Consider the following 115,343-nt stretch of genomic DNA (forward strand, 5'->3'; position numbering starts at 1 on the left):
TTGATGACGATGACCGCGCGGCCGGCCGTGGGGGACGGGGTCGTCGGGGGAGCTGTGGCCGGGCCGGTGGCGGGCGTCGTGGGGGACTTCGCGGTGGGCGTCGCCGGGGAGGACGGGCCGCCGCCGTTCGAGCAGCCCGTCAGGGCCAGCAGGCACAGGGCCCCGGCGATCGCGGAGAGGCGCATCAGTAGCCGCCCGGTGGGCTGGTCGTCGCGCCCGGGCCGGGAGTCGTACCCGGGCTGGTCCGGCCGCCCGGGCTCTCGCCCGCGCCGCCCTCGATCCTGTTGCCGTCCGGACCGACGATGTACCACGCGGCGCCGAAGGCCCGGGAGCCCTCGCCCTTTGTGTCGCCGGGCTTCTCGTCGTCCGCGTAGTAGTAGAGGGGGTGGCCGTTGTACGTGACCTGCCGGGTACCGTCGGCGCGGTCGGTGGTGCCCAGCAGGCTGTTCGTCACCCCGGCGCCGGGGCTCGGGGACGCGTCGGCGGCGGTCATGGGCGGCCACTGCTTGGCGCAGTCGCCCGTGCATGTCGACCGGGTGGAGGTGTCGGCCTCGAAGAGATAGAGGGTGCGTCCGTTCCCGTCGACGAGATACCGCCCGAGCGGGCCGGAACGGGTGGTCACCTCCGAGCGGCCTCTGACGGCACCGGGCGCCGAGGAGGTGGGGGAGGCCCGGGGAGACGTGGGGCTCTCACCCGGCGACTTGGTGGCGGACGAACCCCCGCCGAAGTCGGAACAGCCGCCCACCAGTAAGGCCACCAGCGTGGCCCCGGCGACGGCGGCGTGCGTGTTCCTCCCCCGTCGTCTGCTGATCACGCTGATCGGGCGGATCGGGCTGATCATGTCGGAACTCCTGGGCAGGTACGGCATCCGGTATCCGGCCTCCGGCATCGAGCCGCCGGGTCGTACTGCGCACCACTGCCTCCGGGTGCACTGCGCACCACTACACGGCAGCCCCGGCCCCCGGGCCACCGGACGGGCCCGTCCGGCCTACGGCACGAAAGGCGCTGGAGTGACCAGAGTGATCGGAGTGACCTGCGTATGGCGGGCCCCGGCCGCCGTGCACGTCGGTGGGGTGGCTTGGTGCGCCTGGGTCTGCGTCTGTGCCCGGGGTGACCTCCTTGGGGTGGTGCCTGTGCCTGTGCCCGCGCCCCAGGCAACGTCGCCCTGGGACGGAGCCCGCACCCGTACCCGAGCCCCGGGGTGCCGGCACCGTGGGCAGCGCCCGCACCTGTGCCTGCGTCTGTGCCCCGGGTGACCTCCTCCTTGGGGTGGCGCCTGCATCCGTACCCGCGCCGGGGCGACGTGGTCCCTGGGATGGTGGTCGCGCCTGTGCCCGCGCCCCGGGCGACCTCCTTGGGGTGGTGCTTGCGTCCGTGCCCGCGCCTGGGGCGACGTGGTCCCTGGGATGTGCCTGCGCCCGTACCCGCGCCGGGCGACGTGGTCCCTGGGGTGGAGCCCGCACCCGTACCCGAGCCCGGGGTGCCGGCACTATGGGCAGCGCCCGCACCAGGGGCTGTGCCCGCGCCCCGGGCAACGTCGCCCTGGGGTGGCGCTTGCGCCCGTACCGGGTCCGGGGAAACCTGGCCCCTGGATGGTGTCGGCACCCGTACCCGCATTCGGGCAGCCTCGTGCGCTGATGGGACTTGCGCCCGCGCCTGCACCCCGGGTGACCTCCTTCCCGGATGGTGCTCGCCCCGTACCCGCACCGGAGGCAACGTCGTCTCCGGGACGGAGCCCGCGCCCGTACCTGCACCCGGGCAACCTCCCGCCTGGGACAGAGCACGTGCCTGTACCCGCGCCGGGGGTGACCTCCCGCCCGGGATGGCGCCTGCACCTGTACCCGCGCCCGGGGCGGCCTCCCGCCCGGGACGGAGCCCGCACCCGCCCCCGCGGCAACGGCATCCGCAGCAACGCGACCCTTGTCTGATGAAGTGTCAGGTATCACGATGGGCTCGATCGGTACATGACGCTTCGTCAGATCAAACGAGGAGGCCCGTACGGTGCACGCGCAGGTACTGCCCGAAGGGCGGCTGTCGTACGGAATGCAGCTCCCCGTCCAGTCCCAGAGCGCCCTCTACGCCGAACCCTGGGAGGCACGCGCCGGCGCCGAGGACCTCGCCGAGGTCGCGCGGGCCGCCGACCGGGGCGGGTTCGCCTATGTCGCCGTGTGCGACCACATCGCCATACCCCGGCGGCTCGCGGACGCCATGTCCACCGTCTGGTACGACCCCGTCGCCACCCTCGCCTATCTCGCGGCCGTCACCCGGCGCGTACGGCTCCTCAGCCATGTCGCCGTCGTCGGGCTGCGGCATCCGCTCGTGAGCGCCAAGCAGTACGCCACGCTGGACCATCTCTCCGGCGGGCGGCTGATCCTCGGGGTGGGGGCGGGACACGTCCGCGAGGAGTTCGAGGCGGTCGGAGCGGACTTCGAGGGGCGCGGCCGGGTGCTCGACGAGACCGTCGACGCGCTCAGGGCGGCGCTGGGGCCGGAGGAGTTCCCGGAGTTCCACGGGGAACGGTTCTCGTTCGGCGGGCTCGGCCAGCGGCCCCGGCCCGCCCAGCCGCGGATCCCCGTCTGGGTCGGCGGATCGTCACCCGCCGCCGTGCGCAGGGCGGCGCTGCGCGGGGACGGCTGGCTGCCCCAGGGCGATCCCCGCGGCGAACTCCCCGGACAGATCGCCCGGTTGACGGCCCTGCGGGAGGAGGCCGGGATCGAGGAGCCCATCGAGATCGGGGCGATCGCCGAGCCGCTGTATGTGGGGGAGCCCGGCTGGGAGGTCGGACGGCGCACCCTGACAGGCAAGCCCGAAGCCATCGCGGAGTCGCTGCGCGCGTACGCCGCCATGGGGGTACACCAGATCCAGGTGAGGTTCCGCAGCCGCAGCCGGGGCGAGCTGACCGATCAGATGGCCGCCTTCGCCGCCGGTGTCGCTCCGCATCTCGACAGCTGAAGGGAGCCGTTCCATGGGGAGGACGGGAAAGCTCGACGGACGGGTCGTACTGATCACCGGAGCCGCGCGGGGGCAGGGCGAGCAGGAGGCCCGCCTCTTCGCGTCCGAGGGCGCACGGGTGGTGCTCGCCGACGTCCTGGACGACCAGGGGGAGGCCGTCGCCGGGGAACTCGGCGGGGACTCGGCGCTGTACGTCCGGCTGGACGTGTCGAAGGAGGACGACTGGAGGGCCGCCGTTGCCACGGCGAAGGACCGGTTCGGACGGATCGACGGGCTGGTGAACAACGCGGGCATCCTCCGCTTCAACGAACTGGTCGCGACCCCGCTGGAGGAGTTCCAGCTGATCACCCAGGTCAACCAGGTGGGCGCGTTTCTCGGCATCCGTACCGTCGCGCCCGAGATCGAGGCGGCCGGCGGCGGCACGATCGTCAACACGTCCTCGTACACCGGGCTGACCGGCATGGGGTACGTGGGGGCGTACGCCGCCTCCAAGCACGCCGTGGTGGGGCTGACCCGGGTCGCGGCCCTGGAGCTGGCGGGCAGAGGGATACGGGTCAACGCGGTCTGCCCGGGCGCGGTGGACACCCCGATGACCGACCCCGCCGCGCTCGACCCGGACGCCGACCGGGAGGCGTCGAAGGAGGCGGTGGCGGAGCTGTACCGCAAACTCGTACCGCTCGGGAGGGTGGGACGGGCCGAGGAGGTCGCGAAGCTCGCGCTCTTCCTGAGCTGCGAGGACTCCTCGTACATCACGGGTCAGCCGTTCGTCGTGGACGGGGGGTGGCTGGCGGGGGTGAGCCTCTTCTGACGCCGGGACCGGCCCCTCCGGCACCATGGGCGCCCGCGGACACGGCTGCGATCGGCCTCGGCGGGAACGGGCCCAGCGGGAACGGGCCCAGCAGGAACACCGCCGGGTGGAACACAAGCCCAGCGGGAACAGAGCCGGCAGGAACACAGAGCCGGCAGGAACACAGACCCGGCAGGAACACAGACCCAGCGAGAACGGATCGGCCCCAACGGGAGCAACGTATCTGACTACGCGTCAGCTATTGACGCTCCCGGCGCACGGTGGAACAGTCGACCACATCGAGATCTGACGGTGCGTCAGAAACTTGAGAGACTCTAGGACGGTGAACCCCCTTGGAATTCGGGCTCTTTGTACAGGGATACGTCGGCAAGAGGGCCGAGACCGACCCCCTCGCCGAGCACAAGGTGCTCATGGAGGAGACCGAGTACGTCATCCAGGCGGACAAGTCCGGGTTCAAGTACGCCTGGGCCTCCGAGCACCACTTCCTGGAGGAGTACTCCCACATCTCCGCGAACGACGTCTTCCTCGGCTATCTCGCGCACGCCACCGACCGCATCCACCTGGGCTCGGGCATCTTCAACCCGCTGGCCCCCGTGAACCACCCGGTGAAGGTCGCCGAGAAGGTCGCCATGCTCGACCATCTCTCCGGGGGGCGCTTCGAGTTCGGGTCCGGCCGGGGCGCGGGCAGCCACGAGATCCTGGGGTTCATGCCGGGCATCACCGATATGAACCACACCAAGGAGATCTGGGAGGAGACCATCGCGGAGTTCCCCAAGATGTGGCTCCAGGACGAGTACGCCGGCTTCCAGGGCAAGCACTGGTCCCTGCCGCCGCGCAAGGTCCTCCCCAAGCCGTACGGGAAGGCCCACCCGGCGATGTGGTACGCGGCCGGCTCACCGTCCTCGTACGCCATGGCGGGCCGCAAAGGGCTCGGCGTACTGGGCTTCAGCGTCCAGAAGGTCTCCGACATGGAGTGGGTCGTCGACTCGTACAAGACGGCGGTCAAGGAGGCCAAGGCGGTCGGGGCGTTCGTCAACGACAACGTCATGGTGACCTCCACCGCGATCTGCGCGGAGACCCATGACAAGGCCGTCGAGATCGCGGTCGGCGGCGGGCTCAACTACCTTCAGTCGCTGCTCTTCCGCTACCACGACACCTTCCCGCGGCCCGAGGGCATTCCCGAGTGGCCCGAGCTGCTGCCCGAGTACAGCGCGGAGATCATCGAGCTGCTGATCGCGGAGGAGCTGATGATCTGCGGCGATCCCGGCGAGGTGCTCCAGCAGTGCAAGCGGTGGGAGCAGGCGGGGGCGGACCAGCTGTCGTTCGGGCTGCCCATCGGGATCTCGTACGAGGACACGATGAACACGATCAAGCTGATCGGTGAGCATGTGATTCCGCAGATCGACACGGACCCGGTGCACCGGACGACACGGTTCCGTGAGGCGAGTGCCTGAGCCCACCCCGGCTCAGGGGCGGGGTGGCTTCCCGGTCCACCCCCGCCGTCGGGCGGGCCCGGCCGACAGGAGCGTACGCCTGCCGGCCGGGCCAGGTCCGCAGCACCGTGAACGGCCACGTCCGCGCCACGGTGAACGGCAGGTCCGAACCGCCATGGACGGCCACGTCCGCGCCACCGCGAGCGGCCAGGTCCGCAGCAACGCGAACGGCCGGATCCGAACCACCGTGAACGGCCCCCGGGCGTCGCCATCACACCCCACCCGCCCCACCCACCCCAGGACGTACGGAAGGTAGAACCATGCTCGACCACCTCATTCGCTCCGCGACCGTCGTGGACGGGACGGGGGCGGACGCCTATGCCGCCGACGTCGGGATCCGGGACGGGAGGATCGCCGTCATCGCCGAGCCCGGCACGGTCACCGAGGACGCGAGGAGCAGTGAGGACGCCACCGGGCTGATCCTCGCGCCCGGATTCGTCGATCCGCACACCCACTACGACGCCCAGCTGTTCTGGGACCCCTACGCCACGCCCTCCATGAACCACGGCGTGACCACGGTGGCGGGCGGCAACTGCGGCTTCACCCTCGCGCCGCTGAACCCCGGCCGGCCCGAGGACGCCGACTACACCCGCCGGATGATGTCGAAGGTCGAGGGCATGTCCCTGGTCGCGCTCGAAGAGGGCGCCCCCTGGAACTGGCACAGCTTCGGGGAGTATCTGGACGCCCTGGAGGGGCGGATCGCGGTCAACGCCGGGTTCATGGTGGGGCACTGCGCCCTGCGCCGGCATGTGATGGGCGCGGACGCGGTCGGCGGGCAGCCCACCCCCGCCCAGCTGCGGGAGATGCTCGATCTGCTGCACGACGCGATGAGCGCGGGCGCCTGGGGTCTGTCCACCACCCAGTCGTCCACACACTCCGACGGCGACGGCGAGCCCGTCGCGTCCCGGCACGCGAAGCCCGAGGAACTGCTCGCCCTCTCCCGGGCCGTCGGGGAGCACGAGGGGACGCAGCTGGAGGCGATCGTCGCCGGGTGTCTGGATCAATTCAGCGACGAGGAGATCGATCTCTTCGTGGAGATGACCGCCGCCGCCGGGCGTCCGCTCAACTGGAACGTCCTCACCATCGACGCGTCCGTGCCCGAACGGGTACCGCGCCAGCTGGTGCCGAGCGAGCGGGCCCGGCAGGCCGGCGGCCGGATCGTCGCGCTGACGATGCCGATCCTCACCCCCATGAACATGTCGCTGGGTACGTTCTGCGCGCTGAACCTCATCCCCGGCTGGGGCGAGATCCTCGGGCTGCCCGTGCCCGAGCGGATCGGGAAGCTGCGCGATGCGGAGGTACGGGCAGAGATGCTGCGCCGCGCGGACTCCAAGGAGGCGGGCGTCTTCCGGCGGCTCGCGAACTTCGGCCGCTATGTCATCGGCGACACCTACTCACCGGAGAACGAGGGGCTCAGCGGCCGGGTCGTCAAGGACATCGCCGCCGAACGCGGCCAGGACGCCTTCCACTGCCTGGTGGAGATCTGCGCCAACGACGAGCTGCGTACGGTGCTGTGGCCCATGCCCACCGACAACGACCCCGACTCCTGGGAGCTGCGGCGGGCGACCTGGCGGCACGAGGACGTCATGCTCGGCGGCTCCGACGCGGGGGCGCATCTGGACCGGATGTGCGGGGCGCCGTACACGACCCGGTTCCTCGGGGACTGTCTGCGGGGGCGGAAGCTGGTCTCCGTGGAGGCCGCGGTGAAGATGCTCACCGACGATCCGGCGCGGTTGTTCGGGCTGCGCGAGCGCGGGCGCGTCCAGGAGGGCTGGCACGCGGACCTGGTGCTCTTCGACCCGCAACGCATCGAGGCCGGGCCCGCCACCCTCGTCCACGATCTGCCCGGTGAGAGCCCGCGGCTGGACGCCAGGGCGATCGGGGTCGTGTCGGTACGGGTCAACGGTGTGGAGACGATCCGGGACGACGAGGTCACGGGCGCGGTCCCGGGCACGGTCCTGCGGTCCGGGCGCGACACCAGGACGGTGTCCACCAGGTGACCGGCCGGGTGACCGGCCGGGTGACCGGTCCGGCGAGGGGCTCGGTGCGGCGCCGGCGCCGGCAGAGCGTCCGGCCGGCCGGTCCCGTGAGCGGCCCGCGGCACGGGCGACGGAACGAGCGAAGGAGCGGGCGTATGACGGCCGGGAGAACGGGCGGGGGAGCGGACCGGTGAGCACGCGGCGGAGCGGAGGTGGCACCCGGGGCGGCGGGCCGGAGCGTCAGCGGCTGTTCATCGGCGGCGAGTGGGTCGAACCCGACGGCGGGCACTACGAGATCGTCAACCCCGCGAACGAGACCGTCGTCGGCCTCGCGCCGGAGGCGAGCCGCGAGCAGGTGTACGCGGCGGCCGGGGCCGCCCGTGAGGCGTTCGGCGCCTGGTCGCGTACGGCACCGGTCGAGCGGGCCCGGATCCTCGACGCGGCCGCCGACATCATCGGGCGCGACGCGGCCGCGTACGCCGAACTGGCCCGGGAGGAGAGCGGTGCCACGGCCGCGACCGCCCGCGGTATGCAGGTCGCGGTGGGCGCCGCCCGCTTCCGGCGCTACGCGCGGGGCGCGCTGGAGCCCGTGGAGCAGCCGCTGCCCCCGCAGATCAATCCCGCGGGGCCCATGGGGAAGGCGGGTGTCTTCGGCGCGGTCGCGGTACGGCGGCCGGTCGGGGTGGTCACCTGCGTCACCTCGTACAACAACCCGTGGGCCAATCCGGCGGGCAAGGTCGCGCCCGCGCTGGCGATGGGCAACACGGTCGTCGTGAAGCCCGCGCCCCAGGACCCGCTGTCCGTCTTCCGGATGGCGGAGGCGCTCCAGGAGGCGGGGGTGCCGCCGGGGGTCGTCAATGTGGTGACCGGGTCCTCGTCCGGGGTGGGGGAGGCGGCCGTCGACTCCCCGGACGTCGACATGGTCAGTTTCACCGGTTCCACCGAGGTCGGACAGCGGATCGCCGAGGTCTGCGGGCGCGGGATGAAGCGCCAGCTGATGGAGCTGGGCGGCAAGGGCGCGGCGCTCGTCCTCGACGACGCGGATCTGGACGCGGCCGTCATGGGGATCGGGACGACGTTCTCCTTCTACAGCGGTCAGATCTGTACGGCTCCGACACGGGTGATCGCCCAGCGCGGGATCTACGACCGGCTGGTCGGGCGGCTGGCCGCGTATCTGGGCCGGCTGACGGTCGGCGATCCGGCCGAGCCGGGCACGGTCGTGGGACCGGTGATCTCGGCGGCCCATCGCGACCGGGTGGAGTCCTACATCGAGCTGGGCCGCGAGGAGGGCGCGCGGCTGGTCGCCGGTGGTGAGCGGCCCCCGTTCGACAAGGGCTTCTATGTCGCTCCCACCCTCTTCGCGGACTGCGCGAGCGGGATGCGGGTGGTGCGGGAGGAGATCTTCGGGCCGGTCGTCGTGGTGGTGCCCTTCGATACGGAGGAGGAGGGCATCGCGCTCGCCAACGACAGCGACTACGGCCTCATCGACTATGTGTGGTCGGGCGATGTGGCCCGCGCCTTCCGGATCGCGGGCGAGCTGCGCGCGGGCGGGGTGGGGCTGAACACCGTCGGCCGGAACATGGAGGCGCCGTTCGGGGGCTTCAAGAAGAGCGGGGTGGGGCGGGACGTGGGTTCGTACGCGCTCCACGCCTACAGCGAGACACAGGCACTGGTCTGGCCCGGCTGAACCCAGGCGCCCGGCCGGTCCGGCCGAACCTCGCCCGGGCCCAGCTGAGCCCCGGCCCGGTCCGGCTGAACCCCACCCCGGCGGAAGCGCCTGGCCCGGCCCGGCCGAACCCGGCGCCCGGCTCCGGCCGAACCCCGCGCAACCGGGCCGTATGTGGTGTCCGGGCCGCCCCCGGGGCGGTCGAGTTGCCAGAGTCACAGGGTCCGGACGGGAAAATTTGAAAACGGGCAAATCGGTCACTATTGCGGTTATCGCACCAGCGGGAATCATGATCCGCCTTGCGAAGTGCGCGTCCGACTTATCATTACGCTTTCATGCGTAGGCAATCTTGCGTACTTGCCAGCGAAGTGAAGGTTCGATATCCGGACGTTACTGATCCGTATATGGAAACCGTACCGGTTAACGTCCTGTTCATGACTGAGCTGGACGCGCGGCCCCAGGCCGGAGACACGGTAAGGGGCCCCGCCGGGGGCAGGCGCGGGGGCGTACGCACCAAAGGGCTCGGCGGTAACTCCGTCGGGCTCACCGGAAGCGCCGTCATCGGCATCTCCACCGTCGCCCCCGTCTACTGTCTGACCTCCACCCTCGGCTCCACCGCCGGCGAGGTCGGCCTCCAGATGCCCGCGATCTTCCTCGCGGGCTTCCTGCCGATGCTGCTGGTGGCCTTCGCCTACCGCGAGCTGAACCGGGTGATGCCCGACTGCGGCACCTCCTTCACCTGGACCGTGAAGGCGTTCGGCCCGCGTCTGGGCTGGATGTGCGGCTGGGGCCTGGTGATCGCCACGATCATCGTGCTGTCCAATCTCGCGGGCGTCGCCACCTCCTTCTTCTGGCTGCTCGCGGGCGAGATCACCGGCAGCGAGTCCATCGCCGCGCTGGACGACAACAAGGCCGTCCACATCGTCACGGTCCTCGTTCTGATCGCGGTCGCCACGGCGATCAGCTACCGGGGCATGACGGCCACGAAGGGCGTCCAGTACACCCTCGTCGGCCTCCAGCTCCTCGTCCTCGGCCTCTTCGTCGCGATGGCGATCGGCAAGGCGGGCTCCTTCGACACCTCGCTCTCGTTCTCCTTCGAGTGGATGAACCCGTTCGCCGTCCAGTCGTTCGCCGCGTTCACCGCGGGCCTGTCACTGTCGATCTTCATGTACTGGGGCTGGGACGCCTGCCTCGCCGCCAACGAGGAGACCACGGCCAGCGACAAGACCCCCGGCCGTGCCGCCCTGATCGCGATGGTCGTCCTCGTCGCCTCCTACCTCGCCACCGGCATCGCCGCGCAGATGGCGGTCGGCTCCGGCGACACGGGCCTCGGCCTCGCCAATCCGGAGACCTCCGACAACGTCTTCGCCGTCCTCGCGGGACCGGTCATGGGCCCCGGCCTCGGCATCCTGCTCTTCGTCGCGGTCCTGGCGTCCGCGACGGCCAGCCTCCAGACGACGTTCATCCCGGTCGCCCGCACGGTCCTCGCGATGTCGACGTACGAGGCGCTGCCGCCCTCGTACGCGCGGGTGAACAAGCGCTTCAAGACCCCCGGCAAGGCGACCGTCGTCGCGGGCATCGCCACCGGCGTCTTCTACACGGTCATGACCCTGGTCAGCGAGCACGTCCTGATCGACACGATCTACGCCCTCGGCCTCATGATCTGCTTCTACTACTCCCTGACCGCCTTCGCCTGCGCGTGGTACTTCCGCCACGAGCTGCTGCGCACCTCCCGTGACTTCGTCTTCAAGGGCCTCTGCCCGGTGCTCGGCGGGGTGCTGCTGGCGGCCGTTTTCGGGAAGACCCTCTACGACATGTGGGACCCGGCGTACGGCAGCGGCTCGGCGGTCTTCGGCGTCGGCTCGGTCTTCGTGATCGGCGTGGGGCTGCTCGTCCTGGGGCTGGTCATCATGCTGGTGATGCAGCGCAGGAGCCCGGCGTTCTTCCGGGGCGAGGTCCTGAAGCGGGGCACTCCGTCCCTGATCATCGCGGACTGACGGCATCGTCGTGGGCTGACGGCGCAAGCCGAGCGATCACGGATAAGGCCGGTCCGGCCGGGGAAACCCCGGCCGGACCGGCCTTATCCGTACCGCTACCGCTACCGCGTTTCGTCGTGTCAGTGGAAGACGGGCGCGGGAACCTCGGCCCGGCCGGTGTCCTCTGAGTTCTCTGCGTTCTTGGCGTCCTTGCCGCCGGTGGTGTTCCGCCCCCGGAGCAGCACCAGGGCGGCGGCGAACGCGGCGACCAGGATGCCGGTCCCGACGGTGAAGGCGAGCTGGTATCCGCTGGTCAGCGCCTCGGCGGTGGAGTCGCCCCGCTCCAGGCCGGACTCGGTGCGGGAGGCCGCCAGGGTGGTGAGGACCGCGACGCCGATTGCGCCGCCGAGCTGCTGGGTGGTGTTGAAGAGCCCGGACGCCAGGCCCGCGTCCTCGCCGGCGACCCCGCTCATCCCCAGGGACGTCAGCGCCGGGAGCGCCAGACCGAAACCGGCCGCGAGGATCATCACCGGCAGCAGGTCCGTCACATAGTTCGCGCCGGTCGCGGGGAGCCGGGTCAGCAGACCGAGGACCCCGACCAGGAGGGCCAGGCCCGTCAGCAGGACCGCGCGCTCCCCGAAGCGGCCGATCAGCCGGGCGGAGACACCGAGCGCGGTGACCCCGATGATCACGGCGGCGGGAAGCATCGCGAGACCGGTCTCCAGCGCGCCGTAGCCGAGGACCTTCTGGAGGTAGAGGGCGACCAGGATCTGGAAGGCAAAGAGGGCGGCGACCATCAGCATCTGGACCAGGTTGGCGCCGACCAGGCTGCGGGAACGGAGCAGCCGCGGGGTGATCAGCGGGGTGCGGGCCTTGGCCTGGCGGACGGCGAACGCGGCGAGCAGGGCGGCGGCGACGGCGCCGAGACCGAGGGTGTGGGCGTTGACCCAGCCGTAGTGCTCCGCCTTGACGATCGTGTAGATGCCGAGCGTCAGACCCACGGTGACCAGGGACGCTCCGATGATGTCGGCACCGGCCCGCAGACCCAGACCGCGGTCCTTGGGCAGCAGCGGCAGCGCGAAGGCGAGGACGGCGATACCGATCGGCAGGTTGATGGTGAAGATCCAGCGCCAGTCGAGGGCGTCGGTGAGCACTCCGCCGAGGACCTGACCGATGGAGGCGCCCGCGGCGCCGGTGAAGGCGAAGACGGCGATCGCCTTGGCGCGTTCGCGCGGCTCGGTGAAGAGCGTGATCAGAATGCCCAGGCCGACGGCGGAGGCCATGGCGCTGCCGACGCCCTGGAGGAAGCGGGAGGCGATCAGGACGGCCGGGGAGGTGGCGACCCCGGCGAGCAGCGAGGCCGCCGTGAACACTCCGATGCCGGACAGGAACATCTTCTTGCGGCCGATGAGGTCGCCGAGCCGTCCGGCGAGGAGGAGCAGCGCGCCGAAGGGGATCAGATAGGCGTTGACCACCCAGCTGAGCCCGGCCGGGGTGAAGCCGAGGTCGCTCTGCATGGCGGGCATGGCGACGGTGACGATGCTGCCGTCGAGGATCAGCATCAGGGTGCCGACGGCGACGACCGCGAGGGCTGCCCAGCGGGACCGGGCCGGGGGTACGGGAGAGGGCACCGGGGCCCCGGGGGGTGCGGCGGTCTCGGGCCGCCGTTCGGGGTTCTTCCGGGTCTTCGCGCCGTCGCGGGCGGCGGCCCGGCCGACTCCCCTGCCGCCTCCGTTTCGCCCTCCGTTTCCGGCGGTTCCTGCGTTTCCTGCGATTCCTGCGATTCCGGCGGTGGCTCCGGCGGCCTTCGCGGCGGCCCTGGTGGTGACCTTCGCCGTGGCCTTGGAGGCGGCCCCGGTGGCTGCGTTCGTGGCCGCGTTCGTGGAGGCCCCGGCCGCCGTGGCGGCGGCCTTCGCGGTGGACTTCCCGGTGTCGGTGGTGCCGGTAGCGGTACTGCCGTCGGGCTTGGGTGCCGGTGTGGGCTCGGCCGAGATCAGCGACATGGACTCTCTCCCGTTCATCGGTGGCGACGAGAAAGACCGTAGCAGATAGTTCCGTTGCAGACTATCTATCTCGGTTGTTTTTTCTGTTGTGAGCCCGGCCGTGACGGAGGGGGGCCGGGGTCAGCGCTGTCGCGGCCGACGTGTGGGAGCGCTCTCGTCGGGGGTCGACAAAGGGCCCGCGACCAGCTGATTCAGTACGCTCACCAGGGCTGTGCCCTCCGCCTCCGAGAGGGTCCCCAGCACCCGTCGGTGCACCTCGTCGACGATTTTTTCGCTGCGCTTCAGCATCTCCTCGCCCTTCTCGGTGACCGCGATGATCCGCGCCCGGCGGTCCGTGGTGGACTGCCGCCGCTCCGCGAGTCCCGCCTTCTCCAGGGCGTCGACGGTGACCACCATCGTGGTCTTGTCGATGTCCCCGATCTCGGCGAGCTGCGCCTGGGTGCGCTCCTCGTCCACCGCGTGCACCAGAACGCAGTGCATCCGCGCCGTCAGCCCGAGCTCCGCGAGCGCGGTGGCCATCTGGGTGCGCAGAACATGACTGCTGTGGTCGAGGAGATAGGTGATGTCCGGCTGCTTCCGCTTCTGCTTCGTCATGGAGGTCATGCGTCCAGGCTAGCCAATCCCGGTCGGTTGCGGATTATCCGCAATCGGACTGTTTCCCCCCAGGCAGGGCGCCCGCCGGACTCCTCCTCCGGGCCTCCCGGCCCGGCGCCGCGCCGCGGTCCCCCGGGGGTGCTCCGGGGAGCCTCGGGCGTCCCACCCGTCCCGGCGGGAACGCCCGGCCCGGCGGGGCCGTTGTGTGAGTGCGCGGAGGAGTGCGGTCCACCGCCCGGCCGTCCCGCTGCCGTATGTCGTCGACCCCCGACCCACCGAGGAGCAGGGATGCGCATCGCGGTGACCATCACCCTGACCGACGAGACGATCACACCGGTGAGACTGGCCCGGGAGCTGGAGGGCCGCGGATTCGCGGGCCTCTGTCTGCCCGAGCACACCCATATCCCCGTCGAACGCACCACCCCCTTCCCCGGAGGCGGTGAACTCGGCCGTGAGTACGGCCGGCTGATCGACCCTCTGGTGGGACTTGCGCAGGCCGCGGCGGTCACCTCCACGCTCGCCCTCGGCACCGGCGTCCTCCTCGTCGCCCAGCACGACCCGATCGTCCTCGCCAAGCAGATCGCCACCCTCGACCACCTCTCCGGTGGCCGTCTCACCCTCGGCATCGGCTACGGATGGAACCGCGAGGAGCTCGCCGACCACGGGATCGAGTGGTCCGCCCGGCGCGCCGTGGTCCATGACCGGCTGGCGCTGATGCGCGCGCTGTGGGCGCCCGAGCCGACCGCCCACAAGGGTGAACACGGTTCCGTACGGGCGTCCCTGGCCCACCCCAAGCCGTTCTCCGGTACGGCGCCGGGCATCCTGATCGGCGGGGCCGCCGGGCCCCGGCTGTTCGCCCGTATCGCCGAGTCCGCCGACGGCTGGATCCCGGTCGGCGGCGGCGGACTGCCCGAGTCGCTGCCGCTGCTGCGCACGGCCTGGGAGGCGGCGGGCCGCGACCCCGGCACCCTGCGCGTGGTCCCGTTCGCCGTCGTGCCGACGCCGGAGAAGCTCGCGTACTACGGGGAACTGGGCCTGAACGAGGTCGTCCTCCGAGCCCCGGCCGGCGACGAGACGGAGGTCCTGCGGACGCTGGACACCTACGCCCGGTATCTGTGAGCACCGCGCGACGGAATGATCTCCGAGGCGGCCGGGTCACCCGGGGCCGACGATCCAGGGATACGGGACCCGGTGAGGTGCTTGCCGTCCCTGCTGTCCTTGTGGCGACCGACCCGGGTGCCCCGTCCTCCCGGGGACCGTGCGGGTGGCGCCTCGCGCGGAGAGCCGCCACCCGCCCTCGATCACGCCCCGCCCCACGCTCCGCTGCTGACGACTCCTCGTGAGAGCAGAGCGATGTCCGGACCGAAGGCGACGGCGAGGCGGCCGCCGGGGGTCAGGGCGACGGCGCCGATCTCCTCGGGGACGGTGAGGGTGGAGCCCACCTGCCGGCACGTCATGGCGTCCCACAGCCGGACGGTTCGTCCGGAGCTTCCGGTGGCCACCAAGGGCCGTCCGTCGATCTCGGCGGCGGACATCGCGCATACGGTGACGCCGGTGTCGACGGACCCCATGTGCTCCCCGGTCGCAGGATCCCAGACGTGGAGCGTGTCGTGGAGTGAGGTGAGCACGAGCGGTCGCACGGGCGAGGCGATGACGGCCATGTGCTGAACCCCGGACTCGTGCCGGAGGGCACGCGTCGTCCCGCCGGACTCCAGATCCCAGATCCGCACGGTGTCGCCGTCGTCGACCGCCACCACGCGTCGGCCGCCGACCGTCACGGGCAGGACCGCCCCGATGTAATCGGCGTGTCCGGTCAGCGGGGGCAGCCCGGCCGGGGCGCCGTCGTCCAGGTCCCATCCGAGCACGCGGCCGTCGTATCCGGCGGTGAGCCCCACCGCGCGGCCCCCGTGTTCGGTGGCGGACATGCGCAGCACCTCGTGGCCGTACTCACTTTCCCCCACGCTCACCGTGCGCATGAGTTCGCCGGTGAACGGGTCCCAGACTTGTAGCTTCTCGTCGTCGGCGGTCACGGCTGCCGCCCGGTCGCCGACACGTGCCGCGGCGACCCCCTCGACGCGGCCCGAGTGGCCGGTGAGCGGAGCGCACAGCTCGGTGCCGTCGACGGGGTCCCACACACGGGCGGATCCGTCGTCGCCGCCGGTGACCAGGTACGCCCCCGAATCCGTCTCGCCCGACGCGACGTCGAGTATCTGATCGGTGTGCCCCCGCCGAGGCCCCTGGCCCCGAGTCCCCCGGACGGTGTCGGGAGCGGCGTTCAGGTCCACGACGAACGTGTGCTTGTACGTGCCGACCAGCGCGACCAGGCGTCCGGACACGACGGCCGTGGTCAGGCTGTCGACGAGGCCCCCCGAGTCCGCGAAGACCGGGACGGGCCCGCGGACGACCCGCCGGTCACGCGGGTCCCAGGCACTGATGACGCCCCGGTAGGACGCGGTCACGATGACGCCCCGGCCGTCGATCTCGGCGACCGCGGATGTGACGCAGCCGTCGCCGATGGCGTCCCCGATTTGCTTCCCGGTCAGCGGGTCCCACAGACGTACCTCGTCGTCGCCGCTGGTCACCACGGTCGGCCGGCCGTCGAGGCGGCTGATGGCGGCGCTGGAGATCCAGGCGTCCACACGGTCGGGATCGTCGGTGGTGAGGGCCGGTCCGGGGGTTCCGCCGCTTTCGAGGTCCCACACCAGGCCGGTGCCGCCGCTGGTTCCGGTGATCGCGATGGGCCGCCCGCCCGCCTCGCCGACGGCGATCGCGGCGATGGCTCCGGGCTCGTCGATGTCCGGCGGTTCCGCGGCCGGGGTGCCGAGCGGGGCACCCGTTCGCAGGTCCCACATGCGCAGCGTGCGGTCGCCGCCGCCGCTGACGATGACCTGCTCACCGGCCACTACGGCCACCGCGACCGCCTGCACGCTTCCCAGGTGCCCGGTGAGCGGCTCGCCGATCGGGGTGCCGTCGGCCAGGTTCCAGCGCTGGACGAGCCCACCGCAGTCCCCGCCGCATCCGTCGTCGTCGCACCAGCCGGTGCACTCGGCGCCGGTGACGGCGATCCAGCGGCCGTCCGACTCGGTGACGGCGAGGGCCTTGAACCCCTGCTTCGACTTCAGGCGGGCCTCGACGACGACGGCGCCCGTGGCCAGGTCGTGGACGTGCAGCGTCGACCCGTCCAGGGTGACCAGGACCGGTCGCCCCTGGACCACGGCGGTCACCTGGCTGCCGCCGACGTCGAACCGTGCGCGCACGCGCACGTCCAGCCGGGCACCGGTGGCCCAGTCGACGGTCCAGGTGTCCGCGGGCGCGTCCGTGACCGGGACGGCCGCGATGGCACGGGCCAGGTCACTCGCGCCCCAGCGCGCGGCGTCCATGGTCAGGAGCTGGCGGCGGGTCGCGAGGTTGCTGCCTCGGTGACGGTCGGCGGACGTGCGGTAGACGCCGGCGGCCAGCCGTCCCCCGGCCGAGGTGACATCGTCCAGGAGCGGCAGCAACTCGTCCGGATCGGCGTGGACGAGTGTGTGGGCGTCGATGCCCGTCTCGTCCCCCGAGGGCCGTGGACCGGCACGGGGGAAGTCGAAGTGATCGGTCACCACCCGCAGTTCCGCGAGCACGGTGGAGAGTCGGCGGCCCCCCGCTCCGACCCGGTCGCCACCCTCGTGGTCCACCCAGTGGACGTGGAAGTCGTCGTCCGCCTCGGCGAGATCGACGAGGAGATACCACTGCCCTTCGTGGTGGCCGATCGCGTACCAGGCCCGGGGAGTCTCCTCCTCCACCAATCCGGCTTCGACTTCGCCGTGCGCCGGCAGGTGGACCTCCCATCCGTACTCGTCGTCGGTGGCGAGGCGTTGCCACGGCGGCCAGACCAGCGCGAGGAACGTCTGCACCGGGGGCGGCACCGGGTGCTCGCCCGCGGGCGTGCGCACCACCCATTCACGTGGCCGGAACCCCTCGGGTATCCGGCCCTTCAGCCGGGCGATCAGGGAGAGGACATCCGGGCTCAGGACATCGGAGGGCACGCAACGCAGGATCGACAAGGCAACCGGCCTTCCACGAAGGGGATCAGGAGGGCAGCCAGGATGTCAGGCGCCGGGGCCTGATCCCCGCTCTTGCGATCGATCCGGCGACGTACGGAGGGCGCGAGGACGACGCACGGGTGGCCTCCGCGGTCGTCAACACCACTCGGCCCGCCGCACCAGCCCGGCTCGGGCCCGTGTTGTCCATGTCACGTCCTCCTCATGAATCCGGCCCGGATCCGTGTTCCCCGCACTCGTATGCTCGATCCATGACAGCTCACCGGCTCGGCCACCAGCCCGGTTCCCTCCCCGGCCCCCCTGGCGGGCGGCCCACCGAGAACGCCATGCGCCGTGCCCTCAAACGAGCCAGGGACGGAGTCGCCCTCGATGTCGCCGAGGCCGCCGTGCTCCTCCAGGCTCGTGGTGACGATCTGGACGATCTGTGCGCGTCGGCCGCGCGGGTGCGGGACGCCGGGCTGGAGGCCGCCGGACGGGCAGGTGTGATCACGTACTCCAAGAGCGTGTTCATCCCGCTGACCCGGCTGTGCCGGGACAAGTGCCACTACTGCACCTTCGCGACCGTGCCCGGCAAGCTCCGCCGTGCGGGGCACGGGATGTACATGTCCCCGGACGAGGTGCTGGACATCGCCCGCCGCGGGGCACAACTGGGCTGCAAGGAAGCCCTCATCACCCTCGGCGACAAGCCCGAGGACCGCTGGCCCGAGGCCCGTGAGTGGCTGGAGGCCGAGGGGTACGACGACACCATCGCGTATGTACGGGCCATCTCGATCCGGATCCTGGAGGAGACCGGGCTGCTGCCCCATCTCAACCCCGGCGTCCTGAGCTGGACCGACTTCCAGCGGCTCAAGCCCGTCGCGCCCTCCATGGGCATGATGCTGGAGACCACCGCGACCCGGCTGTGGAGCGAGCCCGGCGGTCCCCACTACGGCTCGCCCGACAAGGAACCCGCCGTGCGGCTGCGGGTGCTGGAGGACGCGGGCCGCAGCTCCGTACCGTTCACCAGCGGACTGCTCATCGGCATCGGCGAGACGTACGAGGAGCGGGCGGACTCCCTGTTCGCACTGCGCCGCGTCTCCCGCGCCTACCACGGCATCCAGGAGCTGATCCTCCAGAACTTCCGCGCCAAGCCCGACACCGCCATGCGCGGTATGCCGGACGCCGAACTGGACGAACTGGTCGCCGCCGTCGCCGTCGCCCGCCACATCATGGGCCCCTCCGCCTGCCTCCAGGCCCCGCCCAACCTGGTGGACGCCGAGTACGCGCGTCTCATCGGCGCCGGTATCGACGACTGGGGCGGTGTCTCCCCGCTCACCCCCGACCATGTCAACCCCGAGCGGCCCTGGCCCCAGATCGACAGCCTCGCCGAGCACTCCGCCGCCGCCGGCTTCCGCCTGGAGGAACGGCTCTGCGTCTACCCGGAGTTCGTCACCCGGGGCGAGCCCTGGATGGACCCGAGGCTGCTGCCCCATGTGCGCGCGCTCGCCGACCCCGCCACCGGGCTCGCCAGGCCGGACGCCCTGCCCGTCGGCCTGCCCTGGCAGGAGCCCGATGAGGGGTTCACCTCCACCGGCCGTACCGATCTGCACCGCACCATCGACACCGAGGGCCGTACCGGCGACCGCCGCGACGACTTCGACGAAGTGTACGGGGACTGGGACGAACTGCGGGAGGCGGCCAAGCCGGGTATGGCGGCCCAGCGGATCGACACCGACGTACGCCAGGCGCTGAGGCACGCCGCCGACGACCCGACCCGGCTCACCGACGACGAGGCCCTCGCCCTGCTGCACGCCGACGGGCCCGCCCTCGACGCGCTCACCCGGATCGCCGACGAACTGCGCCGGTCCGTCGTCGGCGACGACGTCACCTACATCGTCACCCGCAACATCAACTTCACCAACGTCTGCTACACCGGCTGCCGTTTCTGCGCCTTCGCCCAGCGGCGTACGGACGCCGACGCCTACACCCTCTCCCTCGACCAGGTCGCCGACCGGGCCGCGCAGGCGTGGGACGTCGGCGCGGTCGAGGTGTGCATGCAGGGCGGTATCCACCCGGACCTGCCCGGCACGGCCTATTTCGACATCGCACGCGCCGTCAAGGAACGCGTCCCGGGTATGCACGTGCACGCCTTCTCCCCGATGGAGGTCGTCAACGGCGCCTCCCGGACCGGGATGTCGATCCGTGAGTGGCTGACGGCCGCGAAGGAGGCCGGACTCGACTCCATCCCGGGCACCGCCGCCGAGATCCTCGACGACGAGGTCCGCTGGATCCTCACCAAGGGCAAACTGCCCGCCGCCACCTGGATCGAGGTCGTCACCACCGCGCACGAACTGGGCATCCGCTCCTCCTCGACGATGATGTACGGCCATGTCGACCAGCCCCGCCACTGGCTCGGCCATCTCCGTACGCTGGCGCGCATCCAGCAGGAGACCGGCGGCTTCACCGAGTTCGTCACCCTGCCGTTCATCCACACCAACGCGCCCGTCTATCTCGCGGGGATCGCCCGGCCCGGCCCGACGGACCGCGACAACCGCGCGGTCACCGCGATGGCCCGGCTCCTCCTCCACCCCCACATCACCAATATCCAGACCAGTTGGGTCAAACTGGGCACGGAGGGTGCGGCGGAGATGCTGCGCTCGGGGGCCAATGACCTCGGCGGGACCCTGATGGAGGAGACCATTTCCCGGATGGCGGGCTCGCGTTACGGCTCGTACCGCTCCATCAAGGATCTCGTGTCCATCGCCGACCTGGCGGGCCGCCCCTCGAAGGCGCGTACGACGCTGTACGGCGAGGTCCCGGAGGAGCGGCTGAGGACGGCCGAGGAGTCGGACGGGCAACTGCCGGAACTGCTGCCGCTGGTGACGGACTGACCCGCTGTGCGATTCCCGCCCCGACCCGCCCTATCCCAGGGGCGGGCGTCGGCGTGAGTGCCTGAATCGCGCGCAGGGAGCCGCGGATAACGGGGCGTACTCTTGTGCGGTTATCTTTATGGTGCTACGGAAAACTCATTGTCCCCGAATCTGTTCGCCCTTCTGTTCCCCATCGCTCGAAAGCGCTGCGTTAGCCTCTCGATGCGTCATCAAGGGGAAGGCGCGTACAGGTACGGGGAAGTGGGAAAAGGTGTCTGATTTCGACTCGGCGCGCTGGCAGGAAATGTTCGGCCTGACGCAGGCCCCTATTCCGGCGACGGCGGCCACGGGTGATACCGGTTTGGCGCTCGCCTCGACGGCATCCCCCGGCGAGGGCGGGGCAGGCGGCGCGGGCGGGGCTGGCAGGCTGAAGCACACCCGCGGACCGTGGGCGAGCGCCTCGAACACCGCCGGGGAGTTACGCACGAACACCGAGAAGAGCCGACGTGTACTCCGCCCCGCCCACCAGGGCATCGCGCGGGGGGCGGCGGGACTGACCTCCGTGGCCGCGCTCATGGCCGTGCTGACGTCCTGGGAAGACCGCCTCATGGCCGTGCGCGACGAGTGCGCCTATCTGGACGGCGCCTCGCTGAGGGTTGCCCGGGAGCTGGGGCGGACCGACACGGGCGTGGGCGACTCCATTCCGTCCGCCCGGAAGGCGGGCGAGGCAGGATGACCACCGGCACACTGACCTGGCAACAGCTCAGGGATCTGAAGGCGTCCGAGTTCGAGGACGCCGGGGACGCGTGGAACGAGGTCTCCGCCCGGTCGGGCTCCGACCGCGAACGCGTCAACCGGGCGATGTCGGCGAAACTCCGCTCCACCCAGGAGAGCCGGTCCGCGGATGCGGCACTCGAACGGCTGCGGCGCCTGAGCCGTAACTACCAGTACCTCCAGACCGAGTGCGGCCTCGTCCGTACGGCGCTCAACGGCCTCGCGTCCGATCTCGACGAGCCCCAGCGCCGGTTACGGCTGGCCCTGGAGGAGGCGGCCGCGCTGAAGTTCACCGTCCAGCCCGACGGCTCGGTGTCCTATCCGCCCGCCACCCACTGCGCACCGGGCGGTGAGAAGCAGTCCCCCGGGGGCACGGCGCGGAGCAGTGCGCGCCTGCCGCTGGAGCCTCCGGGCTTCGGGGAGCGGGGCACGGACGGCCCCCCGGTACCTCCGGGAGCCGGTGCCGTCAGGGTGCCCAACCCCGGCGCCGCGCGGGCGCAGGACATCGCGGACCGCATCGCCCATGCCGTACGGTCCGCCACCGAGATCGACGCCCGGTACACACGGACGCTGAACCGGCTCAGGGCCGCCAAGGGCCTCGATGTCACCGAGGCGACCTTGAAGGACGTCCGCCAGGACGCGGTGGACGTCCGCAGCGCCGCCTACCGGTACCTCGCCGCCGGTGTTCCCGAGAACCCGTCACCCGCCGCGCGCAAGGAATGGTGGGACGGCCTCGGCGATGAGCAGCGTCAGGAGTATCTGAAGATCGCCCCCGATCTGATCGGCTCCCTCGACGGCATCCCGGCGCTCGCCCGTGACGAGGCCAACCGGAATCTGCTGCCGGTCCTCATCGCCGAACTGTCCGCCCCGGGAGCCGGCGAAGCCGACCGGGCCAAGCTGGAGGGGCTGCGCGCGATCGAGGAGAGGCTGCACCAGCCCAGCCATCCGCCGATGTACCTCCTCGGAATCGGGACCCAGGGCAACGGCCGGGCCATCATCGCCTACGGCAATCCGGACACGTCCCGGAATGTGTCGGCGTACGTTCCGGGGCTGGGCACGAAACTTGACGGAGAGTTCGCCGAGGGCACCGTGAATCGTGCAATGGACACGGCTCTTGGCGCGCAAGGGTACGACAGTTCCAGCGCGTCGATCGTCTGGCTCGGCTATGACGCCCCGCAGAGCGTGGACGTCATGAGCACCGGTGACGCGGGCAGGGGAGCGCCCGCCTACAACAGCTTCATGGCGGGGCTGGAGGCCACGAATGAGAACCGGGACCCCCACCTGACGGCCATCGGGCACTCCTACGGCTCACTCACGGTCGGAACGGCGGCCAGGCAGGCGGGTGGGATTCCGGGAGTCGACGACATCATTCTGGTCGGGAGCCCGGGGGTCGGCGTCGACAGAGCGGAGGATCTCGGTGTCGGCAAGGAGCATGTCTTCGTGGGTTCCGCCGACAACGATCTCGTCACCAAGCTGCCGACGAAGGTCGAGGGTGCTTACGCACTGCCTCTGAGCGTTACGGGAGCGCTCGTCAACAGTGGTGTCGTCAATCTGAGCGGTGACGACAACTACTTCGGCAAGGACCCGGCCAGTGAGGCTTTCGGCGCACACCGCTTCAAGGTCGACGACGGACCGAACCCCGTAATCGATGGCAAGCCCATCGCTGCCCACTCCCAGTACTTCACGCCCACGAAGGACGAACAATCCGCCGACAGTATCGCCCGGGTTGTCTCGGGGGAGTACGGCGTCAAGCGCGAGGAGTATCGGTGAAGCGGGTCCGTACGGCAGTGGGAACGGCTCTCCTTGTGACGCTGACGGGGGTCATTGCCATTGGATGCGGGGTTCTGAAAGGTGAGAACGAGCCGAGGGGGCGGGTCATGAACATCGATATGCAGCAAGCAGCCGAGAAGGCGGATGCGATGCTGGACGCCACGATGGGCGCGGTTGTGCCCGAGATCCAGTGGACACATCGCGCCACCACGACGGGGACCTGTGATGTGTCCAGGTACCGGGCGGTGATGACGGTCATCTCCGAGGAGCGACGCGGGAGTTTCCTCGGTGTGACCGAGCGGTTCTGGAAAGAGAGCGGCTACAAAATCACCGGCAGGAACGAGGATCGGGAGCACCCAGCGATCTTCGCCGTCTCGCGCGAAGGATTCACCATCAACCTGGTGATCGGTGACAAGGGGCAGGCGTTCTTCCATGCCTCCACCCCATGCGCGCGGAAGTCCGAGGTCGCGGAGCCGGTCGTCAGGTCGAACGGCGGTCCCGACTACTCGGGGGGGCCGATTCCCTATCCCAACGTGCGGTCCGACTTCTGGTCGGCGGCGAGTCCGGCGCCGCCGGCTCCGCCGCGCTGACCGTGGTGGCCGGGCCACCGTTGCCCCACCGGGGCTCCGCCCCGGACCCCGCGCCTCAATCGCCGGCGGGGCTGCTTGTGTTCGGGTTGCCCCGCCGGGTCGGGGTGGGTGCGCCTCAATCGCCGGCGGGGCTGCTTGTGTTCGGGTTGCCCCGCCCGGTCGGGGTGGGTGCGCCTCAATCGCCGGCGGGGCTGAGTTTGCCCGGGTTGCTCCGCTGAGGCCGTGAGGCTGGATCAGGCGAGGGCTCCCTGATCAACGTGGAGCCGGGTGCGCCCGTGGAGGGGCGGGGAGGTAAAACCAGCCCCTCCGGCGTTTGAGGAGCGGGGTCCGGGGCAGAGCCCCGCAGGGTGCCGGGTCGGACAGGGGCCGTACACCGGGCCCGGTGGGGGAGACGGGCACAGCACGTCCGGGGCGGGGTCCGGGGCAGAGCCCCGCGGGGTGCCGGGCTGGACAGGGGCCGTACACCGGGCCCGGTGGGGGAGACGAGTACAACACGTCCGGGGCAGGCCCCGCACCGGGCGCGGGCGGGGGACCCGGCGCGGGTGGTGCGGCCCGCCCGGGGTGAACCTCGTTCGATTACAGTGCTTCGCCGGGCACACATTCGCACAGGAACCACGTCCAGGGAGGGACGCGCGGTGAGCGCAGCAGCCACAGGCGTCTGGGGACGTGCCGAACAGCAGGACTTCAGGGCCAGGGTCCGCGGCGCCCTCCTCGGTGCCGCGATCGGGGACGCCCTCGGCGCGGGCGTCTCGGGGGCCTCCTTGGAGGAGATCCGGGCCGCCCACGGGACCGAGGGGGTCGCCGACCTCGTACCCGCCCACGGCCGCCGGGGCGCAATCACCGCCGCGACCCAGCTCACCCTGTTCACCGTGGACGGCCTCATCCGCGCCCAGGTCCGCCGGGACACCGGCGCCTGGCATCCGCCCACGGACGTGCACCGCGCGTATCTGCGGTGGGCCGCCACCCAGCGCGACTGGGGTCCCGACGAGCGCCGCAAGGACAACGGCTGGCTCGCCCGTGAGGAGTGGCTGTACACCCGCCGGGACGCCCCGAAGGCGAGCCTCTTCGGTCTCGCCGACGAGAACATGGGCACGGTGGAGGTGCCCAAGAACCCCACCGCCCGTGATCCCGGCGCGCTGGCGCGGTCGACGCCGTTCGGGCTGCTCGTCGGCTGGGAGCCGCAACTCGTGTGCCAGCTGGCCGTGGAGTGCGCGGCGCAGACGCACGGCCACCCCACCGCGTATCTGTCGGCGGGCGCGTTCGCGGTGATCGTGCACGGGCTGGCCCGGGGGGAGCCCCTGGACGCCGCCGTACAGCGGGCCCTCGCCCTGGTGTCGGCCCGACCGGGCCACCAGCCGGTGACGGACGGGCTCAAGCACGCCCTCGGCGCCGTACGCGAGGGTATGCCGGGCCCCGCCCGGGTCGGTTCGCTCGGCGAGGGCCACCACGCCGAGGGCGCGCTCGCGATCGCCGTGTACTGCGCGCTCGTCGCCGAGGACATCCGGCACGGACTGCGGCTGTCGGTGAACCACGACGGCCCGTCGGCGACCACCGGCATCCTGACCGGCGCGCTGCTCGGGGCGCTCCACGGGGAGACCGCGCTGCCTCCCGCGTGGCTGTCGGAGCTGGAGGGCCGGCCGACGATTCTGGAACTGGCGGACGACTTCGCGATGGAGATGACCCAGGGCCCGGCGCTGCACGGCCCCACGGCGGCGTCCCCGGGCTGGCTCACCCGCTACCCCCGCAGCTGACGCCGGGGAGGCGGACCTCCACGCGCCCTGTTCCCGCCCTGTCCGCAGCCGCATCGCACACGGTGACCACCGCCCGGCTCCCCGCCCTGCCACCGCTCGGCCCGGCTCATCGCCCCGCCCGCAGCCGTCACCACCTGTCTCACCGCCCCGCCACCCCAGTGCCACTCCCGCCCGCCGCACCGTCTCCGACCACCCGGCCGCCGACCCCAACACCCCGCCCCACCAGCACCGTTGGACTACGATCGCGCCCATGGATGCCTCGACCGTCGCCGTACGCCTCGCGTCCAGCGCCCTCGTACCCCTGGTGCGCAAGCTGTTCGTCCGGCCCGCGCCCGGTGCGGGCCTCGTGGAGGAGCCCGTGCGGATCGCGGGACTGGTGTCGTTCAGGGGCGAGAAGCGCACGCTGGGCGAGGCGGAGCTGCGCACGCTCGCCGGGGAGCTGGTGGCGCGGGCCGCGCGGGCGTACGGGCCGCACGAGGGCCCCGGTGACGCCGTACGCCGGGAGGTCACCGACGCGCTCACCACCGCCCTCCACAGCCTGGGCGACCTCGACATGGACGACGTCCAGGCCGTACGTCTCGGCGCCGACGGGCTGGCCGCCCGTCTCGCGCGCCCGGCGGGCCTGTCGGCGGAGGCGGCCGCGTATGCCGAGCCCCTGCTGAACGCGGCCTGCCTGCACATCCTCAACTTCTTCACCCAGCGCTCCACTTTTGTCGCCCGGACCCTCGTCGACCAGGCACGCGCGATCGACCGGCTGATCGCGACGACCGATCTGCTGCTGGAGCGGGTCCCGTCGAGGCGTGCCGACGACGCCCGTTTCGAGGCGCGGTACGCGGAGCACATCGCGCGGAAGCACAGCGAGCTGACGATCTACGGCCTGGATCTCAACCACGCCCGGGAGTGGCGGCTCGACGCCGCGTATGTGTCGCTGGAGGCGGTCTGCGACACCGCCGTACCCGTGCCCGCCGAGAGCGCCTTCTCCGCCCGGGACAGGGTGCTGCTGCGCGGGAGCGCGGGTTCGGGCAAGACGACGCTGGTGCAGTGGCTGGCGGTGACGGCCGCGCGCCAGGACTACACGGAACTGGGCGGCGATCTGTCGCCCCTGGTGGGCCGGGTGCCGTTCGTCCTGCCGCTGCGCCGGGTCATGAGGGACGGGGCCCCGCCGACGCCCGACGCCTTTCTGCACGCGGTCCGCAGCGCCGTCGCGGGCGCGCAGCCCTACGGCTGGGCGGACCGGGTGCTGACGGCGGGGCGCGCCCTGCTGCTGGTCGACGGCATCGACGAGATCCCGCCGGCCGAGCGCGAAGAGGTCCGCCGCTGGCTGCGGGAGCTGATGGGCGACTTCCCGGGCAATCTGTGGCTGGTGACCGCCCGTCCGTCCGCCGTCGGTGAGGACTGGCTCACGGACGAGGGCTTCAGCGAACTGTCGTTGTCCGTCATGTCCCGGGACCATGTGACCCGTTTCGTCCGCCGCTGGCACGAGGCCGCCCACACCGGGCCCGAGCCGGGGCAGGCCCTGCTGGAGGCCATCCGCACCAACGCCGACCTGGGGATGCTCGCGGTCAACCCGCTGATGTGCGGCCTGCTGTGCGCCCTCCACCGCGAACGCCGGGGCTTTCTGCCGCACGGCCGCAAGGACCTCTACGACGCCGCGCTGCGGATGCTGCTGGAGCGCCGGGACGTGGAGCGCGGGGTGGCCGCCGGGGACGGGCTGCGGCTGTCGTCGGAGACCCAGATCCTGCTGCTCCAGAAGCTGGCCCACTGGATGATCCGCAACGACCGCCCGGAGATGGACCGCGCGGACGCTCTCACCCAGCTCGGCCGGGCGCTGGAGTACATGGCCCATGTCCCCGCCCCGCCCGAGGAGGTCCTCGGCCATCTCCTCGTACGCTCCGGACTGCTGCGCGAACCGGCGGCCGGGCGCGTCGACTTCGTCCACCGGACTTTTCAGGACTATCTGGGCGCCAAGGCGGTGGTGGAGGAGGGCGACTTCCCGCTGCTGCTGGACAACGCCCACAAGGACCAGTGGGAGGACGTCGTACGGATGGCGGTCGCGCTGGGCCGCCCGGCCGAACGGGAACGGATCCTGCGCGGTCTCATCGGCACCCACGCGAGCGAGAGAGAGGCACGGGCGCGGGCGGAGCTGCTCGACGACTGGGACCAGGTCCGCCCGCTGCGGCGCGTGCTGCTGGCCGCGAGCTGTCTGGAGCACGCCACCGAGGTCGGGCCCGGGGTCCGGCGGCAGGTCGTCTCCATGGCGGAGCGCATCGTCCGCCCGGGCAGCAAGCGCCAGGCCCGTCTGCTCGCCGAACTCGCCGGCCCCAAGGTGCTGGGGCTGCTGCCCCGCCCCGACGGCCTCACCGACGAGGAGGCCGTCCGCGTCCTCGTCACGGCCACGCGCGTCGGCACACAGACGGCCCTTCCCGTGCTGGCCCGCTTCCGGGACCACCCCTCGCTGCTGGTCCGCCGCCAGCTCGCCTGGTCCTGGTACAAGTTCGACACCCGGGAGTACGCCGAGGAGATCGTCGCCCGGCTCGATGAGACGGACCTCTACTTCACGGCCCACGACAACGGACATCTGCGTGCGCTGCGGGAGATGGGCGGCCGGGAACGCGTCCAGGTCGTCGGTATGTACCGGCCCGCCGATCTGGTGGAGTTCCTGGACGCGGACCGGCTCACCCATCTCTGGCTCCGCGACGGCTACTTCACCGTGGGCGGTGAGGAGTGGCTGCACCGCTTTCCCCGGCTGCACACGCTCGTGGTGCCCGAGCGCGCCCGCGGCACCCGTCAGGGCATCCCCGGCCGCATCACCGTCGTCCCGGTCCCGGCCAGGGCCGTGATCTGATGGCGTCCGGGCCGGCGGGGTCCGTCTCCGGAGAGGGTGTTGTCGATTGGAGTGAGCGTTCCATTCATTCGAATACAACCTTCCTCCGGCGCTATCTCATCAGCTCGCCCGCGTTCACCAGCAGCGACTGACCCGTGATCGACCGGGCCCGGTCGGAGGCGAGGAAGGCCGCCGCGTCGGCGACGTCCCCGTCCGTGGCCAGTTCGGGCAGGGCCATCCGCTCGGTGAGCCGGCCCAGCACCTCCGGCTCCGGTACGCCCTCGGTGTGCGCGGTGAACTGTACGTACGCCTGGACCGGCGGCCCCCACATCCACCCCGGCAGCACGGTGTTCACCCGGATCCGGTCCGGGCCCAGCTCCCGTGCCAGCGAGTACATCGCCGAGGTGAGGGCGCCCTTGGACGCCGCGTACGCCGCCTGCCACACCTGCGAGGGCGCGGCCACCGACGACTGGGTGCCGATGATGACGACCGAGCCGCCGCGTTCCCTGAGGGCGGGCAGACAGGCCCGTGTCATCCGCAGGGTGCCCAGCAGATTCACATCGATGACCTGCTGCCAGGTGGCGAAGTCGGCGTCGGCGAGCCCGCCGAAGTAGCTGTCCCAGGCGGCCACATGGACGACCGCGTCGATCCGCCCGAACCGCTCCACGGCGAGCGCCGCCAGCGCCTCGCACTGGCTCTCGTCGGTGATGTCCGCCGTACGGTGGGCGGTCCGGGTGCCTCCGGGGTCGATCTCGCCGGCCGACTTCGCGAGATTGGCCTCCGTACGCGCCCCGAGGACCGCGTTGCCCCCGTCCCGTACGACGGTCTCGGCCACCCGGTGGCCCAGCCCGGCGCCGACCCCGGACACGATGACGGTCTTCCCCTGCAACAGCATCTGGGTGCCTCCCGGCTCTGGCGCATCATCTGACGGCCCGTCAGAGTAGGTGCGTTCGCAGGAGAGGGGAAGGGAGCCGGTCCCATGAACGACGACAACAGCGACGGCAGGCAGGACAGCAGGAACGACGCCAGGGGCGACGACGGGAACGACAGCGGGGGCGACGCCGGGAGCGATGGCAAGCGCGACGACACCCGCAGTGAGCTGTACGCGGAACTGGCCGCGCTCGGCCCCTACGGCGTCCGCCCGGGGCACGCCCTGATCACCATGGTCGAACCGCATCCCGGCCATGAGTACGCGTACAACCGCTGGTACGAGGACGACCACTACTACGCGGGTGCGATGGCGATGCCCTGGATGTACGCGGGCCGGCGCTGGGTCGCCACCCGGGAACTCCAGCGGCTGCGCTACCCGGAGAAGTCGGCGGTGGCCCAGCCGGTCTCGGCGGGCTGCTATCTCTCCACATACTGGATCACCGACGGCCGTTACGCCGACCATATGAAGTGGACCGTCGGCATCAACAAGCGCCTCAACCGCGACAGCCGTGTCTACCACGACCGTACACATGTGTTCACGGCCTTCCAGGACCATGTGGCGACCGTGTACCGCGACGGCGCCGCCGGTCCGCGCGACTACCACGCGCTGGACCACCCGTACGCCGGGCTGGTCCTGGAGGTCGTCGACGCGGACGGCCCCGGGCAGCGCGCGGAACTGCTGGAGTGGCTGCGGACACGGCATCTGCCCGAGCGGCTCCCGGGAGCGGGCGCGGCGATGGTGACCGTCTTCCGGCCCACCCCGCTGCCGGGCGACCGGATGACCTATGTGAAGCAGGTGGAGGGTGTCGACACCCGGCTGACACTGCTCTGGTTCCTGGAGGAGGAGCCGGGGGAGCGCTGGGAGGCACGGTTCGCCGGGCTCGACGAGGAGGTCGCGGAATCGGGTCTCGGGCGGGTGGAACTGGTGGCGCCGTTCATCCCCACGGTCCCGGGCACGGACCGCTATGTGGATCGGCTGCGCTGAGGAAAGGGCCGAGCCCCCTCGGCCGGGACGGCGGACCAGTCGAGAGGGCTCTGTCAGGTGGTGCACACGCGGCGGACGCGTGCGCGGTGCGAGTACCGCACATCTCGCTCGGCGCGGTGCTCAGTCGACGTCGAACGCGCCCTGGCCGACCTCGTTCACGAACGCGTTCCACGAGCCGGGGACAAAGGAGATCGAAGGGCCCGCGGGGACCTTCGAGTCACGTACGGAAACAGCCTCCATGACCGGGGACTTCACCTCGACGCAAGCACCGTTTCCCCCGGAGTACGAGGACTTCGTCCAGGTCTCCGTGGCTCCCTGAATGATTGCCATGTTCGCTCCGCTTCGGCAGTGGTGTGATGGTGCGCCAACCAACTGTTGGCGCGTTCGACGCTACTCGCCGGAGCCGGGGGGCGGGGCAGGCATTCACCCGGTCGGATGGCATATTCCACCGGACTCTTCCACGGAGCGGGGCGGGGGTGTACCTTACGTCCCCCTCGCCGCCACTAACCCGCAATGAGCCCTTCGGAACGTTCTGGGCGCCCGACGCCTCGGACGCCTCCGGGCTCGGACACCCGGACCCTTCAGGCCCTCGGGCCCTTCACCTCAGGCCCCTTCAGGCCCCTTCAGGCCGTTTGACCTCGGGCCTCAGTGCAGCTTCGCGTACTCCTTGGCGATGTTCTCGATGAAGACCTTCGTCTGGTCCACATTCAGCGCCTGGGCCCGCAGATGTTCGTACATGACCGTGTACTTGTGGACGTCGTTCGCCTTCTCCAGATAGAGATCGCTGGTGACGCCCTCGATGTAGACGACGCTCGAATCCGAGGTGTCGGGGAACTCCAGGATCGCGTACTGGCCGTTGATTCCGGGGTGCGCGCCCATGTCGAACGGCAGCACCTGCACGGTGACATGCGGCAGCTGCGCGATCTCCACCAGGTATTCCAGCTGCTCCCGCATGAGATTCGTACCGCCGATGACCCGGCGCAGCGCGGCTTCGTCGATCACGGCCCACAGCCGCAGCGGCTGCTCGGCCTCCTTGATACGGCCCTGGCGGCGCATCCGGACGCTCACGCGCTTGTCGATGTCCGAGGGGGAGCTCTCCGGCAGCGCGCCCGCGATGAGCGCCTCGGCGTACTGCTGGGTCTGGAGCAGTCCCGGGATCACCTGGGGCTCGTACACCCGCAGACTGGCCGCGTCGGTCTCCAGTCCGATGTAGACGCTGTACGGAATATCGCCGAAGGCGTGCCACCAGCCCTGCTGGCGGGAGTCCTTGGCCATCTGCATCAGCGAGTCGACGACGCGGTGGTCGTCGACCTCGTACACCCCGCACAGATCGCGGACGTCGCGCTGGCTGATGGAACGGCGGCCGTTCTCCAGCCGGCTGATCTTCGACTGGGAGACCAGCAACCGGTCGGCCACTTCCTCCGCCGTCATGCCTTTGATCTCGCGGAGCCTGCGCAGCTCCTGCCCCAATCGGCGTCGCCTGACGGTGGGATTGACGTTGGACGCCACGGAAACTGCACCTCCGATTGCGTAGCTGAGCGTATCTACTGCTCAGCAGACTGCCACCAATACTCATGGCCGCGCGGCGAAATAGCCACACGCACCGCGGTCATGGCGCAGCGCGCGGCACAGAAAGTCCGGCCGGCGCTCCGGTGGCGGCGAGTTGAGGGCGAATCGGGGTGAAGACCGTCACGGCCGGCATGCGAACGCGCGGGGCAGCCGTGACGGCTGCCCCGCGCGTTGCGGGTGCGGCTCCCGGACCGGCCGGCACACGGCGGTGCCGGCTCGGGGCGAGCCGGCACCGCCGTGTGCCGGTGATACAGGGGTGATATGTGGGTGATACCCGGATGGCCGGGTGAGTGCGTCGGTGTCGAGGGTGGGTTGAGGGTAGTGGTGCGGTACGCGGCCGAGTCACCGCGCGGCTGAGTCACTGCACAGGTGACTCAGCGCACGGCCGACTCGGGCGCGGCTGTTCGGTTCAGTGCGCGGCGACGCGGGCCATGCCTCCTCGGCGCGGCTGCATCGAGACGGCCGACTGGCGACTGCCGCCCGCTGCGGTGGGACTGCGGCGCGGCTGTGCCGCCACACCGTTCTGGACGTCCATCACGGCATGTGCCACGAGTCCGCCCATGGGGTCGTGCCTGATGAGATCCCGCAGGCGGGATCGCGAGGAACGCCCCTCGTTGCCCGGGTAGAGGTGCTTGCCGAGTCCGACCGCGTGGGCCAGTGCGGCGAGCGCCGCGGTCCGCGGGTCCGGTGGGACACCGGTGCGGATCGCACTGTCCAGCCGGGCCCTGATGTCCCGGCTGATCGCCGTCTCCGTCGCCTGGTAGCGCGTCGTCGGCAGCACCCCGCACATCTGGCCCGCCACGGCATGCACCATGCCGCAGCGCTCCAGGTGGGCGAGGTAGATCTGGCGCAGCCCCAGGCGGGGTCCGCCGATCCAGTGGACCGCCCGGACCGGGCTGCCGCGTCGCCGCAGCAGCTCCAGTGCGGAGTCCAGTGTCGGATCTCCTGTCGGCCGTGGCATCACCACGGCTATACGATCCCCGTCAGGGGCTATCCGACCCGCCAGAGCCAGCTCTACTAGCTGTGCTCCGGCCAGGCCGAGGTCGAGCGACTGCGGCTGCGCTGTGGTACCCGTGGCCGGGTCCAGAGCGAGCAGCAGAAGCTCCTCCGGAAGTGTTCTGCGGCTCCTGCCCATCCATGCCTCCCCGCGTGGATGAATGACAGGGTGACCCCTCTCACATTGGTCTGTCGAGAGTGCCTGGGTGCTTTGTATGGGAACCGTTAGGTATGTCGTTCTCGTCTAGGCGCGGGGGGCGTGTTCTCACACAGGACACTGAGAGATGGTTCGGACAACACGGGCCCTCGGTTCGACAGCGCCGGTACTCGGTACGTACGGCGACAGCACATTGTTCATGGAGGAGGCACGGTGGCGGGCGAGTCCCCCGACAAGTCGGAGCAGCGGAAGTCGTCGGGGGAGACGACTTCGGGTGAACATGACCCCCGGCTCGCCTTGCTCGGCCAGTCGACATCGGCGTCGGCATCGGCGGCGGTCGGGCCCGATGCGGATCAGCCGACCGCGGTCTTCGCCCTTCCGCCCGAGCCTCGCCCGGCGGCGCCCCGGGGGCCGCGCCGCGAACCGGGCACGGAGACGGGTTCCGCCGAGGGAGACGCTCAACTGCGTTCGGCGGTGGCGGCTTGGGTCTCGTCCGCGGACGAGACCGGGGCACGGAGTGCCGGGGGAGGGACCGGGACCCGGGCGGGCGCCGATGACGACGAGCGCGCCGACGGCCCCGCCACCGGCGGTACCGACGCCACCGCCCCGGAAGCGGACGCGGGCCGTGGTCCGGACACGGCACCCGGGGCCGACGAGCACGCGAACTCCTCCGACTCTTCTGTATCTCCTGTATCTCTTGAACCTCCTGAATCTTCCGGTTCTTCTGGTTCTTCTGGTTCCTCCGGCTCCTTGGGCGCGGATTCCGGCCGCGGACCGGGCAGCGGTGGCGGTACGGACGCCGGTACGGGTTCCCGTACCGCGCCGGGTGACTCCGCGGCCGAGGTGACCGCGGTGCTCCCCGAGTCCCGTGAGGCCCCCGGGGCTTCTGAGACCACCGCCGAGGTGACCGCCGTCCTTCCGGAGGCCGCTGAAGCCCCCCAGGGGGCCGCAGCGGCCGCGGAGGCCGCCTCGGGCGGCGCGGGGCCCACCGATGGCCCGGAGGGCGCGGTGGAGGCCGGTACGGCGTCTGGGGGGCCTTCAGGGGGCGCCTCCGGCGCATCCAGCGAGCCCGAACCGGAATCCGAAACGGAGCCGGACGCCCCGGAGCGGCCGTCCTCAGGCCCGGAGGGCGGCGGCGACGACGGCGGGGACGCCCCCGTGAAGGACGGCGGGAACGAGGCCGCCGGGCCCGGGACCACGGCCCGGACCGCCGGAGAGAAGAGCCGGGCGCCGGAAGGCGCGGCGGCCGCCTCCCCGGCCGGTGAGGCTTCCCCGGACGACGGCCCGGCCGCAGGCGGGGAGGCGGCCGGCTCGGGGGAACCCGTCACCGCCGAGGGCACCCGCACGGGGAAGCCCGGCTCGGCGGCCCCGGACACCGGCACGTCCCCGGACTCCGGCAGGGGCACCGGCACGGCAACGGCCACCGGTAAGGACACCGCCCCCGAGCCGCGCGCCGACGCCTCCGAGCCAGAATCCGACACAGATGCAAACACCTCCGGCGGATTCCCGGATGCAACCGCGGGCACCTCCGGCACCCCCGCCCGCCCGGTCGACCAGCCCACCGCCGTCTTCAAGGCGCTCCGCCGGCCCTCCGCGGGCCCGGCCGCCCCCGACGCCCCCACCACCGACAGCCCCACCACCGCCCTCAAGGTCCCCCCGGCCCCCCGGCCCCAGACCGACCCCGAGCCGGCCTCCGGACCCGCGGGGCGGCCGAGCACCTTCGTACCGCTGCGGGGCGACGAACCCGCCCCCGCCGAGGCCTCCCGGGCCGGTACCGCCGGGCCGGTCGCGCCCGCCGGGCTCCCCGAGACCGAGCGGACCACCCAGCAGCCCGTACCGCCGCTGCCGCCGCTCGATCTGCTCGCGGAGCTGACGAACACACCGGACACGCCCGTACGGACGGTGATGCGGCGGATCAAGATCTGGACGCCGCTCGTCCTCCTCCTGGGGGTCGTCTTTACGGTCGTACAGATTCTGCGCCCGCTGCCGGAACCCGAGCTGACCCGTTCGGCCGCGCCCGCCTACACCTTCCAGGGCAGCCGGCTCAGCCTTCCGTTCCCGGGTGAGGGCCAGGGCGCGGTGGAGGTCGAGGGCCTCGGGGTGATGGGGTCGTACGGGGCGCAGAAGCCCGCGCCGATCGCGAGCGTGGCGAAGACCATGACGGCGTATGTGATCCTGCGCGACCACCCCCTCAAGGGCAAGGAGGAGGGGGAGAAGATCACCGTCGACCCGCAGGCCGCGAAGGAGTCGGACAACTGGGAGAACGAGTCCGTGGCGAACCTGAGGGAGGGGCAGGAGCACACCCTGAAGCAGATGCTCCAGCTCATGATGATCCCGTCGGGGAACAACGCCGCCCGTCTGCTCGCCCGCTGGGACGCCGGTTCGGAGGCCGCTTTCGTCGAGAAGATGAACAAGGCCGCCGCGGACCTGGGGATGAAGGACACGGTCTACACGGACCCCAGCGGCTTCAAGAAGACGACGACCTCGACCCCGATGGACCAGCTCAAGCTGGCCAAGGTGATGATGAAGAACGACGTCTTCCGGGGCATCACCGACACGACCAACACGGACGTCCCCGGCAGCGGCCCGATCCGGAACGGCAATGACCGTACGCTCCTCCAGCCCGGCGTCGACGGCATCAAGACCGGCTCGTCCACCCCGGCCGGCGGGAATCTCCTCTGGTCGTTCCAGACGGAGGTCGACGGCAGGCTCCACCGGGTCAACGGCATCACCATGAACATCCAGGACGGCACCAACCCGTACGAGAAGACGCAGAAGGCGATCACCCACAGCATCAACGTGATCTCCAAGGCCAGGGAAGGGGTCACCTCCGCCGCGGTCGTCAGGAAGGGCGATGTCCTCGGCCACCTCGACAACGGGATGGGCGGACGGTCCGCTGTCGTCGCCACCGAGGACCTGAAGGCGGTCGGCTGGGCCGGTCTGCGGATCGAGCTGGCGCTGAACGACGGCGGAACGGACCTGCCGAGGTCCGGCCGTGCGGGTGACACCGTCGGCCAGGTCTCCATCGGCACGGGGCCCGCCAGGGTGTCCGTCCCGGTCGCGCTCCAGGAGGACCTGGCGGAACCTGGTTGGGGTGACAAGCTGACGCGCCTGGGCTGAGACCGGCCGGAAGGTCGCTCCGGCCCGGGGCTCGGGCCCAAGAGCCCCGCCCGGTGCTCCGGCCCGGGGCTCCGGCCCGGAGCGAGGAGGGCGTCCCGGAGCTGCGGGACGCCCTCGTGTTAGCGTCCCGAGAGCTCAAGGTCGCCTGGACGGCGCAACTCATCCATGCCCCGGCTGCGTCCTTGGAACGAGGGAGCCGGCCCGTGGACAAGGGACCCGGACCACAGCAGACGGAGACGGGGAGAGCCGCAGTGACCACCGCAGAGCCGGTCAGTACGGACGGCGGCGGCTCCCGGACGGGGCCGCGAATACGGCAGTCACCGCCCCGCTCCGTACGGCAGCCCGAGGAGGGGCGGCCCGGCCGACTCGCCGATGTCCGGGACCGGCTCACCCGCCGTCCCGTGCTCGTCACGACGGCGGTCGCCGCCGTGGTGCACGTCCTCTGGTTCTTCTTCTTCGCGAACAGCGGCGGCGACATCGCGGCCCAGGACGCCTGGGCCGAGTTCGTCGGCCGCCACCCCGACTCCGCGTACAACCTCGCCTGGTACGGCGGGATGCACCCGGTCTCGTACAGCGTTGTCTCGCCGTATCTGATGTCCGTGATCGGTGTACGTCCCACGATGATGGTCGCCGGTACGGTCTCGGCGGCGCTCACCGCGCTGATCCTGGCGCGGGTGCGGGCCGTACGCAATCCGCTGGCGTGCGCGCTCGCCGGGGTCTTCGCCTTTCTCTGCAACGCCCTGTCCGGCCGGGTGACCTTCGGTCTGGGCACGATGTTCGCGCTGGGCGCGGTCGCCGCGGTCTTCTGCTGGCCCCGCCCCTGGCGTACGAAGCGCTGGGCCAAGGCCGCCGTCGCGGCACCGCTGGCGGCGCTGGCCACCGCCGCGAGCCCGGTCGCGGGCCTCTTCCTGGGCGTGGTGGCCGCCGCGCTGTTCCTGAACAAGCGGCGGCCGGGGGCGTACGCGCTGGGGCTCGCGCCCGTCGCGGTCGTCGCGGTCTCCGCCTGGCTGTTCCCCTTCTCCGGGACGCAGCCGATGTCGCTGGCGTCGACCTCGCTCCCCTTCCTCTACGGGGTGTTCGTCTTCCTGCTGGTGCCCGGGGAGTGGCGCACGGTCCGGGTCGCCTCGGCGGTGTACGCGCTCGGGACCCTGCTGACCTGGGCGGTCGACTCCCAGATCGGCTCCAATGTGTCGCGGCTGCCGATGCTGTTCGCGGGGGTGGTGCTGCTGGCGGCCCTGCCGTACACCGTGCCGCGCTCCCGGAAGTGGTACGCGCTGCTCGTCGTGTTCGCGGGCATGAACTTCTGGGTCGGCTTCAAGGCCGTCGACGACGTGGTCCGCACCGCTCCGACGGCGTCCTGGAACTTCGAGCTGGCGCCGCTGGTCAACAAGCTCCAGGAGGTCGGCGCCGAGCGGGGCCGGGTCGAGGTCGTGCCCGCCAGCAGCCACCGGGAGGCGTCCGCGCTCGCGCCGTACGTCAATCTGGCGCGCGGCTGGAACCGCCAGGCCGATATGAAGCGCAACCCCATCTTCTACGACGAGGACAAGACGCTCACCTCGGCGGACTACCGGGCCTGGCTGGACCGCTGGGCGGTCCACTACGTCGTACTGCCCGAGGGGTCGCCCGACTCCAGCGGCGCCCGGCAGGAGGCCGACCTGGTCAGGGAGGGGCAGCCGTATCTGACCCGGATCTGGGGCGATGCCAACTGGCAGGTGTTCGCGGTCAAGGACCCCGCGCCGATGGCGGAGGCCCCCGCGACCGTGGAGCAGGCGGGCGCGGAGAAGGTGACGATCCGGGTGGAGGAAGCGGGCCGGGTACTGATCAAGGTGCCGTACTCGCCCTGGCTCGGCCTGGTCGACGAGGACGGCCGGAAGGTGAAGGGCCCGCAGGAGACGGAGGAGTCGAAGCGCCGCGAGGACGGGCAGCCGAAGACGTTCGTCAATCCGAACGGGTGCCTCATCAAGGCGGAGGAGGACGCGGAGGGCGACGAGTGGACCGAACTCCTCGCGCCCAGGCCCGGGACCTACCGTCTGGCGGGCAAGTACGGCTTTGAGCGCGGCACTCCGTGCCCGGAGGAACTCCGGTAGCGCTTACCGGCGTTAACACCTATCTGCTCATGGATCCCTCATGCATAGTGGAGGGCGATTCAACATACCGAGCAGTTGGTCCAATGGTTCAGGTGCGACATGGCATGCGAACGATGCGGTGGCAGGGGCGGGCGCGCGCTGCCGGGCATGAGGTGCCCGGAGTGCGGTGCCGCGGCCGGCGGGCGGGCGGGAGCCGGTGCCGGCGGGGCGAGCGGCGGACGGGCTGAACCCGGCGGCCGGGTGACCGGCGGCCCGACGGTCGGTGGTGGCTCGGCGGGCGGGGGCTGGTCGGCGGGCCTGGGTGCCTTCGGTGGCGATGCGTCCGGCCGGGGCGGGGCCGTTCGGGACGGGTCCGGCGGGGTTCCGTTCGGTAAGGGGCCGTTCGGTAGGGGGCCCGGTGGCGGGCGGGGAGCGTTCGGCCGGGTGCTGCTGGTCGGCGGCGTTGCCGTGGCGGTGCTGGCGCTGGTGTCCTCGATCGTCGCGTTCTCGGGCGACGATCCGCCCGGAACCGACAGCGCCGGGGACGGCTCGGTCTCCGGCGCCGCCGGGAGCCTCGGCGGCGTACCGGAACGGATCCAGCCCACCTCGGAGCCCTCGCCCGGTGAGCCGGGCGCGGCGACCCCCACGCCCCCCGCCCCGAGCGGCACCCTCGGCGTCCCCGGCGACGGTGGTGCCGCCCCGGCCTCCCCCGGGCGCCCCGGGAAAACGGCGCACCCCGTGTACTCCGCCTGGGCGGGCCCCGGCTGCACCGGCGGCGGGCAGTACCGGGAGAGCGGCCGCTACGCGGACGGATTCGAGGGCTGGTACACGGTCCGGACCGGCGGTCACCGGGGCGACGGCTGCGACGGCCGGTTCAGCGCGATCCCGATGTCCGGCAGCGAGTCGCAGGACAACGGCCATTCGGCGACCTGGTCCTGGTACGTGGGCAGCGGCTATACGACCTGTTCCCTCACCGTGGTCGTCCCGAAGGCCCCTCGTCCTCAGGATGTCGCAGGGGAGCCCTCCGTCTATCGTGTCCTGGCCGGTCCCGCCGCCGACGACGACAGCCCGATCAGGACCTTCGAGCTGAACCAGACGGAACTGCGGGGGCGGGTCGCGGTGATCCGGAAGCTCCCCGTCCGGGAGCAGCAGCTGACCGTACGGCTGGTGGACCGGGGCAGGGACTGGGGCGGCGACCGCGAGGGCGCGCACCACGCGGCGGCGCAGATACGGGCCGACTGCCGACCGTGACACGGGGTGCCGTACCGTGCCTCCGGCCCCCGGAACGGTAAATGACGGGTAATGGGGTAATGCAAGGAACTCCCGGTAACCGTCGGGGAATTCTTATTGTTATCCGGAGATACCTGCCAGGCGGTATGGCATTGATGCATAGTGTCCGCCATGGTTTGCGAGGCGTGCGGGCGTATCCACACAGGAACGCCCACGGGGATGACGTCGTACGGCTGCGCCGGGAGTGCCGAGCCCAAGGGCCGGCACCGGGCGGCCAGGGGGAGCCGTGCCGCACGGGAGCCCGCCCCCGAGCGGATATCCGTGCTGTCCCGGGTCGGTAAGACCATGATGGGCACGGGGGTGGCCCTCGCGATCGGAACGCTGGTGACCAGCGCCGTGATCATCACGGACGACGGCGCCGAGGGGAACACCCTGAAGGGGTCGAGCCCCATGGATCTGGATCTGGAACTGGGCGGGGGACCGGCCCTGGACGGGTCCGCGGGGGCGTCCAGGGAGGAGTCGGCGGCCGATGTGACCTCGGGTGCGGCCGAGGGGGCGGGGGCGGGTGTGGATTCCCTGGCTCCGGCCGCCGGGCAGGCGCGGCAGCCGGCCGCGGGCACCGCGCCACGGACGAAAAGGGCCGCCTCCGGGTCGGACACCAAGGCCGGGCGGCCCGCCGAGCGCTCCTCACCGAGGCCCCCGGCCACCCGCGGGGAGCGCCCGGGGCCAGGCGACGGCGACGGCTGCCGGGACGGTTCGTACCGTCGCGGCCACGGTGGTTACGGGGGCTCCTTCACCGGCTTCGGCTGGGGGGAGGGGTTCGGCTACGACGGCCGTCAGGGGAGCGACGACGACGATGACGATGATGACGACGACGACAGGGACTACGGCGACGGTGAGGGCGGCCGGGACTGGGGCGGTGGCGGTGGCCGGGGCGGCGGCTGCCGATAGGGCGAGGGCCCTCGACCGCCGCGAGGACCCCTGACGCCGGGCCGTCGGGTGCTTCCCGGCCCGGCGGCGAAGGTCTCGCCACAGGAGCCTCCGGCCGCCCGGGTGCCGGCGGGGAGGGAGTTCCCGGGACGCCCGGCGGAACGACGGGGGAGTTACCGGATCACCGCCTCGCCGAGACCCGGACGGCGGACGCGCCACCGCCTGTCCGGGCCGACGGCCGCACCCCTGGGCCCTCCCGTGCGCAGCTGTCTCACGGGGCGTCAACTTCCGGCCTACACAGGTCTGTTGACGGATGGACGGTGTCTCGTCGGTGCTCCGGCGAGGCAGTACCCTGCACCACGGGGTGACGCCCCTGTGTCTCTACGGGAAGGCGGAGTGCGCGCTGTGGTCAGTGACAATCGTTCCGAGCAGCTCTCGGTACCCTTCGACATCCCCACTTCGGCCCGGGCCTACGGCTGGATGCTCGGTGGTAAGGACAACTACGAAGTCGACCGCAGGTTCCTTCTCTCCACACTGGCCGACTTTCCCGAATGTGTGGACATCGCGCGGCAGAACCGCCAATTCCTCTACCGTGCGGTGCGCTATCTGGCGCGGGAGGCGGGCATCCGCCAATTCATCGACCTGGGCTGCGGACTGCCCACCGACAACAATGTGCACCAGGTGGCCCAGAGCTTTCTGCCGGACGCCCGTGTCGTCTACGTCGACATCGACCCGATCGTCCTCGCGCACGGCCAGGCGCTGCTGGCGGACGACACCAGCACCACCGTCATCACCGGGGATATGCGCGAGCAGCAGCCCATCCTCGACCACCCCGAAGTCCGGCGGCTGATCGACTTCCGCGAGCCCGTCGCCGTACTGTTCCTGTCGGTCGTCCACCATCTCACCGACGCCGACGACCCGCGCCGGGCACTGCGTACGATCATCGACCGGGCCGCGCCCGGCAGCTGTCTGGGGCTGTCCCAGGTCGTCTGCGACGACGCGGCCTGGGGTGCGGAGATGTCGGCGCACATCTCCGGCCTCGGCATCCCCTGGCAGACTCGTACCCCCGGCGAGGTCAACGCCTTCCTGGACGGGCTGGACCCGCTGGAGCCGGGCCTGGTGAACCTCGCCCGCTGGCGCCCGGACCCGGACCAGCCGCCGCTGGCCGGTGTGCATCCGCCGCTGGTGCCGTATCTGGGCGCCACGGAGAAGAACCTCCGTGTGTACGAGTACGGGGGCCTGCTGCGCAAGCCGTAGCAGTCGCCGTTGCCGTAGAGCCGTAGCCGGATCGCGGGGGCGCGGTCCGGCCCGCCCGGCCCGGGCGCTTCGAGCCGGGCCGGGGACCCCTGCGCCGTACCGTGGCGGCCGCGTACTGACTGCGTACCGACTGCGTCCGACCGCGGTCCGGAGCCTTCCCGGCGTACCTCCCTGGCGTACCTCCGCGGCGTGCCGATCCGGCCCGTCGGCCCGGACCGCGACCGGCGTCGTACACCGCGTGCGGAAACCGCCCGGCGCCCGCACTCCAGACGTCCATACGGGCCACTCCCGGCGGGTCGCCGCCAGACAGCCTCCGCGCGCTCCGGGGTCGAGCATCCCTGCCCTGGCGCCTCCTTGCCGGTACGGAAAGACCAGGCACCGCGTCCGCGCCCGTCCGGACCCCGATGTGTCCGGATCCCCGCTTGCGGGATCGCCGCTCGTCGCCCTTCCTGATCCGCCGGAGTTCCGCCTGCCCGGGCCCCTGTCCGTTCGCTTCTCCGCACGCCCGGCCCCGTCACGGATCACCCGGATCACGTGGACCTCGCGTTCAGGACGACGCCCCGGCCCGAGCCGCGCTCCAGGCCCTCGTACCGCCCTGGAACCCCCTACCGCCTTGGAAAACAAGGGAATTGACCATTCCAGGTCCCCCGCATCTTGGTCTAGACCTATTCCTCCGGGAGAATCCCTTGTGTCACAGTTCGGACGCACCACTGCTTTCGGCCCGCGGCTGGATCTACGGTGTGGCCACCTCATCAGCACGCGCCTTTGGGGGGCACATGTCGAACCACCAGCCACCACAGGGCTGGGGCCACCCGCCCCAGCAGCCTCCGCGGCAGCCGCAGCCGGGCTGGGGGCAGCAGCCCGGACCCGATGCGTCCGGCTGGGGCACACCGGGACCGCAGCCGCCCAAGAAGTCCCGTATGCCCGTGATTCTCGCCGTGGTGGGCGTGTTCGTGGTGCTGATCGTCGCCGTCGTGATCACCCAGAACGACGGTGACAGCTCACCCGACGGCAAGTCGTCGACCCGGAGCAGCGGGAAGGTCGCCGACGCGCCGGTTGAGGAGGACACGAAGGGGCCGGACCGCCCCAAGGACCTGAAGCCGGAGGACGATGTGAAGATCACCGCCTGTGAGGTGGAGTCCGCCCTCAGCTGGCCGTCGGCGAAACTGACGATCACCAACCAGTCCTCGGACACGTCGAACTACCTCGTGTCGGTGGAGTTCGTGGACGCCCAGGGGGTCCGTATCGGCGAGGGCTTCGCGGCGACGAACAACCTCGCGCCCGACCGGTCCGCGAAGGTGGCCGCCCAGGGCACGGCCGAAGCCAAGGGCGAGATCACCTGCAAGGTCACCAAGGTCACCCGTTACGCCTCGTAGCGCCCGGTACAACCGCGTCTCGTAGCACCCTGACGACTTCGCCCCGTACGACCGCGCCCGGTACGACTTCACCCGGGCCGACTTCACCCGGGCCGACTTCACCCGGGCCGACTTCGCCCGGTACGACCGCGCCCCGCACCCGGATCAACGCCGGCGGGGCCGGCGCCCCGACGCCTCCGGCCCCGGCTCCGGACGGCCACCGCCACCGCACGCCTTGTCCGTACCCGGGCCGCTCCCTCCATGGGCCGGCGCTCGCCCCCCCGACGCGTCCGGCCTCCTCCGGCCTCCTCCGCCCGCCGGCGGCCCGCTCGGCACACGGCCGCGCCCGCGCGCCATCCGGTCCCGTCGAAACCCAGTCGAAACCAGGTCGCATCCCGTCGAACCCGGTTCCGCCGTGGATCAGGACGCCGGCATCGTGTCGAAGTAGTTGACTCCGCTGTCCCGGAAGCCCTCGGCGATGCGCTCGACCTCCTTGGCGGACAGGGTCGCCCCGGCCTGGTGGTAGACCCAGTCGACCTTCATGTCCCAGACCCGTTCGCCCGTGAACTCCAGTTCCACGAACCAGGTGTTGAACTGGACGGCCATGTCGGCGCGCGGTGTGTAGTCCTTGCCGTTCCGGTACAGGGTCCGGCCGTCCATGCTGTAGGTGACACCGGATTCGTCGATGGTGATCATCATGGTGCGCCAGCCGGCCAGGCTCTCCTCCGTCTTGCGCGTGACGCGGTCGCCCTTGTCGGCGTTGCGCCAACTGGTGGTGTCCAGTTTCGGACCGGGCGCGCCCCAGCCGCCGTTCGGCATGTACTCGTAGTCCAGCTCGCTGTACTTGGTTCCGGAGCCGCCGATGGTGAAGAAGGTCTGATTGATGGGGTCGCCGTTCCGGCCGCTCGTCGGTTTGTCGGTGAAGTGGACGCGAGCCGCGTACGTTCCGGCGCGGAACTTGGGCTCCTTCGACCCGATCCCCGCCTGCCGGGTGCCCGGCCTGGTCCCGTCCGTCGAGGCACGCAGCCGTACCGCCTGCCCGTCCTGTGCCGTGTCATCGGCGGGGAAGGACACCCCCTCGCCGGTCCAGGTGCCCTCGATACCCGGCCCTCCTCTGCTGGTGCGCACCAGCCAGCCGTGCTTGAACAGCGCGGGGTCCTTCGGCCCGAGGTAGTTGAAGTTGTTGAAAGCCGCCCGGCGGGGAAGGGTTACGGCCGACCCGGCCCGGGGTGCGGGGCCGGCGGCACCGCCCTTGCCGCCGGGCCCCTTGCCCCACACCAGCGCGCCGCCCCGGTAGGCGGTGATCCGGTCGAATTCCCGGTAGGTGTCCTTGGCGCCGTCGAACGACCAGTCGTTGTCCTGCTTCAGCGGCTTGCCGTCGGTCCTGAAGAGCTGGAGTTCCAGACCACGGCTGTTCGCCCCGGCCTTCAGGGCGCCCGCCTGCCGCGTAAAACCGATCTCCAGATAGTGGTCGGCCGTCTCGCTCGCGGACTCCAGGGCCCTGACCGTGCCCGTGACGTTCGAGCAGCCCATCGCGGCTTCGGCGCAGTTGAACGCGTAGGCCGTGCCTCCGTCGGCGGTGAAGTAGTACCGCAGGACGACCTCGCTCAGCGGTACGGAACTCCCGGACACGTTGAAGATCTCCAACGACGGCCGGGCGGCATCCGTATCGACACCCGAGTCGCCGTCCGGGTCGCCGTCCGTGGTCGTCCGGTACCGGACGGTGAGATCGGAGGGTTCGGAGGCGTCGGTGGACTCTGGCTGGAAATGTCCCCAGAGGGGATAGGCGGCCGCGCAGGCGGCGGCCACCACGACCGCCAGAAGGAGAACCTTCGGTCCTCTGGTCTTGGGGGCCTTGCGACGGCGGCGTGAGGTCGCCACGAGAACTCCTTGTCGGAAGGTACGGAGGACGGTGCGCCCGGGCCGGACGAACCGCCGGGAGGTTACCGGGAGAACGCTTTCTCCAAGCCGGGTGGATCCCTTGGCGGGTCCCCTTCCGGACGGCCGGCGCCCGGCGTTCGGCAGGGGTTGGTAAGCAGCCAATGTGAAGGGGGAGAGCCGCAATGCACCGGTGATGACACACGAGCGCTGTTACGGTGTCCATCGATTTGTTCGAAATCATGGAAGCATGCGTGCCCGGCCGTCCGGTCAGTGGCAGCGTCGGGGTGGGATGCATTGCCGTGAACAGGACTGCCAAAGTCGATCTCGTCGTCGTCGGACTCGGTTACGTGGGGCTTCCGCTGGCCCGCGCCGCCACCGCCGCCGGCTTACAGGTCGTGGGCCTGGACCGCAGCGCCGCGGTGGTCCAGGGGCTGAACGCCGGTGCTTCGCACATCGACGACATCGGTGCCCCGGACGTGCGCGCCATGCTCGACGGGGGTTTTCGCGCAGTCGACCGGCCCGAGGTCATCGCGGACGCGGCGGCGGTCGTCGTCTGCGTCCCCACCCCGCTGACCGAGCACGGCGCCCCCGACCTCACGGCGGTGAACGCCGCCGTCGGCGACATCGCCGCCCATCTGACCCCGGGAACCCTGGTCGTCCTGGAGTCCACCACCTACCCCGGCACCACCGACGAGGTGGTGCGCCCCCGCCTTGAGGCGGGCGGTATGAAGGCCGGCCGCGACTTCCTTCTCGCCTTCTCGCCCGAGCGCATCGATCCGGGCAACCCGCACTTCGGCCTGGAGAACACACCCAAGGTGATCGGTGGCACCACACCGGACTGCACCAAGGCGGCCCGTGCCCTGTACGAGAGATTCGTGGGCGGTGTGGTGGAGGCCAAGGGCACCCGCGAGGCGGAGATGGCCAAGTTACTGGAGAACACCTACCGGCACGTCAACATCGCGCTCGTCAACGAGATGGCGATGTTCTGCCGGGAGATCGGCGTCGACCTGTGGGACGCCATCCGCTGCGCCTCCAGCAAGCCGTTCGGGTTCGCGCCCTTCTACCCGGGTCCCGGGGTGGGCGGCCACTGCATTCCGATCGACCCCAACTACCTCTCGTACAAGGTACGTTCGCTCGGCATCCCATTCCGTTTCGTGGAACTTGCGCAGGAGATCAACCAGCGGATGCCGGCCCATGTGGTGGCCCGCGCCGCCGACCTCCTCAACGACCTGGGCAAGCCGGTACGGGGTTCACGCATCCTGCTCCTCGGCGTCACCTACAAGCCGGACATCTCCGACCAGCGCGAGAGCCCCGCCCTGGACGTGGCCGAACTGCTGCTCGCCCGCGGTGCCGACCTGGCGTACTTCGATCCGTACGTCGAGGGCTGGAGCGCCGGCGGCACCGAGGTGGAGCGCGTCGACGACTATCTGGACGCCGCTGCCGAGGCGGATCTGACCGTCCTGCTCCAGTCGCACCGCGAGCTGGACCTCGGCCGGCTGGCCGAACGCGCACGGATGCTCTTCGACACCCGGGGCAAATCCGCGGACCACGCCCGGGTGGTCAGGCTGTGAGTGACCAGACCGCGTACATACCCGGCGCCGTCGACTCCGACGGGCGGCGCCGGCACCGGCGCAAGAGACATCTGCGCGTCTCGTACGTCTTCTTCCTCCTCATCGCCGGTCTGATCGTCACCAAGCTGGACCCCGACTCGCTCCATCTGTACTCGTTCGGCGCGCTGGGGCTGCTCGCCCTCAAGATGTTCATGGCGCTCTTCTACCGGCCCGCCAAGGCGGGCCCGGAGGAACTGCTGCTCCTGGACAAGTCGTGGGTCACGGCGGTCATCCCGATCTACAACGAGGACCCGGTGATGTTCGAGCAGGGCATGCGCAGCCTGCTGGCGCAGAGCCGTCTGCCCAACGAGATCCACATCATCGACGACGCGAGTGCCGACGCCTCCGGCATCAAGGTGGCCAAGAAGCTGCGCCGGGAGTTCGAGGCCCAGGGCGTGAAGTACACGGTCAGCGTCCAGCCCGAGAACAAGGGCAAGCGCGAGGCGCTGGCGCTGGGCTTCGAGGCGGCCCCGTACTCGGACGTCTTCCTGTGTGTGGACTCCGACACGGTGCTCTCCCGGGACACCGTCCGAGAGTTGCTGCTGCCGATGGCCGACGAGCGCATCATGGCCTCCACGGGCATGGTGCTGGCGCTCAACCACGACAGCAATATCTTCACCCGCCTCCAAGACCTGCGGTACGGAAACTCCTTCCTGTTCGAGCGGGCCGCGTACTCCCGCCTGAAGTCGGTGCTCTGCTGCTGCGGCGCGCTCTCCGCGTACCGGGGCAGCCTGGTGCGCAAGTATCTGCCGGACTTTCTCAACCAGCAGTTCCTCGGCAAGCCCGCCGTCTTCGGTGACGACCGCCGGATGACCAACTACTGCCTGATGGAAGGACAGGTCGTCTTCCAGGAGACGGCCGTCGGCTACACCGCCGTTCCGGAGAAGCTGCCGCACTTCCTGCGCCAGCAGATCCGCTGGAACAAGTCCTTCTTCCGTGAGTCCCTGTGGGCCTTCACCCATCAGAAGAAGTACCGGCCGGCCTTCTGGCTGACCTGTATGGAGCTGGCGCTGTGGCTGGTCTTCGGGTCGGCGATGTTCTACTCGATGGTCATCCTGCCGATCATGCGCCCGTCGCAGTTCCTCAACCACATCGGCGACTATCTCGTCTTCATGGTCCTCATGGGGTACCTGCGCAATGTCCGGTACCTCGACTTCCCGCGCCGTGGCATGGGCTTCGTCAAGCGGTTCGGCATGTTCCTGCTGGCTCCGCTGTACGGCGTCATCCAGTTGCTGCTGCTGACACCGCTGCGGTTCTACGCCCTGCTCACGCTCGGCCAGGGCAGCTGGGGCACCCGCCAGGGCGGCGTCGAGGTGTCGGTCGCGGGGCACGAGGACGAGGTCTCCGCGGTCTGGGAGGAGGAGGACCAGTACTCCGACCCGCAGGTCTCCTCCACGATCGAGATGATGCGCCTGGAGGGGCTGGTCCTGCCCCGGACGATGCCCCATGCGATGCCCCAGAACACGACCCAGGAGCCGCACCACGGCGAGTACGCCGGGGGCGGACTGCAGGAGCTGGGCCGGAGTGTGCCCCAGCAGCAGGTGGTGTGGAGCGGCGCGACACATCAACAGGTCGTCCCACCGGCCGGCATCCCGGCGCAGCCCGTCCAGCCGTACGATGCCGCGGCACCGCCCTCCGTACATCACGCCTACGGGTCCGCACCGCAGTACGCACAGCATGAACCGCTGCACGCACAGCACGTACCACTGCACGCACAGGACGAACCGCAGCACATACACCAGCAGGCACCGGTGCACGCACAGCAGGACACACACCAGCAGGCACCGCAGCACCAGTGGCAGCCCACGGAACACCACCCCGCCCCCTCCCACGCCTCATGGCAGGCGGCCGAGCAGCACCCCGCCCCGACCCACGAGGCCACCTGGGAGCCCGCCCCGGCCCCGGCCCACGGCTCATGGCAACCGGCGGAGCACCACCCCGCCCCGGCCCCCGAGGCTGCCTGGGAGTCCGCCCCGGCGCACGGCTCGTGGCAGGGCCAGGTCCCGTACATTCCCCAGCAGCCACAGGCCCCGCACCCCCACCAGCCCACCACCGGGCACCCGGTCCCCGACGCCACCTGGCAACAGCCCTGGCCGCAGGAACCCACACCGTACGGACCTCAGGACGGCACCTACCAGACGGGTCATCCCAGCGACTGGACGGGCCACGCGCAGTAGCGGGGGCACGGCGGGGTCGGGCCGGTGTTCAGTCATGCCGCGGGGCGCTGTTCTGCCTGGCCTGCGCCCTGCGGTGGCGCACCCCGTCCCGGTCGTGGCGCCCCGTGCCGGACCGTCCGCTCACGCATCGCGCACGCACGAAGGCCGGGGTGGGCCATTTTCGCCTCGTGCTCGTTCACAGGATGGACTCCAGGGCCCGTCAGGTGGGTGTGTGACCGCTGCGTTGGGTGGTGTCGACCCAGCCGCTTTTCCGGTTTTGGACGATGGCGATCTTCAACGTCGGCCGCTAGGCTCCGTATTGCTCATTCGAGAGTCACAAGCACTGGCGACGTGTCCGATGGGGGACAGTGCTCCAATCTCGACAGGCACTGAGCACCATGAGTCTCTAATCGTCGCAGAGCCTCAGCAGGCCATCGCAAGCGGTGGTCGAGCTGAGGCTGCCCGCCGACTGGTCGACCACCTTCGTGAAGGGATCGACTGGTGAGGTTGACTTTTCGTGTTCAGGTACTTCTCGCGCTCTTGTCCTTCGTGTCATCGCTGCTTGTGGCAGTGGTGGCGGGAGTGCTTTCGCATGGGGCCGGAGCGCCGGTAGCCGGCGCGGTGCTGTACGGCGGTGGCGCGTTCATCGGCTGGATGACGCTTTCTGTCACGGTGCTGACGGCACTCGGCTTGCTCGGGCATCACAACCATCCCGACGAGTGAGGTCAGCCGGCGATCAGTAGCGCAGCCACAGTCGGATCGCGGCGAGGGTGACCGTGCAGTGGAAGACATACGCTCCCTTACTGCACCTGGTTCCACGATCTTCGGCACACGGGGAACGCTCTCGCCGCGTCCGGCGCGAGTCCGCGGGAGCTGATGACCCGGATGGGCCACATGACTCCCCGCGCGGGCTGATCCATCAGCACATGGCCAATGGCCGCGACCGCGAGATAGGGGTCTGTCCAATCAACGGCTGATCTTGGTTGTTGAGGTGTCAGTGGGTGGTGGGGGTGAGGCGTCCTTCGAAGGCGATCTGGAAGGCGTTCAACGGTGCCTTCCAGCGCATTGTCCAGCGGCGTCGGCCCTTGCCGGTCGGGTCGAGGCTCATCAGCGCCATGTAGATGCACTTGAGCGCGGCGTTCTCCGTCGGGAAGTGGCCCCGGGCCCGGACGGCCTTGCGGATGCGTGCGTTCACGCTCTCGATCGCGTTCGTCGAACAGATCACCTTGCGGATCTCGACGCCGAAGGAGAGGAAGGGGGCCATCTCTGCCCAGGCGTCGGACCACAGCTTGATCACGGCCGGATACTTGGTGCCCCACTTCTCGGAGAACTCCAGGAACCGTTCGGCGGCGGCGGCCTCCGAAGGGGCGGTGCAGATGGGCCTGAGGTCCTTGGCGACCTTGTCCCAGTCCTGCCGGGCGACGTATCGGATGCTGTTGCGGATCAGGTGGACGATGCAGGTCTGAACGGCAGTTCGGGGCCAGACCGCCTCGACTGCGTCCGGCAGGCCCTTCAGGCCGTCGCAGATGAGCATGAGGACGTCCTCGACGCCGCGGTTCTTCAGCTCGGTGAGGACCTGGAGCCAGTGCTTGGCGCCCTCGCCGCCGTCGCCGGCCCAGATGCCGAGGATGTCGCGGGTGCCCTCGACGGTGACGCCCATGGCGAGGTAGACGGGGCGGCTGGCGACCTTGCCGTCGCGGATCTTCACGTTGATGGCGTCAGCGAAGACGACGGGGTAGACGCGGTCGAGCGGCCGTGACTGCCATTCGGCCATGCCTTCCATCACCTTGTCCGTGATCGTGGTGATGGTCTGCCTGGACACCTCCGCCCCGTACACCTCGGCCAGATGAGCTGATATCTCCCCGTGGGTCAGGCCCTTTGCGGAGAGCGAGAGCACCGTCTCGTCGACACCGGTCAGGCGGCGCTGCCGCTTGCGGACGATCTGCGGCTCGAAGGTGCCGGCGGTGTCACGCGGTACCTTCACCTCGACCGGGCCGACATCCGTCAGCACGGTCTTCGAGCGGGTCCCGTTACGGCTGTTGCCACTGTTCCTGCCCGCTGCGTCGTGCTTGTCATAGCCGACGTGATCGGTGATCTCGCTCTCCAGGGCGGACTCAAGCACTCGCTTCGTCAGCTGCTGCAGCAGCCCGCCCTCTCCGGTCAACTGCAGCCCGTCGGCCCGGGCACGGTCGACCAGCATCGCGATCAACTGCTCGTCCGACACCGACTCCGCAGTCGACTCGACGACCGGCTTCTCCACGGCCGAGCCCTCGGTGATGGTCTCGCTCATCAGGCGTCTCCTTGATCATCGGATCCGCCGTTGATTAGACACTCCCGATGCCGGAGGGCTGGGCCGCCGAGGCGCGCAGCATCGTCACCGGATGGCGGCCCTACGTGCCCACCGGCCAGGATCGGGGAGAATGACTGCGCTCGCGCACCCTCTTCGCGGAAGGGATGGCCAGATGCCCCTCGCCGTTCTCCTGGTCGGCCTCACCGGCTCCGGCAAGACCACCGTCGCCCGGTTCCTCGCCGGACACGGCTTCGTCCGGCTGTCCGTGGACGAGGAAGTGCACCGGCTCCACGGCCGGTACGGCGTGGACTACCCGGAGCACACCTACTTCGAGCGCGAGCGGCCCGCTGTCGAGACCATCCAAGAACGGTTCATCAAGGAACTCCAGGCCGGGAACGACGTCGTCCTCGACCACGGCCTGTGGCGCCGCACCGACCGGGACGCCTGGCGGCTGGCCGCCCATGAAGCTGGCGGGCACCCCCTGGTCGTCCACCTGCCCGTCGGCCGCGACGAGCTGCTACGGCGTCTGGCCGAACGCAACCAGCGCGAGGACGCCAATGCGCTCACTGTCACCCCCGAAGCCCTCGACGACTTCTTCGCCCGCTTCGATCCCCCGGCCGACGACGAAGAGGCCATCGCCTACAACGGAGACCAGGGCCAGCTCCTGGCTGCGCTCTCCGTTGCCCGGCACCGTACGGGCTGACACCCGCCTTCAACGCCCATGGCGCGGTCCACCGTAGGTGCTGCCCGGAAGGCGCACACCGCTGTGCTCGGGTGCTGCCGTCGGCCCGAGTCTCACTCCGGGGACAACGGACTTGGACGTGATGGCGCTTCGCCTGCGCGCCCCGTCCGCCGACTTGGACGCGATACGCCACACGAGCACGTGCGCCGGTGCGTCCGCAGAGTCGAGCTCTCGATCGGCGGAAACCTCGCTCAGGAGGCTTCGGACATTGTGGCCGGCCGGGTCGGCGAGGACGCGGTCTGCGTGGTCGGGGAGGGCCACTCGGAGATCTTGTTCGAAGCGGCTGATGGCCGCGGCGCAAGGTGCGCGGCGAGCGAGGTCCGCCAGAGCCGGGCCTGCGGCCTGCCGATATCCCGCCCGCAGGTGGTGAAGGGATTGCTCGGCTGCGGCGGCCTGCTGTCCGTGGCCGCGTTGTCGGTGCCACGCGGAAGCGGCGCGGGCCATGCGAACGGCGGCGAGAAGGAGGGCGATGGCGAGCCCTCCAGGGTCGCGAGAGGCGTAGGCGAGTTCTATGGCGGCCTCACGCAGCGCGGTGGTTGCTTGGTGGTCGGCCCGGATGGCGGATCGCCGGGCGCGATTGAACGCCTCGGCCGCCTCGTGCAGATCGGCCTGTTGAGCGCCGTCCGTGGTGAGGGCCAGAGTGTGCAGGGTGTCACCGAACGCATCGAGCTGCGCTTGGCCCACGGCGTCGTCGCCGGACTCGACGCTCGCACGAGCGTCGCGAAGAGCGGCTTCGGCCGCTGTCCAGGCCGTTCGGCCTCGGCATGGATGATGCGTACCGCCGTGGGTGTGAAGCGGATGTTCCTGATCTGGTCGCGCTTCTCGGTCGTGTGTTTGCGATTCATCAATGCGGGCAGCACGGGATCGTCGGGTTCGCGCCACGACGGCTGTTCTGGGTGCGGCGGGGTCTCGGCGAGCGGCTGGACACATGGCGTGATCGGGTCTGTGACGGGTCTCGGCTCGGTGTCCCCCTCCCTCGTTGGCTCGGGCGCCCGCTGGCGCACGGCCTCCTCCGCCACCCCTGGGGCGGGGCAAGCGCGGACGAAGCCTCGTTAGAGGCTCGTTCGCTCCAGCTTGCTGCTGTTCGTCGTCCCAGCCAGAACAGCCTCGTGCGGTGGTGGAACGGGGCGTGGTTGTTGGCCCGATCGGCCATGGCGGTGCTCCAAGGTCTCGTGGCACAAAGGTCGCGCCACGTCCGTCGTATCCGTCCCATGGCTGTTCAGAGCAGGTACGGACACGAGCACAGGTACGGAGCGATCCGTATCGGCGCGGGCATCCGTCCCCGCGCTGACCTGCGACGGCAAACCGAAGATGAAGACGGTGGCCGGGAAGATCGACGCCGAGAATGGGCGGACGAAGGTGGAAGCCCGCCTTTCGGAGGTTCGTACCGCGACCCCGCCGCCGCGCGGGTGAAGTCTGCGGAGGTGGCGGAGTCATCGCTGGCCGCACAGATCCATCTCAAGCGATCAACCTGCAACCGGTACAGGGGTGTTCTGGACGTTCATGTGATTCCCCGGTGGGGAACCACCCCGCTGGATCGCATGCGCTTCGAGGACGTGGCCGATTGGCTCGCGGCCATGCTGGCGGGTGAGACGACGGGCGGCAGGAAGCTCAGTGCCCGGTCGGTGCGCAAGGCATACGTCATCCTCAGCCAGGTCCTCGGCTTCGCGGTGAAGTCTCGCCGCTTGGCGTTCAACGCGGCCGTCGGGGTGCCCCTGCCCAAACCCGCACCGGCTGACCACGTCTATCTCGACGACATGCAGACCGAGGCGCTGGCCGACGCGGCCGGCGAGTACCGGGTGTTCATCCTGCTGCTGGCCTACACCGGTCTGCGCTGGGGTGAGGCATCGGCGCTTAAGGTGGGGCGGGTCGATCTCGACGCGTGCCGGGCCCACATCGTCGAGGCGTACGTCGAGGACAACGGCAAGCCGTACCTCGACACGCCCAAGAACCACGAGCGCCGTTCCGTACCGATTCCCCGCTTTCTCGCCGAGGAGCTGAAGCCCTACGTCGACGGCCGGGGCGAGAGCGACCTGCTGTTCACTGCCCCGCAGCGTGGCCCACTACGGGCCCGGAACTTCCGCCAGCGGTTCTTCGCCCCTGCCGTCGCCAAGGCGGGCCTTGGCCACATCAGACTCACCCCGCACAAGCTGCGCCACACGGCGGCCTCCCTCGCCATCGCCAGCGGCGCGGATGTCGACGTCGTCCAGACCATGCTCGGCCACAAGCCGGCGACGCTGACTCTCGACACCTATGGCCACCTGTTCCCGGATCGGCTGGACGAGGTGTCGAAGAAGATGCACAAGTGCCGGGCCAAGCAGTTGGCCAAGGCGGAGGACAAGCTGGAGAAGGCTGAGAGGAGAGCGCGTGAGGCGGCCGAGACGGTGGCCTCTCTGAAGGGCATCGTCGCGTGATGTGTGCCTGATGCGTGCCGGTGGTTGCGTGAGTGCGGTCAGAACGGTAGATCTGCCGCGTCAGTCGGCGACAAGGCCCAATCAGCGGCCGACGAGGTGTTGTTCGGTGCGTCGCACACCTCGAAGACATCTCTTCGGACTTCCAGGCCCGAGGTGTCCTCGCCCCATGAGGCAAGGGCTTCGATGGCCCGCTCCTGGTACTGCCACAGAGCGCTCACCGCCAGCTTCTCCCGCAGCAGCGGCACCAGGGCCGTCCGGTGATGACTCAGGCGGGAGTCGTCCAGCAGCGGGACGCAGGTGGCGATGGCCGCATCGCGAACATCCGGGTCATGGTCGATTACCCATGCGGCGACTGCCACGTACAGGAGCGGGCGGATCTCGCTGGCCTGGACGAAGGGCGGGTATTCCTCGGGCGGGAAGCCTAGCCGACGGCTGCCCTCCGCCGCCTCGTCGCCGACCTGGTCAGCCACAGAGCCGAGCCAACCCAGCAGCCCTGTACGTAGAGAGCCGGGGAGGTCGTGGCGCTTCTTGTCGACGGGCCGGTCTGTACGAGGGTCGGGGAGAATGCCCGCGACGTAGAGCGCGGCCGGGACCGTAGCGGTGTACAGGGTCTGCTGGTGGTGCACCTTGTAGTGCAGGTGGTCCAGGGCTCCTGACCTCACGCCCTGGTCGGCGTCCAGCAGCCCGGCGAGGTGCGCGGGGGTGTCCGTAGCGGGTCCGTACGCGTGCTCCAGGGCGGCCCAGTCGGTCTCGGTGAGCACCGCTTGAGGTTCGGGCAGGCCGGCCGGGCTCAACGGTCCTCCCGCCAGGCCCGGTCCATGGCCTTCACGGTGGAGTCCGCGGCGCGCTTCTCGATCTCCTCGGGGACCTCGCGATCATCGAGCACGAACAACCGGCCGCCGACCAGCCGTGTGATCGTCTTCCAGCCCAGTCGGCTCCCGGCCTCGCGCGCCGCCCTCCTCACGTCCTGGAGGTCGCCCATCTCCTCCAGGTGCTCGGCCCCCAGGACCAGCTGCCCGTAATAACCCGCGTACTCCGGCTTCAGGCCTGCCCGCAGGAGGCCCTCCAGCCGGTCGACGAGATGTTCGTAGCGGCGCCGGGCCAGCTCGTCCTTCGGGGCCATCGGGCACAGCTCCCCACACCTGAAGCACACGCGGATGTGTGCTGAATGTGTGCCGCATGCCGGAGGCCCTGCCGCCCTTACGGACGACAGGGCCTCTGACCTGCTGCTTTAGCGTGCCCCCGGCAGGATTCGAACCTGCGACACCCGCTTTAGGAGAGCGGTGCTCTATCCCCTGAGCTACGAAGGCGGAGGGATCTCGGTGAGACCCGGCGACTAGCGTAGCGGATAAGGGGAGCGGGCAGGCAACGTTGTTGTTCGGGCAGGTCAGGGGTGGGGCGGGGGAGGGGGAAAGGCGGGAGCTTGACGGGTGCGGGGGTGCCGCATAGCGTCGCCGGTCTTACTGAGCGAATCCTGGGAGAGGGCGACCGTGCCGCACCCCGAAATGTACCGACGTCATGAAGCGGCCCTCACCGCGCCGGGTGGGCCGTTTGCCGTGGTGCGGGGGGAGGACGGCGGGCTGCTGTACGCCGATGCGCCGCGCACGCTCAAGGAGTTCGTGGAGGCGACGTGGGGGTTCGGCGACCGGATGTTCCTGGTCGCCGGGAGCGGTACGTATACCTATCGTGAGTTCTTCGCCGCGGCCGGCGCGCTGGCCCGGAGGCTCGTCGAGGAGTACGGGCTGCGGCCGGGTGAGCGGGCCGGTATCGCGATGCGCAATCACCCCGAGTGGCAGATCGCCTTCTGGGCCGCCCAGCTGGCCGGGCTCGTCGCCGTGCCGCTGAACGCGTGGTGGACCGAGGAGGAGTTGGCGTACGCGCTCGACGACTGCACCCCGAGGGTGCTGCTCGTCGACGGGGAGCGGCTGGCGAGGGTCGACTCCTGGCGAAGGCGGGTCGGGGCGCGGGTGGTCGTGTTCCATCACGGCGGGGAGGTTCCGGCCGGGATCGAGCGGTACGAGGACTTCGGGGAGCCCGACCCCGGCGCGGCGCCGCCCGCCGTCGAACCGGCGGCCGAGGACGACGCCACGATCATCTACACCTCGGGCACCACCGGCCGGCCCAAGGGCGCGGTGGCCACCCAGCTCGCCCAGGCGGGGGCGGCGGTGCATCCGCGGTTCCACGCCGCCGTGGCGGCTCTGCGGCGCGGGATGCTGCCGGGGCAGGGGCCCGCGCCCGTCGCACTGATGACGTTCCCCTTCTTCCACGTGGCCGCGTTCACGACCCTGTACTCCACGATGGCCGTGGGCGGCACGCTCGTACTGATGCGGAAGTGGGACCCGGCCGAGGCGCTGGCGCTCATCGGGAAGCACGGGGTCACCCACTACTCCGGTCCGCCCACCACCGCGCTCGAACTCCTCGACGCGGCCGAGGCCAGTGATAGTGGCGGCGGCGAGGGGGGCGGTGGAGCCCTGGAGTCGCTCACCCATCTCAATACGGGAGGCGCCCCCGCGCCGCCCGGGCTGATCGCGAGGCTCACCGCCCGGTACGGGCGCCGGATCGACCCCCGTACCGGCTACGGCCTCACCGAGACCTGCGGGGGCGTCATCGCCAACTTCGGTGACGACTACCGGGCGCGTCCGGACAGTGTGGGACGGCCCGCGCCCGCCGTGGAGGCCCGGATCTGCGGGCCCGGGGGCGAGGATCTGCCCGAGGGGGAGGCCGGGGAGCTGTGGCTGCGCGGGCAGTCGCTCGTCCGCGGCTACTGGTGTGACGAGAAGGCGACGGCCGCCGCCTTCACTCCGGACGGCTGGTTGCGGACCGGCGATCTCGCGACCGTGCGGGACGGTCTGATCAGCATCGTCGACCGGATCAAGGACATCGTGATCCGGGGCGGTGAGAACGTGTACTGCGCCGAGGTCGAGGCCGTCCTGCACGAGCATCCGGAGGTCGCCGACGCCGCCGTCGTCGGGGTGCCCCACCCCGTACTGGGGGAGGAGGTCGCGGCCGTCGTACAGCTGCGCGGCGGGGCGTCCGTCACCCCGGACGGGCTGAAGGAGTACGCCCGCGGGCGGCTCGCCGCCTTCAAGGTGCCCGCGCATCTGGTCATCGGGAACGTGCCCCGCAGCGCCACGGGGAAGATCCTCAAGCAGGAGCTGCGAGAGCCCCTCACCGCGCGGATCAGGGGTGCCTCGGGGAGCGGGACGGGCGACGGCGACGGGGGCCGGTGACGGTTCTGCGGTGTTCTGCGGTGACAGTTCTGCGGTGACGGCGGCCGTGATGGTTTGCGGTGAGGGCTTGTGGTGACGCGGTCCGGCGGTGGAGTGCGTGACGCGGTCCGGCGGTGGGGTCCGGTGACGGTGTGAGACGGTGGGCTCCGGTGACCCGGGTGCGGTGACGGTTACCGGTGGTGGTCTGTGGTGGCGGTCTGTGGTGGTGTGTTCTGGGCGGCCTGCGGTGACGAGGCGGCGTGAGGTTGTGCGGCGGTGGGGTCCGGTGACGGAGGGCCGTGACGAGGGCCGGCGGTGGAGTGTCGTGACCGGTTGCGGGGCGGATTCGGTGACCGGTTCAGTGAAGGGGTCCGGGTCCGGTGGGACACCTCCGGTCCTTCCGGCCGGGGCGCCTCCCCGACGCGTCCCGCCCTTGACCGTCCCCGGTCGGTCGTGCCGGACGCCGTCGGGCGCGGGCGGAGACCGGCTCAGGTGCGGGTCACCCGTACCCGGTACACGCCCCGGTTCTCCGACACGACCGAGATCTGCACCCCGTTCTTCTTGTCCGTGAAGGACTGGCCCGGCTTGTAGGGCGCGTCCGACAGTTCGGCGTGCACATTGGGCCGCCGGGTGCAGCCGCCGCTGTCGTCCTGGCTGTCCGAGACCGTGACCGGGCCGTGGCCGGTGTCCACCGTGGACTGGACGCGGTAGATCAGTACGCCCGGCTGGCAGACGGCGTCGTCGTTGCCCGCCCTGGTGCGTACCTCCACGGCGTAACCGGTGTCCGCGGTCACCGGCACGATCGCCATCTTCGCGCCGCCCGTGGTGGCCAGCGGGGTCAGGGTGTGCTCGGTGGTGCCGGGGGCGGAGACGCAGTTGATCTGCTCGGAGTCCAGCCAGCCGAGCTTCCACTTGTGCCAGCCGAGGAGGTCGTTGTTGGCCCCCCAGTCCTCGGACATGATGTCCCAGTGGCCGACCGCGCCCCCGCCCTCCGCGGTGTAGAGGTCGGGCAGGCCGAAGACATGGCCGTTCTCGTGGGGGAGTACCCGGAAGCCGGTCTCGGCGTACGATCCCGAGCCGTCGTCCTGGCGGCTGTAGACGAAGGACGTGTTGGCGAGCGGTACGCCGTCGGCGACGGGGGCCTCGACATTGCCGGAGAAGGTCACGGAGAGCACGGTGTCCAGCGCGGACGGGCCCGCGTTGGGGGTGACCAGCACATTCACCAGGTCGTACTCGCTGAAGTCCACCTTCGCGTCGGCCACCGTCACCAGGTCCTCGACGAGCCGGCGGTAGCTCGGCTCATAGGGTGAGCCGCGCTCGATCCCGTACTCGGCGAACGGGAGCGGCATCCGCAGCCATTCGGTGACGGGCGCCTGGGGGAGATAGCTGAGGCGCCCGTACGAGCTGGTCCGGAACCACTCCGAGGTCTGCGGGAAGAACTCCCCGAGGCGGTCCATCGCATCGCCCTCGCCCGCCGCGTCCGGGAAGTCGATCATCAGGTTGAGGGCGTGGATCTCGCCGGTGGAGGGGGAGTACCCGGGCGGGGTGGGCAGGCCCTCGGACATCTGGATGCCCAGGGCGGCGGGGAGGCGGCACGGTCCCACGCCCGTGCGGTCGGGGGAGGAGGCCACGGGGCCTGCGTTCGCGCGGGTGGGGGGCGGGAGGGTGGCGCTGGCCGTGGTCAGGGCGGCGAGCGCGAGAGAGGTCAGGACGGCGAGCACGCCGAGGCGGCGGGACCTGGGCGTTCCCGGTATCCGGCTGGTCGGGGGTATCCGGTGGCGCGCTTGCTGCATGCGACCGCCTTCGGGCTCCGTGGCAGCAGGCCGGATCCTGGCTGCTCTGTGTCCGATCAGCCTGTGACGGGCGGTGGGCGGGCGCTCGCGGAGCAGGGCCGTTCGGGGTATCACCCCGCTGCCCCATGGGCCCGTACGGATGTGATGCAGGTCACATGAATGGGTGGAAATAAGCGGGGATCGTTTCCCCGTTTGAACGTGTGTCTCCGCAAAGCGGGGAGCCGGTCCCCGGTTCATTCCCGGGGGACGGGATGGGGCGGGACGTGAGACGAAGGGAAGTGGAGCCGTGACCCCTGTCGCCAAGGTCGTCGGCAAGGTGGCCGCAGCGCCCACGGACACGCCGGTCGCAGCACCCGAGGACACTCCGGTCGGAGCCGTCGACTCCGGAGTCACCAGCTCCGGAATCGCCGAGTCCGGAGCCCGGGCCGTCACGGGGGGCAGGGCCGTCGCAGACCCTGGAGTCGTCGCTGAGACCGGGGCCGGGCCGCGAGCCGGGTCCGGAGCCGTTACGGGGGTAGGCTCCGGATCCGGTACGCGCGCTGAATCCCGTACGCGCGCTGAATCCCGTACGCGGGCCGGATCCCGTACGTCCGCCGGACACGGACACCATGCGCGGGCCGGATCCGGTGCGCCGGCCGGACCTGAATCTCGTACGCGGGCCGAATCCCGTGCTCCGGCCGAATCCGGTGCGCCGGGCGGGTCCGGCTCCGGCGTGGGAACCGGCGGCGCGGCCGGCACCGCGGCGCCCGCCGCCCACCGTCCGCGCCGTGCCCCCCGCCCCCGGGCGGACGCGCTGCGCAACCGGGAGCGGATCGTGTCGGCGGCGCGGGAGATGTTCGTGCAGTTCGGGCCCGATGTGCCGTTCGACGAGATCGCCCGCCGTGCGGGCGTCGGCAACGCCACGCTCTACCGCCACTTCCCCGACCGCCCCTCACTCACCCACGAGGTCGTCGTCTCGGTCCTGAGCCGGACCTGTGACCAGGTGGAGAGGGCGATGGCCGAGGAGGCCGACTCCTTCGCCGCCGTACGACGGTTCGTGCACGGGGCGGCCGACGAGCGGACCGGAGCGCTGTGTCCCATGATCGCCGGATCCTTCGACGAGGACCATCCCGAGCTGCTCGAGGAGCGTGAGCGCCTCGAAGCGGCGGTGGAGGACCTCATCGCGCGGGCGCAGTCGGCCGGCCGGATGCGTACCGACGTGGGCGTCGGCGATCTGATGATCGCCATCTCCCAGCTCACCCGGCCGCTTCCCGGCAGCTCGTGCCTGAGCAACGACGTATTCGTCCACCGTCATCTCGAACTCTTCCTGGACGGCCTCGAAGCGCCCGCGCGCTCCGAGTTGCCGGGCCGGGCGGCGACCCTGGAGGACCTGCGCGGGCACAGGGTGACCGACCCGTAGCCGACGGGGGCGGGGGCGGCGAACAAGCGCAAGCGGAAGTGACCGAGCGGATCGACCCAGCACAAGTGACCGGACGGCAGTGTGACCAAGCAGCAGAGTGACCGGACAGCGGTGATCACGCGGCAGTGATCACCTCACAGTGACCTCGTCCGGGAGCCGCGCCGAACGCGGCCCCGGACATCAACACCCCTCAGCAGTACGTCATTCGAGACCTCTTCGCACCTTAGGTGGCTATCCCCATGTCAAAAACACCTGACACAACGTCAGGGATCGGTCCCGGTATCGAGTCGGGCGCATCCCAGCCGGATCCCCGGCGCTGGAAGGCACTTGTCTTCATCGCCCTCGCCCAGCTGATGGTGGTGCTCGACGCGACGATCGTGAACATCGCGCTGCCCACCGCTCAGCAGGACCTCGGTATCTCCGACGGAAACCGCCAGTGGGTCATCACGGCCTACGCGCTCGCGTTCGGCGGCCTGTTGCTGTTCGGCGGCCGGATCGCCGACCTGTGGGGCCGTAAGCGCACCTTCGTGGTCGGCCTCATCGGCTTCGCCGTGGCCTCCGCGCTCGGCGGCGCGGCCACGGGCCAGGCCATGATGCTCGGGGCCCGCGGCCTCCAGGGCGTGTTCGGCGCGCTGCTCGCGCCCGCCGCTCTCTCCCTGCTCGCGGTGATGTTCACCGACGGCAAGGAGCGGGCGAAGGCGTTCGGCATCTACGGCGCGATCGCCGGTGGCGGTGGCGCGGTCGGGCTGATCCTGGGCGGGTTCCTGACCGAGTATCTGAACTGGCGCTGGACCTTCTACGTCAACATCCCGTTCGCCGTCATCGCCGCGGTCGGCGCGTATCTGGTGATCCGTGAGCCCGAGGGCACGCGTAACCGCTCCTCGCTCGACATCCCCGGTGTCGTGCTGTCCACGCTCGGTCTGGTGGCGCTGGTGTACGGCTTCACCCGCGCCGAGTCCGAGGGCTGGACGGAGGGTGTGACGGTCGCCATGTTCGTCGCCTCCGCCGTTCTGCTGGCGGCCTTCGTCGTCACGGAGACCAAGGTCAAGTCCCCGCTGCTGCCGCTGCGGGTGGTGACCGACCGGAACCGGGGCGGGGTCTATCTCTCCCTCGGGCTCGCCGTGATCGCGATGTTCGGGCTGTTCCTCTTCCTGACCTTCTACCTCCAGGTCGTCGAGGGGTACTCCCCGCTCAAGACGGGCTTCGCGTTCCTGCCGATGGTCGTCGGCATGATCGTGGGCTCGACCCAGATCGGCGCCCGTCTGATGACCCGTGTTCCGCCGCGGATGCTGATGGGCCCCGGCTTCCTGGTCGCGGCGGTCGGCATGCTGCTGCTGACCCAGCTGGAGATCGGCAGCTCGTACGCCGGACTCATCCTCCCGGCGCAGCTGCTGCTCGGCCTCGGTATGGGTACGGCCTTCATGCCGGCGATGTCCCTGTCCACCCACGGGGTCAAGCCGACCGACGCCGGAGTGGCCTCCGCGATGGTCAACACCTCGCAGCAGGTGGGCGGCGCGATCGGTACGGCACTGCTGAACACCATCGCGGCCTCGGCCACCACCTCGTACATCGCCGCCCGTGCGGCCGGTGCGAACGACCCGAGGCTGCTGGAGTTCCAGGGCATGGTGCACGGCTTCTCGGCCGCGATCTGGTGGGCGGTCGGCATCCTGGTCGCCTCCACGCTGATTGCCGTCGTGCTCGTGGACGCGGGGCGACCGGGCACGGGAGCGCCCGGGGCCTCCTCGGAGGACGGCGCGGACGCGGAGACGAAGATCCCCGTGGTCGTGCACTGAGGTTCGTCCTGTGCTGAGGTTCGTCTGTACTGAGGGCCGGTCACTGGTGAGGGTGCCCGCGGTGTTCCGCGCCGAGAGGCGCGGGGCACCGCGGAGGACGTACGGGTGCTGTGCCGGGCGGTGGTCGTATCGCTGAAGGGGCCGCCCGCCGGGCTCGCAGCGTTCGCAACGGGGGTGGCAGGCGTCCAGGGGGCGTACGGCGAGGAGGCCGTCCCGCCCCGGAGGTCTTGAGGCCGTCGTAGCGGCCCGGTGGCGTCACCGCGTGAGAGTCCCGTGCGAAGGGGGCCCGTCCGGATCGGATCCGGACGGGCCCCTCGCGTACGCCCGCACACCGGGTGCCGCCGGATGAAGGGGGCCGCCGGCAACGTCGTCCGGCACGGCCCGTTCCGCCGCGTTCCGGTGTCACCCGCACACAGGGGCCGCTGTCACCGCAACCAGGGAAGATCCGCCCCCGAGTCCTGCGGCTGAAGTCCCTCCGCCATGATCCGCATGATCTCGCCCAGCTGCTCCACCTGCCCGGGGCTGAGGCGGTCGAACATGGCCTGGCGTACCGCCTCGACATGGCCGGGCGCGGCCCGCTTCAGTACCTCATGGCCCTCGTCGGTCAGTACGGCGTTCTGCCCGCGCCTGTCGGAGGGGCAGTCCTCGCGGCGCACCCAGCCCTGCTTCTCCAGACGGGCGACGGCGTGCGAGAGCCGGGACCGGGTGATCTTGGCGTCGATGGCCAGCTCGGTCATCCGCTTACGGCGCTGCGGGGCCTGGGACAGCTCGACGAGCAGCCCGTAGTAGAGGTGCGGCATACCGGCATCGCGCTGCAACTGGCGGTCGAGATGGTCGTCGAAGAGCCTGGTGGCATGGAGATAGGCGCGCCAGACGCGCTGTTCGTCATCGGTGAGCCAGCGCGGCGCGCGCTTGCCTCCGCCCGTGGATGCCGTGTTCATACCTCTACTGTAAAGAGTAGTTCTTGAAAGTTGAACTATTTGGATTTACGGTGGGTCTGTCACTTGAGAATTCAAGTAGATCGGAGCCTTCTCATGTCCGCCACCCCCTCCGTGGAGCGCATGCCCGCGCTCTATCTGTCGCACGGGGCGCCGCCGCTGGCCGATGATCCGGTCTGGCCCGGGGAACTGGCCGCATGGTCCGCCGGGCTGCCGCGCCCCAAGGCGATCCTGATGGTCTCCGCGCACTGGGAGGAGGCCCCGCTCGCGCTCGGCGCCACCGAGACGGTGCCGCTGGTGTACGACTTCTGGGGCTTCCCGCAGCGCTACTACGGCGTCCGGTACGCGGCGCCCGGCGCTCCGGAGCTCGCCGATTCGGTACGGAAGCTGCTGCGCGGCGCCGGTACCCCCGTACAGGACATCCCGGACCGGGGGCTGGACCACGGCGCGTACGTCCCGCTGGTGGAGATGTTCCCGGACGCGGACATCCCCGTACTCCAGATCTCCATGCCGACCCTCGATCCGCGGAAGCTCATGGACATCGGGCGCAAGCTCGCCCCGCTGCGGGACGAGGGTGTGCTGATCGTCGGGAGCGGGTTCTTCACCCACAATCTGGCGGCGCTGCGGCAGGGCGGGATTCCGGGCTGGTCGGCCGAGTTCGACGACTGGGGCCGGCGGGCGCTGGCCGCGGCCGATGTGGACGCCCTGCTGGACTTCGAGAACAAGTCCCCGGCGGGGCGGCTGGCCCACCCGCGGACCGAGCACTTCGCTCCTCTCTTCGTCACCCTGGGGGCCTCGGAGGGGCAGTTGGAGAGCGGGCGGAGTGTGATCGACGGCTTCTGGATGGGGCTGGCGAAGCGCTCGGTCCAGTTCGGCTGAGACCGGTGGCCCGGGGCCGGTGGCCGCGGTGGCCGCGGCCCGGGGTCGTCGGAACCCTTGCCCGGGGGGTGGGAACCCGGCCCGGGACGTGGGAAGTCCGGTCGGGACCCGCGAACTCCGGTCGGGGGCCTGCGAACTCCGGTCGGGGGGCCGCGAACTCCGGTCGGGGACCCGGGACCGGACACCGGGACCGGCCGTCCGGCGCGATCTCAGGGCGGTGCGGTGCCTACAGGACGGTGCCTACAGGAACGGGACGTTCAGCTCGATCGACCGCACCGCCGCGGCCAGTGCCGTCCCGTCACCCACGTCGAGCGCGGTGTCCGTGAACTTGATGGTGTGGTCGTCGCCGTGCGCGGCGGCCCGCTCGAAGATCTCCTCCGGGGTCTGCCCGGCGGGTGCGTACGGGACGGGCTCGGCCGGACTGTACGCGGCGGTGACCGCGGCACTCGCCGCCCAGGCCGCCCCCAGACTCGCCGCCCACAGTTCCCGGGGCAGCGCGGGCAGAGTCCGCAGTACGGCATTGGGCGCCGTGGCCGCGTGCACCAGCATCACCGGATCGCCGTGCCCGAAGCCCGCGTACCGGTGTGTGGAGGCTCTGACCAGCTCCCGCAGCCGCGCATGGGCGGTGTCCGGGTCGGCCGGGGCGCCGGGCCACGCGGGCACGACGGTCAGCTGCTCCAGCCGGTGGTTGATCCCGCCGGACTGATCGGGCACGGCCGGTACGGCGTCCAGCGCGGCGGCCGCGCTCGACGGGGCGGCGGTGTCCGCCGGTGGCCGTGTCCCCGGAAGCGGCTGGTGCCGGGCCGCCCAGTAGCCGAGGGCGTGCGCCAGCTCGGTGACCCGGGGCCCGGTCGGCTCGGTGGTCAGCAGGGTGCGTACGGCGTGGCCCACCCGGATCACCGGATGCGTGGCCCCTCCGGCGATGCCCGGCAGCAGGCGCGGCCACCATTCGGCGAGTACCTCCCGCCACGGCCGCTCCGCCGTCTCCCGCTCGAAGTGGCGGGCCCAGTCGGCGATTCTGCGCGGATCGCCGAGCGCCGCCCGCCAGTTGTCGGCGGTCACCGGGGTGTCGGGGCCCGGCATGGCCTCCAGTCTGTCGCGGTAGCGGTCGAGCCACCGGTGCGCGGTCCGCGCCTGGCCGTGGCGCACCAGAGCCTCGACGGCCATCGGCGCGTGGTTGCTCAGCCAGCCGTCGCGCTCGGGTCCGCTGAGATGGATCCGCTCCAGCGCCTCGTCGAGTGTGCCCGTGGTGTCGTCGGCAGTGCCCGTGGTGTCCATGCGCCGGACCCTAAGCGGCGCCGCCGCCCGCCGTAACCGGCCGGAGGAGTAGGACCCCCGCCCGCCGTGGACGGCCGTGGTCCTACTCCCGGTCCTACTTCCCGGGCTATTCCTGCGCCTGCTCCCGGTCCCGGTCCCGCTCCCGGTCCCGGTCTATTACCGGGGGCCGAGCCGCTTCTCGAACCAGGCGACGTCCCAGTACCGGCCGAACTTCCGGCCCACCTCGTGGTACGTCCCGACGGGGCGGAAACCGAAGCGGGCGTGCAGCCGGCCCGAGGCCTCGTCGGGCTGGGTGATCGCCGCGTACGCGCGGTGGACGTCCTCTCCCTCCAGCGCCTCGAAGAGCGACTTGTACAGCAGGGTGCCGATGCCCCGGCCGGCCGCTTCGGGGGCGCAGTAGACGCTGACCTCGACGAATGTGGAGTAGGCCGCCTTGGGCCGGAGCGGGCCGCTGGTCGCGTACCCGAGGAGTCCGCCGGCCGCCTCCCGAGCAACCAGAAGGCGGTGGGGGCCGTCTTCAGGGTGGGAACGCAACCACGGAAGACGTTGTTCGGGGGTGAAGGGGATCGTGTCGAACGTGATGGGCGTCTCACGCACATAGTGGTTGCAGAGCGCCGTCAGGGCCGTCGGATCGGCTTCTGAACCGGGCCTGACCTGCACCTCCGTACATTTCTGCGGCATTCGCCCTCCCTCATGAGCGCGACAGGATACTGCAAGATCAGAAAAATAGACGTGCGGCGTGGGAATTCTGTCCGGATTGCAATCGTTGATTCCATCGGATGCAGGGCACCCGGGAGGGTGTCGCGACCTACTCAGCAAGGGAGCTCGCATGGCAACCCGTGCCGTCGCCCGTCGCCAGTCCGAGACCAAGAGGACCACCGACCGGGCAAGCAGCGTTCGCGCAGTGGGCGGGGAAATCGCCGACCGCGACCTGGTCGGCATGTACCTCGACGAGATCGCGCGTACGCCGCTGCTCGACGCCGCCAAGGAAGTGGAGCTGTCTCAGACCATCGAGGCGGGGGTGTATGCCCGGCAGATCCTCGACAAGGAGGTCGAGAGCGATGCCGGCGGAGCCTCCCGCGAGGAGCTCGAAGCCCTCGTCGCGGACGGTGAGCGCGCCAAGGACATCTTCATCCGGTCGAACCTCCGCCTGGTCGTCGCGGTCGCCCGGCGCTATCCGCGCAGTGGGCTGCCCCTGCTCGACCTGATCCAGGAGGGCAATGCCGGCCTGGTGCGCGCCGTCGAGAAGTTCGACTACGCGAAGGGCTTCAAGTTCTCGACGTATGCCACCTGGTGGATCCGTCAGGCCATCACCCGCTCCATAGCCGACCAGTCCCGCACCATCCGCCTCCCCGTCCATCTGGTCGAGGAGCTGGGCCGGATCCGCCGTGTCCAGCGCGAGTTCAACCGCGAGAAGGGCCGTGAGCCGGAGGCCGCCGAGATCGCGGAGGAACTGGGCTCCACGACCGAGCGCGTCACCGACGTCCTCGACTGGGCGCGTGACCCCGTCAGTCTGAACATGGCCGTGGACGACGCCGGTGAGACCCAGTTCGGCGACCTCCTGGAGGACACCTCCGCGGTCTCGCCCGAGCAGTCCGTGCTCACCCTGCTGCGCAGCGAGGGCCTCGACGATCTGATCGGCAAGCTCGACCAGCGCACCGCGTCCATCATCCGTATGCGGTACGGCATTGTGGACGGCCGCGAGCGCACCCTCACCGAGGTCGGCAAGGAGCACGGCCTCACCCGTGAGCGGATCCGCCAGATCGAGAAGCACGCTCTGGTGGAGCTGAAGCGGATGGCCAGGGACACGGGCTTCGACGCCGCGGCCTGACCCGCTTCCCGCGCCCCCACGAACCGGACCCCGAGGCCCTCCCCCCGGCCTCGGGGTCCTTCTCTGCGCCGCGCCCCCCGGAGGCCGGCTGTGGGTGGGGCGCGCCCGTGTTCTTCCCCCAACGGCAGCCGGCGCCTGCCGGAGGTCGCCCCCCCGGCGTGGCCGCCCGCGGCAGCCGGGTCCGTTCCGTTACGGCGGTCGGCGCCTGGCTGAGGCCCCTGTGAGCGGGCCCGCCGGGCCTCTGCGGGTCACGGCAGGTCGGCGCGCGCGCTGCCCCCAGCGTGCCCGCCCGCCCGGGCCACCCGTGCGCGGGGCTCGCCCGGTCCGGTCAGCCGTGACGGGCGCGGCTCGTGGCGCGTTCCAGGCGGCTGCCGAGGTTGGTCATATACACGACCAGGGCCTCGGGGCCGTGCACGGTGAACTCGCAGTCCACGAGGGCGAGACGGAGTGCCAGCCACTCCACCGAATCGTGGGAGCGGGTGCTCAGACGGCTCGTCAGTTCGCCTGTCGCCACGGGTGCGCCGAGGTGGGAGGGAAGCCTCGCCGCCACAAAGCCCACGGGCGCTTCGAACGTCACATCCACCTCGTGCTCCGGCCGCCCCGCCCGCGAGGCGCCCAGCAGCTCCCCGCCGCTCTTCGTCGGCAGCTCCCTCGCCGTGAACCTCGCCCCCGTGGCGAACGGCTCGGACACCCGGTCCACCCGGAACGTACGCCAGTCCTCCCGCCCCAGGTCGTACGCCACGAGGTACCACCGCTGCCCGGTCGACACCAGCCGGTAGGGCTCGACCAGCCGTCTGCTCTCCGTACCGTCACCCGCGCGGTAGCCGAACCGGAGCCGTTCGCGCCCGGTGGCCGCGCTCGCGATCACCGTGAGCGTCCGGGGATCGATGGTGGCTCCGTCGCCCTGGGTCAGGGGGACCGTCGCCGACTGAAGGGCCGTCACCCGGTGCCGCAGCCGGGACGGAAGGACCTGCTCCAGCTTGGCCAGCGCCCGTACTGACGCCTCCTCGATGCCCTCGATCGCATGGCCCGCCCCGGCGCGCAGGCCGACGGCGATGGCGACGGCCTCCTCGTCGTCGAGCAGGAGTGGTGGCATCGCGGTACCGGCGACCAGGCGGTACCCGCCCACCGCGCCCTTGGTCGCCTCCACGGGATAGCCGAGCTCGCGCAGGCGGTCGATGTCCCGCCGGATCGTCCGCGGGCTCACCTCCAGGCGTTCGGCGAGCTCGCTGCCCGGCCACTCGCGCGGGGTCTGGAGCAGAGACAGAAGATTGAGTAGTCGTGCAGGGGTGTCCGTCATACATCTCAGGATGCCCGGGAACTAGGACATAGGCTGGCCTATATCACCTCTAACGTGCTGAGCATGAGTTCACAGCCACCTGTGTCACCCACATCCAGCCCGACGTCAGAGCGGGAAACGCCCCCGGCCGGAGCCGAGTTGAAGGCGCACGCCGGGGCGGGGCAGTCCTCGGCCGTGGCCTCGGACGCCGCCGCGGACCGCCGGCGCTGGATCGCCCTCGCCGTCGTGATGACCGCCGCTTTCATGGACCTGGTCGACGTCACCATCGTCAACATCGCGATCCCCAGCATCGAGCGCACCCTGGACGCTTCCTTCGGCTCGATCCAGTGGATCACCGCCGGATACGCCCTCGCCTTCGCCGCCGGACTGATCACGGGCGGGCGGCTCGGGGACATCTACGGCCGCAAGCGGCTGTTCCTCATCGGCATCACCGGTTTCACCGTCGCCTCCGCGCTCTGCGGATTCGCCGCGAACCCGGAGATGCTGGTCGCCTCCCGGCTGCTGCAGGGTGCGACCGCCGCGCTGATGGTGCCCCAGGTGCTGTCGATCGTGCACGCCACCTTCCCGGCGCATGAACGGGGCAAGGTCTTCGGCCTGTTCGGTGCGGTCGTCGGCCTCGGCGCGGTGTCCGGGCCGCTGATCGGCGCGCTGCTGACGCAGTGGAACCTCTTCGGCCTCGAATGGCGGCCGATCTTCCTGATCAACCTCCCGGTCGGTATCGCCGGTCTGATCCTGGGCCGGAAGTTCATCAGCGAGTCCCGCGCGCCCCAGGCGCTCAAGCTCGACCTGGTCGGTGTCGTCCTGGTCACCACCGCGCTGCTGATGCTGATCTACCCGCTGACACGCGGCCGTGAGCTGGGCTGGCCGCTGTGGGGTCATCTGTGCATGGCGGCCAGCCCGTTCGTGCTCGCCGCGTTCGTGGCGTACGAGAGGCACAAGACGCGCAAGGACAACTCACCGCTCGTGGAACTCTCCCTGTTCCGGCTGAAGTCCTTCGCCGCCGGTATCGCCGTCCAGGTGATCTTCGGCCTCGCGCTCGGGGTGTTCTTCCTGGTCTGGACGCTGTACATGCAGATCGGCCTCGGCTGGAGTCCGCTGCGCGCCGGTCTGACGGGAGTTCCGTTCTCGCTGGCGGTGTCGGTGGCGGCCGGTGTCTCCGTGCAGAAGCTGGTCCCGGTCTTCGGGCGCAAGGTCCTTCAGGCGGGCGCGCTGACGATGATCGCGGGGCTGCTCCTCTACATCTGGGAGGCCGACCGGTACGGCACCGGGATCCACCCCTGGCAGATGGCGGCACCGCTGCTGCTGATGGGCGTCGGCATGGGACTGATCGTCGCGCCGCTCACGGACGCGATCCTGTCGGATGTGCCCCGCGAGCACGCGGGATCGGCGTCCGGGCTGATCAGCACGGTCCAGCAGGTGGGTACGGCTCTGGGACTGGCGCTCGTTTCGGTGATCTTCTTCGGCTCGATCGACGAGGAGCGGCTCGCGCCGAGTGGGATGGGGAAGGCATTCGCGGACGCCTTCGAGAACTCCCTGTGGTGGGTCGTGGCCATTCTGGCCGTGATCTTCCTGGTGATGTTCGCGCTGCCGGCCCGTCCGAAGCAGCATCTGGAGGGCGCACCGGCCCCGGAGGACCCGTCCGCGTCCGCTCCGGACAAGGAACTCGCGCTGACCCCCTGACGCGGGGCGCCGATATCCGGCGCGCTGCCCCCTGCGTGGCCCGCGAGGGAGCTGCCCCACACAGAACGTGAGCATCGAACGTGAGGCCCCGGGATTCCGTCCCGGGGCCTCACGTGTTGTAGGGCACGGCTACGGGCGCCGGCGCGGCCGGAGCCGAACGGCTGGTCAGCGGACCCGCGCCCGGAGCTCCATCGCTTCCCGCGCCGCGTGATCCGTCGGATAGACCTCACACATATGGCGTCCGTCCGGCGTCGCGGTGTGCTCGACCTCCCAGAGGCTGATCTCGGTCCCGTCGAGCAGCAGGAACGCGTGCTCGTACATCGTGAAACCCGCGTCCTTGCCCGCCACCCGGCACTGGCGTCCGAAGACCTGGGTGATGTGGTGCGCGAAGGCGCCCTGGAGGAGCAGGGCGGTCTTCTCGCCGGGCCGGTTCTCGTTCTCCGCGCGCCGCAGGACACGGCGGGCGTGGTCGGCGGAGTTGTCCGGCACATACATCCGGGGGAGCGGGGCCGGGGGCGCCGCCATCAGACTGGCGAGGAGCTCGAAGTCGGAGTCGAGATCGGCCTCCAGATCGGCGGGGCTGAGACCGTCCCGTCCGCCGTCACCCGTCCGGTGCGGCGGGTACGCCTGGTACGTCGAGGACAGGGCACCGCCCGCGTCGGCGAACCCGGGGAATCCGGCGGGCAGTCGGGAGGCGGCGAGACGCACCTCGGACTCGTCCGCGTACACCTCGTGCTGTTCCACTCCGGCGGGGCCAGTGCTGTGCACCAGTTCCCACAGGACGACGGAACTGCCGTCGGCGAGCAGATACGCGTGCCGGTAGGTGGCACGGTCGAAGGCCGCGCTGTGGTGTGAGGAGTGCAGCGAACTCGCGTGTGCCAGCGCCGAGTCGAGTCTCTCGACGGTGGTGTCCGGCAGATCGAAGGAGTTGAGCGCCCGACCCAGGAGTCGCTCGAGGTGCGTCTCGGTTGTCTCATACGGATCGTTCAAGGTGGGTCTCCAGGCCGTTGCCACAAGTAACTCGGTGATTGCTAAAAGTAGCCCCTGGTTCTGACAGTGCGTCCATCGTTCCGAAAAACGTAGGAACTCTTTGTGAAGTTCCCCGGACCCCTCAATGGGCATGTCTTGTATGTCAGTTGATGTCGTACAGCTCACGATACGAGGGAAAATCCCCACCCGGTCCCTTCACCCCCCGGGCCGTCAGAACCGCTCGCACGATCGCCCGTGTCACCACGTCGGCGCCCGCTGCCAGCACATTGTTGAAAGTGAGCGGGTTTACGGGGTCCATCGGCACGGCGCCCGTGGCGAGCGTGAAAACGGTGTCTCCGTCATTCATGAGGTGGACCGGGCGCACGGCGCGCGCGATGCCGTCGTGCGCCGTCCCTGCGAGCTTGTGCGCCTGCGCCCGGGTGAGATCGGCGTCCGTCGCCACCACGGCGAGGGTGGTGTTGAGCGGGGGCGGCCCGCTCGCCGCGCGCGCCTCCTCCAGCCGCAGCCGCGCCGCCGCGTGGACGGCCGGAGCGGGGTACTCCGGAGGGCCGGGCGTGTCTCCCGCGCCGAAGTGCAGCCCGTACAGCACCCCCGTCTCCGGATCGAGCACCGAACCCGCCGCGTTCGCCACGACCAGGGCGGCGACGGTGACGTCCGCGCCGTCGGCGCCCACGCCCTCCAGCACCGTGCTCGCCGTGCCGATACCGCCCTTGAGGCCGCCGGCGACGGCGCCCGTTCCCGCGCCGACATCACCGGACTCGACCGGAGCACCCGGTTCGGTGCCGGCCGCGGCCTCCACGGCCGCCCGTCCGGTCGAGGCGTCGGGGCGGGCCGCCCAGTCGCCGCCCCGCCCGAGGTCGAAGACACAGGCCGCGGGCACCACAGGCACCACATGGCCGGGCGCCACGGGGACTCCGCGCCCTTGCTCCTCCAGCCACGCCATCACCCCGCCCGCCGCGTCGAGCCCGAACGCGCTGCCGCCCGTCAGGACGACCGCCTCGATCCGCTGCACCAGGTTGCGGGGATCGAGCGCGTCGGTCTCCCGGGTGCCGGGACCACCTCCCCGTACATCCACGGCGGCGACCGCACCGCCCTCCGGCGCGAGGACGACGGTGGTGCCGCTGAGCGCGCGGTCACCCGCCACACGCGCGTGGCCCACGCGCAGCCCGGCCACATCCGTCAGGGCGTCGTTCCTCGTCGCCATGTCCCTTGTGTTCCTCATGCCTTCTGCGTATCACGCGCATCGTCCGCACGGCTGTTCGCCGGGCGTTCGCCGATCCGGTTTCCGCGCATCGTATGGGCGGGCGGTTAAACGGGGCGTGTGGATCTGCTGTGTCCGCGTGGAGCTCCGGCCACCGGGCTCGCCGGCGGCCGGAGCGGCGGGGTGGCGGGAGGCGGGCCGGTGGGCAGTCGGCCTCGGGGCGGCGGGGAGGCGGGCAGGGCCCGGAACCGTCGCTTTTCGGTGGGGCGGTGCTTTCCCGGGCGGGCCGGGGCGCGGCGGAGGCGCCGGGCCGCGGACCGGCGCCGGCCGCGGGGGGACGTGGGCCGCTTCGGGCCCGCGTGCCGCCGTACCCTGGAGGTATGAGCACCGCCCCCGCCCCTGGACCGCGTGATGCGAAGCGTTCCCGGCAGCAGACACCGAAGCCGGGCATCGACTTCGACGATCCGCTGGAGCAGCAGTCCTCGGACGATACGGACCGCGGGTGGGGTGAGCGGGCTCCGGGGAGCGGTGACAGCGCGGACGACCTGGCGCGATTCCTCGACGAGAAGCCGCCCCACCACATCTGAGCCCTTCGCACGGCCCGGGCCCTCGAGGCCGGGGCTCGCGCGATACGGAGCCCCGGACACAACTCCGTCAGACGGTGCCGGTCCCCGGGCCCGAGCCCGTCGGACCCTGCCCTGATCCCGGACCCGTGCCCCGGGCGGACTGGGCGACGAGGGTGTCTCGGATCTCCTTCAGGACCTCCAGCTCCGACAGCTCGACGACCTCCTTCGTACCTTCCTTGGCCGCGTCCCGGTCCGCCTTGCGCGCCAGGTACTTGGCCATCGGCAGCACCATCAGGAAGTAGACGACGGCCGCGGTGATCAGAAAGCTGAGCGTGGCGCCGAGGACCGAACCCCAGAGAATCCTGATGCCCTGGACCTCGCCGTTGACGACCTCGCAGGTGCCCTTGATGCAGGAGCTGTACGAGTCGAGGTTCTTGGTGCCGAACGCGCCCACCAGGGGGTTGATGACGCCCTTCACCACCGAGTTCACAATCTGGGTGAACGCTGCTCCGATGACGACGGCGACCGCGAGGTCGATCACATTGCCGCGCATCAGGAAGGCCTTGAAGCCCTCCAGGAGGCTGACTTTCTTCTCCGTCACCACTGAGCCTTTCTTTGCATGTACAGGACGCGGGGTCAAACCTTCCGCAACCTACGTCACAGCGGTGTCGGGCTGTCCACTCCGTACCCGCGAACTGATGACCATCCGGTACGTTCGTGCGATCCGGCGATGTCCGTGGGCTCAGCACAGGGTCACCGCCAGACTGGACGAAGCGCCCGCTCCGGCGAGCGCGGTCGCGGTGGAACGGGGCACGGACAGCACCACCAGCGCGCCCGTCGTATCGGTGGGATCGCGGAAGCGGGGCACTTCGATCACCCGGACACCCTGGGCGACCACCCTCGCCTCCGGCTCCGCCCCCGCGTCCGTCCTTGCTTCCGGGCCGGAGGGGGAGTCCGGCATCGCGATCACATCCACCCGGTCCCCCGGCCGCAGCAGCCGCACGGTCGCCGCGTCCGCGATCCGCACGGGCGCGGACACCCATTGTGTGCCGGGCCGGGAGCTGACGACTGAGCCGGAGCCGTCGACAGGCCGGGATGTCTCGGCGGGGCGGGACCCGGCGGCGGGGCGCGACTCGGCGGCGGAACGGGGCGCGCCCTGAGGAGCCGCGACCGCGGGGGCGCTGTCCGGACCGTGCGCACCACGCGCACCAGCCGCGGCCATGGCCGCCGCCGTGAGCGCGAGCCCGGCGGCCACCGCTCGCCTTCGCCGCCGCAACGCCCGCCGCAGTCGACGTGCCCCGCCACTCACCCGCAGGGGATCGAACGGCGGCACACCCCGAAGGTCGGGCACCGGGGCGACCGGAAGAAGCGAGCCCCCGGATGAGCGCCCGGATGAGTTCCTCGATGAGCCTCCGGACGAGCCCTCGGAGGAGCCTCCGGAAAAACCGCCGCCCGAGTTGTGTGAGGCGCCTGCACACGCGACCCCGTATGAGCCGCCCGAACCGCCGCCCGAACCGTACGAGGAGCCCGCGCACGACGCCCCGGACGAGCCGCCCCCAGAGCCCCCGGAGCCGTCGGCGGACACGGCGGGGCCGGAGGCGCCACCCGGGGTCGTGGCCGAGGCCGAGTGCACGCGGGGCGGGTGGGACGTCGGGCAGTGGCCGGAAGACGAGGGAAGGGAGGGTACGGAGGGAAGGGGCGGAAGAGTCATGGTCACGCACCACCAGGTGTAGAGGAGCCGACACGGTCATCACCGACCGCTCGCTCCTCACGATCCACCGATCACCGCGTTCCCGCTGAAGCCTGTGGACGCCCGCCCCGCTGGGGAAAACGTCCTCACCCGAACGAAGCCTTCCGCCCCGCCCCGCCCCCGCCCCGCCCCCACCCCCGCCCCCGCCCCGCCCCCACTCTCTCCCGAGAACCCACACCCCTCCCGCCCCCGGGAACCCACCGCCCCCATTGGCCGCCCCACCTCACCTCACGGCAGCTCGAACCCGAGCGCGGCTCCGTCGTGCGCGTTGGCGCAGAGGCAGTCCCGGTCCCCGTTCGCGGGCAGCGCCCCCACCGCGTCGAAGAGCACCCCCCGCAAGTGCTCCACCTTCTCGCCGAAGACGCGCATGACCTCCTGGTGCGAGACGCCGTCGCCGGTCTCCGCGCCCGCGTCGAGATCGGTCACCAGGGCCAACGACGTGTAACACAGCTCCAGTTCACGGGCGAGCACGGCCTCCGGATGCCCGGTCATGCCCACGATCGCCCAGCCGGCCGACGCGAACCACCGGGACTCGGCCCGGGTGGAGAAGCGCGGCCCCTCTATGACGACGAGCGTTCCGCCGTCCACCGGCTCCCACGCCCGTCCGCGAGCGGCCTTCAGCGCGACGGCACGCCCCGCGGGGCAGTAGGGATCGGCGAGGGAGGTGTGCACGACGTTCGGAACGACCCCGTCCGCACGGGTGGCACCGTCGAAGTAGGTGTCCTCCCTGGCCTTTGTACGGTCGACGAGCTGATCGGGGACGACCAGCGTCCCCGGGCCGTACTCGGGACGCAGCCCGCCCACCGCGCACGGCGCCAGGACCTGCCGTACGCCGACGGAGCGCAGCGCCCAGAGGTTGGCGCGGTAGTTGATGCGGTGCGGTGGGACGCGGTGGTCGCGTCCGTGCCGGGGGAGGAAGGCGACCTTCCGGCCGGCCACCTCACCGAGGAAGAGGGAGTCGCTCGGGCTGCCGTAGGGAGTGTCCACCGGGATCTCGGTCACGTCGTCCAGAAAGGAGTAGAGACCCGAGCCGCCGATCACACCGATGTCAGCGCTTGTGTTCGCCATGGCGGTCACACTATCCACGCGCGCCCTCGCGGAGAACGCCGCCTGAACGCCGCCGGAAAACGCCGCCGGACCGCCGTACGGCACCGACCACGGCCTCCTCGGGACGTACGCCGACGCCCTCGGCACCTCTCCGCCTCCGGCGAGAAGCACCCGCGCGCACGCCCGTACACGCCAGGGACCCCGCCGTTCACCACGGCGGGGTCCTGGACACATGAAGTGCGGTGACTCGACGAACCTCGGAGAGCGTCAGGCGGCCGAGCTGCTGCTGGAGCCGGCCGTCGACGACGAAGCGGAGGAGGCCGGAGCAGACGACGAAGACGAGGAGGAGGACGAAGATGAAGCCTTCGCGTCGGACGACGACCCGGAGGACTTCTCCGACGACGTCTCCGAAGCCTTCTCGGAGGACTTCGCTCCGGCGGTCGCGGGCGAGCTGCTCGACGAGGAGCCCCGGCTGTCGTTGCGGTAGAAGCCCGAGCCCTTGAAGACGATGCCGACTGCTGAGAACACCTTCTTGAGGCGTCCCTCGCACTTGGGGCACACGGTCAGGGCATCGTCGGTGAACTTCTGCACCGCCTCAAGGCCCTCGCCGCATTCGGTGCACTGGTACTGGTAGGTCGGCACTGGCTCTTCCTCCTGGCACTCTCACTCAATGAGTGCTAACGACGGTCCATAGTGACGTATTCCTGCGGATCAGTCCACCGTCACCCGCGGGCGGTGATCCATCCCACTCGCCCCACGGGCCGTGGCGCGCCCGGGCGCCCGCGGTGTGAGACGTGACCGCAGCGCCACCAGAGTGATCATGGCCAACGCGGTCCCCACCAGGGGTACCAGGAAGCCGGCCCGGGCACTGTAGGTGTCCGCGAGCTGACCCGCGGCTGTGACGGCGGCCGCCTGCCCGAGGGCCACCGCGCCCGTCAGCCAGGTGAAGGACTCCGTACGGGCCGAGACCGGCACCAGGGCCTCGACCAGGGTGTATCCGCTGATCAGAGGGGGTGCGATACACAGTCCCGTCAGCAGGCCCAGTACGGCGAGCAGGGCGGGTGAGTGCGCCGACCACAGCAGGGAGGCCGTCAGCGTCAGCCCGGCGTAACCGATCACCAACCGACGCCGGGGGCCGCTCTTCCAGGCGATCGCGCCGCAGACGACACCGGCGAGCATATTGCCCGCCGCGAACACCCCGTACAGCAGTCCGTTGGCGCCCGGATGACCGATCTCCTCGCTGAAGGCGGTCAGGGAGACCTGCATTCCGCCGAAGACCGAGCCGATGCCGAGGAAGGCGACCACCAGGACGCGTACGCCCGGCACGGAGAGCGCGGAGACGGGGGTTCCGGTGCCGGAGCCGGCGGCGGTGGCCCGTACGACCTCCGGCTGGGTACGGCGCTGGGCGGCGAAGAGCAGTCCGCCGGCCAGGGTGAGTCCGGCCTCGGCGATCAGTCCGGCGGCCGGGTGCACTCCGGTGCAGAGCGCGGTCGCGAGGACCGGTCCCACGACGAAGGTCAGCTCGTCCGTGACGGACTCGAAGGCCGCCGCGGTCGACATCAGGGGCGATCCGTCCAGCTTCGCCGCCCACCGGGCCCGCACCATGGGACCGATCTGGGGTACGGACGCTCCCGTCGGCACCGCGGCGGCGAACAGGGCCCACAGCGGGGCGTCCGACAGCGCGAGCGCCGTCAGAGCCGATACGGAGGCCGCGTGCAGGAACACCCCCGGCAGCAGTACGGCGCGCTGGCCGAAGCGGTCCGCGAGTTTGCCGCCCTGGGGGGCGAACAGCGCCATGGAGACACCGGTGACGGCGGCGACCGCGCCGGCCCTGCCGTAGGAGCCGGTGGTGTCCTGGACGAGCAGGACGATGCCGATGGTCAGCATCGCGAACGGCTGGCGCCCGGCGAAGCCGGGGAGCAGGAACGTCCAGGCGCCGGGGGTACGCAGCAGCTGCCCGTATCCCGGACGGCGTCCGGCTCCTTCACCGCCGGGACCGGGGCGGGAACCTGGGCCGGGGCCGGAACCGGGGCCGTCGGGGTAGTCGGTGACCGCGGAATCCACGGTCCGTGCCTTTCTGCCGCCTGGTGGCGCTCCCCCTGATGTGCGGAAGCGGCCGAGAGCTGTCCTCTTGTGCGGGACTGCGGTAGATACCGGGGCCCGCTGGGAGGGACTCCGCGGCCGCCATACGGTCGCGCCAGCTCTGCGTCAGGCAGAGGTGGTCGATCAGGTCTGAGCCCATGGTAGCCGGTGGAAACCGGCCACCTCAGTACTGAAGGCAACCGGTCCGGCCGCCCCCACCGCCGTACGCCTTCTCCGTACCCCGGATCCGGCGCCCGGGCCGATCTGACAACGGCACCCCGTGCGACCTGACCAGGACCCACCGCTCCGAAGGCCGCACGCGCCGACCGCGCCGCCCGCCGACCGCGCCCGCCCGGGACCCCGTACGATCCGGCCAGGCCCCCGCCCGAGGGACCCGGCCCACCGTCAGCCGCCTACTGCCCGACCGCCCCCAGCCACCCCGCCAGCTTGCCGCCCTGCCCCACGGCCAGCAGCCGTCGTTCGGCGGCGTCCCGCACCTGGTCGGTGGCGACGACCAGCAGTTCGTCACCGCGCCGCAGCACCGTCGTCGGAAGGGGCACGAAGCTCTCCCCCTCCCGTACGACCAGGGTGACCGCCGCCCCCGCCGGAAGCCGCAGCTCCGAGACCTCCACGCCGTGCATCCGGGACTCCTCCGGGATCGCGAACGACAGCAGATGGCCGCGCAGCCGCTCCAGGGGCGCCGACTCGATGCCCAGGTCGGAGGGGGCGCCCGGGCCGAGCTTCAGGGCCTTCGCCAGCCAGGGCAGGGTCGGCCCCTGCACCAGTGTGTAGACGACGACCAGCACGAACACGATGTTGAAGATCCGGGCGCTGCCCTCGACCCCGCCCACCATCGGAATGGTGGCCAGAATGATGGGCACGGCACCGCGCAGCCCCGCCCAGGAGAGCAGGATCTGCTCCCGTACCGGAATCCTGAACGGCACCAGGCTGAGGAACACCGACAGCGGGCGGGCCACCACCGTGAGGATCAGACCCACGACCAGGGCGGGAATGATGTCGTCACCCAGCTCGTGCGGGGTCACCAGCAGGCCGAGCAGCACGAACATACCGATCTGGGCGAGCCAGCCGAGGCCCTCCGCGAAGCCCCGGTTGGCGGGGGCGTGCGGCAGCTTGGAGTTCCCGAGGACCATCGAGGCCAGATAGACGGCGAGGAATCCGCTGCCGTGCGCCATGGCACCGGCCGCGTACGCCACCACTGCGATGGCCATCACGGCGATGGGGTACAGACCCGAGGCGGGCAGGGCGACGTGCCGCAGCCCGAACGCGCCCAGGAAGCCCGCGGCCAGCCCGATGCTCGCGCCGATCGCCAGCTCCAGCGCTATTTTCGCGACCAGAACGTACCAGTCGTCGACCGGACCGGACACCGAGAACGCCACGACGAGAATGACCACGGGGGCGTCGTTGAAGCCCGACTCGGCTTCCAGCACACCGGTCACCCGGGACGGCAGCGGCACCCTGCGCAGTACGGAGAAGACGGCGGCCGCGTCCGTCGAGGACACCACCGCGCCGATGATGAGCGCCGGGCGCCAGTCCAGACCCACCAGATAGTGCGCCGCCGAGGCCGTCACGCCCACGCTCACCGCGACACCGACGGTCGACAGCACGACCGCGGCGGGCAACGCGGGTTTGATCTCCTGCCATTTGGTGCTCAGACCACCCTCGGCAAGAATCACCACAAGTGCGGCATAACCTATCACTTGGGTCAATTCAGCGTCATTGAACGTGATGTCGAAGATGCCGTCCTGCCCTATGGCGATCCCGATACCGAGATACAGAAGCAGGCTGGGAAGTCCGCTGCGGGACGAGATGCGCACCGCCGCGACGGCGATCAGCAGCACCAGCGAACAGATGAGCAGGAGTGCGTTGAGCTCGTGGACAGTCAGTGGCCGATCCTTCCCCTGGCGCCTCTACGTGCCGGATCGTGAACCCGGGCGGCGACACTTCGTTACCTTACCTAATCTTTAACGTTTTCTTGACGCCGGGATCATCTCGAAGGCCGGCGAGGCGCTCGCTCTGCGAATGCCGTGCCGACGGTGTTCGGCGGGCATGCTTTCGGATACCGCGTCAGGGGTGATGGGGTGCTGCGCCTATGGTTGCTCCAGCACCCCAGGACCAGACTGCGCCTCGAAGGACAGCGATGCCCTCCAACACAACCGCCTCTTCCCCCAAGAAGAAGAAGGGGCGACGTGCCCGCCTGCTCGTGATCGTCCTGGTGCTTGCGGTCCTCGCGGGCGTCGGGTACGGCGGGTACTGGGGCGTCAGTACGGTTCGCGCCTCCTTTCCGCAGACCACCGGGACGATCGAGATCGAGGGGCTGCGCGGGGAGGTCGAGGTCAAGCGCGACGACTACGGCATTCCGCAGATCTATGCGGACAACGACGAAGACCTCTTCAGGGCACAGGGGTTCGTCCAGGCGCAGGACCGTTTCTGGGAGATGGACGTACGCCGTCATATGACGGCGGGCAGGCTCTCCGAGATCTTCGGCTCCGGGCAGGTCGAGACGGACGCCTTCCTCCGTACGCTCGGCTGGCGCCGGGTCGCGCAGGAGGAGTACGACAAGAAGCTGACGCCCGAGACGAAGAAGTACCTCCAGGCGTACTCGGACGGGGTGAACGCCTATCTGGAGGGCAAGGAGGGCAAGGAGCTCTCCGTCGAGTACGCGGCTCTCGCCTTCACCAACGACTACAAGCCGGAGCCCTGGAGTCCGGTGGACTCGGTGGCCTGGCTCAAGGCGATGGCGTGGGACCTGCGCGGCAATATGCAGGAGGAGATCGACCGCTCGCTGCTGACCAGCAGGCTGACCGAGAAGCAGATCAAGGAGCTGTATCCGCCGTACCCGTACGACCGGCACGTGCCGATCGTGGAGGGCGGCGCCGTCGACGGGGAGACCGGTGAGTTCGACCCGGACGCCAAGCCCTCCTCCTCGGGCGGCAACGACGGTGACAGCTCGGGCAGCGGCTCGGGCAGCGGCTCCGGCAGCGGTGACAACGGATCGGGGACAGGTTCGGGAACCGGCTCGGGAACCGGGACCGCCGACGGCGCAGCCACCCCCTCCGAGGCCGCCGACGGTCTGAACTCCCAGCTCGGCGCCCTCTCCGAGACCCTCGACTCCATCCCCGCCCTGCTCGGCCCGAACGGCAGCGGCCTCGGCTCGAACTCCTGGGTCGTCTCGGGCGAGTACACGACCACCGAGAAGCCCCTGCTGGCCAACGATCCGCACCTCGCCCCCCAGCTGCCCTCACTCTGGTACCAGATGGGCCTGCACTGCCGTACGGTCTCGGCCGACTGCACCTTCGACACCGCCGGCTACACCTTCGCCGGGATGCCGGGCGTGATCATCGGTCACAACCAGGACATCGCCTGGGGCTTCACCAACCTGGGCGCGGATGTCACCGACCTCTATCTGGAGAAGATCTCCGGCAACACCTACGAACTGGGTGGCGAGGACCGGGAGCTCACGACCCGCAAGGAACTGATCAAGGTCGCGGGCGGCACCGACAGGACGATCACCGTGCGCTCGACCGGCCACGGCCCGCTGGTCTCCGACCGCAGCACCGAACTGGAGAAGGTCGGCCGGCAGGCCCCGGTCTCCAACTCCGCCCCGGACCGTGCCACCGGCTACGGCGTCACCCTCCAGTGGACCGCGCTGACTCCCGGCAAGTCGATGGACGCGGTGTTCGAGCTGAACCGGGCCAAGGACTTCGCGTCCTTCCGCAAGGCGGCCCGGAGCTTCGACGTGCCTTCCCAGAACCTGGTCTACGCCGACACCAAGGGCAACATCGGCTACCAGGCCCCCGGCCGGATCCCGGTCCGCGCCAAGGGCGACGGCTCGGTCCCCGCTCCCGGCTGGGACCCGAAGTACCGGTGGAAGAACGACATCCCGTTCGAGGAGATGCCGTACGAGTACAACCCGAAGCGCGGCTACATCGTCACCGCCAACCAGGCGGTCGTCAACGAGAAGTACCCGTACCTGCTGACCTCGGACTTCGGATACGGGGCCCGCAGCCAGCGCATCAACGATCTCATCGAGCAGAAGATCGAGGACGGCGGAAAGATCTCCACCGAGGACATGCGCACCATGCAGACGGACAACTTCAGCGAGATCGCCAAGCTGCTGACGCCCATCCTGCTGAAGATCGATGTCTCGGATCCGTACGTCCGCGAGGCGCAGAAGCTGCTGGAGGGCTGGAGCTACAGCCAGGAGGCGGACTCCGCGGCGGCCGCCTACTTCAACAGCGTCTGGCGGAACATCCTCAAGCTCTCCTTCGGCAACAAGCTGCCGAAGGAGCTGCGGGTCGAGGGCGAGTGCCTCAGTGTCCGCCCGGCGGACAGCACGGCCCCCGACGACCAGCTCAGCAAGCCGGTCATCGAGTGCGGTACGCGGGACGCGGACTCGGCCCAGCCGGACGGCGGCGACCGCTGGTTCGAGGTCGTACGCGGCATTCTGGAGGACGAGGACAACGCGTGGTGGCAGACCCCGGCCAGCCGCACGGACGCGGCCACGACCACGCGTGACCAGCTGTTCGCGCGGGCCATGGAGGACGCCCGCTGGGAGCTGACGGCGGAGCTGGGCAAGGACGTCTCCACCTGGAACTGGGGACGGCTCCACCAGCTGACGCTGCGGAACCAGACGCTCGGCACCGAGGGGCCCGGCGTTCTGAAGTACCTGCTCAACCGCGGCCCGTGGAATCTGGGCGGCGGTGAGGCGACGGTCAACGCCACCGGCTGGAACGCGGCGGCGGGCTATGAGGTCGTCTGGGTGCCGTCGATGCGGATGGTCGTCAACGTCGGTGACTGGGACCGCTCCCGCTGGATCAACCTCACCGGGGCGTCGGGGCACGCGTACAGCGCGCACTACACCGATCAGACGGACAAATGGGCCAACGGCGAACTGCTCGAATGGTCCTTCAGTAATGAGGCCGTGGAGGCGAACACCGTCGACACGCTCACCCTCACTCCGCGATAGGCACGCGCGCGGGCGCCCGCGCGCGTGGCGGCCGGCCCGGGGCCGAGGCTCATGCCTCCGCCCCGTGGTTCAGGCCCCCGGGGCCAGGGCCAGGGTCAGGCCCTCGGGGCCAGGGCCCGTGTTCAGGTCCGGCGGACGGGGGCGGCGGGCGGACTCGGCGTACGCCTACGGTCACGACGTACGCCCGCCATGGCGTACGCCCTCCGTCACGGCGGCGACACGCCCCCTCCCCGGCTCGCGCTACCGCCGCACCCAGGGCGTGAACCGGGTGACGCCCTCGGGTGTGACGACCGCGTGGACGGGGTGGTCATGGGGTTCCTCCGGAACGCGGGCGACCACCTCGTCCGCGTACAACAGCACCACCAGCGCGGGCCGGGCGCCGGCCGCCGACAGCCGGGCGAGCACCCGGTCGTACGAGCCGCCGCCGCGCCCCAGCCGCATCCCCCGGGCGTCCACGGCCAGCCCGGGAAGCAGCACCGCATCCGCCTCCAGTACGGCCCCCACGCCGAGGCGGGGCCCGTCCGGCTCCAGCAGCCCGCGCCCGGCGGGCAGGAGACGCTCCGGACCCTCGTAGGCACCCCAGTCCAGATCGTTGTCGGCCCGGAGCACCGGCAGCAGGACACGTACGCCCCGCTCGTGCAGCGCGTCCAGCAGCGCGCGCGTACCGGGTTCGCGCCCCACGGAGACATACGCGGCGAGGGTGCCGGCCCCTGTCAGTTCGGGAAGGCCGAGGGCGGCTTCGGCGAGCAGCGCGGCGGTCTCCCGGACGTCCTCGGGGGCCAGCCGGGCACGGGCGGCGAGCAGTTCTTTCCTCAGGGCCCCTTTTGACGGGCTGTCCGGGGGGAGTTCATCGCTCATGGACGGTCTGTGTACCTCTCTTGTATGTGCACATATATGTGCATACACCGGCTGAGTGGACGGAGTTCTTATCTTCCTCTCCTTCCTCGTCTACCTCGTCTACCTCGCAATTGCACCGGATAGTGTGCCGGGCGTGACTCAGCCGAACTCCAGGATCAGCAAGGCGGTCGTTCCCGCCGCCGGCCTCGGGACGCGATTCCTGCCCGCCACCAAGGCCACTCCCAAGGAGATGCTGCCCGTCGTCGACAAGCCCGCGATCCAGTACGTCGTCGAGGAGGCGGTCGCGGCCGGGCTCTCCGACGTCCTGATGATCACGGGCCGCAACAAACGTCCCCTGGAAGACCACTTCGACCGCAACTACGAGCTGGAGGAGGCGCTGGCCCGCAAGGGAGACGCCCGCCGCCTGGGGCAGGTCCAGGAGCCGAGCGACCTCGCCACCATGCACTATGTGCGCCAGGGCGATCCGCGCGGGCTCGGCCACGCGGTGCTGTGCGCCGCCCCGCACGTCGGCGACCAGCCCTTCGCGGTCCTCCTCGGCGACGATCTGATCGATCCGCGCGATCCGCTCCTGTCCCGCATGATCGGGATCCGGGAACGCGAGGGCGGCAGCGTGGTCGCCCTCATGGAGGTCGACCCCTCGCAGATCCACCGATACGGCTGCGCGGCCGTCGCCTCCACCGGCGAACCGGACGTCGTCAGGGTGACGGGGCTGGTCGAGAAGCCCGACCCGTCCGAGGCCCCGAGCAATCTCGCCGTCATCGGACGGTACGTACTGGACCCCGCGGTCTTCGCCGTGCTCCGTGAGACCCGACCGGGCCTCGGCGACGAGATCCAGCTCACCGACGCCCTCGCGGAACTCGCCGGGGACGAGAGGACCGGCGGACCGGTGCACGGTGTCGTCTTCCGGGGCCGGCGCTACGACACCGGCGACCGCGGAGCCTATCTGCGGGCGATTGTCAGACTCGCGTGCGAACGTGAAGACCTGGGACCGGAGTTCCGGGACTGGCTCCGCCACTATGTGAACGAGGAGATGTAGGACCGTGAGCGGCACGATCTGGTCGGTGGACGACCACCTGGAGGACATCCTCGCGGCCATCCGGCCGCTGGACCCCATCGAGCTGCAGCTTCAGGACGCCCAGGGCTGCGTCCTCGTCGAGGACATCACCGTCCCGGTGGCCCTGCCGCCCTTCGACAACAGTTCCATGGACGGGTACGCCGTCCGCGTCGCCGATGTCCAGGGTGCGACGGAGGAGTTCCCGGCGGCCCTCGCGGTCGTCGGGGACATCGCCGCCGGGGGCGCGGGGGGGCTCACCGTCGGCCCCGGTCAGGCCGCGCGGATCATGACCGGCGCGCCGCTGCCGCCGGGGGCGGAGGCCGTCGTCCCGGTCGAGTGGACCGACGGCGGCACCGGCGGGGGAGCGGTCACCGCGATGATCCCCGCGGGCCGGGAGCCCGGGGGCGCGAGCGGCGAGGTCCGCGTCCACCGGCCCGCGGAGGCGGGTGCCCATGTGCGCCCGCGCGGCAGCGACGTCCAGGCCGGGGACCTGGCGCTGCCGCGGGGCACCGTGCTCGGGCCGCCGCAGATCGGCCTGCTCGCCGCGATCGGCCGGGGCTCGGTCCGGGTGCGGCCCCGTCCGCGCGTGGTCGTCCTGTCCACCGGCAGCGAGCTGGTCCAGCCGGGCGAGGCCCTCGGCGAGGGCCAGATCTACGACTCCAACAGCTTCGCCCTCGCCGCCGCCGCGCGGGACGCCGGAGCGCTCTCCTACCGGGTGGGCGCGGTCACGGACGACGCCGGGATTTTGCGCGCCACCATCGAGGACCAGCTGATCCGCGCCGATCTCCTGGTGACGACCGGCGGGGTCAGCGTGGGGGCGTACGACGTGGTGAAGGAGGCCCTCGCGAGCGCCGGGGAGCCGGAGGGGGACTCCATCGGCGAGGAGGACAGACCGACGGGCAGCGGGGTCGACTTCCGCAGGCTGGCCATGCAGCCCGGCAAACCCCAGGGCTTCGGCACGATCGGCCCGGACCACACCCCGCTGCTGGCCCTGCCCGGGAATCCGGTCTCGTCGTACGTCTCCTTCGAGCTGTTCGTGCGCCCCGCGATCAGGACGCTCATGGGCAGGGAGGACGTGCACCGCCCCCGGGTGCGCGCCCTCCTGCGGGCGGGCGCGGCGCTCGGCTCGCCCGCGGGCCGCCGTCAGTTCCTCCGGGGGAGGTACGACTCCGGCGCGGGCACCGTCACCCCCGTGGGCGGTTCCGGCTCCCATCTGGTCGCGGCCCTCGCACACGCCGACTGCCTGATCGTGGTGCCGGAGCAGGACACCTCCGTCGAGCCCGGCGCCGAGGTGGAGGTGGTCCTCCTCGGGTGACCCGCCCCGCGTGGGGGTACCGTGTCTGCGCACACAGGCCCTCAGTGGCCTTGCAGGCCCCCAGGGCCCGGACCGGGAGCGGCGAACAGCGACATGAGTACAGACGGCAGGCTGACGCACATCGACGAGGCGGGGGCGGCCCGGATGGTCGATGTCTCCGGGAAGGACGTCACCGCCCGCACCGCTCGCGCCAGCGGCAGGGTCCTGGTGTCACCGCGGGTCGTGGCGCTGCTGCGGGGCGAGGGCGTGCCCAAGGGCGACGCGCTCGCGACGGCCCGTATCGCCGGGATCATGGGCGCCAAGCGCACCCCGGAACTGATCCCGCTCTGCCATCCGCTCGCGGTCTCGGGCGTCACGGTCGATCTGTCGGTCGCCGACGACGCCGTGGAGATCACCGCCACGGTGCGGACCACCGACCGCACGGGCGTCGAGATGGAGGCGCTCACCGCCGTCTCGGTCGCCGCGCTCACGGTCGTGGACATGGTCAAGGCCGTCGACAAGGCGGCCGTGATCACCGCCGTACGGGTCGAGGAGAAGACGGGTGGCACGTCCGGCGACTGGAGCCGTTCATGAGCCGCGCGGGTGAGGTGTACGGCCACAGCCACGGGCCGCGTCCGGGCGGGGGCGCGGATCGGGAAGCGGGCGCCGGCCCGGGGCAGGGCGGCACTTCCGGTGCGGAACCGGGCGCCGGCGTCGGTGAGACCGGCGGCGCGGGGCCGGAGTCCGGGCCGCGGGCCCTGGTGATCACCGCTTCTCAGCGCGCGGCGGCGGGTGTGTACGAGGACCGGGGCGGCCCGATCCTCGCGCAGGGCCTCACCGCGCTCGGCTTCCGGGTCGACGGCCCCCGCGTGGTGCCCGACGGCGACCCGGTCGGGGACGCCCTGCGGGCCGGAGTGGCGCAGGCGTACGACGTCATCCTCACCACCGGCGGCACCGGACTCTCGCCCACCGACCACACCCCCGAGGTCACCAGGCCCCTCCTCGACTACGAGATCCCCGGCATCCCCGAGGCGATCCGCGCCCACGGCCTGACGAAGGTCCCCACCGCCGCGCTCTCCCGGGGCCTCGCGGGCGTCGCGGAGCGCACCCTGATCGTCAATCTGCCGGGCTCACCCGGTGGCGTACGGGACGGCCTGACCGTACTCGAACAGGTGCTCCGGCACGCCGTGGATCAGCTGAGGGGCGGCGACCACGGGCCGGGGACCGCGCCGCAGCCGGGACGGGCCGGAACCGTGCCGGGAGCCGCCGCGCCCCCGCACCCGGGCGCGCCGCAGTCACCACCCCCCGCCGCGCCCGGACCGAACCCCGCCGGGAGCCCGAGCTGAACGCCCCCTGGCCCGTGGTCCTGGCGGACGGCGATGTGGTCCTCCGCCCGATAAAGCTGCGCGACCAGCGGAACTGGCGCGAGGTCAACCGGCGCAACCGGGACTGGCTGCGCCCCTGGGAGGCGACGATCCCGCCGCCCGCCCCCGGCGCCCCGCTCACCCAGCGGCCGACCTACCGCCAGATGGTCCGCCATCTGCGGGCCGAGGCCAACGCCGGCCGGATGCTGCCGTTCGTCATCGAGTACCAGGGACGGCTGGTGGGCCAGTTGACCGTAGCGGGCATCACCTGGGGATCGATGTGCTCCGGCCATGTGGGCTACTGGGTCGACCGGGATGTCGCGGGCCGCGGGGTGATGCCGACGGCCGTCGCGCTCGCCACCGATCACTGCTTCCGCGCGGTCGGACTCCACCGGATGGAAGTCTGCATTCGCCCCGAGAACGGCCCGAGCCGACGGGTCGTGGAGAAACTCGGTTTCCGCGAAGAGGGGTTGCGCCCCCGATATCTCCACATCGACGGTGCGTGGCGGGACCATCTGGTGTACGCGCTGACGGCCGAGGAAGTGCCCGAGGGACTGCTGCGCCGCTGGCACCAGGCACGACCCCGGACACCCCGGGAAATGAAATAAACGTTCGAAAATGATCCCCGGCGAACGAGAGATGATCCGAACAATCGCAAAAAAAGTCCGTCGTATCAGCTGGATCGTGCGACACACCGGGCCAATTGGCGGATGCCCTTGCGAGAATCCCTCTACGGTGTGACCGTGAGCAGCAGCGGCCTCATCTACGCAGTCATCGTCGGGGCCTGGGCCGCCTACTTGGTGCCGATGTGGCTCCGCAGGCAGGACGAGCTGAACGAGGCACGTCCGACGGAACGCTTCTCCACCGCCATCCGGCTGCTGTCCGGACGCGGGGCGATGGAGCGCCGGTACGCCAAGGAGCTGCGGGAACGCACCGCGGAGCAGCCCGAGTCCGACCAGGACCCGGATGTCGGCACGGAACCCCTGAGTTCCGTGGACGTCCGGGCCTTCGCCGCGCCCCGCACCGAGATCCGGCAGCCCTCCCCGGAACCGGCCGAAGCGGCGGCGCAGCCCAAGGCACCGGCACCGGCACGTTCGCGGGAGCCCTCGGAGCGCCGTCCCCGCCCGCGCCCCAGCCGGGCGGCCGCCGAGCGCGCCCGGCGCAGCAAGGTCCTCGCCCGCCGCAGGCGTACGACGGTGATCCTCTTCCTGGCCTTCTCCCTGGGCGCGGTCGTGGCCGCCGTCGGCGGGCTCGGCTTCCTGTGGGCGCCCGCCGTGCCCGCGGTGCTCCTCAGCGCGTACATCGTGCATCTGCGCGCCCAGGAGCGCCGGCGCTTCGTGGTCGTCATGGACCGCCGCCACGCGGAGGCGGCGGCGCAGCGCCTGCGTGAGAACCGGCCCCGGCGCCACCAGCCCGCCTCGGCGCCCGACGCCGAGGCGGACGAGGAGCCCGAGGCGCACCCCGAGCCCGTCCCCGCGAAGGTCTCGCCCCAGGAGGCGGGCCGGCGCGCCCTGGTCGAGCAGACGGACCACGCCGAATGGGTCGACCAGCAGCGCGACCGCGGCCCGGCGACCGGCGACAGCTGGGACCCGGTCCCCGTCCCCCTGCCCACCTATGTCACCGCCCCGGTCGCCCCGCGCGCCACGGGCGGCGTCGACATGAACGACCCCGAGACCTGGAGCTCGGCCCGCTCCTCCACGGCGGACCCGACCCCCGCCCCCGCCCCCTCCAATGCGTCCGCACCCGCCGCCCCGAACCGCCGCACCCCCCCACCGCGCCGCACCACCCGCGACCGCGGCCGCACCCCTCTCTTCGACCAGTACGCGGACGACGACCGCCCCCGCGCGGCCAACGAGTGACCCTGTGACCAGCGAAGGAACGGATTTCCAAGCACCCCGATCGGGATGCTAGAGTTTCACTCGTTGCAAGGGCCTGTGGCGCAGTCTGGTAGCGCACCTCGTTCGCATCGAGGGGGTCTGGGGTTCAAATCCCCACAGGTCCACCGCACGACTGTTCTTGAGTTAGCTCGGGAGTGGTGACGAGATCCCGTCCGATCGAAAGATCGGGCGGGATCTCTGCGTTTCCGGGGTCTGTTCGAGGTGTTGTTTGAACAGGGTCGGTGCCGGAGTCGGTTGCCTGGCGGTCGTCAGCCTGGAGTTTTCGGGGTGGTTCGGATCCATGGGGTGTTCTGGGGCTACCGGTGGGCGTGCGTGATCCCGATCTGTGGTGCAGGGGTGTCAGGTGGTCTCGCGGATTTCCTGCTCCGTGGGCGGAGGCAGCCCGGTGGCGTCGGGTGGCCGGGCCGCCGGTCCGGCGATAGCGGCGAGTTCATGGGTGGCGACAGCTTCCGTGGACCCGATGGTCTGTTGCCAGATGAAGAGGATGCTCAGGTTGATGCTGCAGATCATCAGCGCGAGCAGGATGGTCTGTGCGACGCGTCCGTGGGCGAGGCGCTTGGTGGGGTCGGAGATGTCGATGCCGTGGCTCTTGGCCCTGCCGTTGAGGCCTTCGATGTTCGCTCGCTCGGGCCGGTAGGCGTCCTGCCAGGTGGGGTGAAGGTAGTGCCGGTCCTGGCGGAACTTGTCGAGCTTGCCGAGGTCGCCGGGCCGGACGGTGATCGTGGGCTTCTGGCAGATTCGCGGCAGCTCGCCCTTGGGCAGTGGCCGCAGCCGTTCGCCTTGGGGGATCGGGACGGTGGGTTTGGCCGCGCTGTGTGCGGCGGTGGCCCGCTTGCTGGTGAGGTCGACCACGGCCGGCCGTGGTGCCGGGACGCGGTGGACCTGGTTGAAGCGGGAACACGACACGGCGGGCGAGGGTCCGCTGGCCGGGCACTGGAGCCTGATTGCGCCCCGCTCGTCCGCGGACTCCTTGAGCTTGAGGAAGTACGGCTCCCGGGCGGCGATCAAATCGCGGAGCTCATCGCTGTCGCCGATACCGCGTACGGCTCTGTCGTCGAGCCCGGTGGTCGCGTGAGCCAGTGCATCCGGCATCACGGGGCAGGCGAGCGATCCGTCGACGAGAAGGGCACCCTGGTGGGTCCCCTGGACGCCCCGGTGCCGCTGCTTGTAGTCGAGAACCAGCTGGTAACCCATGGTGCGGACCGGCTGGGCGAAGTGCTCCGTGATCTGGTCGGTGTAGGCGCGGTCGGCCGCCAGCAGACCTGTCGGGAAGCCGAACGGGGCAAGCTGGGTAAGGGAGTGGACCGCGTTCGGGCCGATGCGTTTGCCCGGAGTGTCCAGGACGAGGCCGAGCGCGAGCTGCGGATGGTGGCTGACACGCTCACCGGCCTGCCGATGGCCGCCTGGGTGGCGTCGGCTGGCCGCGACCAGGAGGCTGGCGGAGTGTCCGAAGATTCCTTCCTCGGAGCCTCCGCAGTAGTGCCAGCCGGCAGTGAGTTCGACGGAGGCCAGGCCCCGTCGCTCGCGGGCCGGCTGGTGCCAGGCGGGAATCGGCGTGGTGTCGACGGCGATATCGCCCCGCCAGCCTTTGAACAGGCCCCGGCGGTGAGCGAGGCGGACGGTGATCAGCACCAGACGGTCACTGACCTCCTGCAGCAGCTCCCGCCGACGTGCGCGCTCGGCGTCCGTGTCCTCCCAGGCAGCGGCCACGACTGCGGCCTCGCCCGCCGGCAGCCGACGGCGCCGATCACAGCGCAGGGGGTCGAGGGCGGTGGTCAGACGGTCGAAGGAGCGGTAGACGCGGCGGGAGAACGCGATCCTGGTGTGCCCGTCGGCCCGGCAGCCGTCCGAGACGCCGAGCCACGACCGCGCAGGAGCCCGCAGCTCATCGAGCAGCACCCGGCAGACATCCGCGAGGCTGGCGCTGCGGTGATAGTGCAACGCCAGCAGCAACCCCACCAACACGGTCCGGACCGGAAGCCCCTTCGGACCCGGACGGCCTTCCAGCTCGGTGTCGATCAGCTCAAGCACTCCGGACTCGTGCAGAAGCGCATCGAGCTGGCCGACCTTCGACTCGGGGATCTCGAAGGGCGCGTCGGTGACCGGCCGCGGCCGGCACCTCCTGATCTTCTCCGGGTTCCGCCAGGCCCGGGGCTTGGTCACCTCTCCTCCGCGCCCCGCAGGAGCCGGGCCGCTGTCACCTCGTCCACCGGCGGCACCAAGTGCTGCCAGCGGGCCAGGGATGCGGCGGAAGCGAGCCCGGCCGCCTGGGCAATCAGATGGTGATCGATATGCGCGCGCATCAGCTCGACGACCCACGTCGCCCGCAGCCGGCCCACCGACACCGCAGGCAGATCCTGCGGAGGCCGGTGGAGCAGGGACCAGGAGCCGATCAGGTTCTTCGCGTACTCGACGGTCCGCTGCGGCCGGAACAAGTACCCGCCACCCGCCCTCTCCGCCAGCTCGCCCAACACCGTGTCCCATGCGGCCCGGGCGACAAGCGGCACCAGCCGCTCGACCCCCTTGTGCAACAGCGGGCCGTCCCGGCGAGGGCGCCGCAGATCGATGCCCCGGCTGGCCGCGACCTCCTTCGGCATCAGCCCCAGGCCCGCACCCAGCCCCAGAAGCGCAAGAGCGTCGGTCTTCTGCTGGCGTGGCAGATGAGTGGCCCAGTGCCGAAGGCCAGCCAACTCAGCCGATGTGTAGGGCTGGTGCGGACTGGCCTCGGCATGCATCCGCGCCGGGGGCGCCTCGCCGCGCTCGCTCCATGCCAGCGCATCGCGTACGCGCAGCAGCCACGTCCGGTACGTCCGTACCGACGATGCCTCGATCTCCCCAGTCCGCGAGAGCACGAACGCATCGATCACCTCGTTGCGCAGCCACGCGTCCGCAGACCGGTCGATCCCCGTCGCCTCGGCCCACAACGCCAGCCTGCCGACCACGTGCAGCAGCCGCTCCACGTCATAGGGCACGGCCGTCACGGCTGCGGTAACGACCGACCGCACCAGCGGCGCGACCTCGGCCCAGGCGGGCGGAACGTTCTTGGGCCGGTAGCGGGTGATCTTCGCGGACGTGACGGGATCAAGGACCACGGTCCATGCATACCGGCTGGACAAGCAGCCATTCCACAGCTGATCGACTTCAACGGACAGGATGGTGCGCGCATGGTCGGCGGACGCGCCCGCGCACGCTCCCCCCGGGAGCTGACCGATAATCCGGAAGCCTGGCCCGAACAGCCGAGCTCCGACGTCGCCGCCGAAGCGGTGCGCCTCATCGCACGCACTCTCACCGCGGTCCTGGACGACCGGAGCCTGAGCCTGCGTGCGACCGCTGCCGGCTCCGGAGTGAACAGGCAGGCCGTCGCCGACCTTCTCGCGGGACGGTCCTGGCCGGACGTGGCAACGGTTGCCCGCCTCGCCCACTTCACCGGCGCCAACCTGTGGCCGCACAGCATTAACATCGATCGGAAGAGAACGCATTGAGCCTCGATCCACGCCCGAAAACGCCAAACAGCGACCGGGCATGACGAAGTTCGCGGCTCCGCGCATCGAGGGGAGGAGACCTCCATTACCCTCGAACACGCGAGAGCCACCTGCCAGACGGGCGCTCACGCACCCGGCACCGCCGAGTCGATTGGTAGTCCCTCGGCGGTGCCACCTCACCTGCCGCGCGCTCGCGGCCCCGGTTCACTCCTGAGCATCCCCCTGCCGCTGCTCGCCGGCACGGGCCGGAGCGATCGCGAACCAGGCCGTCGGCCCTTCCACCACCCGGCCCTCCTTCACCAGGGCCTTCAGCCGGGACCGAGTGGTCTCCACCCGCCGTCCCTTCGACGTGTCCGAGATGTCCTCGCCGATCGCCGCGGTGATGTCCTTCACGTGCATCGCACGCCCCGCTCCTGCGAGCAGCACCAGCATCCGCTCTCGCGCTTCTTCCCACTCCAACGGGCCGACAGACGCGGCCCCGCTGGAAGGTACTTCTGCATCGGCAGGCTGGGAATAGTCGGCAGGGCCATTCGCCACCGGTTCGTCCGCGGGGGTCTCTGGCGGCTCTTGCGTGACGCCGTCGCCCTGGCTGGCGTACTCCTCGACGGCCAGCGACAACAACGTCTCCCGTGTGATCGTCAGGTGAGCCAGCCGCTCCTCGGCCACCGCAGTCTTCTCGCGTAGTGCCGCCAACTCGCCACGAACGACCGCCTCTTCCTGATCCAGACGCTCGAACAGTGACGTCATGTCGGCCCCGCCTTCACTCGCCAACCCCAGAACCCGATGGCACTCCGAGTCCCCAGCCAAACGTAGGGCCAGCCCCAGCAAGATCGCAGAGGGTGATCGCAGATGCTCCCAACCGACCGCATGTGATCGCCTTGCGCCCGCACTCCTCCAGCAGACGACAACACTCGTCCACGCCGTAGGGTCGGAACATGCCTACCTCAGAAGGGAGGTTCGAGATCGCCGCGGCCATCGCTATGTGGCCCACAGTCCCATGGCTCCTCCTGAAGAGGTTCGATGTCGGTGACGTCGTGGCCCCATGCTTCGAGGGCCTTCCAGGCAACGCGCCGGTTGGGGCCGTCGCTGCTGGTGTCCAGGACGGCCCGCGCGTGCACGGCGAGGTGATCGCGGTGCACGGCGAGCGCGGGGTGCTCGGCGAGGATGAGCGCGGCGATGACGGCGGCTTCGCGCACGTCCTCGTGACTGTCCTGCAGGAAGGGCACGACGGCCCGATAAAGCATCGGGCGCAGGTCCCGGAAGGCCGCCACGATGGTGCCCGGGGTGAGGAAGCCGGGGAAGTACTGCTTGGTGCGGTCGACAATCTCGTCGGAGGCGTCGTAGGCCGTGGAAACCAACCAGTTCAACAGTGCCGCGCGGATTGGGACGCTGCGATACGGCCGAAGGGTCATGGCCGCCGGGTGGGCGAGGATGCCGGCGACATACAGGGCGACGGGGGCAGTGGCTTCGTAGATGCTGTTCTGGTGGCCGACCAGCTCACTCAGTTCCGACAAAGCGGTGACCTGCACCTTGGGATCAGGCTCCAGCAACCGTGCCAGGACTTCGGGAAGGCACTCACCGCTCCCGAAAGCCGTCTGGAGCGAACCCCAATCAGTCTCCGCCAGGACTACCTGGTAGGGCGGCAAGTCAGGCTCGCGGGGCGCCCCGGCCTTGGAGCTGCTGTGGTTCACAGGCCAAACCTAGACCAGACTTCTGACACGATTCCCGCCCGGGCCAGTTGGAAGCCGCTGTCCTTCCGAGGGTGACGGGTGCGTTTGCACTGGTCAGGCATAGGGTCGGTGTTTCGGCGGCAGAGGCGAGGGGTTGCGTCGTCTCTGCGGTGGAGGTGCCGGGATGCCGCCGGTAGAGCCTCCCGGTGTGCTCAAGGTCTCGACAACCCGAGCTGCACCAGAGGCCCTGTCTTCATGCTTCGGCGAGGTTGGGAAGCACTTTCCACCGGAGCCAGGCCAGCATCTGGTCGAGCAGGTGCACTGCCCGTTGCCGAGCAGGGAGTTCGCGTGGGGTGGTTCTCCAGTAGGAGGAGGTCAGCTCGTCGACCCAGGTGTGCAGTGCCTCTTCCGGGGCGGTGCCAGTGAGCAGTGCGAAGCGGAGGAAGCCGGAGAGCGGACGGCTGTCGTGCAGGTCCTCTGCCAATGCTCCCGTTCGTTCCAGCAAGGGGAGGGACGCCGGCTCCTTGGGGAAGCTGGCGCAGAGGGCGGCCAGAGCGAGGCGGACATCCAGGGACGCGGTATCCCAACGGGCCGCCAGCTCTGGAAGCGTCCGCCGGACGGCTGCGCGTGCCCGGGCAGCTGCGGCTGGATCAGTCTGCGGGTGCTGCCGGGGCCAGCAGTCCGCCGTGAGGCGGTCGGTCTCGGCGGCGATGTGGAAGAGGAGCGTCGTCAGGCTGGCTCGCTCATCAGCCGGAACGCGCTCGTCGGAGGCGAGGGCGGCCACCATGGGCACCGCCTGTGCGGTGTACGCGTTACTGATGCCCTGGTGGTGGATGTCGTTGTAGAAGTCGCTTGCGAACTCGCGGTCTGAGGCGAAGGGCCCGAACTCCGGCCCGAAGAGCAGAGCACTGTGCGGCGGCCGCTCGTCGGTAGGTATCCGATCGTCCACCACGGACCGGAAGATGCGCCGCAGACCGGGCTCGAAGCACTCGTCCCGGAAGCGGTCCGCTGCCGCAGCATCCCACTCCTCCGGGGGCGGGAAGGCATCAGCCATCGAATCTGATCCAGGGGACGTCGAACTGCCCGAGAGGGCGCAGGGCGCTGCGGTGGAGGGCGCCGATGCTGACGGCGGCTTCGCCGTCCTCTCCCGGGCCGTCCGAGAGTGCGACCACGATGCCGGGGCCGGCGAGGAAGGTCGTCGGATCGAGTGGTGCCATGAAGGGCCGCAGCGGGACATCCCGCAGCACGGAGCGGAGCAGGGGGACGATCTCGTCGGCGGAGGCGACGGCCTGTGCCAGGTAAGGAGCACTGAAGGTCGCCTCGTGCAGAACGAACTGGAGCAGGAACCTGCTCAGCGGCTCCTGCTCGGGCAGTGCCTCGTCGTCCCGGACGAGCAGGACGGTGTGCTCCCCGTTCTCCGTGTCCGGACGGCGTGGGCAGCACCACGACCAGCATCCCTGAACCTCGCAGGCGAACGAGAAGTGCTCCTCGCCCCGGCCACACCGGTCGGGCTCCGGTTCGTGCACGTAGTTGTGCGAACCCAGGATTCCCGGCCGCTCTTCGGCCAGGCGGTAGAAGGCAGCCAGCGCGGCCGGCACGGCCTCCGCCGACGTGTTGATGCTCGGTTGTGGGGACCGGGCGAACCACGACTCGACGAACAGCGTCAACGCCTCCTGCGGACGCGCCGCCACGAGATCCACCCACGTCGGTGTGGGCAGTACGGGATCGGGAACGGAGGGCCGGACCACCTCCAGCAGCCCGCTGGTCAGCGGCTCGATGAACTCGAACTCGTAGCGGCCGGGCCCCCAGTGGCGGAACTCGGCTCGTCCGAGCAGCAAGCAACCGATACCGACCCTGATGGCGATGCTCACCGGCCGCTGCCGGAGTTCGTCGAAGCTCCAGACGTCCCGGTAGCCGGTCAGCGCCTCGTTGATGTCTGCGGGTACCTCGCCGACCAGACGGAACTGGTCCCGACTCCAGACGCCGCTGGACGCCGGGTCGTCATTGGCGTCGGCGATGATCTGGATCTCCGTGGCACCGACGATCAACGAGGCGCCGGTCAGGTCGAACCTCGTGGCATCAGGACCGAGCCGGTCCAGCAGCGCACCTTCATCGACCCGGACCGGGCTCCTCTGCGGCATCCCGGCAGTGTACGTGGGAAACGATCACCGGCAGGGTGGGGAACGATCTTTGAACGCCTGCTTGCACCGCTGGTCAGTCCCACTCGTGAACACCCCACCGCACGACTGTTCTTGAGTTAGCTCGGGAGTGGTGACGAGATCCCGTCCGATCGCAAGATCGGGTGGGATCTTCGTCGTTTCGGGGGTCGTTCGATGGCTGTTCGGGGTGGTGGATGGCGGCGTATCGGGTCTGGCCGGTTGCTGGGCAGACACTTGGGCCTTGCCAGGACATGCGAACCAGCCCCGGTCGCCCGGGGCTGGTGATGGTGCTGTGTGGCTGTGACGTTGCGCGATCAGAGGTTGGCTGGCGGATGCCGCCCCATGTCGATTGGCGCGGGGACGGAAGACAGGGCGCAACCTGGGGCAGCCGCAATGGAAGCGAAGTCGGTGTCGCAGAGCCGGTTGCCGGTGCGCTCGTAGAGCCAGGTTTCCAGGATGTCCAGGTTCCCGATGGTCACCATGATCGCGATGAGGACCGTCTGGGCCACCTGGCCGGGGACTCGACGGTGCATCGGGTTGCCGATGTCCATGTCGGCGCCCTTGAGGCGGCCGTTGAGGCCCTCGTTATGAGAGCGGATCGGCTTGTAGATCCGCTCCCAGGTGGGGCTGAGGTAGTGGCTGTCCTGCCGGAACTTGGCGTTCTTCAGGTCTCCGGCCGCGTCGGCGGGGACGCTGATCGCGGAGGCCCCGCAGACGGCGGGCAGCGCCTCCTTGCCGGGCGGGTCCGCCCACTCTCTGCCAGGGAGCTGGATGGTCGGGCGAGCCGAGGCGTGGCTGGCGCGGGAGCGGAGATCCGCCAGTTTGATCACGGGCTGAGGCGGGCCAGAGGCGGTCGGTCGAGCAGGCCGGAGGCGTTCTCGGCGTGGACAGTTCACCGAAGGGGACGGTCCGGCCGCCGGGCATTGCAGGCGCACGGTTCCACGGGCATCGGCGTTCTGCTTGAGCTTGAGGAAGTAGGGCAGCCGCTCGGCGACCACCGGCTTCAGGTCGTCGAGTCGTCGGCGGAAGGTCTTGTCGTCCATGCCGTGAGTGGCCTGAGCCAGGGCGTTAGGGATGTTTGGGCAGGCGAGGGAGCCGTCGATCAGTACGGCTCCTTGCCAGCTGCCCTGGATACCACGGTCGGCCGCCTTGTAGTCCAGAGCGAGGCGGTAGCCGAGTCGGCGTACGGGGATCTGGAAGTTCTCCGGCGAACAGCCGGTGTAGGCCCGATCCGCGGCACAGGTGCCTGTTGGCAGCCGAAGCTCGGCGAGGTGCTTCAGCAGGGTGACCGCGTTCTCGCCCGTACGGACGGTCGGAGTGTCCAGGCTGAGGCCGAGGCAGAGCTGCGGGTAGGAAGGCGCGCGGCGGCCCTTCGCGGCCCCTTCGCCTGTGCGGGAGTGGGCGGCGACGAGCAGGCTCGCGCTGTAGCCGAAGATGCCCTTGTCGGAGCCGCCGCTGAAGTGCCAGCCAGCGGTGATCTCGACGGAAGCTGTGCCCGAGCGGTCGCTGTCCGGGTCGGCCAGAACCGGGATCGAGGTGGCGTCCACTCCTACGTCACCGGCCCAGTGCCGCAGGTATCCGCGTTGCTGCGCCAACCGGACCGGGACCAGTACGAGATCGTTCGCCAGCCGTTGGAGCCGGTTCGCGGCCGCGCGGCCGACAGCCTCGTCCCAGACAGCGGAGTGGATGTCCGCCTCCGCTTGGTCCAGGCGCCGGCGCCGATCGCAGCGTGCCGGATCGAGCATGGTCGTGATCCGATCCAGCCCTCGGTAGAGGCGACGACTGGCAGCTATGCACGCACGCGCCGTGGACGGAAGCATCTCGGGGATGCCGAGCCAGGCGCGAGCTGCGGGCTGGAGACGGAAGTGCAGGATCCGCCAGGCGTCGGAGACCGTGGCTCGGCCCGTGTAGTACACGGCGAGCATCAGGCCGGCCAGCACGGTCCGCGGCCGTACGCCTGGTGGCCCGGGACGGCCTCGCAGCATGTCCTCCAACTGCTGGGGCAGACCGGAGCGGTCGAGGACGGTCAGCAGCTGGCCGACCTTGGAGTCGGGGATCTCGGTGAGCCGTCCAGGCCGCAGCCGTGGGCGCGCATGGCGGGCGGCCAGCTGGTCCGCTTCAGGCCGCGCCCTCATGAGCGGCGGCCACGCAGCAAGCGGATCACCTCTGCCCTGGGTAGTGGGGGTACCCAGTGGTGGTAGCCCGCCAAACCGGCAGGGGAGGCCATGCCTGCGGCGGAAGCGACCGCCTCCGGACTGATGCCCTCGGAAAGCCGGTCGACGATCCACGTCGACCGCAGCCGCCGAACGGAGAGCGGCGGCAGACCCGCGTGGGGCCGATGGCGGGCAGGCCAGGACGAGACGAGGTTCTTGGCTGCCGCGACCTTCCGTCCCGGCCGGAAGAGTAATCCGGGTCCGGAGGTCTCTGCCAGCTCGGCCAGCGTGCCTTCCCAGTCGGAATGGCACGCCACGAGTCGGCCGAGCAGCTTCTCCTCCAGCACCGCGACCCCGCCGGAGGTCACGCGAACATGGCTGCCTCGCATGGGCGGGACCTCGCCCGGCATCAGGCCACACCCGGCTCCGAGCGTCATGAGGGCGAGGCCGTCGAGTCGAGCCTGGTCCGGCAGATGGTTCGCCCAATCCCGCAGGCGAGCCAAGTCTCCGGCAGCATAAGGAGGCTGAGGCGTGCGAGGCGAGGAAAGTCGAGCTGGAGGGGCCTCTCCGCGCTGGACCCACACCAGAGCTTCCCGTGCCCGCCGCAGCCAGGTCCGGTAGGTCAGCACTGTCGAGTCCTTCGCCGCAACGCAGCCCGACAGGATGAAGGCGTCGATCGTCTCGGTCCGCAGCCAGGTTCCCGGGTCGCGCGGCAGCCCGCTCCGGTCCGCCCAGACCGCGATCCGGCCGATCACATGCAGCAGATGCTCCGCTGCATAGCAGGTGGCCGGAGCTGTCGCCGCCACGGTGGCTCGCACCAGCTCGGCGACCGGCGCCCACTGCCGATGCGGCAGCCGGGGCCGGTAGTCACGGATCTTGCTGGAGACCTCTGAGCTCAGTGTCACAGACCAACAGAACCGGCTGGACAAGCAGCCAGTGAAGACGTCGAAGGCGATCTTCACGGAAAGGAGTGCATCGACATGGTCGGAGGTTTGGCCCGCAAGACCGCGCCGAGAGACCTTGCCCGCGATCCGGAATCCTGGCCCGACTCCGCCGTCGACGACGTCGCCGCCAGAGTCGTCCAGGCCATCGCCCGCGAGCTCGCGGGCGCCCTGGAGCGCGAGAAGCGAAGTCTGCGGCAGGTCGCCACCGGATCCGGGGTCAACCGGCAGGCCATCGCCGACCTGCTCGCCGGCCAGTGCTGGCCGGACATCGTCACCGTTGCCCGCCTGGAAGATTTCCTCGCTCTCCCGCTGTACCCGCGGGACGGAATGCGCAGTACGCATCAAAATCGGCCTTCCCGTCCTCAGGGAAACCCGTCCCAGGGAACGACGAAATAGGCCACGCGCCCCCGAGGCGAGGCGGATTGCTCTAGCCTCGGGGATGCGTGAGCCACTACGAGGGTCCACGTCACTGGCTCCGAAGAGGGTCCAAGCTCAACGGAGCCCGTCCCCTTCTCCCCGCAATGGGAGGAGGGGACGTCTCATGTTCGGGGTGGCGGCGTCAGGCGTCCCCTCCCTGCGTTTTGGTGACCCGGCGGGAGGCGAAGACGCCGATCGGGTGTTCCACGGCGCGGCCGTTCTTCACCAGCCGCTTGCACGTCGCGCGGGTCGTCTCGATGGGCGCCCGCCCTTCGTCGCCCTTGGTTGGGCGCCCAAGGGCCTCTGTGATGTCCCTGGCCTTCATCGGCCGTCCGGCGCTCACGAGGATCTGCTCGACCGCCTGCATCAACTGCCCGGACGGCGACCGCGAAGGCCCGCTCTGCCCGGCACGCGTCTCCTCAGACGGCTCGATCGGGTCCGACTCGTCACTGGGGGACGCATCGCTGTCCTCGTCTTCCGCGCCAGCTTTCCGCTGAGGGCTTTGATCGTCCTCGGACGGCGCCGAGCGGCCTGCGAGGAGTTCGGCGAGAGCTTCGCTCAGCTGATCGCGAGTGCTCGCGTACTTCGCCGCCTCGACTCGGAGGTCCGCGAGTTCTGCTTCGAGCTCCGAGATCCGCGCCAGCGCCCGATCGGTCTTGCCGGAGTAGATCCCAACAGCCGTCCGCAACCCGGGAGCCGCATCCGGCTCGCCCGCCCCTGTGAAGTCCATCCGCCCTCCTCGGCCCTCCCGTACGACAGGACAACGGCAGTCATCGTAGGGAATGCCAGTCGTGCCCGGCAGCCAAATGGCCAACGAAGTCTGGCAGTTGAGGGACGGAGGGGCCTGAGCCTGCTGTCTGGCGCCCCTGGCCTGCGTGTCTGCGGCGCCAGTCGTAATGCTTAACATCGTCAACAGTTACGGCAGATCAGGCTCTGGCACGATTCCCGACGTCACGTCTTCGAGAACGAGACCCGGAAGGCTGGCCAGTCCCAGACTCTGAAGATCCACGTTCGGGCCGGCTGCCTCCTCCGCAACGCGGGGCGACCAGGAGGCCAGCCGGTCCAGCGTAGGCACCAAGCCTTCTCGGTCGCCACTGAGCAGGGCTGACACGAGCGACACGACATCGGCGCGGGAGCTACCTGCTGGAGCCGGGAGAACGGCCAGCCCTGAACGTGCGCGATGGTCACGAGAGCCACAGAGCGCCGCGAGGGCGGCGAGAGCGAATCGGACGGCATCGCTCTCGTCCTCCCAGCGGGACAGCAGTCTCGGCGGCTCCCTGCCGATGGCCCGCCGTGTCAGGTACTCAGCTGCAGACTCCTCCCAGGCATCCCCGAGTGCGGTGATGCGATCGGCCAGGGAGACCTCTGCAGCCGGCCCCGAAGCAGCAAGCCGCAACAGGTTGCCGAGTAGAACCAGCCGGCTGCCGGGCGCGACGCTGTCGTCGCAGACCAGCTCCATGAGGAATGGGACAGCCTCGACGGTGGTGTCGGTGCAGGTGCCTTGGTGGGCCACGGCATCCGCGAGATCGCCGAGGAACTCGCCCGCTGATCCGTAGGGCTCGCCGAACGCGAACTCCTCATCAAGTAGCCACCCCACGGCATCCGGAGCATCCTCCGAGCTGCCGTACATGCGCTCTGCGACCGCCACCACGGCCTGGACCAGCATTGCGGGCTCACCGACCTCAACGCACTTCCACGGCGGACCGGCCGGAGGCCGCGCGGGATCCTCGGGCAGAGGGCTCGGAAGGGTGACGTCGGCGCCAGCCTGCTCATGGACCAGGCCGTCCCGTTGGAAGGCTTCTTCGAGAGTTGCAGCATGGCCCTCGCTGAACCCCTGCTGAAAACCGGCGTGGGCACGGGCCACGTCGGCCACCCGAATCCGTTCACTTCGGAAGAACGGCTCGAGAGCCATACGCTCGTACCCGCTGTGGACGGCCAGCGAGAAGACCTGCCACCACCCCTCCAGCTCCGGGTCCATCGACGGCTTTCCGTACCAGAAGCTCGACGGAACGAACCGGTAGTGATCGTGGACGCGCACTGCCGTCAGACGGTGGCCCATCCCGGAAAGCTCGGCCGCGGCGGCGCGGGCAGCGTCCTCACTCGGCAGGACCAGCGTGTACTGGACTCCCCAGGCCTGAGGTGCCGCGCTCATCAGCTGCACTGCCAGGTGAACATCGCCCGCTCGAAGTGCCGCTCGGCCAGATCTTCCGGGCGGATCAGCCAGTACAAGGCTCCGGCATCGCCCCACATCATGTCCGCGGCGTCCTCGCTGTCGAACTGGGCCAGCAGCAACCAGTTGCCCGCCTCCTCGGACAGCCGCGGGTCGTCCCAGGACGCCTCGCCGTCCAAGACCGCCTCCGCAATCTCGATCTCCACGGGGTTCTGCACGGAGTGAGCGTGGCCACCGATCTGATGCCTTACCTCATCATCGAACTCCCACAGCGCGTCGAGGAACTCCTGTGAGCAGACGGGGTGGTCGTACCGATTCCCCAGCGGGGCATCCGGAGCGAAGGCGACCCGGACGGACGGATGCCAGGGCTCGCCGCAGTCATCTCCACCCGAGCGGTCAGCGGCACCACCGGATACGGCTTGAGCCCTCCAGGCGTCCCACGATCCGCCACCTGCTCGTCAGCCGCCAGGTAGACCACACGGGCGCCCGCCCAGCTCTCCCGGTCCTCGGCCAGAACGAGAGCCTCGCCGTCGTCCAACTGCCCGTCGAAATAGAAGAACAGCAGAGTCCCCACCTCGGGCAGATCGATATCGAGCACGCCTGTCGGCAGGCCCGCACAGTCGAGCGAGGCTATGAAAGAGAGCGGGCCCTGCCCCTCCCACACCGGCCACTCCAAGGTGGCCGGCAAGGCCGGGAGGCCACCGAGCTGGCCGACCACGTCGTTTGAGCCAGCTGCTGTCTCAAGACGCACGCTAGGGCGAAGCAGACCGAGCCACTCCTCGGCAACCTCGGGTGATAGATGCTGCAACGCGAGAGAGCGTAGGGCATCTCGGGAACCATGTGTCATGCGCCCGATCATCCACGGCGCCACCGACAGAGACCTCGGCAGCCCTCCCGCAGCACGCGCAGCCGCTCAGTCCGTGGCCATGGCGCCCGCGGCCGCGGCTCGTACGAACCAAGGATTTCGGATCCAACATGATTCGACCGGCATGAACTTCATGACGTAGTAAGTCCTCAGAAAGGCCATCACCTGTCTGCCCAACTCCCTGACTGGAAAAGGAAGGAGCTGGCAGGATGATCCGTCTGGGGCGGGATGCACCGGCAGTGGTGCTGAGTAAGGAGCAGCGCGTGGGGGCACAGCAGATGATCAACTATCGTTTCTTGTTGCTCCCCCAGGATCCGCGACCAGGCGGTCTGTCTGAGGTCCGCAAAGCGGTTGACACCAGTGGCGCCTCCGGAGACTACGCTGCTGTCAAGCTGCTCAAGCAGCGGGATGACGAGGTCATTAAGATCTTCCTGGAGCGCGAGACCAGCTCACTGAAGGCGCTGCAGCACCCCAACATCGTCCGGATGCTCGACTCGGGCTGGGATGCCGACCTCGGCCGCTACTTCATCGCGCTGGAGTGGGTCGATCGTAGCCTCAAGGACGACATGGCTGTCGGCAGACCCATCGGCTGGACTTCGTTCTTCGCCCGTATCGGCAAGCCTCTCGCGGCAGCTTTGGCCTACGCGCACTCGCAGAAGATCGAGCACCGGGACCTCAAACCGGGCAACGTCCTGCTGACGGAGGATGGCACGCCCAAGCTGGCCGACTTCGGTATCGCCAAGATCCGGTCCAAGGCTTCCGCCGTCACCGACGAGACGGTGGCGGAGTTTCGCTCCAACCTGTATGCGCCGCCCGAGCAGGAAGACGCGATTCCCTACGTCCGGGACGTCTACGGATACGGCGTCCTGGCCATCCAGGTCCTATCTGGTGGCAAGGCGGGCGACTATCCGGACCTCGCTGAGGTCCTGGCCGAGCTGGATCTGGATACCGAGGTCCGCTCGATCCTGCAGTCTTGCGTCGACTTTGACCCCAAGAAGCGCCCCGCGAACGCGGCCGTGCTCGAACAACGTCTGCTCGATGCCGAGCTGGCATGCAGCAACCAGCAGGCTCGCCAGAGCAACTTCGTATGGCTCAAGCTGACCCGCCGTGCGGCAGAACTCCTCAGCGAGGTCCCCGCTGGCGCGGACCCAGACTGGGACCTGGCCAAGTCCGTGGTTCTCGCCGATCTGGCTGGCGCCGTCCACGCCGATTACGGGCACAACCCGAAGACAGACGAGATCGACAAGGCCACCCTGCGCATCTTCGGGCGTTCCTGGTTCCTCCGGCTCGTCGAGGACGAGCACCAGCGCGACCGGTGCGTGATCGTCGCGGCCGACGCCAGGGGGGAGGAATGGATGGCCAAACGGCGTGAGCGGTCCGTACCGATTGGCCCGGTTCTCACCTGGACCTTCGACGACCCCGGTGAGGATCCCGCCTACGACGGTCTGACCCTCCTACTTGACCGCCTGGATGAGCATCTCGCGCAACGCGAGGAAGCAGCCAAGGCCAGCAGGGAGCAGCACCTCGGCGACCTCTTCGACGGCTGGCGCCGACTGCTCGAAGCCCGCGAAGAAGTCGCAGCCGATGGCAGGCAGAACATCGACTACGAGCGCGTCACCGGAAGCGGCCGCACCCGAGTCTTCCACTTGTCCATGCCCACCACCGCCACCCTGGTCGGCGAGGAATGGTCGGTCGCCCCCAACTCCTACACCCGGCCCTTCGACCGCGGCGAGGTCACCGCCCAGACCGATGACACTCTCGCCATCCGCTTCCGACGACCGGATACTGCCCTTCCCGGCCGCGGAGTCCTGCTGCCGTTCCTCGGCCCCAGCCAGAGCGCCCTGAATCGGCAGCGCGAGGCGCTGACCAACGTCGCTGCAGGCCAGACCGCGAACCCGGCCTTGCACGAGATCATCGACAACCCCGCCACCATTGAGGTCCGGCCGCCTGCCGAGGTCAGGCGCTGGTCCCGCACCGATCTCGACAAGAGCAAGCGTGAAGTCGTCGCCCACGCCCTGGGCAGCCAGGACATGCTCCTGGTCGAAGGCCCTCCGGGGACAGGAAAGACGACCGTCATCGCGGAGATCGTCGAGCAGACGCTCAAGCGTGATCACCACGCCCGCATCCTCATCGTCAGCCAGACTCATATTGCCATCGATAATGCCCTGCGCCGCATCGAGGACGCCGGCATCGAAGGGCTGGTTCGCCTCGGCCGCCCCGACGACCCGCGCGTCGCCGCCAGCGTGCAGCCACTCCTCCTCGACAAGCAGGTCAAACGCTGGACTCAGCAGGTCCGCACCCGGGCCGAGCGCTACCTGGATGGCATCGCCTCCCGGAACAGCCTGGAAGGACGACACCTCAAAGCCGCCCTCATGCTCGAGGAAATGGCCTCCGTCGCTGCCAACCTCGACCACGTCACCCGCAAGCTAGAGGAACTCGCCAGCCAGCCCGTCCCCGACCGCACCACCTCCGCCCGCGAACTCGGTGAGGAAGTCGTCACCGCACGAGCCCGCCGCGATCAGCTCATCGAACAGCGCCACGAGCTCTTTACCGAAGTTCAGCGCATGCTCGCCGGAGAGCTGACCCTGCGCGAAGACCTCAGCACCGCCGACGCGCGTGACGCGGTCGAAGCGCTCCTGGGTACTTCAGGCCCCGGCCAGGAACTCATGCGGCTGCTCCGCCTCCAAGGTGAATGGCTCCAGCGCATCGGAACCGACCAGAACCTGATCACTGCGTTCCTGCGCACACGCCAGGTCGTCGCAGGCACCGCACTGGGTTTCCTCGGTCACCCTGCCGCCCGCGACCTGGAATTCGACCTGTGCATCTTCGACGAAGCGTCCAAAGCCACTGCCACCGAAGCCCTCGTTCCCCTCGCCAGGGCCAAGCGATGGGTATTGGTCGGAGACACCGCACAGCTTCCTCCGGTCGATGAGGACCTGCTGCGCAACCCCAAGATCATGGCGGACCACCAACTCATCCCCGAGCTGGTCACCACCACGCTCTTCGAATACCTCGTACGCAACACCGAGCCTCCGGTCAGGCACATGCTGCTCGAGCAGTACCGCATGACGCCAGCCATCGGGAAGATGATCTCCACCTGCTTCTACGATAAGAAGCTCCTCTCCCTCAGCGACCACACGCTGACCGGATACGAGGTCATCGGCAAGCCTGTTATGTGGCTCGACACCTCGAAGCTGGCCGACCGCCGTGAGTCCGAGCGCAGTGCCACCCAGACCAGCATCTCCAACCGCACCGAAGCCCAGCTGGCCGTCCGCCGCCTGGAAGTCATCGACCATGCCATCGCCAAGGGCGTCATCAAGGTCCCCGCCGACCGCAAGCTCGATGTCCTGGTTATCGCTCCCTATGGCCGCCAGGTCGAAGAGCTGACCCGTCGCCTGGCCTCGGCCAAACTCAAATACCTCACCGCCGAAATCCTCTCCGTCGACGCCGTTCAGGGTCGCGAATGCGACCTCGCGGTCTTCTCCGTCACCCGAAGCAACGCCCGCTCCGAGTTCGGTTTCCTTGGTCAGCCCTACTGGCGGCGCATCAACGTGGCTCTCTCCCGCGCCCGCTTCGGCCTCACCATCGTCGGCGACGCCGCTTTCTGTCGCAGTACGCCTGGCGCTCTGCGCGACGTACTCGATTACATGCGCAACCACCCCGAGGAGTGCGAGATCCGCGATGCCTGACTTCAGCCCCGACAGCCTCCTCGCCGTCCGTTTCAACGACGCCCGCTCCGGTCTGGAACTCGTAGCCATCGTCGACGCCGCCCTGCCCGTCGCCCTCATCACGGCCGATGTCCTCGCGCAGGACCGGAAGCGGCTGCCCTTGCTCGACGAGTTCGTCCTGCGCCTGGTCAACAACAAGGTCACCACTGAGCAGGTCATCACCGGCCTCCTGGGCGTGCCCGAGCTCATGGTCACCCAGGCCGTGGCCCAGCACTTTTCAGACGACTACCTAACCTACGCGCTGCCCCGGCCGGGAGCGGACCCTGCCGACAGGAACCTGCGCCTGACGGGACGGGGAGAGCAGACTGCGCGCGAACTGGCCGCCATCACCCCCGTACGCGTCGAGCAACCGCTCGTCTACGACCAGCTCCTGTGGAAAGCGAGACCTTACGACCGGCACACCGTTATCCCCCGTGGTCAGGCCGACGAACACGACATGATTCTCTTGCCCGCGGCCAAGAGCGGTCCGGTCGAGTCGGGTGACATCTCGGCTGCAGACATCAACGCCCTGTTGCGGGAACGCGGCAACAACGACCGCGAAGTCCTCCAGGTGAGGGCCATAACCCAGGCCAAGGCCCGAAGGGTGATGCCAGCCAAGATCCTCGTCTACGCGAACCCCGATCGCACTGACATCGAACTGGGCGTCGTCGTCGACGGCGAACTCAGTCACGCGCACGAGCTCGCACTGATCGCGGCCGGCGGGGCGAAGGCGCTTGGCATCACCGTGGAGCCCGCGCCCGAGCGGCCGACGCTCGAGCCCGAACTCGAACAGGTCCGTGTTCCCCTTACCGAGGTCACCCAGCAGCGTGCCGAGCGGGCCGCGGTGCAGCTCAGCGCGTCGGCCCCGCTCCCCGATGTGCTCTCTGGGCCCTCACCGGTGGAGCTGAAGATCCGGGCGATCGGCGTCTTCGAGCACCCGGACATCCTCGACGAGGCACTAACCCAGGCTCGGACCCGGATCCTGATCATCTCGCCATGGATCAAGAAGGCGATTATCACCACGGAGTTCCTCGGTAAGCTCGAGACGCGTCTCAACCGCGGGGTCACGGTCAACATCGCCTACGGCTATGAGGAGAACGACACGAAGTCGGATCCGATCGCCATCCGTCGGCTCGAGAATCTCGCCGCGCGCTACCCCGACAAGTTCGAGTTCTCGCGCCTCAAGAGCACACATGCCAAGGTCCTAGTCTTCGACGATGTGTGGGTGACCACGAGCTTCAACTGGCTTTCCTTCAAAGGCGACCGCAACCGCACCTACCGTATGGAGGAGGGCAGCCTCATTCACGACAAGGAGCACGCGGACGCCAAGTATCAGCGCTATCTCGACCTGATCGGACAGCAACGTCAATAGGGGAAGCGGTGTGTAGTCGTCATCGTGTAGCTCGGACTAATGGCGTCAACGACTGCGGCTATGCCTTGCAGGGTGTCTCGGTCGTCCTTCGAGCCGGGACACCAGCTCAGCAGACGACAGGCCCCGCACGAGGGCGAAGCCGTACGCCTCGGCGATGTCTGGAAAGTCGTTCTCGAACCGCGCGTAGTCCGCTCCGGGCTTCGTCATGCCGCTCATCCTTGCCCCTGGGTCTGACAGCCGAAAAGGCCTGCCAGCAGCGGGGTGGGAAACGATCTCCGTCGGTTTGGGAAGCGATCTTCGAACACCTCTGGAGAGCCTGGTCAGAGGCACTCGTGAACACCCCACCGCACGACTGTTCTTGAGTTAGCTCAAGGTCGGTCGACGAGATCCCGGCGATCATGATGATCGCGCGGGATCTTCGTCGTTTCCGGGGTCTGTTCGATGGTGTTCGGGGTGAAGAATGGCGGCGGTCTTCACTGTCGGCGGTGGTGTCGCCTCGGTCCCGGGTGTTCCGGGCAGCTTGAGGTGCCCCGGGGAGCCGGGCTGGTGGTGATCGTCTGTGGTTCGGCCTACTCAGGGTTCGGGATGTCGCGGCGGCGGCAGTCCCGCGTGCACCGGAGGTGCGGTCCGGCTCGCGTTCGGCTTGGACGGTGCGTCGCAGGTGTCAGCGGTGAAGTCGGCGTCGGTGAGGTGGGTGCCGGTGCGCTGGTAGAGCCAGGTTTCGAGGATGTCGAGGTTGCCTGCGGTGACCAGGAGGGCGACGAGGATGTTCTGGGCGACCTGGCCGGGTGCGGGACGGTGTTTGGGGTTGCCGATGTCGATCTCGTCGCCGACCGCTCCGGCCTTCGCACCGGTTCCCCAGCCTCCACGTCGTTCGTCAGGGGCTGCCGACAGTTGACGCAGCGAAAGATGGTCACCTGTAGTCCTCCACGCTGCCTTCACACCAGGAGAGACGATCCGTCATGGCGGTCACGTCGCTTCCGTGGCCCGCCACGCTGCGGTGACACACCCTTCCTCCCAATGCCACCACCCCTTGGCATCGCCATGCTCCAGGAGCTTCCGTATCCGAGGCAGGTCAGCATCCGGTGGAACATCGAGAGCCACCATCCGGAACTGCTCGATCCCCTCGCCCGTCGTGCCCAGGCGGTGGAACGTCTCCAGCACGGTCTGCCGAGCAGCACCCGAGCCACCGTCCCTCAGGACGATCAGACGGATGGTGCAGTTCTCCGAAGCCCGCACCGTCTCACCGGCCCAGCGGACACCTTCATCGTCGACCTCCACCCGGATGATGTCGTCGCTGGCGACTCCACGTACGAACCAGGGCGGGTTGTCCAGCCGCACAGTCCCGTCGCCGAGGTCCACCGCCCACAAGCTCTCCACGCTCGCCGGCGGCCAGCCGTCCTCATCCATCTCCAAACGGAAGTGGACCTTCACGTGGTCGTCTCCGATGCCCGTCACCGCAACATCATCCACATCCCGTCCGCACCGCTCAGCCCCGGAACTACGCACGACCGGCGTCACCGAATCCGCACCGTGGCGCAGGTGAACGTGGTCTCCTTGAGTAGCTCCGGGGTGATGGCGACATCGGTCAGGTGCTCTGCCAGTGCGAACGCCGCAGGTGAGGACAGATCTGTCTCGGGCGTCTCCTCGCCGAAATGGAAGCCGATTCGTTGCAGCACGCCCAGGAGTTCATCGGGAGCGGTGCCTCCCCGGTCATCAGGGAACATGGGGTCGAAGCACAGCCGCAACACCTGGTCCTCCGCCCAGAGAAACGTACCGACGCCGTTGATATTGACGAAGTGAGAGATCCAGCTTGTCCCCGCGGAGGCCGGTAGCGCCCGTTCTTCGGTGACTCCCAGGTAGCCGTTGGGCTCGACCAGCAGGGTCCAAGCACCCACCGTCGTCATGGCGACCAACTGACGGTCACCCTCCGCCGAGTCGAACTGGGCGAAGGCCGCATCAACCACTGCCGCTATACCGCGCAAAGGTGCCTCTGGGCGCCCTTCGAGCCGAGACACCACCTCAGCCGGAGACAGACCCCTCACCAGAGTGAAGCAGTACGCCTCGGCGATGTCTGGAAAGTCGTTCTCGAACCACGCGTAATCCGCCCCGGTTTTCATCATGCCGTCCATCCTGGCCCCTGCCACCGACAGCCGAAGGACGCTGGGGCCGTCGACGGAACCGGAAACGCATCCGCCGGTTCGGCAAGTGCTCCTTCTCCCCTCTGGGCCTCTCAGCAGAGGCCCCGTGGACGTCACCGGAACCGCGTGGACGCCGCTGTCAGTGGCATCTGCCAGGATGCCCCGGTCAACACCACGACCTGGAGAGACCATGGGCACTTGGGATACCGGCCCGTTCGACAACGACACCGCGGCGGACTTCTGCGGCGACCTTGACGAGGCAGCCGCAGACGAACGAGAGGGCATGATCCGCAGCGCTCTCACCCGTGTGATCGATACCGAGAACTACCTCGAAGCACCCGAATCCGACGTCGCGGTGGCCGCGGCTGCCCTCGTCGCCGCGCAATGCCCACAGGGCCCGGCCACCGACTCCGCCCATGAGCCGAAAGAGCCGCTTCCTGACCTCGCCGGCCTGCGGGACCTTGCCCTCCAGGCACTCGACTGTGTCATGACCGAGCCGTCCGAACTGCTCGAGATCTGGGACGGAACACAGGGCAGCGCTTGGCGCGCAGAGATCCACCAGCTGCAGAACGGGCTCCTGCCGCAACCTCTCGGAGAACAGATCCGACTGGTCTGAACAGCCTGCCGACACTATTCGCCCACCACTGGAGGGACGCCATGAGCTGGGACGTGCTCTTGCTCCGCCTGCCCGACGACATCACCTCGGTCCAGCAACTCCCCGATGCATACGAGCCGGCTCCGCTCGGCCGCCTGGACGATGTCCTGGCGACCATCACGTGTGCCGTCCCCGAAGCCGACCTTTCCGACCCCACCTGGGGAGAGATCCTCGGACCCACCTGGTCGATGGAACTCAACATCGAATCAGACGACCCCGTGGACTCGATCACGCTCCACATCCGGGGCTCCGGCGACGACGTCCTCACGGCCGTCTTCCGCCTCGCCGAAGCCCTGCACTGCAAGGTCCTCGACTGCGCCGAAGGAGACCTCATCACTCCACGACAGACACCAGGCTGGCACGCCTTCCAGCAGTACCGCGACCTCCAGGAGCTTCCAGAGGTCCCCGACGCCTGCGTAGCCGACGCAGACCGCGACCACAAAACCCGGTTGGCACCCTCGACCGTGCCCATGGGGTCCTACGCCATCGACCCGAAGCCATGGGGCGCACCATTTGTGCGACCGTCGGCGCACGACCCCGAACCTGATGCATCCGGGAATCGCGCTCTTCTTAAGCCGCCCGAGCTGGACGGAGCGGTCTCCACCGGCCCCAGGAACACGGTAATCGTGCATCCGAAGGACGTGCCGAGCCTCCGTCTGGCCGGCGCGCTGGGCGTACACCGCGGGTGCTGCGGACCGATGGGAACAGAGGGCCGCAACATGGCGTGCGCCCGCGGAGCACTCGTGGCAACCCTTGCCGCGGACTGTCTCGGGCCCCATGAACTGCACCTCGACCCCATCCGTGTGTACGCCTACAACACCGAACCCAAGGCGTGACCTCAGATCCCTCGTCACCCCGGGCCTCACCTCATGCGGTACTGACTCGCCGCGCTGGCCCAAGGGTTAGCCGCCACCCGGCAGAAACGGGGAACGATCACCGTCCAACTGGGGAACGATCTCCGACACCCTCCGCAGCCCCAGTCCAGACCGATTCGTGAACACCCCACCGCACGACTGTTCTTGAGTCAGTTCAGGAATGGTGACGAGATCCCGTCTGATCGCAAGATCGGGCGGGATCTCGTCGTTTCGGGCGTCGTTCGATGCCTGTTCGGGGCGTGGATGGCGGCGTATCGGATCCGGCGGGTTGCTCGGCAGGTGCCTGGCCGCCGCCGGGGCACGCGGACCGGCCCCGGTCACCCGGGGCAGGCGATCGTGACGTGTGGCCGTGGCAGTGCTCGATCAGAGGCTGGCTGGCGGATGCCGCCCCCTATCGAGTGGTGCGGGGACGTAGGACCGGTCGCAGCCTTCGAGGGGGCGGAATGGACTCGAAGTCGGCACCGGCGATTCCTGAGGCCACGTCTTCGAGGACGAGGTCCGGAAGGATGGCCTGTCCCAGAGTCCGAGGATCCACGTTCGGGCTGGCTGCCTTCTCTGCAACGCTGGGCAGCCAGGAGGACAGCCGGTTCAGTGCGGATACCAGGCCTTCGTCACTGAGCAGGGCTGCCACGAGCGACATGACATCGGCGCGGGAGCTGCCTGCTGGAGCCGGGAGAGCGGCCAGCCCTGAGAGTGCGTGCTGGTCACGAGTGCCACAGAGCGCCGTGAGCGCGGCGAGAGCGAAACGCGCAGCATCGCTCTCGTCCTCCCAGCGGGACAGCAGCATCGGCAGGTCGCTGCCGATGGCGCGCCGTGTCAGGTATTCGGCTGCAGACTCCTCCCAAACACCCCCGAGTGCGGTGATGCGATCGGCCAGGGAGACCGCGGCTGCCGGCCCCGAAGCAGCAAGCCGCAACAGGTCGCCGAGCAGAACCAACCGGCTGCCGGGCGCGACACTGTCGTCGCAGACCAGCTCAATGATGAACGGAACAGCCTCGACCGTGACGTCGGTGCAGGTGCCTTGGTCTGCCACAGCATCCGCGAGATCACCGAGGAACTCACCCGTCGACCCATAGGGCTTGCCGAACGCGAACTCCTCATCGAGCAGCCATCCCACGGCATCCGGAACGTCCTCCGCGCCGCCGTACATGCGCTCCGCGACCGCCACCACCGCCTGGACCACCGCTGCGGGCTCACCGACCTCACTACACGTCCACGGCGGACCGGCCGGAGGGCGTGCGGGATCCTTGGGCGGAGGGCTCGGAAGTGCGACGTCGGCGTCAGCCTGCTCATGGACGAGACCATCCCGCACGAAGACTCCTTCGAGAGTGGCAGCATGCCCCTCGCTGTACCCCTGCTGAAAACCGCCGTGAGCACGGGCCACATGGGCCACCCGAATCCGTTCACTCCGAAGGAACGGCTCGAGAACCATCCGTTCGTACCCGCTGTAGACGGCCAGCGAGAAGACCTGCCACCACCCCTCCAGCTCCGGGTCCATCGACGGCCGGCTGTACCAGAAGCTCGACGGAACGAAGCAGAAGTGATCGTGGACGCGCACCGCCGTCAGGCGGTGCCCCATCCCGGACAGCTCGGCCGAGGCGGCGCGGGCAGCGCTCTCACTCGGCAGGCTCAGCGTGTACTGGACTCCCCAAGAGGGAGGTGCCGTGGTCATCGGCTGCACCGCCAGGTGGATATCGCCCGCTCGAAGCGCCGCTCGGCCGGATCCTCCGGGCGGATCGGCCAGTACAGGGCTCCGGCATCGCCCCACGTCATGTCCGCTGCCTCCTCGCTGTCGAACGGGGCGAGCAGCACCCAGTTGCCCGCCTCAGCGGGCAGCCGCGGATCGGGCCAGGACACCTCGCCGCCCAGGACCGCCTCCGCGATCTCGCTCACCGAACCTGCACCGTGACACAGGTGAGCGTGGAGTCCCGTGGCGAGGCAGGTGTGCTGGCGATGTCGGTCAGATGCTCCGCCAGAGCGAACGCCGTCGGCGAGGACAGGTCTGTCTCTGGAGCCGCCTCGCCGAAGTGGAAGCCGATCCGCCGCATGATGTCGGGGAGTTCGTCCAGCACGGTACCCCACCGGTCCTTCGGGAACAGGGGGTCGAAGCAGCACCACAGGACCTGGTCCTCTGCCCAGAGGAACGCGCCGACGCCCGTTGACGTTGACAAAGCGGGAGGCCCAGTTCGCCCCGGCGGAGGCCGACGGTACTCGTTCTTCGGAGACCCCGAGGCAGCCGTTGGGCTCAGATGCCGCCGCGAGGTCGGGAAAGTCGTGCTCGAACCACGCGTGGTCCCCTCAGGTCTTCGTCATGCGGTCCATCGTCGCCCCTGCGTCTGACAATGAGGGCGGCCGGCTGCCCGCAGGGTGGGAAACGACGTTCCGTCCGGTGCAGAGCGACGACCCGCGAATCCGGGGTCGAGCCTGTCGGCGCCGTGCCCGTCCTCTGGAATGACGACGAAGCGCTCGACTCCCGCCGCCGCTGATCAGACGAACCTTGTCAGAGCATCCGGCTAGGGTGCCCGCCATGAAGACGGGACAGCTGACCGACTTGCTCTCCGGTCCTGTTGAGGGACTCCTTCCGCCTGGTCGGATGGTCACCTCCGACGAAGGCGACGGAGACGTACAGCCTCTGTGGTTCAGCGACAGGACGGTCACGGCCGGGCTCTGGACACGGATGCACGCCGAACACGCGCGCTCCGGCCTGTGGCCGCTGCTGCTCGACTCGCTGGATCCGAACGACGACGAATTCCGTCCGTGGGCGTCCGGGGAGATCTTTCCCGAGCGGATGTCCTCACCGGCGAGCCACGACCCCGCCGTCCTCCTCGCACAGTGGTGGGCCGACCATACAGCCGTCGACGAAGAGGACGACATGCTCGACGCCGACGAGCGCCTCGCCGTCACGGCCCCCTTCGGACAGACCTGGCCCGGTCTCGCGCCCAGCAGGCAGACGGCGACGGACCCCGACCATCTGGTCGCCGAGTTCGCGCAGGCTTTCCTCGCCGACCGCCCACAGACGCGTCTGGGGCTGGTCGTCGCAGCGTCCGGCGCCGAGGCGCTGACGGCCGCGGGCTGGAACGGACCTTGCAACTACGACAACGCCACCGGGAAGTTCTCCGCGGTCGTCCGTGACTGGGAGCACCGGTTCGCCGCCCGTGTCGTCGCGGTCGGCTTTGCCACGCTGCACCTCAGCGTCGCAGCTCCACCGACGACTGAAGAGGACGCCCTCCTGGTCGCGGCCGAGCACTTCGCCTTCTGCCCCGACAACATCTGGCAAGGCAGAAGTCCCTACACGCTGACCGCATACGCAGAGCGGCTCACCGGTGTCCACAACTGGGACTTCTGGTGGGACTGACCCGAGCACGGCGTTCGGCGAACGGACACGTGACGTGGTGAGGCTCGATCGGAATCCGTTGGGAATCCCGGGCGCCAACACGCCTGAGCAGCTTGGACGTTCACAGGGTTCTGGTTGCGCGAGGGCCGCAGGGCCGGTTGACTGCCGCCATGCCACAGAGTGAGCAGGACGGCGCGCATCTGCTCGCTGAGCTGGACGCGACGCCGCTGGCCGAGCTGCGGCGGCGCGCCGCGATCGTCACGGCGCTGTCGGGTGGTCCCGCGTCCTTCTCGCGGAAGGCCGTCTCCTACCGGGTGGACGGTGCGACGCGGTTCTCGTGGAACGACAGCGGTGGTCAGTCCGTCCGGTGGTACTTCACCGACGACGGCCGGGCACTGCTGCTCGCGTTCGAGCACGAGGGCGAACTGAACGTCCCCGGCCCGGTCGACGA

The 115,343-nt window shown here is 70.1% G+C and carries 92 protein-coding genes and 2 tRNA genes (2 of these 94 running past the window's edge); 48 read left to right on the plus strand and 46 right to left on the minus strand.

Annotated elements, in window-relative coordinates; genetic code table 11:
* Window positions 1-185, minus strand: the beginning of a protein-coding gene (locus ACIBCM_RS14960; protein ID WP_399243096.1) for a cupredoxin domain-containing protein. The gene continues 232 nt to the left of window position 1, outside the view; only the first 185 of its 417 coding nucleotides appear in the window; the start codon lies at window positions 183-185; its stop codon lies off the left edge, out of view.
* Window positions 185-841: a hypothetical protein gene (locus tag ACIBCM_RS14965; RefSeq protein ID WP_399243098.1), complete on the minus strand. Its 657-nt coding sequence runs from the start codon at window positions 839-841 to the stop codon at window positions 185-187. Before ACIBCM_RS14965 ends, ACIBCM_RS14960 begins: the two co-directional genes overlap by 1 nt.
* A 1,202-nt stretch (window positions 842-2,043) precedes the next feature.
* On the opposite strand from ACIBCM_RS14965, the gene ACIBCM_RS14970 reads away from it, so the two are divergent.
* The 6 genes from ACIBCM_RS14970 (at window position 2,044) to ACIBCM_RS14995 (ending at window position 10,895) form a co-directional block, all read left to right on the plus strand.
* Window positions 2,044-2,952 (plus strand): LLM class F420-dependent oxidoreductase, encoded by a 909-nt coding sequence (locus ACIBCM_RS14970; RefSeq protein ID WP_399243329.1) that lies wholly within the window; start codon window positions 2,044-2,046, stop codon window positions 2,950-2,952.
* Window positions 2,953-2,965: 13 nt separating this feature from the next.
* Complete coding sequence (locus ACIBCM_RS14975; RefSeq protein WP_399243100.1) at window positions 2,966-3,760, plus strand: SDR family NAD(P)-dependent oxidoreductase; 795 nt, start codon at window positions 2,966-2,968, stop codon at window positions 3,758-3,760.
* Between the two features lie 332 nt (window positions 3,761-4,092).
* Entirely contained in the window at window positions 4,093-5,214 is a 1,122-nt protein-coding gene (locus ACIBCM_RS14980) for an LLM class flavin-dependent oxidoreductase (RefSeq protein WP_399243102.1), read from the plus strand.
* Window positions 5,215-5,513: 299 nt separating this feature from the next.
* Window positions 5,514-7,253 (plus strand): amidohydrolase family protein, encoded by a 1,740-nt coding sequence (locus tag ACIBCM_RS14985; protein WP_399243104.1) that lies wholly within the window; start codon window positions 5,514-5,516, stop codon window positions 7,251-7,253.
* Between the two features lie 169 nt (window positions 7,254-7,422).
* Window positions 7,423-8,919 carry an aldehyde dehydrogenase family protein gene (locus ACIBCM_RS14990; protein ID WP_399243106.1) on the plus strand — a complete coding sequence of 499 codons (1,497 nt, stop codon included), beginning with the start codon at window positions 7,423-7,425 and terminating at the stop codon, window positions 8,917-8,919.
* A 413-nt stretch (window positions 8,920-9,332) separates the two neighbouring features.
* Window positions 9,333-10,895, plus strand: coding sequence for an APC family permease (locus ACIBCM_RS14995; RefSeq protein WP_399243108.1), 1,563 nt, complete (start codon window positions 9,333-9,335; stop codon window positions 10,893-10,895).
* Window positions 10,896-11,014: 119 nt separating this feature from the next.
* Here ACIBCM_RS14995 and ACIBCM_RS15000 read toward each other — a convergent pair whose 3' ends face one another.
* A complete protein-coding gene (locus tag ACIBCM_RS15000; RefSeq protein WP_399243331.1) occupies window positions 11,015-12,436 on the minus strand; it encodes an MFS transporter in 1,422 nt (473 codons plus the stop codon).
* A 561-nt stretch (window positions 12,437-12,997) separates the two neighbouring features.
* Window positions 12,998-13,480: a MarR family winged helix-turn-helix transcriptional regulator gene (locus tag ACIBCM_RS15005; protein ID WP_399243110.1), complete on the minus strand. Its 483-nt coding sequence runs from the start codon at window positions 13,478-13,480 to the stop codon at window positions 12,998-13,000.
* 279 nt (window positions 13,481-13,759) lie between these two features.
* Between ACIBCM_RS15005 and ACIBCM_RS15010 the strand changes: the two genes are divergently transcribed.
* Complete coding sequence (locus ACIBCM_RS15010) at window positions 13,760-14,590, plus strand: TIGR03619 family F420-dependent LLM class oxidoreductase (RefSeq protein WP_399243112.1); 831 nt, start codon at window positions 13,760-13,762, stop codon at window positions 14,588-14,590.
* 182 nt (window positions 14,591-14,772) lie between these two features.
* Here the strand turns inward: ACIBCM_RS15010 and ACIBCM_RS15015 are convergent, their stop codons facing one another.
* The gene (locus tag ACIBCM_RS15015) at window positions 14,773-17,496 is read right to left on the minus strand and encodes a WD40 repeat domain-containing protein (RefSeq protein ID WP_399243114.1); all 2,724 of its coding nucleotides are present in this window, start codon (window positions 17,494-17,496) and stop codon (window positions 14,773-14,775) included.
* A gap of 266 nt (window positions 17,497-17,762) precedes the next feature.
* Between ACIBCM_RS15015 and ACIBCM_RS15020 the strand changes: the two genes are divergently transcribed.
* The 6 genes from ACIBCM_RS15020 (at window position 17,763) to ACIBCM_RS15045 (ending at window position 28,090) form a co-directional block, all read left to right on the plus strand.
* Complete coding sequence (locus ACIBCM_RS15020; protein WP_399243116.1) at window positions 17,763-20,381, plus strand: bifunctional FO biosynthesis protein CofGH; 2,619 nt, start codon at window positions 17,763-17,765, stop codon at window positions 20,379-20,381.
* A 250-nt stretch (window positions 20,382-20,631) separates the two neighbouring features.
* Window positions 20,632-21,096, plus strand: a complete 465-nt coding sequence (locus ACIBCM_RS15025) for a hypothetical protein (protein ID WP_399243118.1) — start codon at window positions 20,632-20,634, stop codon at window positions 21,094-21,096.
* Window positions 21,093-22,904 carry an alpha/beta hydrolase gene (locus ACIBCM_RS15030; RefSeq protein ID WP_399243120.1) on the plus strand — a complete coding sequence of 604 codons (1,812 nt, stop codon included), beginning with the start codon at window positions 21,093-21,095 and terminating at the stop codon, window positions 22,902-22,904. The genes ACIBCM_RS15025 and ACIBCM_RS15030 overlap by 4 nt, the downstream gene beginning before the upstream one ends.
* 107 nt (window positions 22,905-23,011) lie before the next feature.
* Complete coding sequence (locus tag ACIBCM_RS15035; protein ID WP_399243122.1) at window positions 23,012-23,494, plus strand: hypothetical protein; 483 nt, start codon at window positions 23,012-23,014, stop codon at window positions 23,492-23,494.
* Between the two features lie 635 nt (window positions 23,495-24,129).
* Complete coding sequence (locus ACIBCM_RS15040) at window positions 24,130-25,245, plus strand: ADP-ribosylglycohydrolase family protein (RefSeq protein ID WP_399243124.1); 1,116 nt, start codon at window positions 24,130-24,132, stop codon at window positions 25,243-25,245.
* A gap of 250 nt (window positions 25,246-25,495) precedes the next feature.
* Window positions 25,496-28,090, plus strand: a complete 2,595-nt coding sequence (locus tag ACIBCM_RS15045; RefSeq protein WP_399243126.1) for an NACHT domain-containing protein — start codon at window positions 25,496-25,498, stop codon at window positions 28,088-28,090.
* Between the two features lie 91 nt (window positions 28,091-28,181).
* Here ACIBCM_RS15045 and ACIBCM_RS15050 read toward each other — a convergent pair whose 3' ends face one another.
* Entirely contained in the window at window positions 28,182-28,964 is a 783-nt protein-coding gene (locus ACIBCM_RS15050; RefSeq protein ID WP_399243128.1) for an SDR family oxidoreductase, read from the minus strand.
* 84 nt (window positions 28,965-29,048) lie between these two features.
* Here ACIBCM_RS15050 and ACIBCM_RS15055 point away from each other — a divergent pair, with 84 nt between their 5' ends.
* Entirely contained in the window at window positions 29,049-29,984 is a 936-nt protein-coding gene (locus tag ACIBCM_RS15055; protein ID WP_399243130.1) for a hypothetical protein, read from the plus strand.
* A 120-nt stretch (window positions 29,985-30,104) separates the two neighbouring features.
* On the opposite strand, the gene ACIBCM_RS15060 is transcribed toward ACIBCM_RS15055, so the two are convergent.
* The 3 genes from ACIBCM_RS15060 to ACIBCM_RS15070 all read right to left on the minus strand — a co-directional run bounded on the left by ACIBCM_RS15060 (window position 30,105) and on the right by ACIBCM_RS15070 (window position 32,688).
* Entirely contained in the window at window positions 30,105-30,314 is a 210-nt protein-coding gene (locus tag ACIBCM_RS15060; RefSeq protein WP_399243132.1) for a DUF397 domain-containing protein, read from the minus strand.
* A gap of 315 nt (window positions 30,315-30,629) precedes the next feature.
* Complete coding sequence (locus tag ACIBCM_RS15065; protein WP_399243134.1) at window positions 30,630-31,493, minus strand: helix-turn-helix domain-containing protein; 864 nt, start codon at window positions 31,491-31,493, stop codon at window positions 30,630-30,632.
* A gap of 469 nt (window positions 31,494-31,962) precedes the next feature.
* Entirely contained in the window at window positions 31,963-32,688 is a 726-nt protein-coding gene (locus ACIBCM_RS15070; protein ID WP_389274901.1) for a GPP34 family phosphoprotein, read from the minus strand.
* A 1,176-nt stretch (window positions 32,689-33,864) separates the two neighbouring features.
* Here ACIBCM_RS15070 and ACIBCM_RS15075 point away from each other — a divergent pair.
* From ACIBCM_RS15075 to ACIBCM_RS15100, 6 genes are all read left to right on the plus strand, one after another.
* Entirely contained in the window at window positions 33,865-35,826 is a 1,962-nt protein-coding gene (locus ACIBCM_RS15075) for a serine hydrolase (RefSeq protein ID WP_399243136.1), read from the plus strand.
* 251 nt (window positions 35,827-36,077) lie between these two features.
* Window positions 36,078-37,913 carry an MFS transporter gene (locus ACIBCM_RS15080; RefSeq protein WP_399243138.1) on the plus strand — a complete coding sequence of 612 codons (1,836 nt, stop codon included), beginning with the start codon at window positions 36,078-36,080 and terminating at the stop codon, window positions 37,911-37,913.
* A 423-nt stretch (window positions 37,914-38,336) separates the two neighbouring features.
* Window positions 38,337-39,143 carry an adhesin gene (locus tag ACIBCM_RS15085; RefSeq protein WP_399243140.1) on the plus strand — a complete coding sequence of 269 codons (807 nt, stop codon included), beginning with the start codon at window positions 38,337-38,339 and terminating at the stop codon, window positions 39,141-39,143.
* A 198-nt stretch (window positions 39,144-39,341) separates the two neighbouring features.
* On the plus strand, window positions 39,342-40,073 hold the full coding sequence (locus ACIBCM_RS15090) for a hypothetical protein (RefSeq protein ID WP_399243142.1): 732 nt from the start codon (window positions 39,342-39,344) through the stop codon (window positions 40,071-40,073).
* Between the two features lie 384 nt (window positions 40,074-40,457).
* A complete protein-coding gene (locus ACIBCM_RS15095; protein WP_399243143.1) occupies window positions 40,458-41,309 on the plus strand; it encodes an SAM-dependent methyltransferase in 852 nt (283 codons plus the stop codon).
* Between the two features lie 920 nt (window positions 41,310-42,229).
* Window positions 42,230-42,685, plus strand: a complete 456-nt coding sequence (locus tag ACIBCM_RS15100) for an FxLYD domain-containing protein (protein WP_399243145.1) — start codon at window positions 42,230-42,232, stop codon at window positions 42,683-42,685.
* 399 nt (window positions 42,686-43,084) lie between these two features.
* Here ACIBCM_RS15100 and ACIBCM_RS15105 read toward each other — a convergent pair whose 3' ends face one another.
* On the minus strand, window positions 43,085-44,545 hold the full coding sequence (locus ACIBCM_RS15105) for a cellulose binding domain-containing protein (protein WP_399243147.1): 1,461 nt from the start codon (window positions 44,543-44,545) through the stop codon (window positions 43,085-43,087).
* A 299-nt stretch (window positions 44,546-44,844) separates the two neighbouring features.
* On the opposite strand from ACIBCM_RS15105, the gene ACIBCM_RS15110 reads away from it, so the two are divergent.
* The 3 genes from ACIBCM_RS15110 (at window position 44,845) to ACIBCM_RS15120 (ending at window position 49,034) form a co-directional block, all read left to right on the plus strand.
* Window positions 44,845-46,116, plus strand: a complete 1,272-nt coding sequence (locus tag ACIBCM_RS15110; RefSeq protein ID WP_399243149.1) for a nucleotide sugar dehydrogenase — start codon at window positions 44,845-44,847, stop codon at window positions 46,114-46,116.
* On the plus strand, window positions 46,113-48,332 hold the full coding sequence (locus ACIBCM_RS15115; protein WP_399243151.1) for a glycosyltransferase: 2,220 nt from the start codon (window positions 46,113-46,115) through the stop codon (window positions 48,330-48,332). The genes ACIBCM_RS15110 and ACIBCM_RS15115 overlap by 4 nt, the downstream gene beginning before the upstream one ends.
* 480 nt (window positions 48,333-48,812) lie before the next feature.
* On the plus strand, window positions 48,813-49,034 hold the full coding sequence (locus tag ACIBCM_RS15120; protein WP_399243153.1) for a hypothetical protein: 222 nt from the start codon (window positions 48,813-48,815) through the stop codon (window positions 49,032-49,034).
* 271 nt (window positions 49,035-49,305) lie between these two features.
* Here ACIBCM_RS15120 and ACIBCM_RS15125 read toward each other — a convergent pair whose 3' ends face one another.
* Window positions 49,306-50,511 carry an IS256 family transposase gene (locus ACIBCM_RS15125; RefSeq protein WP_399243333.1) on the minus strand — a complete coding sequence of 402 codons (1,206 nt, stop codon included), beginning with the start codon at window positions 50,509-50,511 and terminating at the stop codon, window positions 49,306-49,308.
* A 262-nt stretch (window positions 50,512-50,773) separates the two neighbouring features.
* On the opposite strand from ACIBCM_RS15125, the gene ACIBCM_RS15130 reads away from it, so the two are divergent.
* The 3 genes from ACIBCM_RS15130 (at window position 50,774) to ACIBCM_RS15140 (ending at window position 53,757) form a co-directional block, all read left to right on the plus strand.
* Complete coding sequence (locus tag ACIBCM_RS15130; RefSeq protein WP_399243155.1) at window positions 50,774-51,304, plus strand: AAA family ATPase; 531 nt, start codon at window positions 50,774-50,776, stop codon at window positions 51,302-51,304.
* A gap of 249 nt (window positions 51,305-51,553) precedes the next feature.
* Window positions 51,554-52,399 (plus strand): hypothetical protein, encoded by an 846-nt coding sequence (locus ACIBCM_RS15135; RefSeq protein ID WP_399243157.1) that lies wholly within the window; start codon window positions 51,554-51,556, stop codon window positions 52,397-52,399.
* 485 nt (window positions 52,400-52,884) lie between these two features.
* Complete coding sequence (locus ACIBCM_RS15140; RefSeq protein WP_399243159.1) at window positions 52,885-53,757, plus strand: tyrosine-type recombinase/integrase; 873 nt, start codon at window positions 52,885-52,887, stop codon at window positions 53,755-53,757.
* 38 nt (window positions 53,758-53,795) lie between these two features.
* Here the strand turns inward: ACIBCM_RS15140 and ACIBCM_RS15145 are convergent, their stop codons facing one another.
* The 3 genes from ACIBCM_RS15145 to ACIBCM_RS15155 form a co-directional block, all read right to left on the minus strand.
* Window positions 53,796-54,518 carry a hypothetical protein gene (locus ACIBCM_RS15145; RefSeq protein WP_399243161.1) on the minus strand — a complete coding sequence of 241 codons (723 nt, stop codon included), beginning with the start codon at window positions 54,516-54,518 and terminating at the stop codon, window positions 53,796-53,798.
* Window positions 54,519-54,547: 29 nt separating this feature from the next.
* Window positions 54,548-54,880 (minus strand): hypothetical protein, encoded by a 333-nt coding sequence (locus ACIBCM_RS15150; RefSeq protein ID WP_399243163.1) that lies wholly within the window; start codon window positions 54,878-54,880, stop codon window positions 54,548-54,550.
* 114 nt (window positions 54,881-54,994) lie between these two features.
* Window positions 54,995-55,067, minus strand: a tRNA-Arg gene (locus ACIBCM_RS15155).
* Between the two features lie 195 nt (window positions 55,068-55,262).
* Between ACIBCM_RS15155 and ACIBCM_RS15160 the strand changes: the two genes are divergently transcribed.
* Window positions 55,263-56,987 (plus strand): class I adenylate-forming enzyme family protein, encoded by a 1,725-nt coding sequence (locus ACIBCM_RS15160; RefSeq protein ID WP_399243165.1) that lies wholly within the window; start codon window positions 55,263-55,265, stop codon window positions 56,985-56,987.
* 467 nt (window positions 56,988-57,454) lie between these two features.
* Here the strand turns inward: ACIBCM_RS15160 and ACIBCM_RS15165 are convergent, their stop codons facing one another.
* Window positions 57,455-58,759: a M6 family metalloprotease domain-containing protein gene (locus tag ACIBCM_RS15165; protein WP_399243167.1), complete on the minus strand. Its 1,305-nt coding sequence runs from the start codon at window positions 58,757-58,759 to the stop codon at window positions 57,455-57,457.
* Between the two features lie 712 nt (window positions 58,760-59,471).
* Between ACIBCM_RS15165 and ACIBCM_RS15170 the strand changes: the two genes are divergently transcribed.
* On the plus strand, window positions 59,472-60,158 hold the full coding sequence (locus ACIBCM_RS15170) for a TetR/AcrR family transcriptional regulator (protein ID WP_399243169.1): 687 nt from the start codon (window positions 59,472-59,474) through the stop codon (window positions 60,156-60,158).
* 239 nt (window positions 60,159-60,397) lie between these two features.
* Window positions 60,398-61,951, plus strand: a complete 1,554-nt coding sequence (locus ACIBCM_RS15175; RefSeq protein ID WP_399243171.1) for an MFS transporter — start codon at window positions 60,398-60,400, stop codon at window positions 61,949-61,951.
* A 425-nt stretch (window positions 61,952-62,376) separates the two neighbouring features.
* Here ACIBCM_RS15175 and ACIBCM_RS15180 read toward each other — a convergent pair whose 3' ends face one another.
* Window positions 62,377-62,892, minus strand: a complete 516-nt coding sequence (locus tag ACIBCM_RS15180) for a MarR family winged helix-turn-helix transcriptional regulator (protein ID WP_399243173.1) — start codon at window positions 62,890-62,892, stop codon at window positions 62,377-62,379.
* 93 nt (window positions 62,893-62,985) lie between these two features.
* On the opposite strand from ACIBCM_RS15180, the gene ACIBCM_RS15185 reads away from it, so the two are divergent.
* The gene (locus tag ACIBCM_RS15185; RefSeq protein WP_399243175.1) at window positions 62,986-63,768 is read left to right on the plus strand and encodes a dioxygenase; all 783 of its coding nucleotides are present in this window, start codon (window positions 62,986-62,988) and stop codon (window positions 63,766-63,768) included.
* A gap of 240 nt (window positions 63,769-64,008) precedes the next feature.
* Here the strand turns inward: ACIBCM_RS15185 and ACIBCM_RS15190 are convergent, their stop codons facing one another.
* Together ACIBCM_RS15190 and ACIBCM_RS15195 are read right to left on the minus strand one after the other, a co-directional pair.
* The gene (locus ACIBCM_RS15190; RefSeq protein WP_399243177.1) at window positions 64,009-65,046 is read right to left on the minus strand and encodes a questin oxidase family protein; all 1,038 of its coding nucleotides are present in this window, start codon (window positions 65,044-65,046) and stop codon (window positions 64,009-64,011) included.
* A gap of 156 nt (window positions 65,047-65,202) precedes the next feature.
* The gene (locus ACIBCM_RS15195; RefSeq protein ID WP_399243179.1) at window positions 65,203-65,727 is read right to left on the minus strand and encodes a GNAT family N-acetyltransferase; all 525 of its coding nucleotides are present in this window, start codon (window positions 65,725-65,727) and stop codon (window positions 65,203-65,205) included.
* A 148-nt stretch (window positions 65,728-65,875) separates the two neighbouring features.
* Between ACIBCM_RS15195 and ACIBCM_RS15200 the strand changes: the two genes are divergently transcribed.
* On the plus strand, window positions 65,876-66,877 hold the full coding sequence (locus ACIBCM_RS15200; protein ID WP_399243181.1) for a sigma-70 family RNA polymerase sigma factor: 1,002 nt from the start codon (window positions 65,876-65,878) through the stop codon (window positions 66,875-66,877).
* Between the two features lie 328 nt (window positions 66,878-67,205).
* On the opposite strand, the gene ACIBCM_RS15205 is transcribed toward ACIBCM_RS15200, so the two are convergent.
* A complete protein-coding gene (locus tag ACIBCM_RS15205; RefSeq protein WP_399243183.1) occupies window positions 67,206-68,177 on the minus strand; it encodes a helix-turn-helix transcriptional regulator in 972 nt (323 codons plus the stop codon).
* 63 nt (window positions 68,178-68,240) lie between these two features.
* Between ACIBCM_RS15205 and ACIBCM_RS15210 the strand changes: the two genes are divergently transcribed.
* The gene (locus tag ACIBCM_RS15210) at window positions 68,241-69,857 is read left to right on the plus strand and encodes an MFS transporter (RefSeq protein WP_399243185.1); all 1,617 of its coding nucleotides are present in this window, start codon (window positions 68,241-68,243) and stop codon (window positions 69,855-69,857) included.
* Between the two features lie 165 nt (window positions 69,858-70,022).
* Here ACIBCM_RS15210 and ACIBCM_RS15215 read toward each other — a convergent pair whose 3' ends face one another.
* Both ACIBCM_RS15215 and ACIBCM_RS15220 read right to left on the minus strand, forming a co-directional pair.
* Complete coding sequence (locus ACIBCM_RS15215) at window positions 70,023-70,847, minus strand: DUF6227 family protein (protein ID WP_399243187.1); 825 nt, start codon at window positions 70,845-70,847, stop codon at window positions 70,023-70,025.
* A gap of 142 nt (window positions 70,848-70,989) precedes the next feature.
* Window positions 70,990-72,069: a P1 family peptidase gene (locus tag ACIBCM_RS15220; RefSeq protein ID WP_399243189.1), complete on the minus strand. Its 1,080-nt coding sequence runs from the start codon at window positions 72,067-72,069 to the stop codon at window positions 70,990-70,992.
* 359 nt (window positions 72,070-72,428) lie between these two features.
* On the opposite strand from ACIBCM_RS15220, the gene ACIBCM_RS15225 reads away from it, so the two are divergent.
* Complete coding sequence (locus tag ACIBCM_RS15225) at window positions 72,429-72,635, plus strand: hypothetical protein (protein ID WP_399243191.1); 207 nt, start codon at window positions 72,429-72,431, stop codon at window positions 72,633-72,635.
* A gap of 67 nt (window positions 72,636-72,702) precedes the next feature.
* On the opposite strand, the gene mscL is transcribed toward ACIBCM_RS15225, so the two are convergent.
* The 6 genes from mscL to ACIBCM_RS15255 form a co-directional block, all read right to left on the minus strand.
* Window positions 72,703-73,215: a large conductance mechanosensitive channel protein MscL gene (gene mscL, locus ACIBCM_RS15230; RefSeq protein WP_399243193.1), complete on the minus strand. Its 513-nt coding sequence runs from the start codon at window positions 73,213-73,215 to the stop codon at window positions 72,703-72,705.
* A gap of 141 nt (window positions 73,216-73,356) precedes the next feature.
* On the minus strand, window positions 73,357-73,869 hold the full coding sequence (locus ACIBCM_RS15235; protein WP_399243195.1) for an RcpC/CpaB family pilus assembly protein: 513 nt from the start codon (window positions 73,867-73,869) through the stop codon (window positions 73,357-73,359).
* Between the two features lie 723 nt (window positions 73,870-74,592).
* A complete protein-coding gene (locus tag ACIBCM_RS15240; RefSeq protein WP_399243197.1) occupies window positions 74,593-75,432 on the minus strand; it encodes an S-methyl-5'-thioadenosine phosphorylase in 840 nt (279 codons plus the stop codon).
* Window positions 75,433-75,678: 246 nt separating this feature from the next.
* Entirely contained in the window at window positions 75,679-76,053 is a 375-nt protein-coding gene (locus tag ACIBCM_RS15245; RefSeq protein ID WP_399243199.1) for an FmdB family zinc ribbon protein, read from the minus strand.
* A 69-nt stretch (window positions 76,054-76,122) separates the two neighbouring features.
* A complete protein-coding gene (locus tag ACIBCM_RS15250) occupies window positions 76,123-77,364 on the minus strand; it encodes an MFS transporter (protein ID WP_399243335.1) in 1,242 nt (413 codons plus the stop codon).
* A gap of 542 nt (window positions 77,365-77,906) precedes the next feature.
* Entirely contained in the window at window positions 77,907-79,355 is a 1,449-nt protein-coding gene (locus ACIBCM_RS15255) for a potassium/proton antiporter (protein ID WP_399243337.1), read from the minus strand.
* A gap of 296 nt (window positions 79,356-79,651) precedes the next feature.
* Between ACIBCM_RS15255 and ACIBCM_RS15260 the strand changes: the two genes are divergently transcribed.
* Entirely contained in the window at window positions 79,652-82,480 is a 2,829-nt protein-coding gene (locus ACIBCM_RS15260; RefSeq protein WP_399243201.1) for a penicillin acylase family protein, read from the plus strand.
* A 240-nt stretch (window positions 82,481-82,720) separates the two neighbouring features.
* Here the strand turns inward: ACIBCM_RS15260 and ACIBCM_RS15265 are convergent, their stop codons facing one another.
* A complete protein-coding gene (locus ACIBCM_RS15265) occupies window positions 82,721-83,338 on the minus strand; it encodes a 5-formyltetrahydrofolate cyclo-ligase (protein WP_399243203.1) in 618 nt (205 codons plus the stop codon).
* Window positions 83,339-83,471: 133 nt separating this feature from the next.
* On the opposite strand from ACIBCM_RS15265, the gene galU reads away from it, so the two are divergent.
* The 7 genes from galU to ACIBCM_RS15300 all read left to right on the plus strand — a co-directional run bounded on the left by galU (window position 83,472) and on the right by ACIBCM_RS15300 (window position 89,052).
* Window positions 83,472-84,374 (plus strand): UTP--glucose-1-phosphate uridylyltransferase GalU, encoded by a 903-nt coding sequence (gene galU / locus ACIBCM_RS15270; protein ID WP_399243339.1) that lies wholly within the window; start codon window positions 83,472-83,474, stop codon window positions 84,372-84,374.
* Window positions 84,375-84,378: 4 nt separating this feature from the next.
* The gene (gene glp, locus ACIBCM_RS15275) at window positions 84,379-85,707 is read left to right on the plus strand and encodes a gephyrin-like molybdotransferase Glp (RefSeq protein ID WP_399243205.1); all 1,329 of its coding nucleotides are present in this window, start codon (window positions 84,379-84,381) and stop codon (window positions 85,705-85,707) included.
* Window positions 85,708-85,800: 93 nt separating this feature from the next.
* Window positions 85,801-86,280, plus strand: a complete 480-nt coding sequence (moaC, locus tag ACIBCM_RS15280) for a cyclic pyranopterin monophosphate synthase MoaC (RefSeq protein WP_399243207.1) — start codon at window positions 85,801-85,803, stop codon at window positions 86,278-86,280.
* Window positions 86,277-87,032, plus strand: a complete 756-nt coding sequence (locus ACIBCM_RS15285; RefSeq protein ID WP_399243209.1) for a molybdenum cofactor biosynthesis protein B — start codon at window positions 86,277-86,279, stop codon at window positions 87,030-87,032. Before moaC ends, ACIBCM_RS15285 begins: the two co-directional genes overlap by 4 nt.
* Before the next feature lie 14 nt (window positions 87,033-87,046).
* Window positions 87,047-87,658 carry a GNAT family N-acetyltransferase gene (locus tag ACIBCM_RS15290; RefSeq protein WP_399243211.1) on the plus strand — a complete coding sequence of 204 codons (612 nt, stop codon included), beginning with the start codon at window positions 87,047-87,049 and terminating at the stop codon, window positions 87,656-87,658.
* Between the two features lie 135 nt (window positions 87,659-87,793).
* Window positions 87,794-88,909: a gephyrin-like molybdotransferase receptor GlpR gene (glpR, locus tag ACIBCM_RS15295; protein WP_399243213.1), complete on the plus strand. Its 1,116-nt coding sequence runs from the start codon at window positions 87,794-87,796 to the stop codon at window positions 88,907-88,909.
* 69 nt (window positions 88,910-88,978) lie between these two features.
* A tRNA-Ala gene (locus ACIBCM_RS15300) sits at window positions 88,979-89,052 on the plus strand.
* A gap of 235 nt (window positions 89,053-89,287) precedes the next feature.
* On the opposite strand, the gene ACIBCM_RS15305 is transcribed toward ACIBCM_RS15300, so the two are convergent.
* Complete coding sequence (locus ACIBCM_RS15305) at window positions 89,288-91,111, minus strand: hypothetical protein (protein WP_399243215.1); 1,824 nt, start codon at window positions 91,109-91,111, stop codon at window positions 89,288-89,290.
* A complete protein-coding gene (locus tag ACIBCM_RS15310; RefSeq protein ID WP_399243217.1) occupies window positions 91,108-92,064 on the minus strand; it encodes a hypothetical protein in 957 nt (318 codons plus the stop codon). The genes ACIBCM_RS15305 and ACIBCM_RS15310 overlap by 4 nt, the downstream gene beginning before the upstream one ends.
* A 48-nt stretch (window positions 92,065-92,112) precedes the next feature.
* On the opposite strand from ACIBCM_RS15310, the gene ACIBCM_RS15315 reads away from it, so the two are divergent.
* Window positions 92,113-92,430, plus strand: a complete 318-nt coding sequence (locus ACIBCM_RS15315) for a helix-turn-helix domain-containing protein (protein WP_399243219.1) — start codon at window positions 92,113-92,115, stop codon at window positions 92,428-92,430.
* Window positions 92,431-92,634: 204 nt separating this feature from the next.
* Here the strand turns inward: ACIBCM_RS15315 and ACIBCM_RS15320 are convergent, their stop codons facing one another.
* The 10 genes from ACIBCM_RS15320 to ACIBCM_RS15365 all read right to left on the minus strand — a co-directional run bounded on the left by ACIBCM_RS15320 (window position 92,635) and on the right by ACIBCM_RS15365 (window position 102,631).
* A complete protein-coding gene (locus ACIBCM_RS15320) occupies window positions 92,635-93,177 on the minus strand; it encodes a hypothetical protein (RefSeq protein WP_399243221.1) in 543 nt (180 codons plus the stop codon).
* Window positions 93,178-93,374: 197 nt separating this feature from the next.
* Window positions 93,375-94,121 carry a hypothetical protein gene (locus ACIBCM_RS15325; RefSeq protein WP_399243223.1) on the minus strand — a complete coding sequence of 249 codons (747 nt, stop codon included), beginning with the start codon at window positions 94,119-94,121 and terminating at the stop codon, window positions 93,375-93,377.
* A 232-nt stretch (window positions 94,122-94,353) separates the two neighbouring features.
* Window positions 94,354-95,154 carry a hypothetical protein gene (locus ACIBCM_RS15330; protein WP_399243225.1) on the minus strand — a complete coding sequence of 267 codons (801 nt, stop codon included), beginning with the start codon at window positions 95,152-95,154 and terminating at the stop codon, window positions 94,354-94,356.
* Window positions 95,147-96,241: a hypothetical protein gene (locus ACIBCM_RS15335; RefSeq protein WP_399243227.1), complete on the minus strand. Its 1,095-nt coding sequence runs from the start codon at window positions 96,239-96,241 to the stop codon at window positions 95,147-95,149. The genes ACIBCM_RS15330 and ACIBCM_RS15335 overlap by 8 nt, the downstream gene beginning before the upstream one ends.
* A gap of 332 nt (window positions 96,242-96,573) precedes the next feature.
* Window positions 96,574-98,394, minus strand: coding sequence for a hypothetical protein (locus ACIBCM_RS15340; protein ID WP_399243229.1), 1,821 nt, complete (start codon window positions 98,392-98,394; stop codon window positions 96,574-96,576).
* A complete protein-coding gene (locus ACIBCM_RS15345; protein WP_399243231.1) occupies window positions 98,391-99,698 on the minus strand; it encodes a hypothetical protein in 1,308 nt (435 codons plus the stop codon). Before ACIBCM_RS15345 ends, ACIBCM_RS15340 begins: the two co-directional genes overlap by 4 nt.
* Before the next feature lie 217 nt (window positions 99,699-99,915).
* Complete coding sequence (locus ACIBCM_RS15350; RefSeq protein ID WP_399243233.1) at window positions 99,916-100,503, minus strand: hypothetical protein; 588 nt, start codon at window positions 100,501-100,503, stop codon at window positions 99,916-99,918.
* 186 nt (window positions 100,504-100,689) lie between these two features.
* Window positions 100,690-101,925, minus strand: a complete 1,236-nt coding sequence (locus tag ACIBCM_RS15355; protein WP_399243235.1) for a hypothetical protein — start codon at window positions 101,923-101,925, stop codon at window positions 100,690-100,692.
* The gene (locus tag ACIBCM_RS15360; protein ID WP_399243237.1) at window positions 101,925-102,161 is read right to left on the minus strand and encodes a DUF1963 domain-containing protein; all 237 of its coding nucleotides are present in this window, start codon (window positions 102,159-102,161) and stop codon (window positions 101,925-101,927) included. Before ACIBCM_RS15360 ends, ACIBCM_RS15355 begins: the two co-directional genes overlap by 1 nt.
* Before the next feature lie 29 nt (window positions 102,162-102,190).
* A complete protein-coding gene (locus tag ACIBCM_RS15365; RefSeq protein WP_399243239.1) occupies window positions 102,191-102,631 on the minus strand; it encodes a DUF1963 domain-containing protein in 441 nt (146 codons plus the stop codon).
* Between the two features lie 386 nt (window positions 102,632-103,017).
* On the opposite strand from ACIBCM_RS15365, the gene ACIBCM_RS15370 reads away from it, so the two are divergent.
* Window positions 103,018-106,497: an AAA domain-containing protein gene (locus tag ACIBCM_RS15370; protein ID WP_399243241.1), complete on the plus strand. Its 3,480-nt coding sequence runs from the start codon at window positions 103,018-103,020 to the stop codon at window positions 106,495-106,497.
* Window positions 106,490-107,887 carry a phospholipase D-like domain-containing protein gene (locus ACIBCM_RS15375; RefSeq protein WP_399243243.1) on the plus strand — a complete coding sequence of 466 codons (1,398 nt, stop codon included), beginning with the start codon at window positions 106,490-106,492 and terminating at the stop codon, window positions 107,885-107,887. Before ACIBCM_RS15370 ends, ACIBCM_RS15375 begins: the two co-directional genes overlap by 8 nt.
* Before the next feature lie 573 nt (window positions 107,888-108,460).
* Here the strand turns inward: ACIBCM_RS15375 and ACIBCM_RS15380 are convergent.
* From ACIBCM_RS15380 to ACIBCM_RS15390, 3 genes are all read right to left on the minus strand, one after another.
* Window positions 108,461-108,829 carry a hypothetical protein gene (locus ACIBCM_RS15380; RefSeq protein WP_399243245.1) on the minus strand — a complete coding sequence of 123 codons (369 nt, stop codon included), beginning with the start codon at window positions 108,827-108,829 and terminating at the stop codon, window positions 108,461-108,463.
* A gap of 27 nt (window positions 108,830-108,856) precedes the next feature.
* Entirely contained in the window at window positions 108,857-109,297 is a 441-nt protein-coding gene (locus tag ACIBCM_RS15385) for a DUF4265 domain-containing protein (RefSeq protein ID WP_399243341.1), read from the minus strand.
* Between the two features lie 107 nt (window positions 109,298-109,404).
* The gene (locus tag ACIBCM_RS15390) at window positions 109,405-110,019 is read right to left on the minus strand and encodes a DUF6461 domain-containing protein (RefSeq protein ID WP_399243247.1); all 615 of its coding nucleotides are present in this window, start codon (window positions 110,017-110,019) and stop codon (window positions 109,405-109,407) included.
* 199 nt (window positions 110,020-110,218) lie between these two features.
* On the opposite strand from ACIBCM_RS15390, the gene ACIBCM_RS15395 reads away from it, so the two are divergent.
* Complete coding sequence (locus ACIBCM_RS15395) at window positions 110,219-110,644, plus strand: DUF4259 domain-containing protein (protein ID WP_399243249.1); 426 nt, start codon at window positions 110,219-110,221, stop codon at window positions 110,642-110,644.
* Window positions 110,645-110,685: 41 nt separating this feature from the next.
* Window positions 110,686-111,519, plus strand: coding sequence for a hypothetical protein (locus tag ACIBCM_RS15400; RefSeq protein WP_399243251.1), 834 nt, complete (start codon window positions 110,686-110,688; stop codon window positions 111,517-111,519).
* A gap of 430 nt (window positions 111,520-111,949) precedes the next feature.
* On the opposite strand, the gene ACIBCM_RS15405 is transcribed toward ACIBCM_RS15400, so the two are convergent.
* The 3 genes from ACIBCM_RS15405 to ACIBCM_RS15415 are packed head-to-tail and all read right to left on the minus strand — an operon-like array spanning window position 111,950 to window position 113,729.
* Complete coding sequence (locus ACIBCM_RS15405; protein ID WP_399243253.1) at window positions 111,950-113,230, minus strand: hypothetical protein; 1,281 nt, start codon at window positions 113,228-113,230, stop codon at window positions 111,950-111,952.
* Window positions 113,227-113,451, minus strand: a complete 225-nt coding sequence (locus tag ACIBCM_RS15410) for a DUF1963 domain-containing protein (protein WP_399243255.1) — start codon at window positions 113,449-113,451, stop codon at window positions 113,227-113,229. The genes ACIBCM_RS15405 and ACIBCM_RS15410 overlap by 4 nt, the downstream gene beginning before the upstream one ends.
* Window positions 113,448-113,729 carry a DUF6461 domain-containing protein gene (locus ACIBCM_RS15415; RefSeq protein ID WP_399243257.1) on the minus strand — a complete coding sequence of 94 codons (282 nt, stop codon included), beginning with the start codon at window positions 113,727-113,729 and terminating at the stop codon, window positions 113,448-113,450. The genes ACIBCM_RS15410 and ACIBCM_RS15415 overlap by 4 nt, the downstream gene beginning before the upstream one ends.
* Window positions 113,730-114,085: 356 nt before the next feature.
* On the opposite strand from ACIBCM_RS15415, the gene ACIBCM_RS15420 reads away from it, so the two are divergent.
* Window positions 114,086-114,913, plus strand: a complete 828-nt coding sequence (locus ACIBCM_RS15420; RefSeq protein ID WP_399243259.1) for a DUF4253 domain-containing protein — start codon at window positions 114,086-114,088, stop codon at window positions 114,911-114,913.
* 149 nt (window positions 114,914-115,062) lie between these two features.
* Window positions 115,063-115,343, plus strand: partial view of a hypothetical protein gene (locus tag ACIBCM_RS15425; RefSeq protein ID WP_399243261.1) — the beginning only. The gene runs 388 nt beyond the window's last position; 281 of the gene's 669 nt are visible here — the first part of the coding sequence; it begins with the start codon at window positions 115,063-115,065; the stop codon falls past the right edge of the window.

Source organism: Streptomyces sp. NPDC051018, assembly GCF_044456085.1.
Taxonomy (GTDB): domain Bacteria; phylum Actinomycetota; class Actinomycetes; order Streptomycetales; family Streptomycetaceae; genus Streptomyces.

Bases quoted from the DNA above. Each gene is read 5' to 3' on its own strand.
- ACIBCM_RS14965 (WP_399243098.1), bottom strand. From the start codon at position 841: ATGATCAGCCCGATCCGCCCGATCAGCGTGATCAGCAGACGACGGGGG.
- ACIBCM_RS14970 (WP_399243329.1), top strand. From the start codon at position 2,044: ATGCAGCTCCCCGTCCAGTCCCAGAGCGCCCTCTACGCCGAACCCTGG.
- ACIBCM_RS14975 (WP_399243100.1), top strand. From the start codon at position 2,966: ATGGGGAGGACGGGAAAGCTCGACGGACGGGTCGTACTGATCACCGGA.
- ACIBCM_RS14985 (WP_399243104.1), top strand. From the start codon at position 5,514: ATGCTCGACCACCTCATTCGCTCCGCGACCGTCGTGGACGGGACGGGG.
- ACIBCM_RS14995 (WP_399243108.1), top strand. From the start codon at position 9,333: ATGACTGAGCTGGACGCGCGGCCCCAGGCCGGAGACACGGTAAGGGGC.
- ACIBCM_RS15000 (WP_399243331.1), bottom strand. From the start codon at position 12,436: ATGCTGATCCTCGACGGCAGCATCGTCACCGTCGCCATGCCCGCCATG.
- ACIBCM_RS15005 (WP_399243110.1), bottom strand. From the start codon at position 13,480: ATGACCTCCATGACGAAGCAGAAGCGGAAGCAGCCGGACATCACCTAT.
- ACIBCM_RS15010 (WP_399243112.1), top strand. From the start codon at position 13,760: ATGCGCATCGCGGTGACCATCACCCTGACCGACGAGACGATCACACCG.
- ACIBCM_RS15020 (WP_399243116.1), top strand. From the start codon at position 17,763: ATGACAGCTCACCGGCTCGGCCACCAGCCCGGTTCCCTCCCCGGCCCC.
- ACIBCM_RS15030 (WP_399243120.1), top strand. From the start codon at position 21,093: ATGACCACCGGCACACTGACCTGGCAACAGCTCAGGGATCTGAAGGCG.
- ACIBCM_RS15035 (WP_399243122.1), top strand. From the start codon at position 23,012: ATGAACATCGATATGCAGCAAGCAGCCGAGAAGGCGGATGCGATGCTG.
- ACIBCM_RS15045 (WP_399243126.1), top strand. From the start codon at position 25,496: ATGGATGCCTCGACCGTCGCCGTACGCCTCGCGTCCAGCGCCCTCGTA.
- ACIBCM_RS15050 (WP_399243128.1), bottom strand. From the start codon at position 28,964: ATGCTGTTGCAGGGGAAGACCGTCATCGTGTCCGGGGTCGGCGCCGGG.
- ACIBCM_RS15055 (WP_399243130.1), top strand. From the start codon at position 29,049: ATGAACGACGACAACAGCGACGGCAGGCAGGACAGCAGGAACGACGCC.
- ACIBCM_RS15060 (WP_399243132.1), bottom strand. From the start codon at position 30,314: ATGGCAATCATTCAGGGAGCCACGGAGACCTGGACGAAGTCCTCGTAC.
- ACIBCM_RS15070 (WP_389274901.1), bottom strand. From the start codon at position 32,688: ATGGGCAGGAGCCGCAGAACACTTCCGGAGGAGCTTCTGCTGCTCGCT.
- ACIBCM_RS15090 (WP_399243142.1), top strand. From the start codon at position 39,342: ATGACGTCGTACGGCTGCGCCGGGAGTGCCGAGCCCAAGGGCCGGCAC.
- ACIBCM_RS15100 (WP_399243145.1), top strand. From the start codon at position 42,230: ATGCCCGTGATTCTCGCCGTGGTGGGCGTGTTCGTGGTGCTGATCGTC.
- ACIBCM_RS15125 (WP_399243333.1), bottom strand. From the start codon at position 50,511: ATGCTGGTCGACCGTGCCCGGGCCGACGGGCTGCAGTTGACCGGAGAG.
- ACIBCM_RS15130 (WP_399243155.1), top strand. From the start codon at position 50,774: ATGCCCCTCGCCGTTCTCCTGGTCGGCCTCACCGGCTCCGGCAAGACC.
- ACIBCM_RS15140 (WP_399243159.1), top strand. From the start codon at position 52,885: ATGCGCTTCGAGGACGTGGCCGATTGGCTCGCGGCCATGCTGGCGGGT.
- ACIBCM_RS15150 (WP_399243163.1), bottom strand. From the start codon at position 54,880: ATGGCCCCGAAGGACGAGCTGGCCCGGCGCCGCTACGAACATCTCGTC.
- ACIBCM_RS15160 (WP_399243165.1), top strand. From the start codon at position 55,263: ATGTACCGACGTCATGAAGCGGCCCTCACCGCGCCGGGTGGGCCGTTT.
- ACIBCM_RS15165 (WP_399243167.1), bottom strand. From the start codon at position 58,759: ATGCAGCAAGCGCGCCACCGGATACCCCCGACCAGCCGGATACCGGGA.
- ACIBCM_RS15175 (WP_399243171.1), top strand. From the start codon at position 60,398: ATGTCAAAAACACCTGACACAACGTCAGGGATCGGTCCCGGTATCGAG.
- ACIBCM_RS15180 (WP_399243173.1), bottom strand. From the start codon at position 62,892: ATGAACACGGCATCCACGGGCGGAGGCAAGCGCGCGCCGCGCTGGCTC.
- ACIBCM_RS15185 (WP_399243175.1), top strand. From the start codon at position 62,986: ATGTCCGCCACCCCCTCCGTGGAGCGCATGCCCGCGCTCTATCTGTCG.
- ACIBCM_RS15190 (WP_399243177.1), bottom strand. From the start codon at position 65,046: ATGGACACCACGGGCACTGCCGACGACACCACGGGCACACTCGACGAG.
- ACIBCM_RS15195 (WP_399243179.1), bottom strand. From the start codon at position 65,727: ATGCCGCAGAAATGTACGGAGGTGCAGGTCAGGCCCGGTTCAGAAGCC.
- ACIBCM_RS15200 (WP_399243181.1), top strand. From the start codon at position 65,876: ATGGCAACCCGTGCCGTCGCCCGTCGCCAGTCCGAGACCAAGAGGACC.
- ACIBCM_RS15205 (WP_399243183.1), bottom strand. From the start codon at position 68,177: ATGACGGACACCCCTGCACGACTACTCAATCTTCTGTCTCTGCTCCAG.
- ACIBCM_RS15210 (WP_399243185.1), top strand. From the start codon at position 68,241: ATGAGTTCACAGCCACCTGTGTCACCCACATCCAGCCCGACGTCAGAG.
- ACIBCM_RS15220 (WP_399243189.1), bottom strand. From the start codon at position 72,069: ATGAGGAACACAAGGGACATGGCGACGAGGAACGACGCCCTGACGGAT.
- ACIBCM_RS15225 (WP_399243191.1), top strand. From the start codon at position 72,429: ATGAGCACCGCCCCCGCCCCTGGACCGCGTGATGCGAAGCGTTCCCGG.
- ACIBCM_RS15240 (WP_399243197.1), bottom strand. From the start codon at position 75,432: ATGGCGAACACAAGCGCTGACATCGGTGTGATCGGCGGCTCGGGTCTC.
- ACIBCM_RS15260 (WP_399243201.1), top strand. From the start codon at position 79,652: ATGCCCTCCAACACAACCGCCTCTTCCCCCAAGAAGAAGAAGGGGCGA.
- ACIBCM_RS15265 (WP_399243203.1), bottom strand. From the start codon at position 83,338: ATGAGCGATGAACTCCCCCCGGACAGCCCGTCAAAAGGGGCCCTGAGG.
- moaC (WP_399243207.1), top strand. From the start codon at position 85,801: ATGAGTACAGACGGCAGGCTGACGCACATCGACGAGGCGGGGGCGGCC.
- ACIBCM_RS15285 (WP_399243209.1), top strand. From the start codon at position 86,277: ATGAGCCGCGCGGGTGAGGTGTACGGCCACAGCCACGGGCCGCGTCCG.
- ACIBCM_RS15315 (WP_399243219.1), top strand. From the start codon at position 92,113: ATGGTCGGCGGACGCGCCCGCGCACGCTCCCCCCGGGAGCTGACCGAT.
- ACIBCM_RS15320 (WP_399243221.1), bottom strand. From the start codon at position 93,177: ATGACGTCACTGTTCGAGCGTCTGGATCAGGAAGAGGCGGTCGTTCGT.
- ACIBCM_RS15330 (WP_399243225.1), bottom strand. From the start codon at position 95,154: ATGGCTGATGCCTTCCCGCCCCCGGAGGAGTGGGATGCTGCGGCAGCG.
- ACIBCM_RS15335 (WP_399243227.1), bottom strand. From the start codon at position 96,241: ATGCCGCAGAGGAGCCCGGTCCGGGTCGATGAAGGTGCGCTGCTGGAC.
- ACIBCM_RS15340 (WP_399243229.1), bottom strand. From the start codon at position 98,394: ATGAGGGCGCGGCCTGAAGCGGACCAGCTGGCCGCCCGCCATGCGCGC.
- ACIBCM_RS15345 (WP_399243231.1), bottom strand. From the start codon at position 99,698: ATGCGTACTGCGCATTCCGTCCCGCGGGTACAGCGGGAGAGCGAGGAA.
- ACIBCM_RS15350 (WP_399243233.1), bottom strand. From the start codon at position 100,503: ATGGACTTCACAGGGGCGGGCGAGCCGGATGCGGCTCCCGGGTTGCGG.
- ACIBCM_RS15355 (WP_399243235.1), bottom strand. From the start codon at position 101,925: ATGAGCGCGGCACCTCAGGCCTGGGGAGTCCAGTACACGCTGGTCCTG.
- ACIBCM_RS15370 (WP_399243241.1), top strand. From the start codon at position 103,018: ATGATCCGTCTGGGGCGGGATGCACCGGCAGTGGTGCTGAGTAAGGAG.
- ACIBCM_RS15375 (WP_399243243.1), top strand. From the start codon at position 106,490: ATGCCTGACTTCAGCCCCGACAGCCTCCTCGCCGTCCGTTTCAACGAC.
- ACIBCM_RS15385 (WP_399243341.1), bottom strand. From the start codon at position 109,297: ATGGATGAGGACGGCTGGCCGCCGGCGAGCGTGGAGAGCTTGTGGGCG.
- ACIBCM_RS15390 (WP_399243247.1), bottom strand. From the start codon at position 110,019: ATGGACGGCATGATGAAAACCGGGGCGGATTACGCGTGGTTCGAGAAC.
- ACIBCM_RS15395 (WP_399243249.1), top strand. From the start codon at position 110,219: ATGGGCACTTGGGATACCGGCCCGTTCGACAACGACACCGCGGCGGAC.
- ACIBCM_RS15400 (WP_399243251.1), top strand. From the start codon at position 110,686: ATGAGCTGGGACGTGCTCTTGCTCCGCCTGCCCGACGACATCACCTCG.
- ACIBCM_RS15405 (WP_399243253.1), bottom strand. From the start codon at position 113,230: ATGACCACGGCACCTCCCTCTTGGGGAGTCCAGTACACGCTGAGCCTG.
- ACIBCM_RS15420 (WP_399243259.1), top strand. From the start codon at position 114,086: ATGAAGACGGGACAGCTGACCGACTTGCTCTCCGGTCCTGTTGAGGGA.